Here is a 115343-nt window from a genome sequence, read left to right on the forward strand (position 1 = left end):
GTCAACCCGCGCGTCGACCCGCAGTGGGCCTTCATGACCCTCGACTGGGACGGCAAGATCCGGATGGACTGCAGCTCGCCGTCCGCGATGGCCTCGCTCATCCACGCCAAGGACGCCTACGACATCTCGACGGGCAACGACGCCGACGCCGACCGGCACGGCATCGTCACGCCCGACGCCGGCCTGATGAACCCCAACCACTACCTCGCCGTGGCCATCCAGTACCTCTACGGCGGGGCCCGACCGGGTTGGCCCGCGACGACCGCCATCGGCAAGACCCTCGTGTCCTCCTCGATGATCGACCGCGTCGCCTCCGACCTCGGTCGCACGCTCCTCGAGGTCCCCGTGGGCTTCAAGTGGTTCGTGCCCGGGCTGCTCGACGGCTCGGTCGGGTTCGGCGGGGAGGAGTCCGCCGGAGCGAGCTTCCTGCGCCAGGACGGCACGGTCTGGTCGACCGACAAGGACGGCATCCTGCTCGCCCTCCTGGCGTCCGAGATCCTCGCCGCGACCGGCAGGACGCCCAGCCAGCACTACGCCGAGCTGACAGCGCGACACGGCGACCCGGCATACGCCCGCATCGACGCGGCGGCGTCGCGTGAGGAGAAGGCCAAGCTCGGGGCCCTCTCCCCCAGCGACGTGACGGCGGAGACCCTTGCGGGAGAGCCGATCACAGGCAAGCTGACCGAGGCCCCGGGCAACGGCGCCAAGATCGGCGGTCTCAAGGTGACGACCGAGAGCGCGTGGTTCGCCGCGCGCCCGTCGGGCACCGAGGACGTCTACAAGATCTACGCCGAGTCCTTCCAGGGCGCCGAGCACCTCGCCCGGGTGCAGGCCGAGGCCAAGGACGTCGTGTCGGCGGCCCTCGGCGGATGAGCGAGCTCGACGAGTCTGGTCCGCGGGGCCGTCTGGTGCTCGTGACGGCGGCCCGCGCCGACGCTCGGGCCGCCCTCGCGTCGGCCGTGGCTGCTCGTCTCCAACGGGCCGTCGTCGTCGACGGTGCGGCACTCGAGGCGGCCGTCACGAGCGGCGCCGTCCCCGGGTGGGACGAGCCGCCGACGTCGGAACAGCTGCAGAGGCGGCTGCTGCGCTGGTCAGCGGCCCTGGCCGTGGCCGAGACCTACCAGCTCGAGGGCCTCGACGCGGTCGTCGCCGAGGACGCGCTCGGTGACCGGCTCGAGGACTTCCTCGACCTCGTCGAGCCCGAGCCGATCCACGTGGTCGTCGTCCGTGACGGCGCCGACCCCGCCACGCCGCACTGGGGCCTGTGGGTCGACGGCACGGACCCGGTCGATGCCACGGCCGACGACGTCGTCACACGGCTGGCCGACGCGCTCGTCGCCACGTCAGCCACCTGACACCGCCGGCACGCGACGGCACCCACACAGCACAGCGGGCCACCCTCCGACGTGGAGGATGGCCCGCTTCGTGTCAGGGCCCTCAGAACAGGGCGCTCATGAGGGACTTGCGTGCCTTCGCGACGCGCTCGTCGGTGACGCCGATGACCTCGAAGAGCTCCACGAGATGCTCACGCGCCGTGTTGCGGTCGGCGTCTGCCGTGACGCGCACCGTGTCGATGAGCCGCATGAAGGCGTCCTCGACATGACCTCCGAGCAGGTCGAGGTCGGCGACGAGGATCTGCGCGTCGACGTCGGTCGGCGCGGCGGCCGCAGCGGCCCGGGCGGCCTGGAGATCGGCCCCCTGGGTGCGCTGCATGAGCCCGACCTGGGCGAGTCCGAGCTTGGCGTCGGTGTCGGCAGGGCTCTGCGCGAGGGCCTCGCGGTAGGCCGAGGCGGCCCCGTCGAGGTCGCCCGCCTCGATGGCGTCGAAGGCCTTCTGGTGCAGTGGCGGCAGCGGCTGCTCCTGCTCGGCCTCGTCGGCCGGTGCCTCGGCCTCGTCCCCGACCGTGACGGTGCCGGTGACCCCGTGCTGCGCCGCGAGCTGGAGCACCTGGTCGATGACGGCCGTGACCTGGGCCTCGGGCTGCGCGCCCTCGAACAGCGGCACGGGTTGGCTCTGCACGAAGGCGAAGCTCACCGGCACGGCCTGGACCTGGAAGGCCTGCAGGATCGTGGGGTTCGCGTCGACGTCGACGGTGACGAGCTGGAAGCGGCCCGCGTAGCGGCGGGCCACCGCACCGAGGGTCGTGACGAAGTCGGCCGACTCCTGGAGCCGCGGCGACCACAGCACCATGACGACGGGGTGCCGGTCGGACGCCGCGATGACGTCACGGATCGTGGCGTCAGTGCCCTCGATGACGAGGCCAGCACCGTCCGCGGAGGTGGAGGCCGCGCCGGATGCGGGGCCAGCCGGCTGGGCCGGACGCTTGAGCGATGACAGGTCGACGGCACCGCGAAGTGCTGCTGCGGTGAATGGCTGGTGACTCATAGATCAATCCTGCCTCACCGACCCGAGCCGGCGACGAGCTGGTCCGAAGCGGCGACGATGCGCGCCTGTCCGGACGCAGGGATGACGATGGCGACGATCTCGTTGGAGGTGAGGTTGGCCTCGGTCGTGATCTGCTTGATGCCGGTCAGGAGCGTCAGGTCCTTGGCCGGGGTGAGCTTGACGGGGGTCCGCATGGCGATGGCGTCGTTGCGCACGAGGTGGGCGAAGACGATGGCGCCGTTGCCGTCCTTGAGGCGCAGGCCACCGATGACGCCCTTGGGCTCGTGCTCCTGGGTGAAGGCACCCTGGTTGTTGAGGGCCTGCGACTGCGCGCGGGCCGACTGGCGCAGCTGCTCCGAGAGCGGGTCGTCGGCCAGCACCTTGGTCGCCGTCGGGTCGGGGTACTTCACCGAGGCGGCGAACGCCGAGACGACGTCGTCGGGCTTGGCGCTCAGGCCCTTGCCGTCGGCGACGGCGGCAGAGCCGTCGGTCGTCGGGTCGAGGGCGTCGAGCTTGGCGTCCGGGAGCATCGGGGTGACGGCGGCCGCCTTGAACGGCGCACCGGACTGGCCACCGACGAGCAGCACGAGGACGGCCGCACCGGTCTTCTTCAGCGTCGTCTGCGCGAGGATCTGCGCCGGGGCGTCTCCGGCGCGGGACAGCGCGAGCACCTTGACGCCGGTCGTGGCGAGCTCGGCGTCGGCCTTCTCCGCGGCGGTGCGCCCGGGCAGCGTCTTGGCATACGCGTTCGCCGACTGCAGGGCGGCCCCGACGAAGGCCTTGCTGCGAGCAGCCGCGCCGGCGGCCGAGGCGTCGAGCGAGGACGTCGCTGCGGCACCGACGGCGGAGGCGGCGGTCGTGTCGGCGGCATCGGCCGCGACCACAGGGGTCGCCGAGCCGCCGGTCCCGGCGGTGCCGTCGTCGGAGTTGCCGGTGCAGGCGGAGAGCATGGCAGCGCAGGCGAGCGCGGCGGCAAGAGCACGTCGACGAGTCGCGGTGCGGGGCATGGAAAAGCCTTTCGGTGACGCAGGGGGACAGGCCGAGCGCGTTCGGCCGCGACCCACGATACGCACGGACCGTGCTGCATCCCCAATCCGCGGGAACGGCTCGCCGAGGACATTTGCGACACTCCTGACGCAGTTCGTGCAGCGACACGAGCCGATGTCAGACCGGTCACGCTCGACGGTCGGCGACCTATGCCCGTTATGCGCAGATTGTCCTGCGCGCGTCAGGCGAGGCGGCGGACCATCCGCATCTCCGGGGTGCCGGTCGGCGGGTGCAGCTCGCGCCCACCCTCGTCGACGAACCCGCGCCGCGTGTAGAAGGCCCTGGCCCTCGCGTTGCCCTCGATGACCCACAAGGTCGCGTCGCGGTCGCCGAGGAGCTCGTCGACGAGCCGGTCGGCAACGCCCGTGCCACGGGCGTGCGGGGCGAGGTTGACGGCATACAGCTCCCACTCGGAGGGTGCGTCCTCGTCGCGACTGGGGCCGGCGCTGCCGAAACCCGCGAGCCGGCCGTCAGAATCGACGACCACGAGGGTGCGCTGGGGCGCGTCCGGCGGCAGGGCGACCCGCTCACGCCAGCGGTCCGCGCAGCGCTCGTCACTCAGCCCGGCGAGGTAGTCGGCCGGCATGAGGTCGGCGTACGCGTCGCGCCAGATGGCCATGTGCACCCGGCCCAGCTCGTCGCAGTCCTCGGGTGCGAGCGGGCGCAGGGCCCAGTCGCCCTCAGTCATCCTGCTGACGGCCGAGCGCATCCTCGAGCCGCTCGAGCTTGCCGTCGAGCTCGCCCGTCCAGCCGGGACGGATGTCGGCCTTGAGCACGAGCCCGACACGCGGCGAGGTCTCCGCCAGCACGTCGCAGCACTGCTTGACGACAGCCATGCACTCGTCCCACTCCCCTTCGATCGTCGTGAACATCGCGTCGGTGCGGTGCGGCAGACCGGAGTCGCGCACGACGCGGATGGCTCGGGCGACGGCGTCGGACACGGATCCGGTGTCGTCGGCCGCGACGGTGGGGGCGACGGAGAAGGCGATCAGCATGACCTCACCGTATGCCGCCCCCGCCGTCGTCGCGCGAGCACCCCACCGAGCCGCTCGGCCTAGAAGGCCTTCTTCATCGTCAGTGCTTCCTCGATGATGGCGAAGCCCAGGTCCTTGTTGATCTGGACCATCCAGGGGTTCTGCTCGTCGTTCATCGTCTGGACCGAACGCCGTTCTGGCGCAAGGCGGGCCAGCTCCTCGAGGTTCGCGACCTTGACGGCCATGCCGAGCCGGTGGCCGCGGTGCTCGGGCAGCACGAGGGTGCCCCACTGGAAGACGACGTGCGGGTCCCCGGTCGGGATGGAGAGGTCGGTGTAGGCCGCGACGACGCCGGACTCGCGGTGCACGGCGACCGCCGTGACCATCGTGCGACCGGTGTCGCGCAGGTGCTGGAGCAGCGTCTCGTAGTCATCGACGGTCATCGACTCGGGCTCGAACTCGACGTCGCCCGTGGGGGCGTCGAGGATGAGCCGGTTCGACGCGTCGCAGACGCCCTGACGCAGCTCGTCCGGCACGCCGTCGACGTGGACGGTCAGCTCGTAGAGGTCGCCCATCGCCTCGGCGGCACGACGCTCGTGCTCGGCCATGACGTCGTCCGCGACCGGGAGCGGGAGCGAGCGCACGATCTCGATGCTCGACACCGTGAAGCCACGGCGGAGGGCGAACTCGCGGTCGGCGTGCGACTCGCGGTCGCCCACCGGTACGAAGACCTCGGTCAGGAGCATGTCCCGGCCTGCCGCCCGGGCCTGCTGCTCCATCCAGTCGACGAGGGCGGTCCCCACGCCCTTCCCGCGGTGCTGCGGGTCGACCTCGAGGTGCGACCAGCACTTGTCCAGGTTGTCGCGTTCGGGGAAGAACACGCGGGCCCAGCCGACGGGTGAGCCGTCGACGACCGCGACCACGCTCTCCTCGCGCTCGCCGGGGAACGAGAAGCGCACCATCTTGAGGAACTCGTCCTCGGTGCGCTGGATCGGCTGCACGCGCGAGACGGACTCGCTGCGCGTGGCCACGCCGAAGAGCTCCTTGAGCATGACGTCGTCGTCATGGTCGAGCGGGATGATGTCCATGCCTCGACGGTGACACCGCCGCGTCCTCGGCGCCATCCATTTACGTCCGCCGCGCGCTCGCCGCGGCCGCATGCAGGCCCTCCCCCGCGTCCGCATGCCGCCCGCTCCCTCCGCGCCACCGCGGGCCTTGCGAGCGGTCCCCCGCGACACATCAGCTCCGCGCAGCTCTCCGGCACTGACCGCGGGCCTCACCGCGCCACCTGGCTTCAGGTGTCGCGGTGAGCCAGCCAGCCCGAACCTGCCGGTCAGGAGCCGAGCTGCTCGACGAGACGGTCGGCGGCGGCATACGGGTCGGTGCGCCCGGCGATGACGTCACGGGCCAGCGCGGCGACGCCCTCGTGACCACCGACGTGCCCGAGCCGGGCACGCAGGGTCGTCAGCGCGATGGTCTCGATCTCGTCGCCGACGCGACGCTCGCGGCGCCGTGCCAGCTCGCCGTTCTCCTCGACGAACGCCCGGTGCTTGTCGAGCGCCTCCATCACCTCGTCGATGCCGACCTTCTGTGCCGCAACGGTTTTCACGACCGGAGGCCGCCACAGACCCGGCTCGGTGCGGTCGCCGAGCGAGATCATGTGGCGCAGGTCGCGGACCGTCGCGTCGGCGCCGTCGCGATCGGCCTTGTTGACGACGAAGACGTCTCCGATCTCGAGGATGCCGGCCTTGGCGGCCTGGATGCCGTCGCCCATGCCGGGCGCGAGCAGGACGACCGACGTGTCGGCGAGCCCGGCGATCTCGACCTCGGACTGCCCCACCCCGACGGTCTCGACGAGCACGACGTCGCACCCGGCAGCGTCGAGCACCCGGATGGCCTGCGGCGTCGTGAACGACAGTCCGCCGAGATGGCCGCGCGAGGCCATCGAGCGGATGTAGACGTCGGGGTCGAGGGCGTGGTCCTGCATGCGGACGCGGTCGCCGAGCAGCGCCCCGCCCGAGAACGGCGAGCTCGGGTCGACCGCGAGCACGCCGACGCGCAGGCCCCGCTCGCGGAAGGCGCCGACGAGCGCGGTCGTCGTCGTCGACTTGCCGACGCCCGGCGAGCCGGTGAGACCGATGACCCAGGCGTTGCCGGCATGCGGCGCGAGCGCCGCCATCACCTCGCGGAGGGACTCGTGCCCGTCCTCGACGAGGGAGATGAGGCGGGCGACGGCGCGCGGCGAACCCGCCCTGGCCGACTCGACCAGGGCGGGGACGTCGACGGATCGGCGCGCCACGCGGTGCAGGACCCGGGCGATCAGGCGGTCGCGGGCACGCGGACGATGAGGGCGTCGCCCTGGCCGCCGCCGCCGCAGAGGGCAGCCGCGCCGACACCGCCGCCGCGACGCTTCAGCTCGAGCGCGAGGTGAAGGGCGATGCGGGCACCTGACATGCCGATCGGGTGGCCGAGGGCGATGGCGCCGCCGTTGACGTTGACCTTGTCGACGTCGATGCCGAGCTCCTTGGCCGACGCGAGTCCGACGGCCGCGAAGGCCTCGTTGATCTCGACGAGGTCGAGGTCGGCGGGCGTGATGCCCTCCTTCTCGCAGGCCCGGGCGATGGCGCGAGCGGGCTGCTGCTGGAGCGTCGAGTCGGGCCCGGCAACCATGCCGTGCGCGCCGATCTCGGCGAGCCACGTGAGTCCGAGCTCCTCGGCCTTCGCCTTGCTCATGACGACGACCGCGGCGGCACCGTCGGAGATCTGCGACGCCGAGCCGGCCGTGATCGTGCCGTCCTTGCTGAAGGCCGGGCGCAGGCCGCCGAGCGACGCGGTCGTCGTGTCGGCGCGGATGCCCTCGTCGTTCTTGAAGACGACCGGGTCGCCCTTGCGCTGCGGGATGCTCACCGGGACGACCTCGTCGTCGAAGAGGCCGTCCTTCCACGCCTTGGCCGCGAGCTGGTGGCTGCGCGCCGAGAACTCGTCCTGCTCCTCGCGGGTGAAGGCCTGCTCGCCCGTGTTGGCCTGCTCGGTGAGCAGACCCATGGCCTGGTCGGTGAAGGCGTCCCAGAGGCCGTCGAAGGCCATGTGGTCACGCATCGTGACGTCGCCGTACTTGTAGCCCTCGCGCGACTTCGTCATGAGGTGCGGCGCGTTGGTCATCGACTCCTGGCCACCGGCGACGACGACGTCGCACTCGCCGGCGCGGATGAGCTGGTCGGCCATGGCGATGGCGTTGATGCCGGAGAGGCAGACCTTGTTGATGGTCAGGGCCGGGACGGTCATCGGGATGCCGGCGGCGTGCGCGGCCTGGCGGGCCGGGATCTGGCCGGCGCCGGCCTGCAGCACCTGGCCCATGATGACGTAGTCGACCTGCTCCGGGGCGACGCCCGCCTTCTCGAGGGCCCCCTTGATGGCGACGCCACCGAGGTCGGACCCGGAGAAGTCCTTGAGCGAGCCGAGCAGCCGACCCATGGGGGTGCGGGCGCCCGCGACGATCACGGAGGTGGGACGGTCAGCAGTCATGGGTGAAGCCTCTTCCGACGTCATTGGGGATGTCGCCGTCAACTCTAGTCGCGACCCCGCGAGGGCCCTCGACGAGCATGACCAAGCGCACACGGCATACAGCAGCCGTATGCCGTCACGCCGCCCTACGTTGGGTCCATGAGCGCGACTCCCGACCCCCTCTTCACCCACATCGACCACGTCGGCATCGCGGTCCCCGACCTCGACGCGGCCATCGCGTTCTACGAGGGGACGTACGGGATGCGGATGCTCCACGAGGAGACGAACGCGGAGCAGGGAGTCCGCGAGGCGATGATGGGCGTCGGTGACTCCGGCTCGTGCATCCAGCTGCTCGCCCCGCTCTCTCCCGAGTCGACGATCGCGAAGTTCTTGGGCCGCAGCGGCCCCGGCATCCAGCAGCTCGCCTACCGCGTCACCGACATCGACGCCGTGTGCGCGACGCTCCGCGAGCGCGGCCTCCGGCTGCTCTACGACACCCCGAAGCGCGGCACGAGCGACAGCCGCGTCAACTTCATCCACCCCAAGGACGCGGGCGGTGTCCTCGTCGAGCTCGTCGAGCCGTCAGCCCACGCCGGACACTGACGTCGCGTCCACACCCGATCGCTGCGCCGCCAGCTCGACCTCGGTGAGGACGACGAGGGCGGCGGTCCAGGCGAGCGGCGCCGGTCCTGCGGGGCTCCCGTCCGGCAGGACCTTCTCCGGCAGGCTCCCCCACGACGTGCAGTGCCCGTCGAGCCAGGTGAGCCAGCGCTCGGCGACGAGAGGGTGTCCGGAGGCTGCCGCGGTGTAGGCGACCATGGCGGTCTCCGGCGTCCACGAGACGCCGTCGCCCTTCCACTCGACACCGGGGGCGAGGCCACCCCCGGCACGCAGGGCCAGCACCGGGTAGTGCTCCCAGGCACGCTCCGCGGCCACGTCGCCCACTGCAGCGAAGGGTGGCATCAGCATGGTGACGCCCGCATCGAGCCCTCCGGACCGCCCGTGCCGCTCGTACGCGGGGCCGAACTCCGCACGGATCAGGGACCGCAGCCCGCGAGCCGCCCGCCTGGCCAGGTCCACCCGCCCGGTGTCACCCTCGGCCGCGAAGGTCCCGGCCGCGGCCTCGAGCCCGGCGGCGAGCGGAGCCGCCGTGCCGAGGGTGACCCGCCGCTCCGGCACCTCCCAGTAGTCGGGTGACACCTCGGGCAGGCGGGTGCCCGCCGCTGTCTGCGCCAGGACGAAACGGAAGGACCGGTCGCGCAGTCCGCGCAGCCCAGCGGGCAGGACCCGACCGGGGGCCGCCACCCTGACCTGCTCGAGGGACCAGAGCACCCACCCGGCGCCGTCGCTCTGGCGAGGACGGTCGTCCGGCGGACCGGTTCCGTCCAGCCGGTAGCGCGCCTCGAAGCCGCCGTCGGGCCGTTGGACGCGTGCGAGGAAGCCCAGGACGCGCTCGGCATCGGCCACGTGCCCGGTCTCGGCGTACGCGACGGCGACGAAGGCGGAGTCCCGTGGCCACGCGTACGCCCAGGGGGCGTCAGGGCCGGCCGCGACGGCCCCGTTCGGTCGGGTCAGGGCGTGCAGGTCCTGGAGCGCCTGGGCCGCGACGCGTGTGCGCGCGCCGGCCGCGGGGACCGTGCCGTCGACGAGCCAGAGGGCTTCGGCCAGCGGCTCCACGAGCCGGTCGCCGAGCGCGGCAGGCGCGAGGACGGACGTCGCGCGCCAGCCCGCGCCGTTGCGCAGGACCGGCAGCGGGTCGTCGGCGACGAGCAGCGGGACGAGTCCGGCACCGGCCATCACGACCGCAGCCAGAGCGCCCACCACGGCACGCCGCACGTCCACCTCCCTCGACCCGCGGTCGACCTCCCCGTCGACCGGGCGCCAGTGTGGCACGCGTGGTGCCGACTCGCCCGAGGATCGTGGCGGGCAGCCCGTAGCATCGGCTGACATGGAGGTCACACGCCGTCAGGCCCTGACCGCGGCAGCCGGTGCAGCCGTCGGAGCAGCCGGGGCCGTCGGGGCGGTGCGACTCGTGGAGCGGCTCGACGAGAACACCCCGCTGCCCTTCTACGGCAGCCCGGTCAGCGCCGTCCGTCCCGACCGATCCACCCCCTCGGCGGCAGCCACCTCGGTCGTCTGGGCGGGTGCGGGCGATCAGCGCCGCGTCGCGCTGACCTTCGACGACGGTCCGCACCCCGACTGGACGCCACGGGTGCTGGCCGCGCTCGAGGCGGAGGACGTGCCGGCCACGTTCTTCTGCCTCGGGCGCAACGTGCGCGACCACGGCGCGCTGCACCGCGACAGCGTCGGCCGGCACGAGCTCGCGAACCACACCTTCGAGCACCCCGACCTCGGTCGGCTCGACTGGTCCCGGTGCACGGACGAGATCACGAGGACGACCCGGCTCATGACGGAGACGTACGGCGTGGCGCCGACGCTCTTCCGGCCGCCCTACGGGCACGTCGGAGGGGCGTCGCTCCTCGCGGCCGCCGAGTCGACCCTCACGACGGTCCTGTGGTCGGCCCAGGCACGCGAGGACCTCGTGGTCAGCCACCCGGACGGCATCGTCGAGGACATCGCGTCGCAGGTGCGTCCCGGCTCGATCATCCTCGCCCACGACACGGGCTCGGACGACCGGCTCATCACCATCGACCGGCTCGCCGCGATCATCCGCAGGCTCCGCGACGACGGCTACACCTTCGCGACCGTCTCCGACCTCCTGGCGCCGAGCAGCGCCCAGGCGACGGCGGCCAGCCACGGGTAGGTCGGCCACAGGGCGAGGCGCTCGAGGGCACCGACCCACGTCGGGTCCCCGAGACGCAACCCGAACGCCGCAGCCGAGGTCACCATGAGACCGCCGAGCACGAGACCGGACACGGCGACGCCCTGTGACACGGCGTGTGACCTCCGCAGCGCCTCGGCCGTGACGAGGACGGCGAGCGGCTGGAGGACGAAGACGGGAAGCGCCACGACCCCGTGCCACCCGGGGTGCTGGTCGACGGGCACGAGCCCGACGGCAGCAGCGAAGAGCGCGGACGCGACCCACAGCCAGACGGCGGCGAGCGCCCATCCCCCGGCGCCGAGACGCGGTCGCAGCAGCACGGCGCCCGCTGCCCGCAGGAGGCCGAAGACGACGAACGCCACGTCGAGCGCGACATGGCCCGAGGAGCAGACGTCGACCGTCGACCCCGCGTGACCGGGCGCGCACGTCAGCATCCCGAGCGCGCTGATCGTGTCGTCGCGCAGGCTGTAGGCCGCCGAGGCGCCGGCGGCGACGAGGAGCTCGACGAGCAGGTAGACCGGCTGGACGAGCCAGCAGCCGAGACCCGCCGTCGTCCGTCGCACGCGTTGACGCTATCCCGTGACCCAGGTCACCTGTGGTGGCCGTCTCAGAAGCGGCTACCCGCGGGTCACGTCTCGCTACGTTCGGGGACACACCGCACTGGTTCGACTCTGTCTCGACCCACCAATGACGCTGCGACGTAAGGACCTTCAATGCAGGCCATCCGCGACGCCATCCTCTCCGGCGACCGCACCCAGGAGACCTACGCGAACATCGAGATCCCCGCCACGTACCGCGGGGCGACCGTCCACAAGGACGAGGTCGGCATGTTCGAGGGGCTCGCCACGCGCGACAAGGACCCGCGCAAGTCGCTGCACATCGACGAGGTACCCGTGCCGGAGCTGGCGCCGGGAGAGGCGCTCGTCGCCGTCATGGCCAGTGCGATCAACTACAACACCGTGTGGACCTCGATCTTCGAGCCGGTCTCGACCTTCGGCTTCCTCGAGCGCTACGGCCGCATGTCGGAGTTCTCCAAGCGCCACGACCTGCCCTACCACGTCGTCGGGTCCGACCTCGCCGGCGTCATCCTGCGCACCGGACCGGGCGTGACGAAGTGGAAGCCCGGCACCGAGGTCGTCGCGCACTGCCTCTCGGTCGAGCTCGAGGACGCCGAGGGCCACAACGACACGATGCTCGACCCGCAGCAGCGGATCTGGGGCTTCGAGACGAACTTCGGCGGACTCGCCGAGCTCGCGATCGTCAAGGCCAACCAGCTGATGCCCAAGCCCGGCCACCTGACGTGGGAGGAGGCCGCCTCCCCGGGCCTCGTCAACAGCACCGCCTACCGCCAGCTCATCTCCAAGAACGGCGCCGCGATGAAGCTCGGCGACCGCGTGCTCATCTGGGGCGCGTCCGGCGGCCTCGGCTCCTACGCCACGCAGATGGCCCTCGCCGGCGGCGCGACCCCGATCTGCGTCGTCTCCTCGCCCGAGAAGGCCGAGATCTGCCGCGCCATGGGCGCCGAGCTCATCATCGACCGCAACGCCGAGGACTACCGCTTCTGGAACGACGAGGGCACCGAGCAGAACCCGCGCGAGTGGCAGCGGCTCGGCAAGAAGATCCGCGAGCTGACCGGTGGCTACGACGTCGACATCGTCTTCGAGCACCCAGGCCGCGAGACGTTCGGCGCGAGCGTCTACGTGGCACGCAAGGGCGGGACCATCGTCACCTGCGCGTCGACGTCGGGCTACATGCACGAGTACGACAACCGCTACCTCTGGATGAACCTCAAGCGCATCGTCAGCTCGCACTTCGCCAACTACCGCGAGGCGTGGGAGGCCAACGAGCTCGTCAACCGTGGGCTCATCCACCCGACGCTGAGCAAGACGTACACCCTCGACGAGGTGGGGCAGGCGGCGCTCGACGTCCACCGCAACGCCCACCAGGGGAAGGTCGGCGTGCTGACGCTCTCCCCCGAGCCGGGCCTCGGCGTCACCGACCCCGAGAAGCGCGCGGGCTTCGAGTCGGCGATCAACCGCTTCGCCGACCAGTAGCCGCCCTGCAGCCGTCGCACGAGGGCCGGCCCGCCGTCACGGTGGGCCGGCCCTCGTCGGTTGCGTCAGCGGGACTCGAGCACCCGGGTCAGCTGCTCCTCGGTGTCGTTCGCGAGCTTCTCGAAGACGAGCTTCATCGCGGGCGCGGCGAGGTTGGCGAGCCCGTGCATGTCGAGCTCGGCGTGGTAGGTGATCTCACTGCCCTCACCCGAGGGCAGGACGGTGATCGTGTCGGTCGACGTCGCGCTGTCGTTGCGCCCGACGAGGACGATCCGGGTGTCGGTGAGCTCGGCCAGCTCGTAGTCGAGCTCGGTCGTGACGCCGGCGATCTTCGAGACGTTGTGCCACCTCGCACCGACCGCGACCGGTCCGTCGCCGACGCGCGTGCACGACTCGGTGCCGGGATCCCACTCCTCGGCGTTCGCAAAGTCCTTGAGGTAGGCGATGACGACCGCGGGCGCGGGATGGACGGTGAAGCTGCGGGTCACGCTGGGCATGGGTGCTCCTCGAGCTGGTCGGTGTGCGAGCGACCCCGCCGGTCGGGTGTCGTCGTGTTCTCGTTCACCCGTCCCGTACCCGTACGCCGTCCCGCCCGGGACACGGTCGCGCGCGGGGCGGCGCGCGGGCGGCGCGCGGCGTGGCGCCCGGCAGGGCGTCCCCCGCACTGACACGCCACGGGCGACCCGGCCCCGTGGGGAGTGCCTGACGTAGGCTCGCGGACGTGAGCATCTGGGGACGGTGGACGGCGTACCGCCGCGCCCAGCGCGCCCGGATGGACGAGTTCCGGGCCCGCGACCTCGGCTTCGACGAGCGCGCCTCGCGAGCCGCGTACGGCGAGCCCCCGGCGTCGCCCGAGGCGCCGCCCGAGCCCGACCTCCTCACGACCACCCTCCCGATCGGGGCGGGGTCGTCCGACGCCAGCACGCCCGCCGGCAGCACGCCCGCCGGCAGCACGCCACCCCGCGCCCCGACCGACGCCCCCGGCGACACCGCCCGGCCCCACGGGACCGGCGCCACCGCACCGGCCCCGTCGGGGACCGGCGGGGGCAAGCGGGGCAAGGGGAGCCGGCGCGACTTCGGTCAGAGCGGCACCCCGTTCAACCGCCAGTCGCCCTTCTACATCGGCTTCGTGGGCGCCGTCGGCGTCCTCACGGCGTATGCCGTCGTGCAGGCGGTCGGCCGGCTCGGCACCGTCATCACGCTGCTCGTCATCTCGTTCTTCCTGACTCTCTCGCTCAACCCGCTCGTCGAGGCGCTGACCCGGCGCAACCTGCGCCGGGGGTGGGCCGTCACCATCGTCTTCCTCGGCGTGCTCGCTGTCTTCGCGCTCGTCGGCTGGGTCGTCATCCCGCCCGTGGCCGACCAGGGCGGCGAGCTCGCCACGAACGCCCCACGTCTCTTCGACAACCTCTTGGCGAACCCCTGGGTGCAGGACGTCGACCACCGCTACCAGCTCGTCCAGCGCATCCAGGAGGAGGTCAACAAGCGCGTCGCCGACGGCAACCTGTGGGCCGGCGTCTTCGGCGGCGTCCTCGACGCGGGCAAGGTCATCGCGACCGGCGTCTTCAGCGGGTTGACCGTCCTCGTCCTCACCCTCTACTTCCTCGCCTCCCTCCCTGCGGTCAAGCAGGCGGCCTACGCCCTCGTCCCCGCCAGCCGGCGCCCGCGCACGGTCTCGCTCGCCGAGGAGGTGATGCGCCGGGTCGGGTCGTACGCCATCGGCCAGGTCGCGGTGGCCGCGATCAACGCGTTCTTCGCCTGGATCATGATGAGCCTCATCGGACTCCAGTTCGCTGCCGTGCTGGCGGTGCTCGTCGGCTTCCTCGGGCTCATCCCGATGATCGGCGCGACCCTCGGGGCGACCGTCGTCGCCGTCGTCGCCTTCTTCGACGAGCCCAAGAAGGCGCTCATCGTCATCATCTACTTCATCGTCTACCAGCAGATCGAGAACTACGCCGTCATGCCGCGCATCATGCAGCGCACCGTCGCGGTCCCCGGCGCCGTGACGGTCGTCGCCGCGCTCGCCGGTGGAGCCCTGCTCGGCATCCTCGGCGCACTGCTCGCGATCCCCTTCGCCGCGGGGGCGCTGCTGCTCTACGAGGAAGTCCTCGTCCCCCGCCAGCGCCGGCACTAGCCACCGACGCCATCCGATGGCGTATGCCGTGTGCCGGGGACCCGACGAGGCGCTCCCTACCCCGGGCGGCCGGCGTCCCGCCGCTCCAGCGCGGTCACGACGGCCGCCATGTCGAGCGCCCCCAGCCCGGCAGCCTCGGTCTCGCGGAAGAGCTCACGGGTCGCTTCGAGCAGCGGGCTGTGCGCCCCGACCGCCCGGGCCGCCTCGGCGATGAGCCGGGTGTTGGTGTGGACGTCGCGCACCGCCGCCTGGGCCTCGAAGTCACGGGCCACGAGCTTGGCGAGCTTGACAGCCGACACCGCGCTCGCCATCGGACCGGAGTCGAGGGCGCGCCGGAAGACCTCGAGGTCGAGGTCGAGACGGTCGGCGAGGTGGAAGGCCTCCGCCAGCCCGGCGACCATCGTGCAGAGGTAGAGGTTGACGGCGAGCTTGGTGCCCGTCCCGGCGGGGACCTCGCCGCACCGGACGACCTCGCGGCACATCGCGGCGAGCAGCGGTGCGACGCGGTCGACGACGTCCGGTCGCCCGCCGACGAGGGCCACGAGCTCCGCCCGCTCCGCCGGGATGCGCGACCCCGAGACGGGTGCCTCGGCGTAGTCGCCCCCGGCCCCCTCGACGTCCCGGGCCAGCCCGGCAGAGAAGCCGGGCGACGTCGTGCCGAGGTGCACGAGCGTGCGCCCCGACACCAACCGCGTGAACGCAGCGCTCCCCCGCTGCAGGACCTCGTCGACCGCTGCCTCGTGGGCCAGCATGAGCAGGACGACGTCGCTCGCCTCGAAGACGGCCGCCGGCGAGGGACCCACGACGGCTCCGAGGCCCTCGAGCGCAGCGACCCCACCCGGAGACCGGTTCCACACGGAGAGAGGAACACCCGCGCGCCGCAGGTTGGCGGCCATGGGTCGTCCCATGATGCCGAGACCGATGAACCCGACTCGCGTCTCCATTGCCGCCTCCGACCCTCCCACGCCATATGACAACTGTCATAGTAGCGGCCTGAGCATGACAGGTGTCATAGTCGAGACCCACGTCGAGCACCGGAAGGCGCCATGTCAGCCAGCACGCACGGACCGCGCGAGCGCATCGTCTACGAGACCGCCCAGCGCCTGCGGCGGGCCGGCGTCACCGGCACGGGGCTGCGAGAGGTCGTGGTTGCGGCGGACGCACCGCGCGGCTCCCTCCAGCACTACTTCCCGGGCGGCAAGGACCAGCTCGTCGGCGAGGCCCTCGAGTGGGCCGGCACCTGGGCCGCCGAACGGGTCAACCAGCACCTCGCCAGGATGAGACGGCCGACCCCCGCGCGGCTCTTCGCAGCGATCGTCGACGACTGGGCGACCGACCTCGCGGTCCGTGACTTCGAACGAGGCTGCCCGGTCGCCGCCGCGGTCGTCGACTGCGCGGACACCAACGAGGCCGTGCGGCAGGCTGCCAAATCGGCCCTGGAGACGTGGCAGCGCCCGATCACCGACGCCCTCGCCTCGATGGGCCGGACGCCCCGACGGGCGCAGGCCCTCTCGACCCTCATGCTCTGCGCCCTCGAGGGAGCCATCGTGCTCGCCCGGGCGCAGCGCGACACCGCCCCCCTGCGGCTCGTGGCCCGCGAGCTCGCCCCCGTCCTCGACGCCTGAGGCCCTCACGCCCCGACGGGCTCCGCGGTTCGATGCATCCCGCGGCCACGGGTGACCGGAGGACACATCGACCGGACGAGTCGTCAGCGGTAGGAGTTGCCGCTCGGACGGGCGTCGCGCTTCTGCCAGCAGCCGGTGTGCCAGTGCCGCCGGTCCCCGAGCCCGCCCACGCCCTCGGCCGGCCACACGACGACGTGCGCGAGGCCCGGGGGGATGTCCTGCTGGCAGCCCGGACACAGGTAGTCACGGGTGGCGGACGCGCCGCTCACCGAGCGCACCGTCCAGCGCGTGCCGGCATACGACTCCTCACGCGTGGAGCCGCCCTGGATCCGCGTCACGTCGAGCGGCACGTGCTCGCGCGCGTGCTTGCTGGGACGTCGACGCGAGGGCATGGCTCCAGCGTAGGTGTCAGGCGTAGGTGCGGAAGCCACGCCCCGTCTTGCGGCCGAGGTAGCCGGCCGTGACGAGGTGCTCGAGCAGCGGCGCCGGCGCGTAGCCGCGCTCACGGAACTCGAGGTAGAGCTCGCGCTCGATGGCGAGCGACACGTCGAGGCCGACGACGTCGAGCAGCTCGAACGGACCCATCGGCAACCCGCAGCCGGTCTTCATGGCCGTGTCGATGTCGTCGGCCGTGGAGTAGTTGGCCTCGAGCATCTTCACGGCGTCGTTGAGGTAGGGGAAGAGCAGGGCGTTGACGATGAAGCCGGCGCGGTCGCCGCACGTCACGGCGTGCTTGCCGACCGTCGCGCAGAGCGCCCGCACCGTGGCGACGACGTCGTCGGCGGTCGAGACCGTGTGCACGACCTCGACGAGCTTCATGACCTGGGCCGGGTTGAAGAAGTGCATGCCGATGACGTCCTGGGGACGCTTCGTGGCGGCCGCGCACTCGACGACGGGCAGTGAGCTCGTCGTCGTCGCGAGGATCGCACCGGGGCGGCAGATCTCGTCGAGGTTCTCGAAGAGCGCCCGCTTGACGGTGAGGTCCTCGACGACGGCCTCGACGACGAGGTCGACCTGCGCGAGGTCCTCGAGGCGGGTCGTGCCACGCACGTGGGCCAGCGCCGCGTCGCGGTCCTCCTCGGTGGCCTTGCCGCGCTGGACGGCCTTCTCGAGGCTCTTGGCGAGCGCGGCCCGGACGGCCTCGACCTTGGCGTCGCTGCGGGCCACGAAGGTCACGTCGAGACCGGCCTTGGCGAAGACCTCGACCATCCCCGTGGCCATCGTGCCGGAGCCGACGACGCCGACCGTCCGGATCGGGCGCGTGCCGGACGTCGAGTCCTCAGCGGCGGCCGGCGTCAGGGCGTCGTCGACGACTGCCGAGCTGCCCGGTGCGGCATACGTGTAGAAGCCGCGGCCGCTCTTGCGACCCTTGAGCCCGGCGCTGACCATCTGCTTGATGATCGGGCTCGGCGCGTGCAGGCGGTCACGGCCCTGCTTGTACATCGTGTCGAGGATCTCGTAGGCGGTGTCGAGGCCGATGAGGTCCATGAGGGCGAGCGGGCCCATGGGGTAGCCGCAGCCGAGCTTCATCGCGGCGTCGATGTCCTCGCGGGTGGCGTACTTGCTCTCGTACATCGCGACGGCGTGGTTGAGGTAGCCGAAGAGCAGCGCGTTGGCGATGAAGCCGGCCTTGTCGCCGACGATGACGGGCTTCTTGCCGAGCCGCTCGGCGAGCGCCTTGACGTCCTCGAAGATCTCGTCGCTCGTGATGACGGTCTTGATGACCTCGACGAACTGGAGCACGGGGGCCGGGTTGAAGAAGTGCATGCCGACGACGCGCTTGGGGTTGATCGTCGCGACGGCGATCTCGGTGACGGGCAGCGAGCTCGTGTTCGTCGCGAGGATCGCGTCGTCGGAGACGATGGCGTCGAGCTTGGCGAAGATGTCCTTCTTGAGGTCGAGGTGCTCGGGCACGGCCTCGACGACGAGCTGGCACTCCTTGAGGTCGGCCATGTCGCTCGTGAAGAGGACCCGGGCGTGCAGCGCGGCCTGGTCCTCGGCTGCGAGCTTGCCGCGGGAGACGGCCCGGTCGGTCGAGTGCTGCAGGACGCCCTTGCCCTTCTCGACCGCCTCGTCGGTGACCTCCACCGCGACGACGTCGATGCCGTTGCGTGCGAAGACCTCGACGATGCCGGCACCCATGGTGCCGAGTCCGATGACGCCAACCTTGGTGAACTCACGAGCCATGGGCGAAAGTCTCGCAGAGGGTGTGCGCCGCCCACACCCGCCCAGGGCGTGACGCTGCCCACGCCCCCTCCTCTAGGGTGGACCGGTGCGTCTCGTCATAGCCCGGTGCAGCGTCGACTACGACGGTCGCCTCACGGCCCACCTCCCGCTCGCGCCCCGCCTGCTCGTCGTCAAGGCCGACGGGTCGGTGCTCGTCCACAGCGACGGCGGCTCCTACAAGCCGCTCAACTGGATGTCGCCGCCCTGCACGATGGCCGAGGTCGAGCCGGACGAGGTCCAGGCCGGCGAGGGTGTCGTCGCGGTGTGGCGGGTCCAGCACGCCAAGAGCGAGGACCGCCTCACCGTCCTGCTCCACGAGGTCCTCCACGACTCGAACCACGAGCTCGGCGTCGACCCCGGCCTCGTCAAGGACGGCGTCGAGGCGCACCTGCAGAAGCTGCTCGCCGAGCACATCCACACCCTCGGCCACGGCTGGTCGCTCGTGCGCCGCGAGTACATGACGGCCATCGGTCCGGTCGACATCCTCGCGAAGGACTCGGCCGGCACGAGCGTCGCCGTGGAGATCAAGCGCCGCGGCGAGATCGACGGCGTCGAGCAGCTGACCCGCTACCTCGAGCTGATGAACCGCGACCCGCACCTCGCGCCCGTCACCGGGGTGTTCGCCGCCCAGCAGATCAAGCCACAGGCGCGCACGCTCGCCGAGGACCGCGGCATCCGCTGCGTCGTGCTCGACTACGACGCCCTCAAGGGCATCGACGACGCGGAGTCCCGCCTCTTCTGACCCACCGAGGGCGTATGCCGTGTGGCCGCCCGGGCGCACCGGCGCACCGGCCCTCACACCCAGCGCGAGCGAAGGTCCGGCGGCAGCTTCTCGACGGCGAGCCGGACGGCGGGGCGCGGCATCCCCTCGACGTGCTCCTCGAGGAAGGCCACCAACCGGTCGCGGTCACGCTCACCGGCGTGCTTGGCAAAGATCCCGACGGGCTTGTGCACCAACGGATCCCGGTCGGTCGCGAGCTGGGCGGCGAGCTCCCAGCCGATCTCCACGTCGTCGGTGTCGAGGAAGCCGAGCGGCGCCGTCATGGCGGTGCGCCGGCGCAGCGGCTCGGGCGAGAGCGCGAGGTCGCGCAGGATCTGCTTGTCACGACCGACGAGCCACAGGCCGATGACGCGGGGCGCGGCCCGGTCGACCATGTCCCACGTCGTGATCCGGTCGTGGTGGCCGAGGTAGGTCCGGGCGAGGGTGCCGCGCCCGTGACCGTCGATCCGTTTGCGCCGTGCCTTGAAGTCGAGGATGCAGAGGGCCGCGAGCCGGGGCTCGTAGGCCGGGTGGGCGAGCAGCTGCTGCACCTCGCTGAGCGGGAGCCGCGTGTGTCGCTTGGCGATGGCGAAGAGCGTGCCCATCCGCACGCCGAGCGCCTCCTCGTCGGGGGCGAGGCGCTTGCGCACCGATGCGAGTGCCTCCGGCGAGACCTCGGCCTCGAGCTCGGCGACCACGGTCCCGGCGGTCGCCGCCGACGCCATCAGGACAAGCCCTCTATCGGTTGGGCGGTGACGCCGTCGGCGTCGACGAGCAGCAGGACCGGGTCGGGCGCCTCCCCTCCGCGCACGACGACGACGGTCTCGCCGCGGTGCCGGTCGACGAGCTCCTCGAGGCCCGATGAGCCGTCGTGGAGGTCGCCGTGCCCGAGGTGCGAGGGCACGCCCAGGTCGTCGGCCAGCGACTCGACCGGGCCGGTGTCGGGGACGTCGTCGGCGGCATACACCGCCTGGACCTTCTCGAGGTGGATCGCGGACGCCAGCCACGCGACGTCGGAGAGCGCCGGAGGGTTGACGACGATGACGCGCGCGGCGCACTGCAGGTCGCTCATACCTGCGACGCTACGCCTGCTCAGACGGGCGCGGACTCGAGGGGCGCAAGACCCCGTGCGGCGCGGATCACACCCACCATCTCGCCCATGATGTCGTTGAGGCCGAAGTCCTTCGGCGTGAAGACCATGGCGACGCCGGCGGCCCGCAGGGCGGCGGCGTCGGACTCGGGGATGATGCCTCCGACGATGACCGGTACGTCGCCGGCACCCGCCTCGCGCAGGCCACGCAGGACCTCGGGCACGAGCTCCATGTGCGAGCCGCTGAGGATCGAGAGCCCGACGAGGTGGACGTCCTCGGCGACGGCGGCCGCGACGATCTGCTCGGGAGTCAGCCGGATGCCCTGGTAGACGACCTCGAACCCGGCGTCCCGGGCCCGCACGGCCACCTGCTCGGCGCCGTTGCTGTGGCCGTCGAGGCCGGGCTTGCCGACGAGGATGCGCAGCTTCTCGCCGAGCTCGTCGCCGGTGCGCGCGACGAGCCGACGGACGTGGGACAGGGCGTCCCCGGGCTCGCTCGCGCCGACGCCCACCGAGCCGGAGACCCCGGTGGGTGCGCGGTACTCGCCGAACTGCTCGCGCAGGGCGGCGGCCCACTCCCCCGTCGTCAGCTCGGCACGGGCGCACTCGAGCGAGGCCGCCATGAGGTTGACGTCGGTCGCCGCGTCGGCGCGCAGGCGCTCGAGAGCCGCCGCGGCGCGCGCCCGGCGCTCGGGGTCTGCGTCACGCGTCTCGCGCCACGCGCGTACGGCCTCTGAGGCGTGGTGCTCGACGTCGGCGTCGACGGTCTGGATCGCGGTGTCGAGGTCGGCCGTGAGCGGGTTGGGCTCGGTGGTCTCGAAGCGGTTGAGCCCGACGATGACGGCCTCGCCCGCCTCGATGCGGCGTCGACGCTCGGCGTGGGAGGCGACGAGCGCGGACTTCATGTAGCCGGACTCGACGGCGGCGACGGCGCCGCCCATCTCCTCGACCCGGGCCATCTCTGCCTTCGCCCCGGCCACGAGCTCGGCGACCTTGGCCTCGACGACGACAGACCCGGTGAAGAGGTCGTCGTGCTCGAGCAGGTCGGACTCGTAGGCGAGCACCTGCTGCATGCGCAGGCTCCACTGCTGGTCCCACGGGCGCGGCAGACCGAGCGCCTCGTTCCACGCCGGCAGCTGGATGGCGCGGGCCCTGGCGTCCTTGGAGAGCGTCACGGCGAGCATCTCGAGGACGATGCGCTGGACGTTGTTCTCGGGCTGGGCCTCGGTGAGGCCCAGGCTGTTGACCTGGACGCCGTAGCGGAAGCGGCGGGCCTTCGCGTCGGTCACGCCGTAGCGCTCCCGGGTCAGCTCGTCCCACAGCTGCACGAAGGCGCGCATCTTGCACATCTCCTCGACGAACCGCACGCCGGCGTTGACGAAGAAGGAGATCCGGGCGACGACACTGGCGAACTCCTCGGGCGGCACCTGCCCCGAGTCGCGCACGGCGTCGAGCACGGCGACCGCCGTCGACATGGCGTAGGCGATCTCCTGCACGGGGGTCGCCCCGGCCTCCTGCAGGTGGTAGCTGCAGATGTTGATGGGGTTCCACTTCGGGATCTCGCGCACCGTGTAGGTGACCATGTCGGTGATGAGCCGCAGCGACGGCGCGGGCGGGAAGACGTAGGTCCCGCGAGAGAGGTACTCCTTGATGATGTCGTTCTGGGTCGTTCCGGCGAGCTCGTGCACCCAGGCGGCCGGGTCCTCGCCGGCGGCCTCGGCCTGGCGCTCGGCGGCGACCTGGTAGAGCGCGAGCATCCACATCGCCGTCGCGTTGATCGTCATCGACGTGTTCATCTCGCGGAGCGGGATGGCGTCGAAGAGCGCTGCCATGTCGCCGATGTGGCTGATCGGGACCCCGACCTTGCCCACCTCGCCCCGCGCGAGGACGTGGTCCGGGTCGTAGCCCGTCTGGGTCGGCAGGTCGAAGGCGACGGAGAGGCCGGTCTGCCCCTTGGAGAGGTTGCGGCGGTAGAGCGCGTTGCTCGCAGCGGCACTCGAGTGGCCGGCATACGTGCGCATGACCCACGGTCGGTCGGGGGTCACCCGGGCGGCCGGATGCGGCGTGCTCTCCGTCGAAGACATGGCTCGACGGTAGCGGCGGGGTGCAGCGGTGGGGAGGCGCTCAGGCGGTGAGAGGCGCCACAGTCAGGCTCGCCGGTGCCGGATGCCGCGGGGCGAGGATGCGCTCGAGCCGACACCCGCGCAGCAGGCGCGTCGTGCGGTCGCTCGCATCGACGAGCAGCAGACGGCGCTCGGCGCGGGTGGCGCGCCGGTGGAGGTGGACGATGACACCGAGGCCCGTCGCGTCGCCGATCTCGGCGCCGCCGAGGTGCAGGCGCAGCTCGCCAGGACCCTGGTTGATGACCGCGTGGATCGCGTCACGGATGTCGGGCACCGTGTGGACGTCGAGACGCCCCTCGATGATGACATCGTGGCCGTCGGGTGCGTCGAGCACTCTGACCGGACCCCTGCGGTGGGTGTTCAGCGTCATGTAGACCCCTCTCAACGCTGTGCCGTCACCATGATGACGCCTCAGCCAGCCAAAACGTTGCCCCTAGGAGTCAAGAAGTGGTCAAGAAAATACGAACATCGAGCGAAGAACTCCGCCGGCCTCCGTGCCGGGACTGAGCGCTCCTGACAAAAGGGGCGATCCGCCGCCGCAGCCGCGGACTGGCCCGGCGGTTCTGCGGGTTCGCCTACTCGAACGGGGGCTCGTCGTCGGGCTCGCGCGTCACGTCGGCGCCGAGGGCGCGGAGCGCCTGCTCGAAGCGCGGGTAGCCGCGGTCGATGTGGTGCACACCGCTGACGAGGGTGTCCCCCTCGGCCACGAGGCCGGCGATGACGAGTGCGGCACCGGAGCGGATGTCGCTGCTCTCGACGGGGGCACCGGACAGCATCGGGACGCCGTGGGTCATGACGTGGTGCCCGTCGATCTGCGCGTCGGCGCCGAGACGGGCCAGCTCCTGGACCGTGCGGAAGCGGGCCTCGAAGAGGTTCTCCGTGACCATGGCAGAGCCGTCCGCCACGGCGTTGTAGGACAGGGCGAAGGGCTGCAGGTCGGTCGGGAAGCCCGGGTAGGGCAGCGTCGCGACGTCGAAGGCGCGCGGGCGCCGGTCGACGGCCGACACCCTGAACCCGCGAGGGGTGACCTCGACGTGGCACCCCGCCTCCTCGAGGGCGCCCAGCGGCGCCCTGAGGTGCTCGGCGACCCCACCGACGACCTCGATGTCGCCACGCGTCGTGGCGGCGGCGAAGGCCCACGTGCCGGCCGCGATGCGGTCGGAGACGACGGCGTGCTCGGTCGGGACGAGGGCCTCGACGCCGTGGACGGTGATGCGCGACGTGCCGGCGCCCTCGAGCTTGGCGCCCATCGACACGAGCATCTCGGCGATGTCGATGATCTCCGGCTCCTTGGCGACGTTGTCGATCGTCGTCGTGCCGCTGGCCAGGACAGCCGCCGTGAGGATGTTCTCGGTGGCCCCGACGCTCGGGAAGTCGAGCCGGATGTCGGCGCCGCGCAGGCCGGCCGGCGCCGTGGCCACGAGGTAGCCGTGCGTCACGTGCACCTCGGCGCCGAGGGCCTCGAGGCCGGCCGCGTGCAGGTCGAGGCCGCGCGAGCCGATCGCGTCGCCACCCGGGACGGCCACGTCGGCCTCGCCGACGCGGGCCACGAGCGGGCCGAGCACGGAGATGGAGGCGCGCAGCGCCCGGACGAGCTCGTAGTCGGCCCGGTGACCGATGCGCTCGGGGACGTCGAGGACGACGACGCCCGCCGCCGGGTCGTAGTCGACACCCACCCCGAGCCGGCGCAGCAGCTCGGCCATGATCGTCACGTCGGCGATCGCCGGGACGTTCGTCAGCGTCGTGCGGCCCACGGCCAGCAGGGCCACGGCCATCAGCTTCAGGGCGCTGTTCTTGGCGCCGACGACGGCGACCTCGCCCACGAGGTGGGCACCACCGACGACACGGAATCGCTCTCTCACCCACCGAACCCTATCGGGGCACCGACCGACCGACGGCGCCTCCACGACGGGTGAGAGAGTGGCCCCATGGTCAACCTGACGCGGATCTACACGCGCACCGGCGACGACGGCACGACGAGCCTCGGCGACTTCTCGCGGGTGAGCAAGAACGACGCCCGGCTGCACGCCTACGCCGACTCCAACGAGGCCAACGCCGCCATCGGCATCGCCGTCGCGTGCGGCGACCTGCCCGACGAGGTCAGGGCCACCCTCCAGCGCGTGCAGAACGAGCTCTTCGACGTCGGCGCCGACCTGTCGACGCCGCTACGGCACGCCTACGACTACCCGCCCCTGCGCGTCGAGCAGCCCTGGATCGACGACCTCGAGGCGGACTGCGACCACTACCTCGAGTCGGTCGAGAAGCTCCGGTCGTTCATCCTCCCCGGAGGCACGGCCGGGTCGGCGCACCTGCACCTCGCGACGACCATCGTGCGTCGCGCCGAGCGCTCGGCGTGGGCGGCCGCCGACCAGCACGGCACCGAGCCGGCCCCCGAGGGCACGGGCGCGAGGGGCGTCGGCGGCGTCAACGTCCTCACGGCGAAGTACCTCAACCGCCTCTCGGACCTGCTCTTCATCCTCGCCCGGATCGCCAACAAGCCGATCGGCGGCGACGTGCTGTGGCAGCCCGGTGGCGGCCGCGTCGAGAAGCCCGAGCGCACGAAGAAGCGCTGACCCGCCACACGGCACACGGCATACGGCCTCGGCGCCTTGGTCGCGCGGGAGATCGCGCATCTGCGGTCGCCTGGGCGCGGCAAACGCGCGATCCTGCGCCCGACCACGGTGTCGTCCACAGCCCCGGAAGCCTGTCGCGCACCGTCCACACCCTGACGGCCGAGGCGGGACCGACGCCCCGCCGGAGCGCACGATGCTCGGGTGGACCCCAGACTCCCCGCCCCGCTGCACGAGCTTGCCGTGCACCAGTTCGGCGTCCTGACTCGCCGGCAGCTTCTCGAGGGCGGCCTGACGCCGGCCCAGCTGCGCACGAGGCTCGGGCGAGAATGGCGGCTCGTCCTGCGAGGCGTCGTCCTGCTGTCCAACGGAGTGCCCTCCGAGCAGCAGCGGTTGATGGCCGCCCTGGTCTTCGCCGGTCCGAGAAGCTGGCTCGCAGGCTCGTCGGCCGCAGCGGTTCACGGGATCGCAGGACTTCCGGTGTCCAGCCCGATCCAGGTCCTGGTCCCGGCTCCCCTGCGCTCCCGGGCTCATGGGTGGGTCCTCGTCCGCAACACGACCCTGCTCGACGAGCCCATCTACCGGCGCGGCCCGCTCCGCCTGTCGTGTCCCGCCCGGGCGGCCGTCGACGCCGCGGCGGCCGCACCGTCGGACGAGCAGGCACGAGCCGTGCTCGTCGCCGCGGCCCAGTCGCGCAAGGCACGGCTGAGCGACCTCGCGCACTGGACGCTCGTCCGCGGGCAGGCGGGCTCACGACGACTGCACGAGGGTCTGGCGGTCGCGGCCTCCGGGGCTTGGTCCGTCCCTGAGGCCGACCTGCTGCGCCTCCTCTCCTCGTCCACGGTCCTGCCCGCGGTGTGGGCCAACCCCGAGGTCCGCGCCTCGTCGGGGCGCCGCCTGACGACACCCGACGTCTGGATCGACGACGTCGCCCTCGCGGTCATGGTGCACAGCCGCCAGTGGCACGCCGATGGCCTGGCCTGGGAGTCGACGGTCGAGCAGGACACCGATCTGCAGACCGCACGGGTCGTCGTCGTCGGGGTGACGCCGCACTCGATCCGCTCGCGACCCCGCTGGGTGCGGGAACGGGTCGAGACTGCCTACCTCGAGGCCCGGGCGACGGGTGTGCGCGCGGACGTCGTGGCCACCCCACGCGACCCCTGGCTGGGAGTTCGACCTGTCACGCGACGGTCGTCCTAGGAAGACCGTGCGCCGTGAACTGCGCGAGATCGCGCAGAACAGGTCGCCTGGGCGCAGCGGGTGCGCGATCTCGTGCGCGACGAGCGACCAGCGGGCGAGGCGGGTGGGCCGGAGCGGGGCTGCGTCAGGCGACGTTGACGTTGTAGCCGGGGGGCGCGGCCTCCTGCCACGAGCGCAGCGCGGTGTAGGCGGGTCCCTGGAGGGCCAGCTCGAAGTCGCTGTCGCCGTCGCTGCACGGCACCCGGCTCGCGTCGGGCAGCAGCGGGATCGAGTCGCCGCCGCTCAGCGGCTCGGGAGCGTCGAGCAGCAGGCGCTGGCGCAGCCAGCGGTGCTTGGGGCGCACGGAGACGCCCCCGAGGGCATACCACTCGAGGGCGTTGTCACCGAACCGGATGAGACCCAGGCGCCAGCGGTCGGACTCCGTGCGGCGCATGCCGCAGAGGGTCAGGGGCAGGCCCTTGGCGATGTAGCGCCGGCGCAGGTAGGTCGTCGCGAGGACGGCCACCGCGACCACCAGGAGCGTGCCGATCACGATCTCGGTCGAGACGAGAACGGACGGCACGCGCGACCTCAGCTCGTCTGCAGCGACGAGGCGTCGACGTGCTCGGCGACGATGGTGACGACGTCGGAGTCGACCGAGAGGAACCCGCCGTCGACCGTCACCGTGCGACGCTCGCCCTCGAGGGACTCGATGGAGACCTCGCCCTCGACGAGGACACCGAGCAACGGGGTGTGGCCGGGCAGGATGCCCAGCTCGCCCGAGATGGACCGGGCGCGTACGAACTTGGCCTCGCCCTCCCAGACCTTCCGGTCGGCGGCAACCATCTCAACCTTGAGCGAACTCACGTTTCCTCCGGATCGTGGGGGTGTGCTCTGCAGTTTAGTGCCTCTGCGAGGATGCTCCGTACGCGAGGTGGCGCAGGCCGCTCGCGCCGATTCCCCATCCTCCACAGGAGTCCTATCCATGAGCAAAACCGTGTCCGACGCCCTTCTCGAGCCGACCCGCCGCCCGGTGGCGGTGGAGACCCTGACCGACGTCATCGACGCCGAGGTCGCCGACAAGTCCGGACTGGGCGGAGCCGCCGTCAAGGCCGGCTACGCCGCCGCGAAGAAGCTCGGTGGCAACTTCGTCACGAGCGCCACCGACCGGCTGCTCCCCCAGTTCGCGAGCGCCCTCGACCCGTTCTGGGCCACCAAGGGTGACGCGCCGTTCGGGGCCCACCTCGCGGCCCAGCCCGACGCCGCGGCCGACGCCCTGCTCGCGGTGACCGACGCGAAGGCCGCCAACACCTCGCACGGCTCGGCCGCCAAGGTCTACGGCTCGCTGCGCGGCAAGGCCAAGGGCCATGTCGTCGCCGCCCTCCCCCGGCTCGGCGCAGCCGTGGAGCGTCTCGTCCCCTGACGCGTCCCTGACCGCAGGACGGTGCACGCCACCGACCACGTATGCCGCCGGGCCGGCTCCCCTCGAGGAGCCGGCCCGGTCGTGGGTCCGGGTCGCACCCGGACCGGTCAGGACTCGTCGTGCCCGCGGTCCGTCGCGACGCGCGGCAGCTCGGGACTGAACTCCTCACCGAGGTCGGCGATCGCCTGCCGGGCGAACACCTGCTGCTCGGTGACGACCCGCTCGGACCGGCCACGGCCGATGAAGGTGACGGCCCAGTGCAGCAGCGTGGTGATCCGGTGCTTGAAGCCGATGATGTAGACGAGGTGCACGGCGAGCCAGAGGATCCAGGCGAAGAACCCGCTGAACTGCGCCTTGCCGACCGAGGCGACGGCGGAGAAGCGCGAGATCGTGGCCATCGAGCCCTTGTCGAAGTACTCGAACGGGCCCTTGGGCTCCTTGCCGTCGAGGCGTCGCTCGATCTGCTCCGCGGCGTAGCGGCCGCCCTGGATGGCGACCTGGGCGACACCCGGCAGCCCGTCGAGCGCCATCATGTCGCCGACGACGAAGACCTCGGGGTGGCCCGGGAGCGTCAGGTCGTCGCGGACCTCGACGCGGCCGGCCCGGTCGAGCTGAGCGCCCGACTGGTCGGCGAGCTGGCGACCGAGCGGCGAGGCGCTGACGCCCGCGGCCCACACCTTGCACACCGACTCGATGCGCTCGCGGCTGCCGTCGCCGTGCTCCACCTCGATGCCCGTCGCGTCGACGTCGACGACCTTGGCACCGAGGCGGACCTCGACGCCCATCTCGGTCAGGCGCTTGACGGCTCGGTCGCCGAGCTTCTCGCCGAACGAGCCCAGCACGGCGGGAGCCGCGTCGAGCAGGACGACCCTGGCCTTCGTCGGGTCGATCCGGCGGAAGTCGCGCTTGAGGGTGCGTCGCGCGAGCTCGGAGATCTGGCCCGCCATCTCGACACCGGTCGGGCCTGCGCCGACGACGACGAACGTCATGAGGCGGTCGACCTCGGCCTGCGTCGTGGCGAGCTCGGCGAGCTCGAACGAGCCGAAGATGCGACCGCGCAGCTCGAGGGCGTCGTCGATCGACTTCATGCCGGGGGCGTGCCGGGCGAACTGGTCGTTGCCGAACCACGACTGGCCGGCGCCCGCGGCGACGATGAGCGAGTCGTAGGGCGTGACCGTCTCGCGGCCGACCGCGGTGTGGGTCACGGTGCGCGCCTCGAGGTCGATCGTCTCGACCTCACCGAGCAGCACCTTGGCGTTGTCCTGGCGGTGCAGCACCTCGCGCGTCGACGGGGCGATCTCGCCCTCGGAGAGGATGCCGGTGGCCACCTGGTAGAGCAACGGCTGGAAGAGGTGGTGCGTCGTGCGGGCGATGAGGGTCACGTCGACGTCGGCGCGCTTCAGCTTCTGCGTGCTGAACAGTCCGCCGAAACCCGATCCGATGACCACGACCCGGTGGCGCGGGGCCTGCTGGGTGGGCGTGCTCACGATTCTCCTTGTCCTTGAGCTGTGTCCTGGTGCGAGGTGCTGGGCGCGTCGGCGCTGACGGTTTCATCTCTGTCAACACCGTCGGTCGTACCCGCATGCCCCGCGGGGGACGCGGAGGGCGTCCACGGGCTGCGGTTCTCGTCACACTCGGCGCAGGTGGTCGTGGCGGACGCGGCGGACGGTGGTGCCCAACCCGCAGCACGGCGAGGAGGCACAGCAGCGCCGGGTTCGTGGTGTACGACACGACCTGCTGGTTGCATGCCAGCGGGCAGCGCCTGGACGTTCATCTCGTCCTGGAACGGGACGTCACCCTGGGTGAGGCGGAGCGCCAGCTCCACGGCGTGCGAGCTGGCGCTGAGGTCCAGCCCGTGGCGGGCGCGGACGAACGCGCCGGCCACGACGGCCACCGCCAAGCTCGGCACCCACAGACGACGAACGGGGAGGGCCCAGAGGGCACCTCCCCGTCGTCGGGTGAATCGATCCATCCAGGTCAGAGGTTCTTCTGGATCTCCGCCCACTGACGCTCGACGTCGTCGAGGCCACCACACATGAAGAAGGCCTGCTCGGCGACGTGGTCGTACTCGCCGTCGGCGATCTTCGTGAAGCCCTCGATCGAGTCGGCCAGCGACACCGTCGAACCCTCGATGCCGGTGAACTGCTTGGCGACGTAGGTGTTCTGCGACAGGAAGCGCTGGATGCGACGGGCGCGGTTGACGAGGATCTTGTCCTCTTCGGAGAGCTCGTCGATACCGAGGATCGCGATGATGTCCTGCAGCTCCTTGTTGCGCTGGAGGATCGAGCGGATGCGCACGGCCGTGTTGTAGTGGTCGGCGGTCACGTAGCGCGGGTCGAGGATTCGCGAGGTCGAGGACAGCGGGTCGACGGCGGGGTAGATACCCATCGACGCGATGTCACGCGAGAGCTCGGTCGTCGCGTCGAGGTGCGCGAACGTCGTGGCCGGGGCCGGGTCGGTGTAGTCGTCGGCCGGCACGTAGATCGCCTGCATCGAGGTGATCGAGTGACCACGCGTCGAGGTGATGCGCTCCTGGAGGGTGCCCATCTCGTCGGCCAGGGTGGGCTGGTAACCCACGGCGGACGGCATACGGCCGAGGAGGGTCGAGACCTCCGAGCCGGCCTGCGTGAAGCGGAAGATGTTGTCGATGAAGAGCAGCACGTCCTGCTTCTGGACGTCGCGGAAGTACTCCGCCATCGTCAGCGCCGACAGCGCGACGCGAAGACGCGTGCCCGGCGGCTCGTCCATCTGGCCGAAGACGAGGGCCGTCTGGCCGAGAACGCCGGCCTCCTCCATCTCGACCATGAGGTCGTTGCCCTCACGGGTGCGCTCACCGACACCGGCGAACACCGACACGCCACCGTGGTCACGGGCGACACGCGCGATCATCTCCTGGATGAGCACGGTCTTGCCGACGCCGGCACCACCGAAGAGGCCGATCTTGCCACCCTGGACGTACGGGGTCATCAGGTCGATGACCTTGATGCCCGTCTCGAACATCGTGGTCTTGGACTCGAGCTGGTCGAAGGCGGGGGCCTTGCGGTGGATGCCCCAGCGCTCCTTGACCTCGAGCCGCTCACCCTCGGCGAGGTTCATGCACTCGCCGGTCGTGTTGAACACGTGGCCGAGCGTCACGTCACCGACGGGGACGGTGATGGGGCCGCCGGTGTCCTGCACGGACGAGCCGCGCACGAGACCGTCGGTCGGCTGGAGCGAGATGGCACGGACCATGTTGTCGCCGATGTGCTGGGCGACCTCGAGGTTGAGGTTCTTCGTCTCGCCCGCGAGGGTCACCTCGGTCGTGAGCAGGTTGTACTGCTCGGGCATGGCGTCGACGGGGAACTCCACGTCGACGACCGGGCCGATGATGCGGGAGATGCGTCCGACGCCGCCCGCGGGCGGGGCCGTCCACGTGGTGTCGCTGACAGCTGCAGTCATGGTGGTCTGCTTCCTTACCTGTGGGCGTTACTTCTCGGCGAGGGCGTTGGCGCCGCCCACGATTTCGCTGATCTCTTGGGTGATGCCGGCCTGACGGGCCTGGTTGGCGAGGCGCTGGTAGGTCTTGATCAGCTCCGTCGCGTTGTCGGTGGCCGACTTCATCGCGCGCTGGCGGGCGGCGAGCTCGGAGGCCGCCGAGCTGAGCAGCGCGGTGAAGATGCGGTTGCGGACGTACTTCGGCAGCAGCAGGTCGAGGACCTCGGACGCGCTCGGCTCGAAGGAGTACTCCGGGGGGATCTGCCCCTCTTCGTAGCGGTTGACGCTGAGGTCGAGGCTCTCGTCCTCGCTGGCGTCGTCAGCCTCCACGACCTCGAGGGGCAGCAGGCGCAGCACGAACGGGTCCTGGCGCACCATCGAGCGGAAGCGGGTGAACACGACGTGGATCTCGTCGTGGCCGCCCTCCTCGGTGGGCTTGAGGAAGTCGGCCGTGATGCGGTCGGCGATCTCCTTGGCGTTCTCGAACGTCGGGGCGTCGGAGAAGCCGGTCCACTCGGCGGCGTAGTCGCGCTTGCGGAACTTGTAGTAGCTCACGGCCTTGCGACCGACGAGGTAGGGCACGACCTCCTTGCCCTCGGCGGTCAGCTTGGAGATGAGCTCCGCGCTCTCCTTGATCGCCGCGACGGAGTAGGCACCGGCAAGTCCGCGGTCCGCCGTGATGATGACGACGCCGGCCCGCTTCGCGGTCTCCTTCGCCGTCGTCAACGGGTGGTCCTCGTTCGTGTTGGTCGCCACCGCGGACACGGCACGCGTCAGCGCGGTCGTGTACGGCATCGCCTCGGTGGCCCGCTGGCGGGCCTTGACGACGCGTGCGGCCGCGATCAGCTCCATCGCGTTGGTGATCTTCTTGATGGAGTTGACGGACTTGATGCGCTGGCGGTAGATCCGCATCTGCGCTCCCATGTGCTCCGCCTCTCTTGGTCTCTAAAGTCTGTGGTTGCCTGCAGGGTGGGCTCACGCCCGCTTCCGTATGCCGCCCGGCTGGCCGGGCGGCATACGGAAGGTGGTCACTTCTGCTTGACGATCTTCGCCTGGGTGATCTGGTCGTCGGCGATCTCGTCGAACTCCTCGTTGCCGGCCTCGAGGCCGTCCTTGCCGGTGCCCCGGAAGGTGAACTTGACCTCGTCGACGACCTTGGCCAGCGCCGTCTCGGTGTCCTCGTCGAGCTTGAGGGTCTCGCGGATCGTCTGGAGGATCTTGCCGTCGCGACGCAGCGTCTCGAGCAGCTCGGACTCGAAGGTCCGCACGTCCTCGACGGCGACGTCGTCGAGGCGACCGGTCGTGCCGGCCCAGATCGAGACGACCTGCTCCTCGACGGGGTACGGCGAGCTCTGCGGCTGCTTGAGCAGCTCGACGAGGCGCCCACCACGGGCGAGCTGGGCTCGCGAGGCGGGGTCGAGGTCGGAGGCGAACATGGCGAACGCCTCCATGGCGCGGAACTGCGCGAGGTCGAGCTTGAGTCGACCGGCGACGGACTTCATCGCCTTGATCTGCGCGGCACCACCGACTCGGGAGACCGAGACACCCACGTCGATGGCCGGACGCACGTTGGCGTTGAACAGGTCGGCCTGCAGGTAGATCTGGCCGTCCGTGATCGAGATGACGTTGGTCGGGATGTACGCCGACACGTCGCCAGCCTTGGTCTCGATGATGGGCAGACCCGTCATCGAGCCGTGGCCGAGGTCGTCGGAGAGCTTGGCGCAACGCTCGAGGAGCCGCGAGTGCAGGTAGAAGACGTCACCCGGGTAGGCCTCGCGGCCCGGCGGACGGCGCAGCAGCAGCGACACGGCGCGGTAGGCCTCGGCCTGCTTGCTCAGGTCGTCGAAGACGATGAGGACGTGCTTGCCCTGGTACATCCAGTGCTGGCCGATGGCCGAACCGGTGTAGGGCGCGAGGTACTTGAAGCCCGCCGAGTCGGACGCGGGGGCCGCGACGATGGTGGTGTACTCCAGCGCGCCGGCCTCTTCGAGCGTGCCGCGGACCGACGCGATGGTCGAGCCCTTCTGGCCGATGGCGACGTAGATGCAGCGGACCTGGGCGTCCGGGTCGCCGGACTCCCAGTTGCGCTTCTGGTTGATGATCGTGTCGATCGCGACCGTCGTCTTGCCGGTCTGGCGGTCGCCGATGATGAGCTGGCGCTGGCCACGGCCGATCGGCGTCATCGCGTCGATCGACTTGATGCCGGTCTGGAGCGGCTCGTGGACCGACTTGCGCTGGACGACGTTGGGCGCCTGCAGCTCGAGGGCACGACGCTCCTCGGACTTGATGTCGCCGAGACCGTCGATCGGGTTGCCGAGCGGGTCGACGACGCGGCCGAGGAAGTCGTCACCGACCGGGACCGAGAGGACCTCGCCCGTGCGCTTGACGGTCTGGCCCTCCTCGATGCCTGCGAAGTCACCGAGGACGACGACGCCGATCTCGTGGACGTCGAGGTTCAGCGCGAGGCCGAGCGTGCCGTCCTCGAACTGGAGCAGCTCGTTGGTCATGGCCGAGGGCAGACCCTCGACGTGAGCGATGCCGTCACCGGCGTCGGTGACGCGGCCGACCTCTTCGCGGGAGGCCGCGCCGGGCTCGTAGGACTGGACGAACGAGTCCAGAGCGTCCCGGATCTCCTCCGGACGGATCGAAAGCTCCGTCATGTCAGATCTTCTCCTCGGTTTCGACCCGCAGGACGGGCCGGTGGTTGATCACAGCTGGTGGTGGGTGCCTCAGGCACCCATGGCCCGGCGGGCCGCGTCGAGCTTGCGGATGACGGTTCCGTCGATGAGCTCGTCACCGATCTCGACCTTGACCCCGCCCATGACCCGGGGGTCCACGACGGTGTTGACGTGGACCGTGCCGCCGTAGATGGCAGCCAGGCCCGCGGCGAGGCGGGCACGGTCGTCGTCGGTGAGCGGGACGGCCGAGGTGACGATGGCCGTCTGCTGCTCGCGGCGGCTCGAGGCCGTCTCGAGGTACTTCTCGAGGACCCGGTCGAAGCGCAGGCCGCGCGGGGCGACCACGGCCTGACGGGCCAGCACGAGGGTCTCCGGTGCGACCTTCTCGCGCAGGAGCGAGGACACGAGGTCGGCTCGCTTGTCGGCGGGCGCCTGCGAGTCGGCCAGCGCCGAGCGCAGCGGGGCGTCGGCCGCCACGATGCGCTCGAAGCGGAACAGCTCGTCCTCGACGCGGTCGGCACGGCCCTGGACCTCCGCCTCGGCGATGACGGCCTCGACGGCATACGACTCGACCGTGTCGGTCAGGTCACGCTCGGAGCTCCAGCGCTGGCCGAAGGCACCCTTGAGCACGACCAGCGTCTCGGCGCTGACCTTGCCCGCGAAGAGCCGCTCGGCGAGCTGGGCCTTGTCGACGCCTTCGCGGGACGGGTCGGCCACGGCGCGACGCAGGGTCGCGCTGCTGTCGATGATCCCGACGGCCGCGAAGAGCTCCTCGGCCAACCGCGAACGGTCGGCACCGGCAGCGAGGACGCCGGTGAGAGCCTCGCGGCTCGCCGCCGCCGCTGCGCGTGAGGGTCCCTGCATCAGGCATCCCCGCCCGGGCTGCCGGCGGCGCCGCCGACCTTCTCGCGCACGACGTCGCCCGACTCGAGCTCGGCGAGGAACCGCTCGACGATGCCCTTCTGACGGGTCTCCTCGTGGAGGGACTCCCCGACGATGCGGCTCGCGAGGTCGGTCGAGATGCGGCCGACGTCACCGCGGAGCGAGACGACGGCCTGCTGGCGCTCGGCCTCGATCTGCTTGTGCGCCGTCTCGGTGATCCGAGAGGCCTCGGACGCCGCGTGCTCGCGCATCTCGGCGATGATCTGCGCGCCCTGGGCCTTCGCGTCCTCACGGATGCGGGCGGCCTCGGAGCGGGCCTCGACGAGCTGCGCCTGGTACTGCTCGAGCGCGGCCTGGGCCTGGGCCTGGGCCTCCTCGGCCTTGTTCATCCCGCCCTCGATCGCAGCAGTGCGCTCGGCGTAGATCTGCTCGAGGCGCGGCACGACCTTCTGCTTCACGACGACGTATAGGATCGCGAAGCACGCCAGGCCGAAGAAGAACTCGAGCGGGTGCGGGATGATCGGTGCCGCGGTGGCCCAGAAGCCGCCCTCGCCGCCCTCGGCGGTCACGGTCACTGCTTGCATGAGGTTCTCCTAGAGAGAAAGACGATCGGTGCTTCGGGCTGCCCCGGAAAGGGGCGTCAGCCCTTGAAGACGAAGGCGAGCGCGATACCGAAGATGGCGAGCGCCTCGGTGATGGCCATGCCCAGGAAGGCGATCGGCTGCAGCATGCCGCGAGCCTCGGGCTGACGGGCGACGCCGTTGATGTAGGCGGCGAAGATCAGACCGACACCGATACCGGGGCCGATGGCGGAGAGGCCGTAACCGAGGATGGCGATGTTGCCAGTCATGTTTATTCCATTCCTTCTTGTCTTGTCCGGCTGGCGGTTACCAGACGGGCGGGGGCGAAGCTGGTGTGTGGTGCTCGTGCGGTGGTGCAGTTCGTGGTGCGCCGGAGGCGCAGGGAGGCGTCGGCCTCAGTGCTCGTCGGCGACCGCGCCGCCGATGTAGAGGGCGGCCAGCAGGGTGAAGACGTAGGCCTGGAGGAACTGGACCAGGATCTCGAACAGCGTCATGACGAAGGCGAAGATCCACGTGACGCCGCCGGCGATGACGAGGATGCCGCCGTTGGTGAGCATGTACCAGCCACCGGTGATGAACAGGACGATGAGGATGTGGCCGGCGAACATGTTGCCGAAGAGTCGCAGGGCGAGGGTGACCGGGCGCGTGAAGAGGTCGGTGATCAGCTCGAGGAAGAAGATCGCGGGGATCATCGCCTTGGGCAGGCCGGCGGGCACGAGCGACTTCCAGTAGCCGATGAAGCCGTGCTTGCGCATGCCGACGACGTGGAAGACGACCCAGACGATGAGCGACAGCGCGATCGGGAAGCCGATACGGCTCATCGTCGGGTAGCTCATCGGCGGGATGACGCCGAACAGGTTGTTGACGAGGATCGTCGTGAAGAGCGCGAAGAGCAGCGGGACGAACCGCATGAACTCCTTGCTGCCGATGAGGTCCTTGGCGATGCCGTTGCGCACGAGGCCGTAGACGGCCTCCGTGCCCATCTGGCCGCGGCCGGGCACGAGAGCCTTCTTCTTCGTCGTGGCGAGCAGGAACCACGCGACAAGGCCGGTGGCCAGGACCATGAGCAGGATCGGGCGGGTGATCGCGAACGGCCCGTCGGTCCCGAAGAGGGGCTGCCAGAACTCCTCGACGCCGGGGGCGGTGTAGTCCGTCGGGGCGGCGGCCACGATGCTCACGGGTTACTCCTTTGTAGGTTCTGGGCACTTCGGCTGACGACCTGCGTCAGGGGTGGAGAGTCGGTGCTCGGGAGCGGGCTCCCGGTGGGGCTCCACGTCGGCGGGCCGGCGGGCGACGCGCTGACGTGCGGCACGGAGGCCGTCGGGCTCAATGGGTACCGTATCGGAACCAGATCAGGTAGAGCGACAGGGCCATTCCACCCACGATCCCGACCCCGACGAGCCAGGTCGTGCCCAGCCAGTGGTCGGCCAAGGCACCGAGACCGCCGTAGATGAGCGGACCGGTGAGCATGTAGGCGACGGCACGCCAGGCGGAGTCCTGCTCGCGGGTGTTGAACCGCCGCAGCTCCTCGGCCTTGTCCTCCGCAGAGGGCTCGCTGGGCTCGCTGGGCACCGTGGGCTCGCTCGGGTCGCTGGGCTCCGGCGTCGGTGGTGTGGTCATGTCGACCTCCCGTGTCACGGCTCATCACGCGGCTCCCGGTGGGGCGCCGCCTCGGGCGTCGCGTCGGGCTTCGAGTCGGGCGTCGCGTCGAGCGAGGCCGCGCCGTCGGGGTCGTACGCGAAGATCCGCAGGCGCTTGTAGGCGCGCATCTCGAAGAAGAGCCAGACGACGGCGCACACGGTGATCGACAGGCCGATCGCGAAGCCCGAGGCCCACGTGACGTCGCGCAGCGCGAACATGACGACGCCGAGCACCAGCACCTTGAAGGTGTAGGTGACCATGACGATCATCATCGTCGTCGTGGGCGGCAGGTCGGCCGTGCGCTTCATGACGAGGAGCGTCAGGCTGAAGAAGAAGAGGACGATGGCGGCGCCGAGCGCGGCCGACCATGCGGCCTTGGGGCTCGAGAAGAGCCCGACGACGACGCAGACGAGGCCGGCCACGGCCGTCGGCAGCAGGGAGCCCCGGAGGAGCTGCGCGAAGGCATCTGACTGTGATGCGTCGCGTGCCGGTGTGGCGCTCAAGAAAACCTGCCTGGGTGCGTCGTGAGGCGTAGTGCGGGCGGGGTTCGGGCTGATCCGGATGATGCTCGGATCGCTTGTGTGGAAAGGACTTCCGGGCTCCTGTGGCGGTCTTCCCAGACTCCCCTCAGGTGCTTGTGAATGCTATCACAAGCGTTCGGACGGCCTCCACCGAGGAAGCCAGACGGTGAGCACGACACCCATCGCGGCGGCCGCCCCCACGACCGCGAGCGGACGGAGGCCGTCCCAGATGACGAAGGACACCGAACCCAGCGCCACGATGGCGGCCCACAGGTAGAGGATGAGCACGGCACGGCGGTGGCCGTGACCGATGCGCAGCATGCGGTGGTGCAGGTGCATCGCGTCGGGGTGCCACGGTCGCTGGCCGGCACGGGTGCGCCGGACCACGGCGAGCAGCATGTCGAGCAGCGGCAGCAGCAGGACCGCGAGCGGGACGAGGATCGGCAGGAACGCGGCCGACACGTCGTTGGCGCTGACCTCGCCCGGGTCGACGTTGCCGGTCAGGGTGATCGTCGCCGCCGACAGGAGCAGCCCCAGCGTCAGCGCTCCCGAGTCGCCCATGAAGAGTCGGGCCGGGTGGAAGTTGTGCGGCAGGAAGCCGGCACAGCAGCCCACGAGGGCGGCCGAGATGAAGGTCGCGGTCGAGAACACGTTGGCCGGCACGAACGAGCGCGACACGATGTAGCTGTAGACGAAGAAGGCGAACGCCGCGATGCAGACGACCCCCGCGGCGAGCCCGTCGAGCCCGTCGATGAAGTTGACGGCGTTCGTCGACGCGATGACGACCAGCACCGTGAAGAGCACGAGGACGGGGGTCGGCAGGATGGTCGTGCCGAAGATCGGCAGTGACAGCAGCTGCACCCCGGTGTAGGCCATCAGGCCCGCCGCGAGCATCTGTCCCGCCAGCTTGGTCAGCCAGTCGAGCTCACGGATGTCGTCGAACGCCCCGAGCAGGCACACGATGCCGGCTGCGGCGACGACGCCGAAGATCTGTTTCGTCGAGAAGAGCGTCCCGAGGTAGGGCAGCGCCCTCGCCACGAGCGCCGCCGCCACGAAGCCGATGTAGATGCCGACTCCCCCGAGCCGCGGGATCGGGGTCTTGTGGACGTCGCGCTCGCGGACGGCCGTGAACGCCCCGGTCGCGACGGCGACGCTGCGGACGAAGGGTGTGGCGAGGTACGTGACCGCAGCGGCCACGATGAGGACGAGGACGTACTCGTGCACCTACCGACCTTCGCTCGGGCGCCGACGCTGGCGGGGGGACTGACTCAGCGAGGGTATGCCGGGAAGCGCGTCACGAGGTCGGTGACCTCCGCACGCACGTTCTTGCTCACCGCGTGGTCGGGGTCGGCGTCACCCTCGGTGACGGCGCGGTGGATGAGCGAGGCGATCTGCTTCATCTCCTCCAGGCCCATGCCCTGGGTCGTGACCGACGGCGTGCCGACGCGGATGCCCGAGGCGATGTTGGGCTTCTGCGGGTCGAAGGGGATGGCGTTCTTGTTGAGCACGATGCCGGCCGCGTCGGCCCGCTCCTCGGCCTCCTTGCCGGTGACACCGACGCCCTGGAGGTCGAGCAGCGCCAGGTGGGTGTCGGTGCCGCCCGTCGTCGGGCGGATGCCGAGCAAGAGCAGGCTGGCCGCGAGCTGCCGGCTGTTGGCGATGACGTCCTTGGCGTACTGGGCGTACTCGGGCGTCGCGGCCTCCTTGAAGTTGACCGCCTTGGCCGCGATGGTGTGCATCTGCGGGCCGCCCTGCATCATCGGGAAGATCGCCTTGTCCATGGCGGCGGCGTGCTCGGCCTTGCAGACGAGGGCGCCGGAGCGCGGGCCGCGCAGCACCTTGTGCGTCGTGAAGGTGACGACGTCGGCGTACGGCACGGGCGAGGGGATGGCCTGGCCCGCCACGAGGCCGATGAAGTGGGCGGCGTCGACCCAGAGGATCGCGCCGACCTCGTCGGCGATGGCGCGGAAACGCTCGAAGTCGATGAGGCGCGGGATGGCCGAGCCGCCGGCGCAGATGACCTTGGGACGGTGCTCACGGGCGAGGGCCTCGACCTGGTCGTAGTCGATGTCCTCGCTCTGCTGGTCGACGCCGTAGTGCACGGCGTTGAACCACTTGCCGGAGAAGGAGACCTTGGTGCCGTGCGTCAGGTGGCCGCCCATCGGCAGCGCCATCGCCAGGATCGTGTCGCCCGGAGCCATGAAGGCGCCGTAGACGGCCTGGTTGGCACTCGCGCCGGAGTGCGCCTGGACGTTGGCGTGGTCGGCGCCGAAGAGGGCCTTGGCGCGCTCGATCGCGATCGTCTCGGCCTTGTCGACCTCGGAGCAGCCGCCGTAGTAGCGGCGACCGGGGTAGCCCTCGGCGTACTTGTTCGACAACGTCGACCCGAGGGCCGTCAGGACCGCGGGCGAGCTGATGTTCTCGCTCGCGATGAGCTGCAGTCCCCCGCGGATGCGGTCGAGCTCCGACAGGAGCACCCCCGCGATGTCGGGGTCGAAGGACTGCAGGGCACCGAAGTCGGAGCCGTAGAACGTGTCGTCAGCCATGGGAGTTCTCCGGGGGGTCGGGAGTGGGGCGCGAGCGCGAGCCAACTCTATTGCGTCGTGCTGGCACCGTCGGACGGCCGCTCGGTCGTGGACACGTCGTGCCACTCGCCGAGCGTCTCGGCAGCCTCGGCCGGCGCCTCGCCCCCCGGCTCGACGTCTGCTTCCGCGTCCGGCTCGGTCGCGGGGTCCGCCGCGGGCGTCGCGTCGGCCTCGGCCGCCGGCTCGGCGTCGGGCTCGGGGGCCTCGAGGACGGGCTCGGGCACGAGGGCCTCGTCGAGCTCGTCCTGGCTCACGGCGCCGAGGCGCAGGGTCACGGGGGTCTCGCCGGTGCAGTCGACGATCGTCGAGGGCTGCCCCTCGCCGGCCGGGCCGCCGTCGAGGTAGACCCCGACGGACTCGCCGAGCATCCCGACCGCCTCGTCGACCGTGCGGGCCGCGGGGTCGCCGGTCGTGTTGGCGCTCGTGACCGCCATGGGACCGATGTCGCCGAGCAGCTCGAGGGTCATCTCGTGGGCGGGCACGCGCAGGGCCACGGTCCCGTTGGTCTCGCCCAGGTCCCAGTGCAGCGACGTCTGCGCCTTGAGCACGAGCGTCAGCGGTCCGGGCCAGAACTTCTCCATGAGCCGCTGGGCGTAGTCGGGCACCTGCGTCGCGAGGCCCTGGGCCGTGCGGGCGGTCGGGATGAGGACCGGCGGCGGCATGTCGCGGCCGCGGCCCTTGGCCGCGAGGACGGAGGCGACGGCGGTGGCGTCGAAGGCGTCGCAGCCGATGCCGTAGACCGTGTCGGTCGGCAGGACGACGATCTCGCCGCGTCGGACGGCCGAGGCCGCGGCCGGGATGCCCTCGGCACGCCCCTCGGGGTCGGTGCAGTCGTAGCGCTCGCTCACGGGCAGAGCCTACTGGGGCGCGGTCGAGCGCCCGGGCGCCGGGCCGACCCGTGGGTCAGACGCGGCGGCGCGCCACCGTCACCCGCGGGCGGGCGGACAGGTCGTCGTGGTCGGTGACGTCGGTCCACTGCCCCGTCGCCGCGAGGCGGCGGGGCAGGCTCTCGCCCTGTGAGTCGGCGTGCTCGACGAGGACGAGGCCGCCGGGACGAAGCAGCCGGGCGGCCGTCCGGGCCACCGCGAGCGGGATGGCCAGGCCGTCCTCGCTGCCGCCGTAGAGCGCGACGTCTGGATCGTGGTCGCGCACCTCGGGGTCGACGGGCACGGCGCCCACGGGGATGTAGGGCGGGTTGACGGTCACGACGTCGACGGCGCCCGCCCAGTCCTCGAAGCAGGGCAGCGTCGCGTCGCCCTGCTCGAGCCGGACGTCGAGACCCAGGCGGTCGCGGTTGGCCACCGACCAGGCGTACGCGTCGGGCGACAGCTCGAGGCCGCGCACGTCGGCGTCCGGTCGCTCCGCCCTGACGGACAGGGCGATGGCGCCGGAGCCCGAGCAGAGGTCGACGACCCTGACGGCCTCGGCGCCTGCTGCCGACAGCCGATCGACCTCGACGAGCGCGAGGTCGACGAGGACCTCGGTCTCGGGCCGCGGCACGAAGACCCCCGGGCCGACCGACAGGGTCAGGCGGCGGAAGTGGGCGCGGCCCGTCAGGTGCTGCAGCGGGACCCGGCGGGCCCGCTCGTCGACGAGGACGGCATACGACCCCGGGAGGATGCGGCCGCCGAGCACCATGAGGCGGCGGACCTCCGAGGCGTCGACCTCGAGCACGTGGGCCGCGAGCTCGACGGCGTCGACGTCGGCGGAGGCCACCCCCGCGTCGCGGAGCCGCGCAGCAGCAGCCCGGACACCCTCGCGCAGGTCCGTCACGCGCGCGGCCCGTCGCCCTCGGCGAGCGCCGCCAGCTTGGCGGCCTCGTCGGCGTCGAGCGCCGACTGGACGACGGGGTCGAGGTCTCCGTCGAGCACCGAGTCGAGGTTGTAGGACTTGTAGCCGGTGCGGTGGTCGGAGATGCGGTTCTCGGGGAAGTTGTAGGTGCGGATGCGCTCCGACCGGTCGATGGTGCGCACCTGCGACCGACGGGCGGCGCTCGCCTCCGCGTCGGCCTCGTCCTTGGCCATCTGGTGCAGCCGCGCCCGGAGCACGCGCATCGCGGCCTCCTTGTTCTGCAGCTGCGACTTCTCGTTCTGGCACGACACGACGAGGCCCGAGGGCAGGTGGGTGATGCGCACGGCCGAGTCGGTCGTGTTGACGCTCTGCCCGCCGGGGCCGCTGCTGCGGTAGACGTCGATGCGCAGGTCGTTGGGGTCGATCGTCACCTCGACCTCCTCGGCCTCCGGCATGACGAGGACGCCGGCCGCCGAGGTGTGGATGCGCCCCTGGCTCTCGGTCACGGGCACGCGCTGGACACGGTGGACGCCGCCTTCGTACTTGAGGCGGGCCCAGGGCCCCTCGCCCAGCCCGGGAGCGCTCTTGGCGCGCACCGAGACCCGGACGTCCTTGTAGCCACCCAGGTCGCTCTCGGTCGCGTCCTCGACGGCGGTGCGCCAGCCGCGCTGCTCGGCGTAGCGGAGATACATCCGCAGCAGGTCGCCTGCGAAGAGGGCCGACTCGTCGCCGCCCTCCCCCGCCTTGACCTCGAGGATGACGTCGCGGTCGTCGTCGGGGTCGCGGGGCACGAGCATCCGCCGCAGGTGCTCCTCCGCGGCCGCGAGGCGGGCCTCGAGCGAGGGCACCTCCTCGGCGAACGACGCGTCGTCGGCAGCGAGCTCACGTGCGGCCGCGAGGTCGTCGCCGGCCGCCGTCCACTCGCGGGCGGCGGCGACGGTCGGCGCCAGGGCGGCATACCGCTTGTTGAGGGTGCGCACGAGGTCCTGGTCACCGTGCACGGCCGGGTCGGCGAGCTGCAGCTCGAGCTCGGCGTACTCGTCGAGGATCGACTGGACGGAATCGAGCACGGCAGGCCCTTCGGCTCAGGGGACGGGTCGGGGTAAAGCGAACGCCGGCTCCCGACGACCGAAGTCGTGGGAGCCGGCGTGCGGGAGACCTACTTGGCGGCCTTCTTGCCGTAACGGGCCTCGAACCGGGCCACGCGGCCACCGGTGTCGAGGATCTTCTGCTTGCCCGTGTAGAACGGGTGGCACTGCGAGCAGACGTCGGCAGAGATCTTGCCGGACGTCTCGGTGCTGCGCGTGACGAACGTGCTGCCACAGGTGCAGGTCACCGTGGTCTCGACGTACTCGGGGTGAAGGTCCTTCTTCAACGTTGTCTCCTTGAGGTAGTCGGCCGGGTCGGTGTCATCGCTGCTCACGCTGGGGAGCTGCTCTCCCGTGAACCGGTCCAAAGGAAGAGTGTGCCAGATCGGCGCACCTCCTCCCAAACGCACGAGAGGGCCGCGGCATTCCCCCTCCCGGACGCGGCGACGACGCGTCCCGGACATGCATCGATCGGGGGCGTTCGAGTGTCTTTCCTCCACGACGGGGCCGGCGGAGGACGAGGATGCGCGCATGGGTGTCAGGGGCAGGGTGGGTGGGCGCCGCGCGGCGGTCGCCGTGCTGCTCTCGACCGCGGCGTGCTCGGGCGCCGGCTGCTCGTTCGACGACTGTCCCGAGGTGTCCGCGACGGAGGCCGGGCCGGTCACCGGCGCCGACCCCTCGGGGGCCGTCCGCTGGACGACGAGGGTGCCGGACCTGCTGAGCGAGCCTCCGGTCGTCAGCAACGGCCACGTCGTCATCGTCGGCTGCCACGCCACCCACGTCGTCGACGTCACGTCCGGCTCCGTCTCGACGCCGACTGGCCTGGCCGACGTCATCGGCGTCGTCCAGGGGTATGCCGTGGGGGCCCCTGCCGACGGTGACACCGTCCTCGCCGCCGAGCGGCTCGACGGCGGCCCGGGCGGCTGGTCGTGGCAGGAGTCACCGGTGGACGGCGACGCCGACCGTGCCTACCGCGCGTCGGCCGTCGTGACCTCCACCGCGGTCGTCGGCGTCCGCGGGCAGACGCTCGTCGCCTGGTCGCCGGACTCGGGCTCGTGGGACTCGGTCGAGGTGGCGCTGCCCGTGGGCACCCGGTCCGGCCAGCGCCTCGCGGCGGCCGACGACACCCACGTCGTCGTCCCGGGCTCGGACGGCTCGGTCCTCGGGGTCGACCTCGCTGCCCGCGCGGTGACGTGGCGCGTGCTGCCCACGCGACCCGACGCTCCGACGGACGTCAGCGTTCGCCTCGCGGGCCGGGACGTCGTCGCCGTCGAGGTCTGGTACCCGCGGACGACGGCCGCGGCCGTCACCGGCGAGCCCGTCTGGGTCACCGAGCGCTGGTCGCTCGACGCGCGCACCGGCGAGACCCGCTCTCCCCGGGTGACGAGCTCCGGGACGAGGCCGCGGCCGACGACGCCGACCGGGGACGTGCTCCGCGACCCGGCGACCGGATGGACCGTCACGCAGCAGCTGCGGGGCCGCCCCCGGGGCGGCTGCTTCTGAGGATCCTCGGGACTCCCGGCGCGGCTCCCGGAGTGCCCCGCCCCCTGATGTCAGCGCCGGGCCGGGACCTTCGCCGGCTGGGCGACGGGGAGCACCACCTGCATCGTCGTGCCCTCCCCCTCGACCGACGCGATGACGAGCTCGCCGCCGTGGCCCTCGACGATGGCACGCACGATCGCGAGCCCGAGACCCGTCCCGGGGATGGCTGCGGCCGTGGCGTTGCCGGCACGGAAGAAGCGCTCGGACAGGCGCGCGAGGTCGCCGGCCGGGATGCCGATGCCGGTGTCGTGCACGGAGATGATCGTGGAGTCACCGGAGCGCTCGGCCGACAGCAGCACCTGGCCACCTTCTGGGGTGAACTTCACGGCGTTGGAGCCGAGGTTGATCAGCGCCCGCTCGACCTGTCCACGGTCGACCCGGACGACGAGGTCGTCGGGCACGTCGGTGCAGAGCAGCTGCACTCCCCCGGCGGCGGCCACCGGCTCCATCGTCTCGGTGACCGTGCGCAGGAGGTCACGGACGGCGACCTCCTCGGACACGGCCTGCAGGCCGCTGATCTCGATCTTGTTGAGGACGAGAAGGTCCTCGATGAGCCCGCGCAGCCGCGTCGCGTTGCGTCCGATGATGTCGAGGGCGACGTGCTGGCCGTCGGAGACGTCGCCGAAGTCGCCGTCGACGAGCAGCTCGAGGTAGCCGCTGATCGAGGTCAGCGGGGTGCGCAGCTCGTGGCTGACGGTCGCCATGAAGTCGGTCTTCTGGCGGTCGAGCTCGGTGAGGCGTCGCACCTGCTCGTCCTGCATCTGTGACAGGCGCAGCGCGACGATCGACTGGGCGGCGATGGCCGCACACTGCTGCGCGGCCTGGATCTCGTGGCGGTGCCAGCGGCGCGGCGCGCTCACCATCATCACCGAGAGGATGCCCAGGCCCCGGCCGCCCGTCCCGACCGGGAGCATGAGCAGGGACCGGGCCCCGGTGGCCCGGTGGAAGGCGCGGGCCCTCTCGTCGTCGTACGCCTGGTGGGCGAGGAGGTCACCGAGGTCGAAGAAGCCGACGTCGCGGCGGAGCTCGTCGTTGACGGCACCGACCTGCTGGGCGAGCGAGCGTGGGAGCGGCGGCAGGTCGGGCAGGTCGTCGGTGTGCCACTGGAGGCGGTCCTCGATCGTCTGGCCGTCCTCGCCGAGGGTGTAGAGCAGCACGCGGTCGGCGCCCAGGCCGGCGCCGAGCTTGGTCGTGACCCGCTGCAGAGCCTCGTGGACGTCGACGGCCGACCGGGCGCCCCGGCCGACGTCGAGGACGAGCTCCTGCATCTCGAGCACCGCGGCCTGCTGGTCGACGAGGCGGGCGTTGGCGCGGGTCAGGTCGTTGAAGTCGCGCGCGAGCATGCGGACCTCGAGCGCGCCCTCCTCCTGGTTGGCCATCGCGATGACGTCCTCCTCGGCCTGCCGGCGCACGACCTCACGCAGGCGAGCGAGCGGGAGGCCGACCGCGCGGTCCATCCCGAAGCCGGCCGCGATGAGCACGAGCACGACGACCGCCGCGACGGCGATGATGACGCCGGACGTGATGCCGGTCGCCTCGCGGGACTCGACGCGCGCGGCGTCGCGCTGGGAGCGGATGGCCTCCTCCAGCGAGCCGTTGGCCGACAGGAACGCGGCGTAGGCCGTCTCGACCCGGGTGCGCTGCCGCGCCTCGGGCGTGGTCGGTGCGGTGCCGGTGCTCCCCGGCGCGGGGGTGCCGGGCGTGCTGGGCGGGGGTCCCGTCGGGGCCTCGTCCGGAGGTCCGCTGGGGACGTTCTCGAGCGAGGCCTCGGCGGCGGTGAACCAGCCCTCCACGGCGGCGCGCTGCGCCGCGACGAGCGGTGCGAAGCTGGCCCGGTCGTCGGCTGCGAGCTCCTCGTGCTGCGTGCCCGCCTCGACGACGGCCAGCTCCTTCTCGACCCGGGGGCGCAACGAGAGCGGGTCGAGGGGGGCCGGGGCACCGACGACCTTCTCTCGCCAGGCCCCCTCCGCGCGGGTCATGTCGAGCAGCACGGCGCTGTTGGCCTCGCGGGCCGGCCCGAGCGCGAGCGTCAGGGCCCGCACCGAGGCTCCCTGCGAGTGGATCGTGGCCACCGAGATGATGGCTCCGATCGGCACGAGGATCACGAGGATGCCGATGAGCAGCCGGATCTGGCTGCCGACGGAGCGCCTCGAGACGACCGGCAGCCCGCCCGTCACGCGGGGTCCTCGTCGAAGCCCGTGCGGGTCATGACTCCCCAGACGTGCTTCTTCCCGCGCAGGCTCGACCACCACCCCTCGAGGCGCCACCACACGGTGGCCTGGCGGTAGCCGATGTTCTCGAGGACCGACGCCGCGATGGTCTGCCAGATGGCACGCCACCGGTCGTGCTTGTGGAAGGCCCACTCGTCGACGACCATCGCGGACAGGGTGACGAGCACGGCATACCCGTAGGCCAGCACGAGGAAGAGGATCGCGAAGGGCACGTTGACGATGCCGAGCGCCAGCGCGAGCGGCACGATGATGATCCCGAAGAGCTCGAGCAGCGGTGCGAACAGCTCGAAGAGCCAGTAGTAGGGCAGGGCGAGCCAGCCGATGCGGCCGTACTTCGGGCGGAAGAGCATCGAGCGGTAGGCCCAGAGCGTCTCCCAGAGACCGCGGTGCCACCGGCGGCGCTGGTTGCGCAGCACCTTGGCGGTGACGGGGACCTCGGTCCAGGAGACCGGCTCGGGCACGAACTCGATGGAATAGTCGCGGCCCTCGTCGCGCAGCCGCTTGTGGATGCGCATGACGAGCTCGAAGTCCTCGCCGATGCTGTTCGGGTCGAGACCACCGACCTCGACGACGACGTCGCGCCGGAAGAGACCGAAGGCCCCGCTGATGAGGATGAGCCCGCCGAGGCGCGACCACCCGGTGCGGCCGAGGAGGAAGGCCCGGAGGTACTCGACGAGCTGGATGCGCGGGATCCACGTCTGCGGCATCTCGACGCGGACGATGCGGCCCGACACGACGCGGCTGCCGTTGACCGGGCGGATGGCGCCGCCGGTCGCGACCATGCGCGTCGGGTCGTCGGCGAAGGGACGGGTGACGTGGAGCAGGCCGTCGGGCTCGAGGATGGAGTCCCCGTCGATCATGGCGACGAGCGGCTCGCTCGCGGCGTTGATGGCGACGTTGATCGCCTCCGAGCGGCCGGAGTTCTCCTTGCGGACGACGACGAGGCGGGTGCGGCCGTCGCGCGGGACGAAGATGCCGAGCACCTTGGCCCGGATCGGGATCTCGTGCGGCAGCTCGCGCGGGACCTGGACGAGGTCGAAGGCCTCCTCGAGGCGGGCGAAGGTCTCGTCGCTGCTGCCGTCGTCGACGACGACGACCTCGTGCCGCGGGTAGCGCAGCGTGAGGAACGACTTGACCGCCATGACGATGCCGGCCTCCTCGTTGTAGGCCGGGACGAGCAACGACACCCCGGGGGCCAGGCCCGCTCCCTGCCAGGTGACCGCCGTCGAACGACGACGCTGCTGGGCTCGGAACTCGAGGTAGGCCAGCACGATGAGGACGAGCAGCGAGGTGTTGATGAGGATGAAGTAGATGATGATCGGCACCGCCGTGACGTCCATGCTCCACAGGACGAAGGACCGCAGCCCCTCGACGAAGCCGTCCCAGCTCATGCAGACGCCTTCTGCAGGCTGGCCAGCAGTCGCGCGGAGCGCACGGCGGGGTCGTTCTCGTGGCCCGCGAGGGCGTCGCGACCGTCGGGACCCATCGACAGCAGGGCCGTCGCCGCGAGCTCGGCCAGGCGCGGGTCCGAGTCGTCGAGCAGGACGGCGAGCGCGGGGATCGCCTCCGCCTCACCGAGGTCACCCAGGGCGATCACGCAGGCCCGGCGCAGGGCCAGCGGCTCGGAGGGCACCGTGTGCCGCACGAGGATGCCGACGTCCTCACTCCGGCCGAGGCGGCCGATGGCCGAGGCGCTCGTCTCGCGGACCGTCAGGTCGGGGTCGGCGTCGAGCAGTCCGCGCAGCTCCGGGAGCCCACGGGTGAAGCTGCGTTCGCCACTGAGGTGGGCGGCGACCATGCGGGTGCGGGCGTCGGGGGCGGCCATCCCGTCGCGCAGCACCTCCGAGATGCCGACACCCATCGACTGCAGGGCCTCGGCCGCCGTGGCCGCAGGCAGCCCGCGCTCGGGTGCGCCGATCGCCGCGAGCACCGGGCCGGCGGCCGCGGGGTCGCCGATGAGCCCGAGCGCGTAGGCGGCGCTGTTGCGCACCTCGACGGCCTCGTCGCCGAGGGCCTCGACGAGCAGCGGGACCGTGTGCCCGGCGCGGGCCAGGCCCAGCAGCTGGGCTGCCCGCGCGCGCTTGACGGTGGAGCGGCTCGACATCTGCGCGACCGCCGCGTCGACGGCGCCGTGGACCTCGAGGACGTGGACGAGCTGCTCGGCGGGGACACCGCGGATCTTCGTCAGCATCTCGACGATGTTGCGGTCGAGGACGGTGCGAGAGACGCCGGTCGCCCACGTCAGCTGCTCTGCGGCCGCGCCGTCGTCGTCCTCACCCGAGGCCACCGTGATGAGGGGCGGCCGGAGCGGCGAGAGCAGCATCTCGTCGCGCTGGGTGCGGCTGTGTCGTCGCGCGCGGACCGCGACGACGGCGAGGATGAGCAGCACGCACGCGCCGAGGATGACGACCGTGGCTCCGACGAGCAGCGCCGCCCCGATGATCACGACGCCCTCCCCCTCATCGGGCCCGGGCGAGCATGCCGTTGACGCGATGGAGCAGCTCACGCGGGCTGAACGGCTTGATGACGTAGTCGTCGGCGCCGACCGCGAAACCGGTGTCGACGTCGGAGTCGCGCGACTTGGCGCTGAGCAGCAGCACCGGGACCGTGGAGAACTCGCTCTCGCGGATCTTGCGGAGGACGTCGATGCCGGACAGGCCGGGCATCATGACGTCGAGCACCGCCAGCTGCGGCGGGTTGGCCGCGAACGCCTCCCAGGCGCTGATGCCGTCGGGGACGGCCTCGACGGCATACCCCGCCTGGGTCAGCTTGAACTCGACGAGGTCTCGGATGTCAGCGTCGTCATCGGCCACGAGGACACGGACGGGGCTGGCATCGGGGTCGCCGGCAGGCGCAGACATGGTTCTCCATGGTGGGTTCGGGGTGATGCGTCCATTTTAGGAACATTTGACCCGAATAGCCCATGAAACGCCGAAAGGGGACGGCGCCGATGTGGCACCGTCCCCGATCTGTCGTCGGTCAGGACTCGTCGTCGAGCTTGGAGCCGCTCGTCTGCTGGACCTGGGTGAGGAACTCGTAGTTCGTCCGGGTCTTCTTGAGGCGATCGATGAGCAGCTCGATGGCCTGCTGCGCGTCGAGGCCGCCGAGGACCCGGCGCAGCTTCCACATGATCTTCAGCTCCTCGCTCGCGAGGAGGATCTCCTCGCGGCGTGTGCCCGAGCTGTTGATGTCGACGGCCGGGAAGATCCGGCGGTTGGCCAGGTCGCGGCTCAGGCGCAGCTCCATGTTGCCGGTGCCCTTGAACTCCTCGAAGATCACCTCGTCCATCTTCGAGCCGGTCTCGACGAGGGCCGTCGCCAGGATGGTGAGCGAGCCGCCGTTCTCGATGTTGCGCGCGGCGCCGAAGAACTTCTTCGGCGGGTAGAGCGCAGCCGAGTCGACACCACCGGAGAGGATCCGGCCGCTCGCCGGAGCTGCGAGGTTGTAGGCGCGACCCAGCTTGGTGATCGAGTCGAGGAGCACGACGACGTCGTGCCCGAGCTCGACGAGGCGCTTGGCCCGTTCGATGGCGAGCTCGGCGACCGTCGTGTGGTCCTCGGCCGGCCGGTCGAAGGTCGAGGAGATGACCTCGCCCTTGACGGCGCGCTGCATGTCGGTGACTTCCTCGGGGCGCTCGTCGACGAGGACGACCATGAGGTGGCACTCCGGGTTGTTCGTCGTGATCGCGTTGGCAAGGGTCTGCATGATCATCGTCTTGCCGGCCTTGGCCGGGGCGACGATGAGGCCGCGCTGGCCCTTGCCGATCGGCGCGACGAGATCGATGATCCGCGTCGTCAGCACGTTGGGCTCGGTCTCGAGGCGCAGTCGCTGCTGCGGGTAGAGCGGCGTCAGCTTGCCGAAGTCGACGCGCTTGGCGGCCTCCTCCGGCGTCTGGCCGTTGACCGTGTCGAGGCGGACGAGCGCATTGAACTTCTGGCGTCCGACGTTGCCCGAGGGCTGCTCGCCGTCGCGCAGCGCCTTGACGGCACCGGTGACCGCGTCGCCCTTGCGCAAGCCGTTCTTCTTGACCATGCCGAGCGGTACGTAGACGTCGTTCGGACCGGCGAGGTAGCCGGACGTGCGGACGAAGGCGTAGTTGTCGAGGACGTCGAGGATGCCGCCGACAGGGACGAGCACGTCGTCGTCGCCGACCTGCAGGTCGGCGTCGTTCCAGTCCTGCCCACCCTCACGGCCGCGACCGCGCTTGCGGTCCCGGCTGCGCTGACGGTTGCGGCTGCGACGGCTGCCACCCTCGTCGTCGTACGGCGACTGCTGACCACGGCTCTGGTCGTTCACGTCGCCCTGCTGACGGTCCTGACGGTCCTGCTGACGGTCGGGCTGCTGACGGTCGGGCTGCTGGCGGTCCTGCTGACGGTCCTGGCGGTCCTGCTGACGCGTCTGCTGGCGGTCGGACTGCTGGCCGCGGTCGTGCTGACGGTCGCCCTGCTGGCGGTCGCCCGGCTGGCGGTCGCCCGGCTGGCGGTCGCCCGGCTGGCGGTCGCCCKGCTGGCGGTCGCCCTGCTGACGCGACTGCTGGCGGTCGGACTGCTGGCGGTCGGACTGCTGGCCGCCCTGCTGACGGTCCGCGCGGTCGCCACGGCCGGCCTGCTGACGGTCGCCCTGCTGACCGCGGTCGGACTGCGGTCCGCGACCCCGGTCGCGCTGACGACCCTCGTGGTCGTCACCCTCGGACGCCTGGTGGTCGCCGGCGTCGGACCGCTCGGACGAGGTGGAGTCCTGGGCGTCGGCACGCGCCGCACGGTTCTCACGGGAGCCGCGGGCACCCCGCTCGGCACGCGGGGCACGGTCCCCGGTCGGGGCCTCGTCACGGCCTTGGGCGCGATCCTCGGCGGGCGCCTGGCCGGCCGACTCGGTGGAGGTCGTGATGGAGGTCGTGGTGGAGGACTCGGTGGAGGACTCGGCCGTCGTGGCCGAGCCCGCCGGGCGGCTGACCCGGCGCGACGCGCGGGCCGGGGCGGCCTCGGTGGCGGCCTCGGTGGGGGCCTCGGCGTCGGAGCCCGTCGATGCCGTCGACGCCGTTGAGGGCGTCGATGCAGCCGGAGCGGACGAGCCGCCCGACTGGCGCGCCTTGATCGCCTCGACGAGGTCGCTCTTGCGCATCTTCGTCGTGCCGGTGATGCCCATCGACGACGCGACGCCCTTGAGCTCGTCCAGCTTCATGGCCGACAGGCCAGAGAGCGGACGGGTGGTTGTTTCTGACACGAAGGATCCTTCCCCCTCGTTTGCGGCCCGGGACATTCCAGCGGGCCGGACTTGGACCAGGTGACCTGGCCGTCTGAGATCCACTTCGGCGCAGAACGCGCCCAGAGGCAAAGGATTTCGCCTCAGTGTGGGGGTGATGCACCGGCCTGCGGTGTCGCGGCGAGTGGTGCGGGCTCAGGATACCACCCAGGGACCCTCGCACGGGTGAGGGAGGTCACGAATGTCGCGCCTCAGCGAGCGTGCACCGTGGCGCCGTGGGCCGGCACCCTGGGCGTGAGCCGCTCCCACCGCTCGGCGAGGTGCCCGGACTGCACGTCGCCCGCGGCCTCGGTCGTCGTGAGGACGAGGACGCTCGGACCTGCCCCGGACACGACGGCCGCGTGCCCGTGCGAGCGGAGGAGGTCGACGAGCTCCATCGTGGCCGGATAGGAGGGGCGCCGGGCCTCCTGATGGAGCCAGTCGCGGGTCGCGGCGTGCAGGTGCGAAGGATCGGCTGTCAGCGCGTGCACGAGCAGGGCGGCGCGTCCGGCACCGGCGGCAGCCGCCGCGAGCGGGACCGTGGCCGGCAGCACGGCGCGGGCCGTCCGCGTCGCGAGCTGCGTCTCCGGGACGAAGACGACGACCTCGACGTCGGGGTGCGGGACGAGACGGGCCGTGACGGTCCGTTCGCCACGGTCGAGGCCACTGCCGTCCGGCATCCAGCTCACCGTGAGGCCGCCGTGCACGCTCGCCGATGCGTTGTCGGGGTGCCCCTCGAGCTCGCTCGACAGGTGCGTCGCCAGGCCGAGGTCGACGGGCACGGTGGCACCGGGAGCCGGCCACGCGGCATACTCGGTCTCGTCGGCACCCCACGAAAGTGCCTGTGCAGCAACAACGCCCGCGACGATCGCCGTCGCCGACGAACCCAGCCCGCGGCTGTGCGGGACACCGTTGGTGGCCGCGATGTGCAACCCCGAGGGCGGCTCGGCGCCGAGGGCGCGCCACGTGTGCTGCATCGTGGCGTGCACGAGGTGCCGCCCGTCGGTGGGCACGTCGGCAGCCCCCTCGCCGGTGACCTCGATGACGAGACCGGCGCGGTCGGACGTCGTGACGACGTAGTCGTCCCAGAGGCCCAGGGCCAGGCCGATGGAGTCGAAGCCGGGACCGAGGTTGGCGCTGCTCGCCGGCACCCGCACGCTGACGGAGCGGCCCGCGGGCACCCGGTTCACGCGGTCAGCCCTCGAGACCGAGGGCCTGGGCTGCCGAGAAGGCGTCGACCGAGACGCGGGTCGGCACGACCTCGCTCCCGTCGGCGGTGCGCAGCGCCCACTGGGGGTCCTTGAGCCCGTGGCCGGTCACGGTGCACACGATGCGCGCCCCGGAGGGCACGAGCCCTGCGGCGTGGCTCGCCAGCAGGCCCGCGACCGACGCGGCCGAGCCGGGCTCGACGAAGACACCCTCCTGCGACGAGAGGTAGCGATGGGCGTCGAGGATCTGCTCGTCGGTGACGGCCTCGATGCGGCCACCGGACTCGTCGCGGGCGGCGACGGCCTGCTCCCACGACGCCGGGTTGCCGATGCGGATCGCGGTCGCGATGGTCTCGGGGTGGTCGACCGGGTGGCCGAGGACGATCGGCGCGGCGCCGGCAGCCTGGAAGCCCCACATCCTGGGCAGGTGGGTGGCCGGTCCCGCGGGCGCATCGGTGACGGGCTGGGCGAGGTACTCGCGGTAGCCACGCCAGTACGCCGTGATGTTGCCGGCGTTGCCGACCGGGAGGCAGTGGATGTCGGGGGCGTCGCCGAGCGCGTCGACGACCTCGAAGCTCGCGGTCTTCTGGCCCTCGATGCGCGCGGGGTTGACGGAGTTGACGAGCTCGACGGGGTAGGCCTCGGCGAGCTTGCGCGCGAGGGTCAGGCAGTCGTCGAAGTTGCCGTCGACCTGCAGCAGGGTGGCCCCGTGGGCGATCGCCTGGCTCAGCTTGCCCATCGCGATCTTGCCGTCGGGCACGAGGACGCCGCACGTCATGCCGGCCTTCGTCGCGTAGGCGGCGGCCGACGCGCTCGTGTTGCCCGTGCTCGCGCAGATGACGGCCTTGGCCCCCTTGCGGGCAGCGACGCTGATCGCCGTCGTCATGCCGCGGTCCTTGAACGAGCCGGTGGGGTTGAGGCCTTCGTACTTGAGGTGGACCTCGGCGCCGACGCGCTCGGAGAGCTTCTCGGCGTGGATGAGCGGGGTGCCGCCCTCGTGCAGCGTGACGACGGGCGCGCCCTCGAGCATGGGAAGGCGGTCGGCGTACTCGCGGATCACTCCGCGCCACTGGTGGGCCATCACGAACCTTCCACGCGCATGACGGAGTTGACGCCACGGACGACGTCGAGCGTGCGCAGGCGCTCGACCGTGGACGAGAGCGCGGCGTCGCTCGCGGTGTGCGTGACGATGATGAGGTTGGCCCTGGCCGCCTCGCCGTCGCCGGCGGGCACGAGCTGCTGGCGCACCGTCTCGATCGACACGTCGTGGTCGGCGAAGGCGGCCGCGACCTGGGCGAGGACACCCGACCGGTCCTCGACGTCGAGGCTGATGTGGTACCTCGTCTGCGCGTCGCCCATCGTCAGGACGGGCAGGTCGGCGTAGCTCGACTCCCCCGGCCCGAGGCCACCCCCGACGCGGTGGCGCGCGACGGCGACGAGGTCACCGAGGACCGCCGAGGCCGTCGGGTCGCCGCCGGCGCCCTTCCCGTAGAACATCAGCTCACCGGCGGCGTCGGCCTCGACGAAGACGGCGTTGAACGCCTCGCGGACCCCCGCCAGCGGGTGCGAGCGCGGGATCATCGCCGGGTGCACGCGGACGCTGACGCCCTTGTCGGTGTGCTCGCAGATCGCGAGGAGCTTGACGACGGAGTCCATCTCGCGCGCCGCCGCGACGTCGGCCGCCGAGACCTCGGTGATGCCCTCGCGGTAGACGTCGGTGCCCGAGACCCGGGTGTGGAAGGCGAGGGAGGCGAGGATGGCGGCCTTGGCCGCGGCGTCGAAACCCTCGACGTCGGCGGTCGGGTCGGCTTCGGCGTAGCCGAGGGCCTGGGCCTGCTCGACCGCGTCGGCGAAACCGGCCCCGGTCGTGTCCATCTTGTCGAGGACGTAGTTCGTCGTGCCGTTGACGATGCCGAGCACCTTGCGCACCTCGTCACCGGCGAGCGACTCGCGCAGGGGGCGCAGCAGCGGGATCGCCCCGGCGACGGCGGCCTCGTAGTAGAGGTCGACGCCGTGGCGGGCCGCGGCGTCATAGAGGGCCGGGCCGTCCTCGGCGAGGAGCGCCTTGTTGGCCGTGACGACCGAGGCGCCGTGCTCCATCGCGCGCAGGATGAGCGAACGAGCCGGCTCGATGCCGCCGATGACCTCGACGACGACGTCGGCCCGGGTCACGAGGTCCTCGGCGTCGGTCGTGAAGAGGCCGGCGTCGACCCCGAGGGCGGCGCGGTCCCGGCCGGCGCGACGCACGGCGATGCCGACGATCTCGAGCGGCGCGCCGACACGCGCGGCCATGTCGTCCGCGTGCTCGGTGAGCAGGCGCGCGACGGCTCCGCCCACGACGCCTGCCCCGAGTAGGGCGACGCGCAACGGCTGGGTGTCACTCACGGCGCTGTCCACGGTGCGAATCCTGCCGCCTGTCCGGGTGCTGGACGGTCATTGTTTCGCGATCCGGACATCCGTGGCGCAGGATCTGCAGATCCATCAGACGTCGAGGGCGAGCAGGTCGTCGATGGTCTCGCGCCGCACGATGACCCGGGCGACCCCTTCACGGACCGCGACGACGGGTGGGCGCGGCGTGTGGTTGTACTGGCTCGACAGGGAGCGGCAGTAGGCGCCCGTGCCGGGGACGGCGATGAGGTCACCCGCGCCGACGTCGGCCGGGAGGAACTCGTCCTTGACGACGATGTCGCCGCTCTCGCAGTGCCTGCCGACGACGCGGGCGAGCACGGGAGGTGCGGTCGAGGCCCGGCTCGCGAGCGTGCACGAGTAGTTGGCGTCGTAGAGCGCCGTGCGGACGTTGTCGCTCATGCCGCCGTCGACGGAGACGTAGACGCGCTCCGCTCCCCCGTCGAGGTCGACCGGCTTGACCGTGCCGACCTCGTAGAGCGTGAAGGTCGTGGGGCCCGCGATGGCGCGTCCCGGCTCGATCGAGATGCGCGGCACGGCGACCTCCTCGGCACGGCACTCGCGCTCGATGATCTCGGCCATGCCGGCCGCGAGGTTCTTCGGCGGCAGGGGGTCGTGCTCGGTCGTGTAGGCGATGCCGAAGCCGCCGCCGAGGTCGAGCTCGGGCAGCTCGACGCCGAGCTCGCGCGCGATGCGGGTGTGCAGCCCGACGATGCGGCGGGCCGACACCTCGAAGCCGGCGGTGTCGAAGATCTGCGAGCCGATGTGGCTGTGCAGACCGAGGAGGCGCAGCGACTCGGGCTGGTCGAGGATGCGACGGGCGGCCTCGAAGGCGTGTCCGCCGGACAGAGACAGCCCGAACTTCTGGTCCTCGTGGGCCGTCGCGATGAACTCGTGCGTGTGCGCCTCGACCCCGACCGTGACGCGGATGAGGACCGGTGCGACGACGCCGAGCTCGGCGGCGACCGCTGCGACGCGCTCGATCTCGTCGAAGGAGTCGATGACGATGCGGCTCACGCCGTAGTCCAGGGCGTCGCGGATCTCGGCGACGCTCTTGTTGTTGCCGTGCAGGCCGATCCGGTCGCCGGGGACGCCGGCCCGCTTGGCCACCGCCAGCTCGCCGCCCGTGCAGACGTCGAGGTGCAGGCCCTCGTCGTGGACCCACCGCGCCACCTCGGTGCAGAGGAAGGCCTTGCCGGCGTAGAACACGTCGGCCCCACCCGACAGCCCGTCGAACACCTCGGCGTACGTCCGCTTGAAATCCCTTGCGCGCGAACGGAAGTCGTCTTCGTCGATGATGTATGCCGGGGTGCCGAACTCGCGTGCTAGCTCGGTCACGCTCATCCCACCGACCGTGAGGACGCCGTCGGCGCCCCGACCGACGGAGGTCGCCCAGAGGGACGGGACGAGGGCGTTGACGTCGACGGGGGTCTGGAGCCACGCGGGGCCGCGATAGCCCTCCGCGTGCAGCGCTCCTGCTTCGTGTGCGCGCATGACTACATCCTCTCGGGGGCCGCCGCGCCCAGGCGGGCGAGTCCATTGCGCAAGACGATGCGGACGGCGTCGGCGAGGAGCAGCCGAGCCCCGTGGACGGGCTGCGGGTGCACCCCGACGACCGTCGGTCGCACCGGGTGGTCCCAGGCGTCGGCGAGCGCCGCGAGGTCGGTCACGGCTCGACGCTGCTGGACCTCGTCGCCGACGTGGGTCGCGAGGCGCTGCGGCAGGTCCGCGAGGGCCACGAGCAGGTGGCGTTCGGCCACGTGGGTCAGCTCGCCGAGCCGGGTCGACGGACGCCGGTCGACCCCCGCGGCCTCGGCGTTGCGGATGATGCGGCAGAGCCGGGCGTGCGCGAGCTGGGCAGAGCGGACAGGATCGTTGACGAGCCGCGAGCCGGGCGCCTCGACGAGGTCGTGCCGATGCTCGCCCGCGGCGAGGGCGTAGTGGTCCTGGTCATCGATGACGAGCGGGACGATCGCCGACCTCGCGGAGTCCTCGAGGGTGAGGGCGATGAGGCCGCTGGGTGCCACCTCGACGGCCGCGACCGACTTCTGGCGGGTCAGCCCCTGGGCGAGCACGCGCGCCAGGTCCCGCGGCTCGAGGTCGATCTGCGGCGCCCACCGCTGGGCGACCGGCGTGACCCAGTCGGCGACGACGCCGGCGACGCGGGTGTCGGTGGGACGGAAGAGCGGCCCGGCGGGTGGACCGGCCTGCGCCTCGTCGGGCAGCTCCCCGGTGCGGGCCGCCTGCGCGGCGACCTCCTCGAGAAGGGCGCGCAGCTGCTCCGGCGTCATGCGGCCGAGTCTACGAGCCCGTCCTGCGGCTCCCTCGATGCCCCGGATGCCCCGGATGCCCCTGGTTGCCCGAGGGCGGCCCGCGTCAGGACTCCGACGTCCTCCTCGTTCCTCGGAGGCCGCCTCCCCGAAGCTGCCGTGGGCACGGACGACACGAGGCCTTGAGACGGCGCTTCGCGCGTTCTCAAGGCCTCGTGTCGGTTGGTGCCCCCGGCAGGATTCGAACCTGCGCTCCCGCCTCCGGAGGGCGGTGCTCTATCCCCTGAGCTACGGGGGCGGCACGCACTTTCGTGCGCCCGGTGAGATTAGCAGCAGACCGCCATGGACGCGGAATGCACCCCCGCGTCGGCCACCCGGACGCCCTGCCGCTGCGACGATGGCCGGGTGACGAGCCACGAGGACATCGACTGGTCCGCTCCCGAGGTGGCCGCCCACTACGACGAGCTGCCGCTCTGGTCGGCGCCGTTCGGGCTGATGCTGCTCGCCCGGGTGCCGCTGCACCGGGGGCAGAGCGTCGTCGACGTCGGCGCGGGCACCGGGTTCGTGACCGTCGAGCTCGCGCAGCGCTGCGGGCCCGAGTCCCGGGTCACGGCCGTGGACCCGTGGGCGGCGGCCATGGAGCGCCTCGCCGACAAGGTGGCCTTCCTCGGACTGACCAACGTCGACGTCGTCGTGGCCTCCGCCGAGGACCTCCCGCTGCCGGATGCGTCCGTCGACCTCGTCGTCTCCAACCTCGGCATCAACAACCTCGACGACCCACCGGCCGTGCTCCATGAGTGTGCGCGCGTGCTGCGCGCCGGGGGACGACTCGTGACGACGACGAACCTCGTCGGCCACATGGAGCAGGTGTACGCCGCCTACCGCAGCGCGCTGTCCGACCTCGGTCTCGACGACCACCGCCACGCCCTCGACGCCCAGGAGCAGCACCGCGCGACCGTCGCATCGGTCTCCGACCAGCTGACGGTGGCGGGCCTCGACGTCGTCGACGTCGCGACCGACGTCTTCCGGATGCGCTTCGCCGACGGGCAGGCACTGTTCGCCCACTGGTTCGTCCGGCTCGGCTTCGTGCCGGGCTGGCGCTCGGTCGTGCCCGATACGGAGGCCGACCGCGTGCTCGCCGACGTCGCGGCCAGGCTCGACGCCGTCGCAGCCGAGCAGGGGGCTCTCGAGCTCACCGTGCCGATGGCGTGTGTGACGGCCGTCCGTCGATAGCGCCCCGTCCGGCGTGCTCGTGCTGCCGGACGTGGCGGAGTTGCACGTGCACCCCGGAATCGCGTTCATCCGCAAGGCCGCCCGCCCCCGACCATCGCCCGCAGCACGGCGCACGAGGACGTATGCGTGGGGCTGCGCGGGCGCGCCACTGCCGGCCGGCACGTGCCACGATGAGGTCGTGCTCATCTCCAAGCCCGTCGCCGAAGCCATCCGTGCCGGCACGGTGACGCAGGCCTTCCGCCGGTGGGACGCCCCGCGGGTCAAGGTCGGCGGCCTGCAGCTCACCCCGGCCGGCCTCGTCCGCTTCGACGCCGTCAGCCGGGTGCGGGACCCGGACAAGCTCACCGAGCGCGACGCGCGCACGGCCGGCGTCAAGGACCTCGCGTCCCTCCAGCGGTTCCTCGCCCCGAGGGAGCGCTTGCCCTCACCTCGAGGCGGCAAGGGCGGTGACACCGTCTACCGCATCCGGCTCAGCTGGGCCGGTGAGGACCCGCGGATCGCCTTGCGCGAGAGCCTGCCCGACGACGAGTCGCTAGGCGACATCGCGGCTCGTCTCCGACGGCTCGATGCGCGGCCGACCGGTCCGTGGACCCGCGAGATCCTCGAGTGGATCCGCGACAACCCGCACGTCGTCTTGAAGGAGCTGGCGGCCCTGCGCGGCGTCGAGCTGCTCCCGATGAAGGTCGACATCCGCAAGCTCAAGGCCCTCGGGCTGACGATCAGCCACGACGTCGGCTACGAGCTCTCACCGCGCGGGACGGCATACCTCGAGTGGCTGGAGCGGCAGCCCGGCTGAGCACGATGGGCTCGACCCCGGCGGCCGGTCAGCGCTGGGTCGTGTCGGTGACCTCGCCGACGAGCTCCTCGAGGACATCCTCGAGGAAGACGACACCCGTCACCGCGGCGTCGTCGTCGATGACGCGTGCGAGGTGCGCGCCCGTCAGCTGCATCGTGGCGAGCACGTCCTCGATGTCGTCGTCCGCGCGCACGGTGGCGAGCCGGCGGACCCGCTTGGGCGGGATCGGCTGCTCATGACGCTCGTCGTCCGCGTAGAGGATGTCCTTGAGGTGGAGGTAGCCGGCGATCTCGCCCGCGGCGTCCCGGACCGGGTAGCGGGAGAAGCCCTGCTTGGCGACGAGGCGCTCGATGTCGGCGGGCGTCGCGCCCAGCTCGACGGTCGTCAGCGACCGCACGTCGACCGCCACCTCGCGGGCGCGCTTGTCAGAGAACTCGAGCGTCTTGGCGACGAGGCCGTGACGTTCCTCCTCGATGAGGCCCTCGCGACGGGACTCCCCGACGATGTGCGCCACCTCCTCGGCGGTGAACGCCGACGTGATCTCGTCCTTGGGCTCGACCCGGAAGAGGCGCACGAGCGCCTTCGCGATCGCCTCCATGGCGTGGATGATCGGGCGCAGCGCGCTCGCGATGACGAAGAGCGCCGGCACGAGGACGAGCGCCGCCCGGTCGGGACCCGCGATCGCGAGGTTCTTCGGGATCATCTCGCCGACGACGACGTGGAGGTAGGACACGATGAGCAGTGCGAGCGCCAGGGCCACGCCGCTCGCCCAGGCGTCGGAGAGCCCCCAGCCGTGGAAGATCGGCTCGAGCAGGTGGTGCAGCGCCGCCTCGGCCAGCGCACCGAGCCCGACCGAGCACACGGTGATGCCGAGCTGGGCGGTCGCGAGCATCGACCCGAGCCGCTCTAGCGCGAGCAGGCACGACTGGGCGCGCTTGCTGCCCGCATCGGCCAGCGGCTCGAGCGTCGAGCGTCGCACCGCCATGGCGGCGAACTCGGCGCCGACGAAGAAGGCGTTGCCGAGCAGGAGGAACACCGACACGACGTAGACCCAGGCGCCGCTCACGACCGCTCCCCCGTCTCCCGGGCAGACGGCACACGACCGGCCCGGTCCGGCAGGCCGGACGCGGCGGATGCGTCACGTGCGTCCTCGCCGTCGCCGGGCGGCAGGGACTCCGGGTCGGGCACGAAGCGCAGCCGGTCGACGCGGCGCCCCTCCATGCCGACGACGTTGATGCGCCAGCCAGGCAGCCGGACGACGTCACCGACGACGGGCACCCGGCCCAGGCTCGTCATGACGAAGCCGCCCATCGTCTCGTAGGTCGACCCGTCAGGGACGTCGGCGTCGAAGGCGTCGCGCACCTCGTCGGGGCGCCACAGTCCGGGGACGGTCCACGACCCGTCGATGAGCTCGCGGCCACCCTGCCGGCTGCGGTCGTGCTCGTCGGAGACCTCACCGACGATCTCCTCGACGACGTCCTCGAGCGTGACGATTCCCGACGTGCCGCCGTACTCGTCGACGACGACGGCCATCTGGAAGCCGCCCTCGCGCAGCTCGCGCAGGAGCGGGTCGAGGCGGATCGTCTCGGGGACGACGAGGCGGTCGGACATCAGCGCCGAGACGGGCACGTCCTTGCGCCGCTCGTGCGGCACGGCCATCGCCTTCTTGACGTGGACGACCCCGTCGATGTCGTCCCAGTCCTCGCCGAGGACCGGGAAGCGCGAGTGCCCGGTGCGCCGCGAGAGCCGCAGCACGTCGTCGGCGGACTCCTCACGGTGGATGCCGGTGCACCGCACGCGCGGCGTCATGACGTCGTCGGCCGTGCGCTCGCCGAAACCGAGCGAGCGGGTCAGCATGCGTGCGGTCGTGACGTCGAGGGTGCCGGCCTCGGCGGAGCGCTGGACGAGGCTCGCGAGCTCCTGCGGCGTGCGTGCGCCCGACAGCTCCTCCTGCGGCTCGATCCCGAGCGCGCGGAGGAAGGCGTTGGCCGAGCCGTTGAGCACGATGATGAGCGGCTTGGCGACGACGGCGAAGACGCGCACGGGCAGGGCCACGACCTTGGCCGTCCCGAGCGGCGCGGAGATGCCGAGGAACTGCGGCAGCAGCTCGCCGAAAACCATCGAGAAGATCGTGGCCAGCAGGAGGGCGAGGGCGCTCGAGACGGCCTCCACCGCACCGGCGCCGAGACCGACGGCCTCGAGGGGCCCGGCGACGAGGACCCCGATCGAGGGCTGCGCGAGGTAGCCGACGACGAGGGTCGTGATGGTGATGCCGACCTGGGCCGCCGACAGCTGCGTCGAGAGCTGCTTGAGCGACTGGAGCACGACACGGGCCCGCGAGTCACCCTCGTCGATGGCGCGCTGGACCGTGGGCCGGTCGAGGGCCACGAGGGAGAACTCGGCCGCGACGAAGAGCGCGGTGCCGGCCGTGAGCAGCACGGCGCCGAGGACGAGGAGCCACTCGGTCACGGCCGGGCCACCCGTCCGGGGGCGCCCGCGGTGACGGGAGGGGTGACCTGGCTGGTGGCGGGGGTGGCCGGACCCTGGTCGCGGAGGGAGGTCATGGTGCGCCCAACTATAGGGACGCGCACCGGCCCGCGGCGGCGCGGACCGCTCGCTGCGACCTCCGTGTGGACCGGGTACGCGGTGTGGTTGAGTTGGGCGCATCACGGCGGGGGTCGTGGCGCCCACGTGGGCCGACGGAGGGAGCACGGTGGTGCACGGACGACCGGAGTTCACCGGGCACATCGAGGTGCGCGGTCTGACGAAGCGGTTCGGCTCCTTCACCGCCGTCGACCACCTCGACTTCGACGTCGAGCCGGGACGCGTGACTGGCTTCCTCGGGCCCAACGGCAGCGGCAAGACGACGACCCTGCGCATGCTGCTCGGCCTCGTCCGGGCCACCGACGGCACGGCGACGATCGACGGCCACCGATACGCCGAGATCCCCAACCCGCTCACCGTCGTCGGCTCCGCCCTCGAGGCGACGAACTTCCACCCCGGCCGCACGGGGCGCAACCACCTGCGCGTGCAGGCTGCGGTCGCCGGTGTCCCCGACTCGCGCGTCGACGAGCTCCTCGAGCTCGTGGGCATCCCCGCCGCCGCCCGCAAGCGGGCCGGCGGCTACTCCATGGGCATGCGCCAGCGGCTCGGGCTCGCCGGCGCCCTGCTCGGCGACCCGCGCGTCATCATCCTCGACGAGCCGGCCAACGGCCTCGACCCCGAGGGCATCCGCTGGCTGCGCGGCTTCCTGCGCCACCTGGCCGACGAGGGTCGCACGCTGCTCATCTCGAGCCACATGCTCTCCGAGGTCGAGCAGACGGTCGACGACGTCGTCATCATCGCCAACGGCCAGCGCGTCGCCCAGGGCACCGTCGCCGAGCTGCGTGGCGAGCCCACGGCCTACGTCCGCACGTCGGACCCCGACCGCCTGTCCGAGGCGCTCCGCGGTCGCGGCCTCACGGTCACGCCGAGCGGGCGGGGCCTGCGCGTCACCACCGAGGACCTCGCCGTGGTCGGTGACGTGGCGCACGCCAGCGACGTCGCGATCCACGAGCTGCGCAGCGAGCAGACGCACCTCGAGGAGCTCTTCTTCAACCTCACCGAGAACGACGCGCACCGCAACCGCAACCTGGGGCTCGACACGAACGCAGCGGGCAGCGTGCCCGCCGACCTCCCGCCGCCGAGCGGACCCCCGATCGACCCCGCCCTGCTCACCGAGCCCACGCCGGTGGCGGGTCAGGCCGACCGCGAAGGAGACCTGCGATGACCGCGGCGGTGCGGGCCGAGCTCCGCAAGCTCTTCACGACGCGCCTCTGGTGGGGCATGGCCATCGCCGTGTTCGTCAGCGGCGCCGCCTTCGCCGTCCTCTTCGCGTTCGTGTTCACGAGCGACGCCCTGCGCGGCCCTCAGGCCGCGGCGGCTCCCACCACGGACGTCGCCATCGCCAAGGCCGTCTTCACGGGCGGCCTGCAGGTCGGCTACCTCCTGACGCTGTCGATCGGCGTGCTCACGATCGGCTCGGAGTACCGCCACCAGACCATCACCGCGACCTTCCTGGCGATCCCCCGGCGCGGTCGCGTCATGGCGGCCAAGGTCATCTCGCTGCTCGCGATCGGCGTGCTCTACGGCCTGCTCTCGCTCGCGGGCGCCGTCGGCGCGGGCACCCTCGTGCTGACGTCCAAGGGTGTCGCCCCGTTCGCCGACCCGGCGATCTGGCGCACCCTCGCGCTCTCCCTGCTCGTCCTCGGCCTGTGGGCCCTCATCGGCCTCGGCGCCGGCATCCTCATCCCCAACCAGGTCGCCGCGCTGCTCATCTCCGTCGCCGTGGCGTGGATCGTCGAGCCGGTGCTCGGGCTCGTGCTCGCCCTGACCGACTGGGGCAAGAGCATCTCCCCCTACCTACCGAGCCGCGCCACGAGCGCGATGCTCGAGTCGACGAGCGGCGGCTTCGACGGTCAGCCGGTCGCCCAGCTCTCCTGGTGGGCGGGCGCGCTCGTGCTCATGGCGTATGCCGCCGTGATGGCCGGTCTCGGCACGTGGCGGACGCTGCGCGCCGACATCAGCTGACGCGGGCTTCCATCGGGCACGGGCGATACTCGAGAGCGTCCCCGAGGGCCAGCCCTGTGGACGTGAGGAACGCCTCGTCGATGGTCGGGCTCGACATCCGAGCCCCCGTCCGGTATCAGAGCATTCGGGTCTAGGCTTGACCCCTGTATAGGCAACGACGCACCCGAGCCAAACGAAAGAGGCGCATTCGCCGTGTCCGATCAGTCCACGTCCGGTGACCCGATTGCAGCATTCGGGCCGAACGAATGGCTCGTCGACGAGCTCTACCAGCAGTTCCTGACCGACAAGACGTCGGTCGACAAGGCCTGGTGGGGGTTCTTCGAGGACTACCGGCCGGGTGAGGCCGACGCGAGCGCGGCCCCGGGCCGCACGGCGACCGCGACCAAGCCGCAGACGAGCACGCCGGCCAACGGCTCGGCCACCGGGTCCACCAACGGGTCGTCCAACGGTGCCCCCGCGAAGACCTCGACGGCCCCGGCGCAGAGCCCCGCCCCGGCGCCGGCCGCGACGACCCGGCCGAAGGTGGCGCCCGCGCCACCGGCCAGGACCGCCGCACCGGCGGCCAAGGCGGAGCCGAAGACCGAGTCGAAGACCGAGTCGAAGACCGAGCCCAAGACCGAGCCCAAGGCGGCACCCAAGGACGAGTCCCCCGCCGAGGCCCCCAAGCCGCGCGACATCCCCGCGGTCAAGGGCACCGGCCCGGTGAACGACGATCGGGTGACCCCGCTGCGCGGCGCGTCCTCCCGCGTCGTGGCCAACATGGAGGTCTCGCTCACCGTCCCGACCGCGACGAGCGTGCGCGCCGTCCCGGCCAAGCTGCTCATCGACAACCGGGTCGTCATCAACAACCACCTGGCCCGCTCGCGCGGCGGCAAGGTGAGCTTCACGCACCTCATCGGCTACGCCATGGTCAAGGCCCTGGCGCTCATGCCCGAGATGAACAACGGCTTCACCGAGAAGGACGGCAAGCCCGCCCTCGTCGTGCCGGCCCACGTCAACTTCGGCCTGGCCATCGACCTCCAGAAGGACGACGGCAGCCGCACGCTCGTCGTGCCCTCGATCAAGTCGGCCGAGGAGATGGACTTCGTCCACTTCTGGACCGCCTACGAGGACGTCGTCCGCAAGGCCCGCGCCAACAAGCTGACCGTCGAGGACTTCCAGGGCACGACGATCTCGCTCACCAACCCGGGCGGCATCGGCACCGTGCACTCGGTCCCGCGCCTCATGAAGGGCCAGGGCGCCATCATCGGCGTCGGCGCCCTCGACTACCCCGCCGAGTGGCAGGGCGCGAGCACCGAGACGCTCAACCGCAACGCCGTGAGCAAGATCCTCACGCTGACCTCGACGTACGACCACCGGATCATCCAGGGCGCCCAGTCCGGCGACTACCTGCGGATCATGCACCAGCTGCTCCTCGGCGACAACCGCTTCTACGACGAGATCTTCGAGTCGCTGCGCATCCCCTACGAGCCGATCCGCTGGATCCAGGACGTCGACTCCTCGCACGACGACGACATCAACAAGGTCGCCCGCGTCCAGGAGCTCATCCACGCCTACCGCGTGCGCGGCCACCTCATGGCCGACACCGACCCGCTCGAGTACAAACAGCGCCGCCACCACGACCTCGACGTCACAACGCACGGCCTGAGCCTGTGGGACCTCGACCGCACCTTCGCGACGGGCGGCTTCGGCGGCTACCCGTTCCTCAAGCTGCGCAAGATCCTCGGCATCCTGCGTGACTCGTACTGCCGCACCGTCGGCATCGAGTACATGCACATCCAGGACCCCGAGCAGCGCAAGTGGATCCAGAACAAGGTCGAGCGACCCTACGAGAAGGCCAACCGCGACGAGCAGATGCGGATCATGCGCCGGCTCAACGCCGCCGAGGCCTTCGAGACCTTCCTCCAGACGAAGTTCGTCGGGCAGAAGCGCTTCTCGCTCGAGGGCGGCGAGTCCGTCATCGCGCTCCTCGACCGCATCCTGTGCCGCGCCGCGAGCGAGAACCTCGACGAGGTCTGCATCGGCATGCCGCACCGTGGCCGCCTCAACGTGCTGGCCAACATCGCCGGCAAGTCCTACGGCCAGATCTTCCGCGAGTTCGAGGGCACCCAGGACCCCAAGTCGGTCCAGGGCTCGGGCGACGTGAAGTACCACCTCGGCACCGAGGGCGAGTTCGTCTCCGAGGACGGCAGCAAGACCAAGGTCTACCTCGCCGCCAACCCGAGCCACCTCGAGGCCGTCAACCCGGTGCTCGAGGGCATCGTCCGGGCCAAGCAGGACCGGCTCAACCTCGCGGGCGAGTCCTTCACCGTCCTGCCCGTGCTCATGCACGGCGACGCGGCGTTCGCCGGGCAGGGCGTCGTGGCCGAGACGCTCAACCTCTCGCAGCTGCGCGGCTACCGCACGGGCGGCACGATCCACGTCGTCATCAACAACCAGGTCGGGTTCACGACCTCGCCGAGCAGCTCGCGCTCGTCGGTCTACTCGACCGACGTCGCCCGCATGATCCAGGCGCCGATCTTCCACGTGAACGGCGACGACCCCGAGGCCTGCGTGCGCGTGGCGGAGCTGGCCTACGAGTTCCGCCAGGAGTTCAACAAGGACGTCGTCATCGACATGGTGTGCTACCGCCGACGCGGTCACAACGAGGGCGACGACCCGTCGATGACCCAGCCGCTCATGTACAACCTCATCGAGGCCAAGCGCTCGGTCCGCAAGCTCTACACCGAGTCGCTCATCGGTCGCGGCGACATCAGCGTCGAGGACGCCGAGGCCGCGCTGCGCGACTACCAGCAGCAGCTCGAGCGCGTCTTCGTCGAGACCCGTGAGGCGAAGAAGGCCCAGGCCGCCACGCCGCCCCAGCCGAACGACCGCGACTCCGACGCCCCCGACAACGCCGGCCTCGAGCGCCCCACGGCGCAGGTCCAGGACGACGAGGCCCCGGTGCGCTCCGCGACCGAGACCGGGGTCGAGGCGAGCGAGCTCGTCCACATCGGAGAGACCTTCGCGAGCCCGCCCGAGGGCTTCACGATCCACCCGAAGCTCAAGCAGCTCATGGACAAGCGTGCCCAGATGGTCCACGAGGGCGGCATCGACTGGCCGATGGCCGAGCTGCTCGCCTTCGGCACGCTCCTCAAGGAGGGCACCCCGATCCGGCTCGCCGGTCAGGACAGCCGCCGCGGCACGTTCGTGCAGCGCCACGCGGTGCTCATCGACAAGAACAACGCGGAGGAGTGGACGCCGCTGCTCTACCTCGGCGAGGGGCAGGCCCGCTTCTGGGTCTACGACTCGCTGCTGTCCGAGTACGCCGCGATGGGCTTCGAGTACGGCTACTCCGTCGAGCGTCCCGACGCTCTCGTGCTGTGGGAGGCGCAGTTCGGCGACTTCGGCAACGGCGCGCAGACGATCGTCGACGAGTTCATCTCCAGCTCCGAGCAGAAGTGGGGCCAGCGCAGCTCGGTCGTGCTGCTCCTGCCGCACGGCTACGAGGGGCAGGGTCCCGACCACAGCTCGGCGCGCATCGAGCGCTACCTGCAGCTCTGCGCCGAGAACAACATGACGGTCGCCTACCCGTCGACGGCGGCGAGCTACTTCCACCTGCTGCGCCGGCAGGCCTACGCCCGTCCGCGCACGCCGCTCGTCGTCTTCACCCCGAAGTCGATGCTGCGCAGCAAGGCGGCGGCCAGCTCTGTCGAGGCCTTCACGCAAGGCGGTTTCCAGCCGGTCCTGGCCGACCACGAGGGCGTCACCCAGGACGTCACGCGGGTGCTCTTCGCCAGCGGCAAGATCGTCCACGAGCTCGATGCCGAGCGCGAGAAGCGCGGCGACACCTCGACGGCCGTCATCCGCGTCGAGCAGCTCTACCCCATCCCCGAGAAGGAGATGATCGACGCCGCCTCGAAGTACCCCGGCGCCGAGCTCGTGTGGGTGCAGGACGAGCCGCGCAACCAGGGTGCCTGGCCGCTCATGGCCCAGTGGCTGCACGAGGACCTCTGCGACCTCGGCGAGACCCGTCCGTGGCGCGTCGTGGCCCGCAAGGCCGCGGCCTCCCCGGCCACCGGCTCGTCGAAGAAGCACGCGGCCGAGCAGGCCGAGCTCATGGAGCGCGCATTCGGGCGCTGAGCCCGCACCCGCCCGCACGGGCACACCGAGCACCCGAGGGGCCCCGCCACGACGGCGGGGTCCCTCGCTGCGTCCCCGGCGTGACGGCATACGCAGGCGGTCGTCTCCCGTCGGCACGCAGGCGATGTGCCCGGTCCTCGGCCCGCCTCCGCCTGCCCCACCCCGGCACGCGATAACCTCCCCACGTGTACTTCACCGACAGGGGCATCGAGGAGCTGGCGGCGCGCCGCGGCGAGGACGAGGTCACCATCGAGTGGCTCGCCGAGCAGCTGCGCACGTTCGTCGACCTCAACCCCGAGTTCGAGGTGCCGGTCGAGCGACTCGCGACATGGCTCGCCCGGCTGGACGACGACGAGGACTGAGCAGTGAGCGACCGCAGCGACAGGGCCCAGACGCACGGCGAGGCACCGAGGGAGCCCTACGGCGTGGGCCCCGCCTACCCCTCGTCCCACACCCAGTTCACGACCGACGCCCCGGGGCGGTATGCCGCCGCGTCGGCTCCCGCGGCGACCCCCGAGCCCGCCGTCCCCACCGCGCCTGCCGCACCTGCGGTGTCCCCGCAGGCCCCGGCGGACGTGGCCCCGACGGAGGACCCCTACTACGCCCCGAGCGCCGAGTTCACCGTCGCCGAGGGCATCCGCGACGTCGGCATGGTCTTCGTCGGCGCCTCGATGACGGCCGGCTACGGCGACCCCAAGGGCCTGGGCTGGGTCGGACGCGTCGTGGCCCGCACGCAGCACCCGGACCTCGACCTGACGGCCTACAACCTCGGGGTCCGCGGCAACACCTCGGGCGACGTCGTCACCCGCTGGGGCGCCGAGTGCCACCCGCGCTGGAAGGGACGCGCCGAGCGACGTCTCGTGCTCAACGTGGGCGCCAACGACGTCCTGTCGGGCATGACGATGGCCCGCTCGCGGCTCAACCTCGCCAACGTCCTCGACGAGGCGACCAACGCCGGGATCGGTGTCTTCGTCGTCGGCTTGACGCCGACGCTCGACGACGAGATGAACCGCAAGATCGAGGCGCTCGCCGAGGCCCAGGCCGACGTGTGCTCACGCCGCGGCATCACCTACGTCGACTGCTACCGCCCCCTCGCGACGCACGACCAGTGGATGGCCGACCTCGCGGCCAGCCCCGACCGCGCCCACCCCGGACAGGCCGGGTACGGCCTCATCGCCTGGCTCGTGCTCCACAACGGCTGGAACGACTGGCTCTCGCTCAGCTGACGACGTCCGTGTCGCGCTCGCCGTCCGGGCTGCCGTCGGCCCGGCGCCCCGGAGCCGACACGGCCGCCACGATGCTCGCCGCCGCGACGAGCCCGACGGCCAGGGCCACGGGGGTGCGGTCCGACTCGTGCAGCGACCACGCGACCGGCAGCAGGAGGGCGTTCCAGAGCACGGTGGGGGTGCGTGGCCAGTCGGCGGCGCGGTTCCAGCCCCGGGCCAGCGCGAGCAGCCCCAGCCCGAAGACGAGGATGAGGGCCCCGGAGGTCGCCGCCCGCGTGACGTCGTCTGTGGCGCCCGTCACCATCTCGTAGACGTAGAAGCCGGCGAAGCCGAGGACGGCGAGGGCCTCCAGGAGCGTGAGCAGCCCTGCGGCGCGGTGGGATCCACGCACCTCGCGGCTCGGAGAGGTCGATTCGGTCACCTCGCCAGCCTAGCGATCCGGCTGGTCCGGACCGTCCGGGCGGCTCCCGATCCCCACGGACGGGCCGGAGGTCTGGAACTGGGAGCCGTCTGCCGATAGACTCAATCCTTGGTGTGATCCGCGCCCAAGGCGTTGAACACGGACATGGTTGCTGGTCACACTGGATCATGGCCCTCAACGCGTACGGAACAACTTCGTGCGCGTTTCCGTTGGTCAGGGGGTCATCCCCCCGCACGACGACACCATGACTTGGCTCCGACAACGACGCTGGCGCCCCGAGCACATGCACCGCGACCGACACCCGGCGTCGGTGCGAACCGAGATACATGAAGGAGCACGATCCACATGGATTGGCGCGACCGCGCTGCCTGCCTGGAGGCCGATCCGGAGCTGTTCTTCCCCATCGGGAACACCGGCCCGGCCATCCTGCAGATCGAGGAGGCGAAGGCTGTGTGCCGGACCTGTCCGGTCATGGACACCTGCCTCAAGTGGGCCCTCGAGACCGGCCAGGATGCCGGCGTCTGGGGCGGCCTCTCCGAGGACGAGCGCCGCGCCCTGAAGCGCCGCAACGCGCGGGCTCGCCGCGCCGGCTGAGCCCCGCACGACCATCGTCGTCGAGCCCGGTGACCCTCCCCGGTCGCCGGGCTTTTGGCTGCCCGCGTATGCGGTCCGGTGCCGACCGGGGCGCCCGTGCCCCTCAGGTGATGGGGCGCAGGGTCGCGGTGAACCGGGCCCGGGTGCCGTGCGGCACTACGGCCTCCCATGAGATGCGGCCCTGGAGGTCGCTGACGAGCGACTGGACGATCTGGGTCCCGAGACCCGAGCCGGGCCGGCGGGCCGGGTCGATGCCCTTGCCGTCGTCCTCGACCGAGACGACGACCATCTGCTGGCCACGCTCGTCGGCCTGACGGTCGATGAAGATGCGCACCTCTCCCCCGGCGTCGCCGAGGCCGTGCTCGATGGCGTTCTGGACGAGCTCGCTCATGATCATCGCGAGCGACGTCGCGTCCTCGGCGCGCAGGCGCCCGAAGGAGCCCTCCGTGACGGTGTGGACCGGCGCACCGTTCGCCGAGACCTCGACGACGGCGTTGAGCCCACGCTGGGCGATGGTGTCGAACTCGACCGTCTCGTCGAAGCCCTGGCTCAGCTGGTCGTGCACCATGGCGATGGTGCCGACCCGGCGCTCGGCCTCGGCGAGCGCGATCTTGGCCTCGCCGTCGGGGAGCCGGCGCGACTGGAGGCGGAGCAGCGCGGCCACGGACTGGAGGTTGTTCTTGACGCGGTGGTGGATCTCGCGGATCGTCGCGTCCTTGGTCATGAGCTCGCGCTCGCGGCGGCGCAGCTCGCCGACGTCGCGCATGAGCACGATGGCTCCGAACCGCTGCCCGGCCTCGGTGAGCGGGATCGCCCGCATCGAGACGGTCGTGCCGCCTGCGACGACCTCGGTGCGCCAGGGCTGACGCCCCGTGACGACGAGCGGCAGCCCCTCGTCGACGGGGTAGGACTCGCGGACGTTGTCGGTGACGATCTGGGCGAGGCTCGCCCCGACCACCTCGCCGAGGTGCCCGAGCCGGTGCAGGGCGGAGACGGCATTCGGGCTCGCGTAGGTGACGATGCCGTCGACGTCGAGTCGGATGACGCCGTCACCGACCCGGGGTGCGCCGCGTCGCAGGCCCGTCGGGGCGCCGCTGTGCGGGAACTCTCCCCCGGTGACCATCCGGCACAGGGCGTCGGCCGTGGCGAGGTAGGTCAGCTCGAGGCGGCTCGGGGTGCGCGTCGTCCAGAGGTTCGTGTGGCGGGTCAGGACGGCGACGACGTGGCCACCACGGACGACGGGGATGTACTCCTCGCGCACCGACTGGTCGGCTCCGTGCTCATGCGGGACGACGACCTGGCGCACGCGCAGGATGCGCTGCTCGGCCGCGGCCTCGTCGAGCAGGTCACGGGTGCGGCCGGGGTCGGCGATGCGGCCCACCTGGTCGTCGACGAAGACGAGCTGGCCCGTGGTGGGACGCACGTGGGCCACGGCCTCCCACCGCTCGCTCGTCGACCGGACCCAGAGCACGAGATCGGCGAACGAGAGGTCGGCGACGAGCTGCCAGTCACCGACGAGCAGCTGCAGCCACTCGACGTCGTGGTCGGGCAGGTTCGTCCGGCCGCGCAGGAGCTTGCTCAGGGTTGCCACGTCCCGAGCCTAGTGAGCCACGGGGCCCACGCGTTCGGTGGCCTCACCCACCCCACTTGAGTGAGCGCCCCGTCCCACTCGAGTGAGCGCGCCGTCCCTCCTGCCTCGTGGCAGGTGGGACGGCGCGCTCACTCGTGTGTGGTCAGGCGCTCACTCGACGAGGTGGTCGGTCAGCTACTGGAATCGGCGGCCACTCGGGCCGCAGCGGCACGGGCCGCCTGCTTGGTCGCGGTCTTCGTGGCCGGGGCCTTCTTCACGGCCGCCGTCTTGGTGGCGGGCTGCTTGGCCTCGGTCTTCGGGGCCGCGCTGGCCGCCTTCTTCGCGGCGGCCGCCTTCTTCGGAGCCGCCTTCTTCGCGGCGGCCGCCTTCTTCGCGGGCGCCTTCCTGACAGACGCCTTCTTCGTCGGGACGGGACCCGACGGCGCCTCGGCCTGGATGGGCGCGGGCTGGCCGGACGACGCCGGCTTGGTCACGGTGCGCAGGGTGCGCAGGGCGACCGAGAGCGCGGCGATGCCGGCGTGGCTCATCCGCTCGATCCCGCCGAGGGCCGCCCGGGCCCGACCGAGCGCGTCGGCGTTGAGCTCGGACCACTCGGCGAGGCGGCCCGCGGCGTCGTGACGCGGGTTGCTCACCTCGAGCACCGACCGGGTCAGGCTCTCGAGGACCGCGTAGAGGTCGTCGCGCAGCGCGCCGCGGGCCATGGCGTCCCAGCGGTCGTCGCGCGGCAGCATCGTGACCCGCGTCAGCATCGCGTCGATCGAGAACGTCTCGGAGGTCAGGAAGTAGACCCCGACGACGTCGTCGAGCTTCTCGCCGGTGTCCTCGGCGATCTCGATGCAGTCGAGCAGCGAGTAGAGGTCGAGCAGGGACGCCGCGGCGAGCGCGAGATCCTCCGGCACGCCCTTGCCCTCGAGCTCGCGGGCCCGTCGCTGCAGGCGGGTGCGCTCGCTGCCCTGGAGCAGCTCGGCGATGCGGCCGGAGAAGGCCTCGATGCCGGGGCGGAAGCGCGCCACCTCGGCCGCGATGTCGAGCGTCGCCGGGCGTGAGGTGAGGAACCAACGCACCGAGCGGTCGATGAGGCGACGGAACTCGAGGTAGAGCGCCGTCTGCGCCCCCGTGCTCACGACGTTGTCGGTGGCCTCGACGCCCCGGACGAACCCGGCGAGGTCGAACACCTCGCGGCATACGACGTAGGCACGCGCTACCTGCTCGGGCGTGGCGCCCGTCTCCTCCCCTGCCCGGTAGGCGAAGGTGATGCCGCCGCGGTTGACCATCGAGTTCGCCACCGCGTTGGTGATGATCTCGCGGCGCAGCGGGTGGGCGGCGATCTCGTCGGCGTACTTGCCGCGCAACGGCTTCGGGAAGTACTCGGCGAGCGTCGACTCGAACCACGGGTCGTCGGGCAGGGCCGTCGTGATGAGCTGGTTCTTGAGGTAGAGCTTCGCATAGGCGACGAGCACCGAGAACTCCGGCGACGCGAGGCCCAGTCCGTCCTTCTGGCGGCGCGCGATCTCGGCGTCGCTCGGGAGGAACTCGAGCGAGCGGTCGAGGTCGCCGTTCGCCTCGAGGAACTGGATGAGGCGCTCGTGCACGCCGAGCATCGCGTGCTGCTGCGCGCGGGCGTTGCCGAGCAGGACGTTCTGCTCGTAGTTGTCGCGCAGCACCTGCTCGGCGACCTCGTCGGTCATCGAGGCGAGGAGCGTGTTGCGACGCTTCGTCGTCAGCTCGCCGGAGCGGGTCAGCTCGGTGAGCAGGATCTTGATGTTGACCTCGTGGTCGGAGGTGTCGACTCCGGCACTGTTGTCGATGGCGTCGGTGTTGATCCGGACACCCGCCAGCGCGGCCTCGATGCGGCCGAGCTGGCTCGCCCCGAGGTTGCCGCCCTCGCCGACGACCTTGCAGCGCAGGTCGCTGCCGTTGACGCGGATGGCGTCGTTGGCCCGGTCGCCGATCTCGGAGTTCGTCTCGGCCACCGCCTTGACGTAGGTGCCGATGCCGCCGTTCCACAACAGGTCGACCGGCGCGAGGAGGATCGCCTTCATGAGGTCGGCGGGCGTCATCGACTTCGTGCCCGAGCGCAGCCCCAGGGCCGCGACCATCTGCTGGCTCACCGGCACCGACTTGGCCGATCGCGGGAAGATGCCGCCGCCCTTGCTGATGAGCTTCTCGTCGTAGTCGGCCCACGACGACCCGGGCAGGTCGAACATCCGCCGGCGCTCGGCATACGAGGTCGCGGCGTCCGGGTCGGGGTCGACGAAGATGTGCCGGTGGTCGAAGGCCGCGAGCAGGCGGATGTGCTCAGAGAGGAGCATCCCGTTGCCGAAGACGTCGCCGCTCATGTCGCCGACGCCGACGACGGTGAACTCCTGGGTCTGGGTGTCGACGCCGAGCTCGCGGAAGTGGCGCTTGACCGACTCCCATGCGCCGCGCGCCGTGATGCCCATGCCCTTGTGGTCATAGCCGGCGGAGCCGCCGGACGCGAAGGCGTCGTCGAGCCAGAAGCCGTAGTCGGCGGAGATGCCGTTCGCGATGTCGGAGAACTTCGCGGTGCCCTTGTCGGCGGCGACGACGAGGTAGGTGTCGTCCTCGTCGTGGCGCACGACACGGCGCGGCGGCACGGCGGCACCCGAGACGAGGTTGTCGGTGAGGTCGAGCAGCCCGGAGATGAAGAGCTTGTAGGACGCGATGCCCTCGTCCATCCACGCGGCGCGGTCGACGGCGGGGTCGGGCAGCTGCTTGGCGTAGAAGCCACCCTTGCTGCCGGTCGGCACGATGACGGCGTTCTTGACCATCTGGGCCTTGACGAGCCCGAGGACCTCGGTGCGGAAGTCCTCGCGGCGGTCGGACCAGCGCAGACCGCCGCGGGCGACCTTGCCGAAGCGCAGGTGCACGCCCTCGACCCGGGGGCTGTAGACCCAGATCTCGAACATCGGCCGCGGGGCCGGGAGGTCGGGGACCTTCTTCGGGTTGAGCTTGAGCGAGACGTACGACTTGTCGCGTCCGTTCTCGTCGGGCTGGTAGAAGTTCGTGCGCAGGCTCGCCTGGATGACTCCGAGCAGGGCACGCACGATGCGGTCGTGGTCGAGGCTCGCGACGTCGTCGAGTGCCTCCTTGATGCGCGTGACGACCTGCTTCTGCCGCGACGCCCGCTTGTCGTGGCCGGCCTCGGTCTCGGGGAAGGCGTCGGGGTCGAAGCGCGCCTCGAAGAGCTCGACGAGGCTGCGGGCGATGCCGGTGTTGGCGGCGAGCGCCGACTCGACGTAGTCCTGCGAGAAGGTCGAGCCCGTTTGGCGGAGGTACTTCGCCACGGTGCGCAGGATGACGACCTGCCGCCAGGTGAGACCCGCGGCGAGCACGAGGGCGTTGAAGCCGTCGGACTCGGCACGGCCGTCCCAGACGGCCCGGAAGGCCTCCTCGAAGCGCTCGCGGACGTCCGCCGAGAGGGCTGCGTCGCCGGACCCCCACGTGCGGGCGTCGGCGCACAGGCCGAAGTCGAAGATGTGCAGCGTGCGGCCGTCGGGTCCGGGCACCTCGTAGGGGCGCTCGTCGGTCACCTCGACGCCGAGGTGCGTGAAGAGCGGCAGCACCTGCGTCAGCGACAGGTCGGCGCGGCGGTAGAGCTTGAAGCGCCGCTCGCGGGGGTCGTCCGACGCGGGGTCGTCGTAGAGGTGCAGGCCGGTCGTGCGGTCACCGTCTCCGAGCGCGTCGATGCGGTCGAGGTCCTCGACCGCCGTCTCGACGTCGAAGTCCTCCTTGTACGCCTCGGGCAGGGCCTTGGCGTACGCCGCCATCGTGCGGGCCGCGCCCTCGAGACCGCGGGCCTGGCCGAGCGCCTCGGAGAGGTCCTCGTCCCAGGTGCGGGTCGCGTCGATGACGCGCTTCTCGAGCTCCGCCTCGTCGATGTCGGGGATGTCGGTGCCCGCCGGCATGCGCACGACGAAGTGGAGGCGCGCGAGCGTCGACTCGCTGACCCGCGTCGTGTTGTCGATGTTCTCGCCGCCGAAGGCCTCGAGCAGGATGGCCTCGATGCGCAGGCGGACCGTGGTGTTGTAGCGGTCGCGCGGGAGGTAGACGAGGCACGAGACGAAACGGCCGAACTCGTCGCGACGCAGGAAGAGCTTGGTCTTGCGGCGCTCCTGCAGGTGCAGGACGCTCGTCGCGATCTCGGCCAGCTGTGCGGGGCTCGTCTGGAAGAGCTCGTCGCGCGGGTAGGTCTCGAGGATCTGGAGGATGTCCTTGCCGGAGTGGCTGTCGGCGCTGAGCCCGGTGAGGCGCAGCACCTCCTGCGCCCGTACGTCGAGGAGCGGGATGTCGTGGATCGTGTCGTTGTAGGCGGCCGAGGCGTAGAGGCCGAGGAAGCGCTGCTCGCCGACGCACTCGCCGCGGGCGTCGAAGCGCTTGACCGAGATGTAGTCGAGGTAGACGTCGCGGTGGACCGTCGCGCGCGAGTTGGCCTTGGTGATGATGAGGATGGTGGAGTCGCGAGCGGCTCGGCTGGCAGCCGGCGTGAGCACGAGTCCCTTTCCGGCAGAGGGCCGGTCGTAGCGGAGCAGCCCGAGACCGGTGCCGGGCACCTGGCGCGAGACGTCCTTGCCGTTCTCGTGCGAGAGGGAGTACTCGCGGTAGCCGAGGAAGGTGAAGTTGTTGTGTGCGAGCCACTCGAGGAAACGGCTCGTCTCGCGCGCCTGGTGCGGGTCGGTGCCGGGTGGCGTCGCCGAGCGGAGCTCGCTCGCGATGGTCAGCGCGTGCGCGCGCATCTTGGGCCAGTCCTCGACGGAGTCGCGGACGTTCTCGAGGACGTGCCGCAGCCGGGCCTCGACGTCGGGCAGGGCGTCGGCCGGCAGGCGGTCGATCTCGAGGTGCATCCACGACTCGCGCACGAGACCGAGGGAGGTGGACTGCACGGTCGTCGAGCCGTCGGTGATGACCGACTTGAGCTCACCGGTGATGGTGCGCGAGACGGTCATCTGCGGGTGCACGATGAGGTGGACGCCGCGGTCGAAGCCGCCGAGCGCGGCCACGACGGAGTCGACGAGGAACGGCATGTCGTCGACGACGATCTGCACCACCGAGTGGCCCGTGGACCAGCCCTCGTCGTCGGCGGTCGGGTTGAAGGCGCGCACGTTGAACGTGCCGACCGGGCGATCCTGGGCGAAGGCGCGGTGCTCGGTGGCGATGGTCGCGAGCTCGCGCGCCGGGCGCGCGAGCAGGTCCTCGGTCGCGACGAGGCGGTAGTAGGCGAGGAGGAACTCCTCGAGCTCGCGGGACGCGGTGCCGCCGGATCGGCCGCGACCCCGTCGAGGGGGAGGCGCCACTGCCGCGGCAGCGGCCTTCATGACGTCGATTCGAGTCTGTTCGAGTGACGCTGACATGCGGTCGTCGGATTCCTCACCGTGTGGCCCGTACGGCGGCACGTCGTTGTGCCGCCCATCTCACCATGTGAGCCTATCCCCGTCGGCGTCCACGCCCGAACCACCCCCGCCGGACACTCCGCGACTGTGACACGAGTGATGGACGGGACAGGCGGTGGAGAACTCCGGGGCGCCCGGACGCCCAGTCCCTAGAGTGGTGCCATGACCGAGGGGAGCCGGGTGGCGGGCGCTGCGGACCCTGCGACGCTGCGAGCCCTCGCCGCCGGCCGGTCGACGACGCGGACGCTCTCCGACGACCTGCTGACGCACCTTCCCGACCTCGGCGACCTGCCGACGCAGCGCGCGCTCGACACCTGGGTCGAGCAGGCGGCCGACACCCTCCGGGCCCTCTCGGAGGCACTCGAGGAGCGGCTGCTCGACCTCGGCGCCGCCCCCGGGCGGGCACCCGCCGGCGTCGACGAGCAGGTGCCGCGAGACAGCCGTCCGGCCACGCAGGCGGGTGACGCCCGATGAGCCTCTCTCCCGGCGACCCCGGCTCGACGTCGGCGCTCGGCGGCGCCCTGCGCACGCAGGCCCACCAGCTCGCCGACCTCGTCGTCGACCTCGACGCGGCCGCGCGGCGGGTCGGGCGCACCGGGGGGCCCGACCCCACGGGCCACGAGCGCGACCTCGTGACCCGCGCCGCCACCGAGCTCGACCGGGTCGGCGGCCTCCTCCAGTCCTGGACCACGACCGCCGTCGAGTCGGCAGCCCGCGTCCGCGGGCTCGAGCCGGCCCTGACGCGCTGCGACCTGACCATCGACGGCCGGCTCGTCGTCGAGCGCTCCGGCCCGAGCCGGGTCGAGCCGGGCGAGCGCCTGGCCGAGCGCGATCGGCTCCAGGAGCTGCTCAACCGCGTGACGGCGGTCCGTTCGCGCGAGCTGGCCCGGCTCCGCCGCGAGCTCGAGACGTCCGGCACGACACTCGCGGCCCTGTCCGACCGCGCCCGGTCGGGCGCCTGAGCGTCACCTCGGCGCCGGGCGCGTGACCCGGCCGCGCGGCATACGTCCTCGGGGTGCGGTGGACGGTGCAATAGCGTGTCGGCCATGAAGATCTCCGAGACGATCACGTATGCCGCCCCGCCCGAGACCGTCTACGCCATGGTCACCGACGTGGCCTTCCAGGAGCGCAAGTGCGTCGAGGCCCACGCCCAACGGCACGAGGCCGCGGTCAGCCCGGCGGGTGACGGCGCCCGCGTTGTGACGAAGCGCGACCTGCCCGCCGACGACCTCCCCGACTTCGCGAAGTCGATCGTCGGACCGACCCTCTCGGTGACGGAGACCTACGAGTGGGGTGGGGCCGCCGGTGACGGCACCCGCACCGGCACCCTCACGGTCGAGGTGGCCGGGGCTCCCGTCGCGATGCGGTCGAGCGTCCGGCTCGCCCCGGCCGGTGGCGGCACGCAGATCAGCATCGACGGCGACCTCAAGGCCTCGATCCCGCTCTTCGGGGGCAAGGTCGAGAAGGCCGCCGCCCCTGCCGTCATCGACGCGATCCGCAGCGAGCAGCGAACCGGCAACGCCTGGCTGTCCGAGCGCGCCTGACACCCCTGCACGACGCTGGGCCCGCCTCCTGACGGAGACGGGCCCAGCGGCATACGTGCTCGGGGGCGGGTCAGCCCATGTGCGGGTAGGTGTGGTTCGTCGGCGGGACGAACGTCTCCTTGATCGAACGCACGCTCGTCCAGCGCAGCAGGTTCTGCGCGGCGCCCGCCTTGTCGTTGGTGCCCGACGCGCGGCCCCCGCCGAACGGCTGCTGGCCGACGACGGCGCCGGTCGGCTTGTCGTTGACGTAGAAGTTGCCGGCGGCGAAGCGCAGGCGCTTCGTGGCGTCGGCGATGACGCGACGGTCCTGGGCGATGATCGAGCCGGTGAGCCCGAACGGCGCGAAGCGCTCCATCTGGTCGAGCACGGTGTCGTACTGCGCGTCGGGGTAGACGTGCACCGACAGGATCGGGCCGAAGTACTCGGTGCGGAAGGACTCGTCGGCGGCGTCCTTGATCTCGAGCACCGTCGGGCGCACGAAGTAGCCGACGGAGTCGTCGTAGGTGCCGCCGGCCACGACGTCGATGCCCGTGGTCGCGTGAGCCCGGTCGATCGCGTCCTGGTGCTTGGCGAACGCGCGGTCGTCGATGACGGCACCCATGAAGTTGGACAGGTCGGTGACGTCGCCCTGGGTCAGGCCGTTGGTGATGTCGACGAGGTCGCCCTTGATCTGCTTCCACACCGAGGCGGGGACGTAGGCGCGCGAGGCGGCCGAGCACTTCTGGCCCTGGAACTCGAAGGCGCCCCGGATCATGGCGGTGCGCAGGACGGCCGGGTCGGCACTCGGGTGGGCGAGGATGAAGTCCTTGCCGCCGGTCTCGCCGACGAGGCGCGGGTAGGTGCGGTAGCGGTCGAGGTTGGTCCCGACCTCGTGCCACAGGTGCTTGAACGTCGGGGTCGAGCCGGTGAAGTGGATGCCGGCGAGGTCCTCGTCGCGCAGGGCTGCCTTGCTGACGTTGATGCCGTCGCCCGTCACCATGTTGATGACGCCCGGAGGCATGCCGGCCTCCTCGAGCAGCTCCATCGTCAGCTGCGCCGCGAGCTGCTGGGTCGGGCTCGGCTTCCACACGACGGTGTTGCCCATGAGGGCCGGGGCGGTCGGCAGGTTGCCCGCGATCGCGGTGAAGTTGAACGGCGTGACCGCGTAGACGAAGCCCTCGAGCGAGCGGTAGTCGGAGCGGTTCCAGATGCCCTTGGCGTTGAGCGGCGGCTGCTGCTCGAGGATCTGGCGGGCGAAGTGGACGTTGATGCGCCAGAAGTCGATGAGCTCGCACGCGGCGTCGATCTCGGCCTGGTAGGCCGTCTTGCTCTGTCCGAGCATCGTCGCCGCGTTGAGGCGGGCGCGCCAGGGGCCGGAGAGCAGCTCGGCGGCCTTGAGCAGGATGGCGGCGCGGTCGTCGAAGGACAGCTCGCGCCACATCGGGGCGGCGGCCTTGGCGGCGTCGACGGCGGCCTGGCCCTCCTTGACGGTGGCGTTGCGCAGCGTGCCGAGGACCTTGCGGTGGGCGTGCGGCTGGCGGACGGCGATCTTGCGACCGGTGCCGGTGACCCGCTCGCCGTTGATCGTGTGGGGCAGCTCGGTCTGGGTCGACCCCAGCTCGGCGAGGGCGACCTCGAGCGCGGCTCGCTCGGGCGAGCCCGGCGCGTAGTCGAGCACCGGCTCGTTGGCCGGTGCGGGCACGTGGGTCACGGCGTCCATCAAGTTCTCCTGCGGTTGGCACGGGGTCTCGCCCGGTGCAGGCGAGTGGGGTGGCCCGCCTCGTGGGCGGAGCCACCCCATCGTTCCATGCCGGCCACGGTGCCCGTCAGCCCTGCCGGGGCGCTCAGTGCAGGACGGGGATGCTCCACGGGTAGCGGAAGCTCTCTCCGCGGCTCGCGGCCATCGCCGCCCTGATGTGGAACCACAGCGCGGCCACGACGGCGACGATCCACACGATGATGGCGACCGGGATGAGGATCACGGTGAAGAGCATGACCCAGCCGGCGATGATCGCCGCCCAGACGGCGAGGTTGAAGTTGAAGGAGTCGGCAGCGGCCTTGCGGACGAAGGCGCTGCGGTCCTTGTAGACGGCCCAGATGAGCAGCGGGCCGACGAAGCTGAGCCAGCCGACGGAGATGACGGCGGCGACGATGGCGGCGAGGTGGCCGAGGACGGCCCACGTGCGCTCGTCGCTCGTCGGGGTCAGGGACTGGCCGGACGGGTTCGGGATCGGTTGTGTCATGACCCCATCGTCGCGCCACTCGGGGCCGTGGCGCTGCCGGGGAGCGCCCTGACCCGACCCTGAGCCGCCCCTGACCGACGCCGCCCACCCTCGGGGTGGAGGCGCGGTGCGGTCGGGGTCGGAGTCGGGTCGGAGGCGGGGTGGGCAGGCGCCCTCAGGCGGTGGCGCCCACGGCGTCGTCGACGACGAGCGAGCAGACCTCGCTCGTGGGGTCGGCGACGTCGATGGCCGACAGGAGGGTGAGGGTGAGCTGGTGGTGCCCTCGCGCGCCGGGGTGGAACGTGTCGTCGAGCCAGCCGTCGGGCGCCACCTCCCGGCCCGCGTCGGCCGCGGCCGCCTCCCACGCGGCGGCATGGTCGACGACGAGCACCCCGAGGTCGCGTGCGACCTCGCGCACCGCCTCGGCGTAGAGCGCGATGAGGCGGGGCCCGCGGCCGCCGTCCTCGAGCACCGGCGGGGGCGTCTGGAGCACGACCGTGGCTCCGACGTCGCGGGAGCGCTGGACGATCTGGTCGAGGCGGTAGCGGAAGCCGCGCACGCCGTCCTCCCCCGCCAGGATGTCGTTGGTCCCGAACATCACGAAGACGACGTCGGGCGCGAATCGTCCTGCCCGCCAGTGGAACTCGGGAAGGAGGTCTTCGGTCGTGGCCCCCGACACGCCGGAGTTGATGACGGCGTCCCCACGACGACCGAGCTCACCGCGGACGCGCTCGGCGAAGTGCTCGACGTAGCCGCGGCGGCCGTGCGTGTGCACGACCCCCTGCGTGATGCTGTCGCCGAGGAAGACCCACGTCACGGGTGGTCCGGCGAGGATCTCGCGGAGGCGGTCGGCATCGCGGCGGGCGTACTCGTCAGCGGTGAAGTCCATCCGCGCAAGGTAACAAGGGATGACGCAAGCGCGTCTCCCCCGGACCAGCACGTGGGACGGTCAGGCCGCTCCGGCGCGGGCCTGCCCGCCGGTTGCCGATCGGCCGTCGGCGACCGCGTCCGGCCACGGCTGGGGACGGTCGTCGCCGTGCAGGCTGGCCTCCACCGGGAGGCGGTCGACGAAGCGGGCGACGGCTCCCCCGACCGCGGCGTCCGCGAGCACCCGACGATGCCCGAGCCCGGCGGACGAGAGCAGCTCGGCCCCCGGCCAGGACTGCACGAGGCGCGCCGAGGGCGCGTGCGACACCTCTCGGTCGAGCAGGTCGTGGACGACGAGCAGGTCGGGCCGCTCGGGCCGCTCGAGCGAGGTCGCGATCGTCACGAGGTCGAGCTCGTCGGGAGCGTAGCCGGTGCGGAGGCGGACCCGCTCGACGAGCCGGCGCGTCGTCCGCGCGCCCAGCCCCAGCTCGCTCCGAAGGCGGACGAGCAGGTCGGGTATGCCGCTCGGCGGGGCGATGAGGACGAGCCGCTCCACTGCCACCCAGCCGTCGCGGATCGCCAGCAGTGCGGACAGGGCGCCCATCGAGTGTGCGACGACGGCCCGCGCAGGCCCGAAGCGCGCGGCGACGGCGTCGAGGGAGCGACCGAGCTCGACCGCATCGGAGGAGCCGGAGCCGTGGACCCCCGGGTCCGAGCGGCCGTGACCGAGCCCGTCGAAGGCGACGACCTGCAGGCCCCGGTCGAGCAGGGGCGCGACGAGCGGGGTCAGCTGCTCGAGGGACCCGCCCCAGCCGTGCACGAGGTAGATGACCGGTCCCTCACCCCAGACCCAGCCCCGCACGGAGCGGCCGCGGAGCTCGACCTCGAAGGCCGAGCCGAGCAGCTCCCGGATCGGCGTCGCACCCAAGGGCGTGGCGATCGAGGGGCGGGCCGGGGGCAGTCGGAACCAGAGCCGTTCGGCGACCCGCGCTCCCACGCGAGGTGCGAGCGCTTCGAAGATCCGGAACGCCATGTGAGTGGTGGCGGACTTAATAGACCGATCGTTCGTGCTTTTCTGTGGCGACTGGAGGGCCATGACTGCTCCTTCTGGATGGTGATCGGGACGGGTGGTCCGTGCAGGACCGGATGCGTGGTGGTCAGGCCGAGCGGGCGACGGGCCGGCAGTCGTCGACGAGGCGGTCGAAGGCCCGGCGCGCACGCTCCTCGGCACGACCGTCGCGCATCAACCGACGCGCATGGTGGTGCGCGAGAACGATGCCCTCGAGCTCGTAGGCGAACTGCTCGGCGTCGACGTCGTCGCGGAAGTGCCCCTCGCTCATCGCGGTGCCGACGATGAGGGTGAGGGACTCGAGCTTGTCGCGCTCGGCGCGCACCAGCTCGTCGCGGACCGGGCCCTCCTGGTCGTCGAACTCGCTTGCTGCGTCGACGAAGATGCAGCCGCCGTCGAAGGCGGTGGACTGCCAGGTGATCCAGCGGTCGAAGAACTCGCGCACGCGCGGCTCGCCACGGGGTGTGGCCACGGTCGGACGCATGACGACGTCGGTGAACCGCTCGCGGGCGTGCTGGAGCACCTCGACCTGCAACGCCTCCTTGGAGGCGAAGTGGGCGTAGAGCCCGCTCTTGCTCAGCTTCGTCGCCGCGGCCAGCGTGCCGATGGTCAGCCCACCGAGCCCGACGAGCGACGCGAGCTCGGTGGCCTCGTCGAGGATCGCGGTCCTCGTGCTCTCACCTTTGCCCATGACGTCTATAAAAGCACGATCGTTCGGTCGTGACAAGAGATGAAGTCATGGCACCACGCCCGTCAGGCGCCGCGCCACCGGAGCAGACGGGAGACCACGACCTCGAGGTCGTGTGCGAGCGCACCGGACGGGTCAACGTCCACCGTCTCGGGGTACGCGACGTCGCGGTGGGCGTCGAACCACGGCGCGAGCGCCCACCAGGCCCGGGCCCTGGCCCTCGTGTCGTCGTCCACGCCGGACGCCACAGCGTCGGCGAAGGCGACCGATGTCGCGTTGAGCGCCCAGGCGAGGTCGACAGCGGGGTCGGTGACCCGGGCGTCGCCCCAGTCGATGACCCCGGACAGCCGCCCCTCTCGCGCGAGGACGTGCTCGCTCACGAGGTCCCGGTGGCAGAGGGCCTGCTCACCGACGGTCGCCACCCGTTCGAGCAGCGCCTCCGCGGTCGAGCGGTGCTCGGGCGGCAGGAGGGGCAGCACGACGTGCCCGAGCCGCTCCACCCGGACGGTTCGTTCGACGTGGTCGTCCGCTGCCGACGGGCACCCCGCATCGGCCGCGAGGGGAAGCGGGGTGGCGTGCAGCACCTCGAGGAAGGCCGCGAAGACCTCGCCGTCCGCCGAGGTCAGGCGTGCCGGATCGACGGCCTCGCCCACCACGAGGGCGTGCCGCAGCCGCAGCGGCGCACGGTCGAGCACGACCGGGCGTGGCACCTCCACCGGAAGCCCGTCCGCGATCGCCGGGAGCAGGACCGCCTCGGCGAGCAGCGCCGTCTCGACCTCGGGCCGGCGTGCGGTGCGGTCGACCCAGCGCTGTTCCACGAGCGTCGCCACGCTGTCCCAGCCCTTGCGGAGCGGGACCCGGTCGGCATGCCATCCGCGCACGAGGGACGACCACACGGCCACGCTGTCCGGCACGATGCTGTCGGCCTCGTCGTCGAGCCGGCGCACGAGCTCCTCGACCGTCACCCACTCGCCCCATGACACCTCCTCGGGCTGCCACCGGATCGGGCCGTCCCACGTCACGACGAAGCGGAAGGCCCGGTAGCGCGTGTGCTCGTCGGCGTAGTCCGCCACGCCGAGGGGCTCGAGCGGGACCCCGGCGACACCGAGCTCCTCGTCGACCTCGCGTACCGCGCCCACAGCCGGATCCTCCCCCGCCAGGACGACCCCACCGGCCGCGACGTCGAGCAGACCCGGGTAGACGTCCTTCGTCGTCGTGCGACGGTGGAGGTAGATGCGACCGAGCGGGTCGCGCACGACGATCGACGAGGCCGCGTGACGCAGGTTGCGCGCGCGCATGACCGACCGTGGCGACGATCCCGACACGTGGCCGGCCTCGTCGTAGAGGGCGACCACCTCGTCGTCGGCCATGTCGGGGCTCAGCCGAAGAAGGAACGCACGTCGTCGAGCTCGGTGACGTCGTACCACAGCAGCTCGTCGGCCTCCTCGTCGACGTCGCCGGTCACCTCGTCGTCGACGTGGAACGACGCGACCCGCGAAAGGGGCAGCGGCGCCGTGAGCACGACCTTCGACACGGGCGCACCGTCGCGCGGTGAGACCCACGTGGCGTCCGCGTCGGCGGATGCGACGACGCGACGGTCCGAGCGCACCGACCGCAGCCCGGCCGCAGCCTCGACGGCATCGCTGAAGGCGGCGTACTCGAGGTCCTCGACGTCGAGACCCGGCGCGGCCTGCTCGAGACCCGACGTGACGGCATACGCCGTCCGGGGCGTGCCCGGACCGGCAGCGAGCGCGCCTGCGGTGGCGAGCTCCTCGAGGCCCGCCCGCCCCAGCGGCACGTAGACGCGCACGACCGGCATCAGGACTCCCTCCCGCTCGTCAGCTCGGCGAGCGACTCGACGATGGACTGGCCGAGCACGTCGACGTCGGGCATGGCGTCGCGGTCGGCGTTGAGGCCGAAGTAGACCCCGCCGTTGTACGACGTGATGCCGATCGAGAGGGCCTGCCCCTTGGCGAGCGGCGTCACCGGGTAGGTCGAGAGCATCTCGGCGTCTCCGGCGTAGAGCGGCGTCTGCGGGCCCGGCACGTTGGTGATCATGACGTTGTACAGGCGGCGCGACATCGCGGAGCCGAGACGCGCACCGAGGGCGTGCAGGGTCGGCGGAGCGAACCCCGCGAGGTTGGCGAGCGACGTCGCCCCGACCGCCTGGCCACCCTCCATCTGCTGGCGCATCGCGAACGCGATCTGGTGCAGGCGCATCGAGGCCCCGGGCTCGCCGACCGGGAGGTTGACGACGCAGGCCATGACCTGGTTGGCATACATCCCCGCCGGGTCGTCGCCGTAGATGCTGACCGGCACCATGGCGCGCACCGACGTGTGGGGGCTGACGGCCTCGCCGCGCCCGAGCAGCCACGCCCGGAAGCCGCCCGCGATCGTCGCGAGCACGACGTCGTTGATCGTCACGTCCTCGGCGTACGCGCCACGGGCCAGCCGCTTGCGCACGAGGCGGTAGTCCTCGAGGTCGGTCGCGATCATGACCCACCGGCGGGCCGAGCCGATCTCGGCGTTGAGGGGCGAGTCGGGCGCGGGACGAGCGGCGGTGCGCGCGACCGTCGAGAGCACCTGGCCGGCAGACTCGACCGCACGCAGGCCGACGTTGAGGGCGTCGTTGAGACCGCCGCGGACGAGGTCGACGACCTGCGTCGGGCGGCGCACCGCGTCGATGACGGCACCCGTGACGAGCTCGACCGACGACGGCGACCGGCTCGGCTCCCACGGCGGCACGACGTCGTCCTGGTCCTCACCCTTGACGGCGTCGACGATGACGTGCGCGATGTCGAGGGCGTTGACGCCGTCGATGAGCGCGTGGTGGGTCTTCGTGACGATGGCGAACCGACCGTCGTGCAGGCCCTCGACGAGGTAGACCTCCCACAGCGGGCGGGTGCGGTCGAGCTTGCGCGGCTGGACCCGGGCGACGAAGTCCTGCAGCTGCCGGTCGCTGCCCGGACGCGGCAGGCCGGCGCGACGCACGTGGTAGCCCATGTCGAAGGCCTCGTCGTCGACCCAGACGGGGTTGCCGATCCGGCCCGGGACGTCGCGCACCTTCTGCCGGAAGCGCGGGATCGCCCCGATCCGGCTCTCGATGATGCGGACGAGCTGGTCGTAGTCGAAGCCGTCGCGAGGAGGCTGGAAGACCATGACCGACCCGACGTGCATCGACGTGGTGGACTCCTCGAGGTAGAGGAACGACGCGTCGAGCGAGGTCAGGCGGTCAGACATGCTCACACTCTGCCAGACGCCCTTGCTTAGGATCGTGGCCATGCGTACGTTTCGCGCCCTGCCGTATGCCGTCTGCGTCCTCGCGCTCGTCGGTGCCGCCGCCTGCTCGTCCGGCACCCCCGATCCCGGACCGGGCGGCAGCACCGGCGTCGTCTCGACGGGCAGCGTCAAGCGCCTCGAGGTGACCGTCACCGGGACGACCGTGACGCCCGCCCCGGCGCAGGTCGACCTGCCGATCGGCTCGACGCTCGAGCTCGTCGTGACGAGCGACCACGACGACGAGCTGCACGCCCACGGCTTCGACGTCGAGGCGACGCTCAAGGCCGGCACCCCGACGACCCTGCGCCTCACCGGCACCGAGGCCGGCCTCTACGAGGTCGAGACCCACGAGCCGGCCCTGACCCTGCTCACGGTCGCTGTCCGCTGACCGTGGCGTCCCTCCCGGCCGCCCTCGCTTCCGCCCTCCCATCAGCCCTCACTCCGGGCTCCGTCCCGGCTGTCGTCCCCGCCCACGGCGTCGGCAGCCGCGGCGACCTTCCCCTGCCGTTCACCGCCCTCGTCATCGCGGCGGTCGCGGCGCTCGTCATCTCGTTCGTCGCCATCAGCACGCTGTGGCGCGAGCCGCGGCTGCGCGACACCGACGGGGTGCTGTTGCCCGGGCCCGTCGCCGCCGTGCTGGACTCGCGCTGGCTGCGCGTCGTGGCCCGCGTCCTGGCCGGCATCGTCACGGTGTGGACGCTGGCGGCGCTCGTGTTCGGCCCCGACTCGGCCCGCAACCCGGTGCCCCACGTCGTCTACGTGTGGCTGTGGGTGGGCCTCGCCTTCTCCTCGATGCTCCTCGGCCCGGTCTGGCGGGTCATCAACCCGCTCCGCGCGCTCCACGCCGGCCTGCTCCGACTTGCCCGTGTCTCGCCCGACCTCGCGGCCCTGCCATACCGCTGGGGCCTGTGGCCCGCGGCCCTCGGGCTCGGGACCTTCACGTGGGTCGAGCTCGTCGCCGAGGACAACACGTCGCTGGGCTTCCTCCGCGTCCTCGTCGCCGGCTTCTTCGCCGTGTCGCTGCTGGGTGCGGCCGTCTTCGGCCGCACGTGGTTCGACCACGCCGACCCCTTCGAGGCGTGGTCACGGCTGCTCGGCCTGCTCTCACCGCTCGGCCGGCGCCATGACGGGCGCTGGGTGCTGCGGACCCCGCTGCACGGCGTCAACGGCCTGCGTGGCCAGCGGGGCCTCGTGCCCACGGTCGCCGTCATGCTCGGCGGGACGGCATACGACGGCTTCTCGGCCAACCTCTCGTGGGCGACGTTCGTGCAGTCCTCTCCCCTGCCGTCGGCACTGCTCCGGACGGCCACCCTCCTCGCCTTCTTCGGCTTCGTGGCCGTGACGCTCTGGCTGGCCTCGGTCGTGTCGGTGAGGCTCGCCGGTGAGCCCGTCTCCCGCTCGTTCTCCTTCGTCAGTGACATCGCGCCGTCGCTGATCCCCATCGCCGGCGGGTACGTCATCGCGCACTACTGGTCGCTCTGGGTCTACCAGGGGCAGTACGCGTGGCGGCTGCTCACCGACCCGCTCGGAACGGGTGCCGACCTGCTCGGGACTGCCGACCTCACCCCGAACGACCTGCTCATCCAGCCGACGCTCGTCGCGACGATCCAGGCCGTGAGCATCGTCGTCGGGCACCTGCTCGGCGTCCTCGCCGCCCACGAGCGGGCGATCACCGTCCTCGACCGTCGCGCCGCGGTCATCGGTCAGGTCCCGCTCATGGTGGTCATGGTCTTCTACACGCTCGGTGGCCTGACGATCCTCTTCGCGCCCTGACCGGACGCCGTGCGCTCAGGCGCCGACGGCACTCGACGACCGGCGCCCATGACCACGGCGGTGGCCACGCCGTCTCCGCTCGCGAGGCTCGGGCGGCGCCACCGTCCACGGCAGCAGACCGGTCGCGAGGTCGGCCACCGCACGACGGACGGGCGAGTCCGGCGCGTGCTCGACGACCGAGCGCCCAGCGAGCAGGGCCGCGTCGACGGCGATGGCGTCGTCGGGCACGAACCGCACCGACGCGAGCCCGGCGAACCGCAGGAGCGAGTCGGCGATGCGGGACTGGGGACGGGGCCCGACCGCGCCGCTGCGCACCCGGTTGACGACGGGCACCGGCTCGCCGGACGGCACCGTGCCGAGCTCCTGGAGACCCCGGACGAAACGCTGGAGCGCGACCGGGTCGGCGCCACCCACCGCGACGACGAGGTCGGAGGCGGCCAAGGAGGTCAGCGTGGCCTCGTTGCGTCGCGGGGCCACGGTGTCGTAGCTGAGCTCCTCGTCGTCCTCGAGGCAGAAGCCGCAGTCGACGACGACGACCTGCACGAGCGACCGGCTCAGCTCGAGGACCCTCTCGAGCGCCGCGGCGCGCACCTCGGGCCACCGCTCGGCCTTGGGCAGGCCCGTCAGCACGCGGAGTCCCGGGACGACCACCGGCGCGAGGCGCGCGAGCGCGGACAGGTCGAGCAGGCCCTGATCGGCCGCACGGCACGCCGCCGCCACGCCCGGCGCCTCGTCGAGCAGCCCGAGGGTCTGCGCCACGCAGCCCCCGTAGGTGTCGGCGTCGACGAGCAGCACCTCGACGCCACGGCCGGCGACCTCCGCAGCCAGGGTCGTCGCGACGGTCGTGCGACCGGGCGCGCCGGTGGGTCCCCAGACCGCGATGACCGACGCACGCTCGGGGCCGCGCCGCGAACCGGTCACTCGCCCCGCGGCCACGTCGTCGCCGGACGGGTCGTCGGCATCGCTCGAGCCGACGTGCTCACGGCCTGCGGCGATGCCACCGGAGCCAGCAGGACGCCACCCCGCGTCACCGTCGGTCGATTCCTCAGGGTGGTCGGGCGCGGACTGCTGGCCGGCGCCGACGCCGGCATCGCCGCTCAGGGCCGCCTCGAGGTCGTCGGATGCGCCCCATCCCTCCTGCAGCGACACCTCCCACCGGTCGGTCCCCGCGTCGACGGGAAGCGTCACCGTGATCGTCAGCTGTCGCAGGCGGCGCTCGGCGGGCTCGTCGTCGGCGGGGTGCACCCCGATCACGCGGATCCGGTTGGCGCGCAGGCGATTCACGACCGCGAGGTCGAGGCCGCGCAGGTCGGAGGAGACAACGGCAGTGTCGCCCAGACCCGCGTCGGCCACCGACAGCAGCTCGGACACGTCGGCACACCGCCGCGTCACGGTCACGTCACGCAGACCCTCGAGGGTCGTCGCGACCGACGACTCCCACTGGTGGCTGAGAGCGGTCAGGACCTCGGTCATGCGCCGCCGCCGGTGACCGTCCCGACGGAGGGGACGAGGGTCAGCTTCGCCTCGCCGTCCACGGCCTCGACGAGCGGCTGGACCTTGTCGGCCGGCACGTAGATCTGCACCGACGTCATCGAGCCCGCGCCGAAGCCACCGCTGCTCGTCATCACCGCGGCCACCGCGGCGGACTCGAGGACCTTCTTCGTCGGGGTGGTGGCCGCGTCGCTCGTCGTCGGGGCCTTGGGCGTGACGAAGACGTCGACGCGGCTCCCCCGTGCCAGGCCGGTCGTCGACATCGCGTCGGCGCGGACCGTGACCCGCTGCACGGCGACGGCAGCGGCGTCGCCGACGGCGGACACGGGCACCAGCTCACCCGCGCGCACGTCACGGACCATGAACGAGCCGGTCGGAGCCGGGGCGTCGGCGGCGAGGTAGGCGTTCATACCATCGGCGAGTCGCACGTCGGCGCGCACGAAGGAGGCCTCCTCGACCTCGTCACCGGCCACGAGGTTGCTCGCCGCGACCCACACCGGTACACGGTCGTCGGCGCTGGCGACGGCCTTGGCCCCCAGCGTCGCGGCGACGACGACGAGCAGCACACCGACGACGAGGCGACTGTCACGCCAGGACGGTCGTTGCAGGCGCTTGGCGCTGGGACTGGCCAGCTCGGTCATGTGGGCCCCCTGTGGTCCGCTCGGCGATGGCTGGACGCCCGTCGCACGACACCGGACGGACGCGGCAACATCTTGCATCAACCCGGCGCACACCGCCCGTCAAGGTGCACAGCTGGGGACGACGGACGATGACGACGGCACGGATCCCTAGGATGGAGCCGTTCCCTGCCCTCGACCCACGAGCCCGTGCCGGAGTCGGGTGGCACCGGCCGTGTCCGGACGCGCCGCGGGGGGTACGGGTGTGGTCGAGGCCGTCGCCAGACGGTGCCCAGAGGAGGAGTCAACGTGGCCCAGCGGTTCCTGCAGCTCGCCGAGGTGTCGGAGATCCTCAACATCTCCTCCGCCCAGGCGTACGCCCTCGTGCGCTCCGGGGAGCTGCCGGCCATCAAGATCGGTGGCCGGGGCCAGTGGCGCGTCGAGGCCACGGAGCTCGAGGGCTACATCCAGCGGATGTACGCCGAGACGAAGTCGTTCGTGCAGGCGCACCCGTTCGGCGGCTCCGCCGAGGAGTGAGGCCACCCCGGTCCCGGCTCTCAGAGCCGGCGGACCGAGCCCAGTGACCAGAAGGGCACGAGCGTCCGCCCGGTGACGTTGGCCGCTCGTCGGGCCTCGTCGGCCGCGTGCTCGGCGATCTCGAGGTGGTCGGACGCCACGACGTCGATGGTCCCCGTCGATGCGTGCCCGTCCACATCCACGACCTCCACGGCGGCGCGGTCGCGGCTCACCGCCCGTAGGGCCGCCCCCAGGCCGAACCTCCGGGCCACGACGGAGGGCGTCCGAGCCCCCGGCGCCAGTCCCGACACCGCGCGGACCGCAGGCAGAGCCACGAGGACCGGCCGTCCCGGCGCGGTCTCGACGAGTGCCCAGTCCGGCCCCACGTCGACGAGCCGACCCGTGAGCACGCGGTCGCGCACCCGCAGCCCCACGTGCGTCGCACCGACGTTCGCGAGCAGCCGCGTGTGCAGGTCGAGCAGCGCGCGCTCGCGCCGGGTGCGGTCGGCGACCTCGGCCTCGAGCTCCCGCACGTCGTCCAGCGCGAGCTGAGCCTCGAGGTCGTCGAAGAGCCGGTCCCAGCGCATGCGCACACCCTCCCCTGCCCCGACGTCGCGGGCCACCCGGCGATTCTTGACCAACACCATACTTGACCAAACACAAGCAAACTGCATTGAATGAAGCCATGGACAGGGGACTGCAGCCAACACCAGGACACGCAGCGGGAGCACACACGGCTGCCCGACGAGACGACGAGAGCGGCCGCGCAGCCAGGCCTCACACCGCCCAGCGACAGCGGACGGGCCTGGACGGCCCGCGCCTGCGCGAGGTCGGGGCCGGCGCCGTCGGGTTGGCCGTCGCCGTCATCACCCTGCTGACTCTCGTGACGGTCGCGCGGCGGGGCAGCCACACTGCTGACACCGCCCGGCCGGACGACGTCCTCCTCCTCGTTCTCGCCTGGATGGGCGTCCTGCTCGCCGCGTGGCTCGCGCTCGGGTGCCTGTTCGCCGTCGCCTCCCTCCTTCCGGGTGCAGCAGGACGGGTGGCCAGCGAGGTCGCCGACCATGTCACACCGACCGCGGTGCGCAAGGTGCTGACCCTCGTCCTCGGCGCGTCGGTCGGCTCGGTGGCCCTGCCCCCGGCCCCCGTCTCGAGTGCCGGCTCCGCTCCGACGGCACGCGGCGCCGGTGTTCAGGCGTCGTCCGCCGAAGGGGCCTCCGCACCGGACCTGACGCCCGGCTACACACCCACCGAGCTGACGCCGGGCTACACACCGTCCGCCGGGTCCGCCGGGTCCGCCGGGTCCGCCGGGTCCGCCGGGTCGGCTGGGTCTGCCAGCCCGACCCCGTCGTCCCACTCGCAGCCCGCCGACCTTCCCGGGCTCCCCGTCGATCCGGGCTACTCCCCCACCCCAGGCACGCAGCAGGGCATCGCCGCACCTGCGTCCCCGAGACCGCCGGACGGGCCCGGCTACCTCCCGACGCAGCCCGTGCCGGTGCTCGACGCGGACCGGTCGCAGCTCATGGCCCCGCCCCCGCGTCCCGCCGCATCGGCCCACGACCTCGTCACGGTGCGCCGTGGCGACTCGCTCTGGACGATCGCCGCCCGACACCTCGGTCCGGGCGCCTCCGACGCACAGATCTCCCGCGAGTGGCCGAGGTGGTATGCCGCCAACCGCGACGTCGTGGGTGAGGACCCCGACGTGATCATGCCGGGGGTGCAGCTGCGTCCGCCCTCGAGCGCCCCGTCAGGGCCGGACAACCCTGAGTCCCACGCAGCCGTGCCACGGCCGTCCAGCGTCGGCGCCGGCGCCGGCGACAGCGTCCCCGCCGAGCAGGGAGCCCGGTGATGACGCGAGCGACCACCACACCCGGCCAGACCGGCACCTCCACCCGCGACGGCTTCACCGTCCGGCGCATCCCCCAGACGGCGCCTCGGATCATCAGCGCCGACGAGGCCTGGCACGGGGAGCCGCCCTACGCCCAGGACGCCCTCGCCCTCGACTTCTTCGGCGCGCGCGACGACGAGGACTTCGGCCGGCAGCCGACCCGCACGAGCCTGCTCCCCGAGCCGGCCCCGCTCGTGGGCCGCCTGGCGCAGGCTATCGTCGAGGTCGTCTCCGGCCAGCGCCCCGCTCCCCAGCTCATCCGGCACACGGCGCCGACGATCTACTCGGTCATCGCCAGGCAGGCCATGGTCGCCGGCCGGCGTCGCACCCCCGGCCCACGCCGCTCGGCGGTCGTGCGTCGCGTGCGCGTGTGCGAGCCGGCCGACGGCATCGTCGAGGCCTGCGCCGTCGTCGTGTCGCACGGGCGAGTCCGGGCCCTGGCCCTGCGGCTCGAGGGCCTCGACGGGCGGTGGCTCGTCACGGCGCTCACCATCGGCTGACCGCGCGCGTCATCCGCGGCCGCGCACCCGGCATACGACCTCGGGTGGGGGTGCAGACGGCCCGGGCCCCTCAGGGGCCCGGGCCGTCGTGCGTCGCTGCGTCAGCGGCGCTTGCGCTTGACCTTCTTGCCGCGACGGTCGGCCTTGCGCTCGACCGTCTGCTGGCCGCCGGTCTCGACGGCGCGGCCGTCCTCGCCGGGGGCGGTGTAGTGCAGGGCGGCCGGGCGCTGCGACTCGGGGTCGAGGTCGACGCCGGAGACGCGCACGCCGGAGCCGAACGGGCGGCGTCCAGCGGCCGCGGCCTCAGCCTCCTCGTCCGTCTCGCCGTTGCGGGCGGCGGCACCGGTCGCGTCGTCAGCGACGTGACCGGCGGCGGCGAGCCCGCCGACGAGGTCCCCGACCGACATCGGCGCGGCGCCGACGGGAGCGGCGGCGGCCTCGGGCAACTGCACCTCGACGGAGAAGAGGTGGCTCACCGACTCCTCCTTGATGGCCTCCATCATCGCCTCGAAGAGCTGGAAGCCCTCGCGCTGGTACTCGATGAGCGGGTCGCGCTGGGCCATGGCCCGCAGGCCGATGCCCTCCTGGAGGTAGTCCATCTCGTAGAGGTGCTCGCGCCACTTGCGGTCCAGGACCGACAGGACGACCCGGCGCTCGACCTCGCGCATCGTCTCCGCCCCAAGCGTCTCCTCACGCTGGTCGTACGCGTGGTGCGCGTCGGACATCAGCTGCTCGCGGAGCAGGTCCGCGGTGATCGCCTGGCGACCGCCCGCCATGTCCTCGACCTCCTCGATGGTGACCGAGACGGGGTAGACCTGGCGCATCGCGTCCCAGAGCTTCTCGAGGTCCCAGTCGGCCGCGAAGCCCTCGGCCGTGGCCGCGTCGACGTAGGAGCCGACGACGTCGTTGACGAACAGCCGCAGCTGCTCGTGGAGGTCCTCCCCCTCGAGCACCGCGCGGCGCTCGTCGTAGATGACCTGGCGCTGGCGGTTCATGACGTCGTCGTACTTGAGGACGTTCTTGCGGATCTCGTAGTTCTGCGCCTCGACCGAGCCCTGGGCCTTCTGGATCGAGTTCGTGACCATCTTGGACTCGATCGGCACGTTGTCCTCCATGCCGGCGGTCTGCATGAAGCGGTCGACGAGCCCGGCGTTGAACAGGCGCATGAGGTCGTCGTTGAGCGAGAGGTAGAAGCGCGACTCACCAGGGTCACCCTGACGGCCGGAACGACCGCGGAGCTGGTTGTCGATGCGGCGCGACTCGTGGCGCTCGGTGCCGAGGACGTAGAGGCCGCCGAGCTCGGTGACCTCCTCGTGCTCGGCCGCGACGTCGCGCTCGGCCGTGGCGAGCGCCTCGTCCCACGCGGCTTCGTACTCCTCCGGCGTCTCGTGCGGGTCGAGCCCGCGACGCTTCAGCTCGGCGACGGCCCGGAACTCGGAGTTGCCGCCGAGCATGATGTCGGTGCCTCGACCGGCCATGTTCGTCGCGACGGTGACGGCACCCTTGCGGCCCGCGTCGGCGACGATCGCGGCCTCGCGCTCGTGCTGCTTGGCGTTGAGGACCTCGTGCTTGATGCCGCGCTTCTTCAGCTGCTGCGAGAGGTACTCGCTCTTCTCGACCGACACGGTGCCGACGAGGACGGGCTGACCGACGGCGTACTTGTCGGCGATGTCGTCGACGACGGCGTCGTACTTGGCGACCTCGGTCCGGTAGACGAGGTCGGCCTGGTCCTTGCGGACCATCGGGCGGTTCGTCGGGATCGGGATGACGCCGAGCTTGTAGATCGAGTTGAGCTCGGCGGCCTCGGTCTGGGCCGTGCCCGTCATGCCCGAGAGCTTGCCGTACATGCGGAAGTAGTTCTGCAGGGTGATCGTGGCGAGCGTCTGGTTCTCGTTCTTGATCTCGACGCCCTCCTTCGCCTCGATGGCCTGGTGCATGCCCTCGTTGTAGCGGCGGCCCGGGAGCATGCGGCCGGTGTGCTCGTCGACGATGAGGATCTCGCCGTTCATGACGACGTAGTCCTTGTCCTTCTTGAACAGCTCCTTGGCCTTGATGGAGTTGTTCAAGTAGCCGATGAGCGGCGTGTTGACCGTGTCGTAGAGGTTGTCGATGCCGAGGAGGTCCTCGACGCGCGCGATGCCGGACTCGAGGACGCCGACGGTGCGCTTCTTCTCGTCGACCTCGTAGTCGCCGCGTCCGTCCTCGCCGCGGTTGAGTCGGGCCGCGATGCGGGCGAACTCGACGTACCACTTCGTCGCGAGGTCGGCCGGGCCGGAGATGATGAGCGGCGTGCGCGCCTCGTCGATGAGGATCGAGTCGACCTCGTCGACGATGCAGAAGTTGTGGCCGCGCTGGACGAGCTCGGCGGGGTCCCACGCCATGTTGTCGCGGAGGTAGTCGAACCCGAACTCGTTGTTCGTGCCGTACGTGATGTCCTTGGCGTACTCGGCGCGCCGCTGCTCGGGCGTCATCTGGCTCAGGATGCAGCCGGTCTCCATGCCGAGGGCGCGGTGGACGCGGCCCATGAGCTCGGACTGGTACTCGGCGAGGAAGTCGTTGACCGTGATGACGTGAACGCCCTTGCCCGACAGGGCGTTCAGGTAGCTCGGGAGCGTCGCGACGAGGGTCTTGCCCTCACCGGTCTTCATCTCGGCGACGTTGCCCATGTGCAGCGCCGCGCCGCCCATGACCTGGACGTCGAAGTGCCGCTTGCCGAGGGTGCGCTTGCTCGCCTCGCGGACGGCGGCGAACGCCTCCGGCAGCAGCATGTCGAGGGTCTCGCCCTTGTCGAGGCGCTCGCGGAAACCCTTGGTCTCGTCGCGCAGCTCCTCGTCGGTGAGCTTCTCGAAGTCGGCCTCGAGGGCGTTGACCTGCTTGGCGATGCCCTGGAGCTTCTTCAGGGTCCGGCCTTCGCCGGCGCGAAGCAGCTTCTCGATGACGGCCATCTGGTGATCTCACTCCCGACTGAACGTGTGGACTCGCCCGGTGGGCGGGCTCCATCGCCCGTGATGGGTCACGGGACCCGCCTAGGCTAGCCGCCTTCCGGACACAACGACCAACGCATCGGCGCGCGGCCCGGTTCCGACACCGTGGGCAGCCCGGTCCGCGCCGGTGCCCGAGGGCGTATGCCGGGTGCCCCGGGACGCGCTCAGCCGCCCGCGGCGGCGCCCGTCGGGTCGACGGCCTGGTCGACCCCCTGGTCGAGGGCCTGGTCGACGGGCAGGTCGACGCGACCGAGCCCGAGCCAGGCGGCCATCGACTCGAGGTTGGCGAGCAGGGCCGGGCGCGCCTCGGCGGGCGCCCCGGGTTCCCACGTGACGCGGTGGCAGCGCAGCACGCCGGCGACGCGGTCGGCCTTGAGGTCGCACCGGGCCACGAGGGCGTCTCCGTGGAGGAAGGGCAGGACGTAGTAGCCGTGGACGCGCTTCTCGGCGGGTGTGTAGATCTCGATGCGGTAGTGGAAGTCCCAGAGGGCGTGGATGCGCTCGCGCTGCCAGACGAGCGAGTCGAAGGGGCTGAGCAGGGCCTCGGCGTGGACGCGTCGCGGCAGCCGGGCCTCGGCGTGCAGCCAGGCCGGCTTCCAGCCCGGCACGGTGACCGGGATGAGCTCGCCGTCGGCGACGAGTCGGGCGATGGCCGGGCGGGCGTCCTCGCGCCTGATCCGGAAGTAGTCGGCGAGGCACAGCTCGGTGCCGACGCCGTGGGCGCGGGCGGCGATGCGGACGAGCTCGAGGTAGCGGTCGGGGTCGGCCTCCGGTCCGGGACGGTCGATCCAGGCCTCGCGCAGCGGCGGCGGCGCGGTGGCCGCGAGTGCGGCATACCGGCGCTCGAACTGGGACGTGCGCCCTGCCGAGCTGATCCGTCCGGCCCAGAAGAGGTACTCGAGGGCCTGCTTGACGTCGGACCAGTTCCAGCCCCAGTGGTCGGTGCGCCGGGGCTGGTCGTGCGCGAGCGCGACCTCGACCTCGCGCGCGGTCATCGGGCCGCGGGCCTCGACCTCGGCCCGGACGAGGTCGACGTAGTCGGGGCGCTCCTCGAGGATGCGCCGCATGCCGCCCCACGCCTTCTCGGCGGCCGCGCGCATGCGGAAGTCGAGCAGCGGCCACGTCGACGGCGGGACGAGGCTCGCCTCGTGGGCCCAGTACTCGACGAGGCGTCTCGGGGCGCGGTCGCGGGCCCGGTCGAGCAGCGCCGGGTCGTAGGGCCCCAGCCGGGAGAAGAACGGGAGGTACTGGCTGCGGGCGAGCACGTTGACGCTGTCGATCTGGACGACCCCGACGCGGTCGACGACGCGCTGGACGTGGCGCATCGTCGCGGTGAAGGGCTCGGGGCGGGGGTCGAGGAAGCCTTGGGCGGCGATGGCGGTGCGGCGCGCCTGCGCTCGCGTCATCCGGCGCGTGGCAACGGTCATGGACGGTGCTCCTGGGCGTCTCGGCCCGGTCGGTCGTGGTGGGTCGTGGTGCTCGCGGTCGGTCGGCGGCAGTCGGGGTCAGTCGGGGTCGATGAGCCGCTGGCGGACGGCATACATCGCCGCCTCCATGCGCGAGTGCATCTGCAGCTTGTCGAGGATGTTGCGGATGTGGTTGCGCACGGTGTTCTCGGAGATGAACAGCTCGGCGCCGATCTCACGGTTGAGCTTGCCCTTGGCGACGCTGCGGAGGATCTCGAGCTCGCGGTGGGTCAGCCGCGGCAGCTCCAGCCCCGGCGTGGGCGCGGGCGGCACGTCCTTCTGGCTGATCGCCTTGAACTCCTCGAGCAGCTTGGACGCCATGAGGGGCGAGAGGAGCGACTGGCCCTGGAAGACGCTGCGGATGCCGGCCGCCACCTCCTCGGGAGGCACGTCCTTGAGGAGGTAGCCGTTGGCCCCGGCCCGGACGGCCTCGAAGAGGTTGGCCTCGTCGTCGGAGCTCGTCAGCATGAGGATGCGCGCCGAGGGCACCCGCTGCTTGATGACCCGGCACGCGTCGATGCCTCCGCGCTTGGGCATGCCGACGTCCATGACGATGACGTCGGGGAGGATCTCCTCGGCCTGGTCGACCGCCTCGATCCCGTCGGCCGCCTCACCGACGACCTCGATGCCGTCCTCCGTCGACAGGACGGTCTGCAGACCCCGACGGTAGAGGGCGTGGTCGTCGACGATGAGGACACGGATGACGTCGGGGGGCGGGTTCACGCCTCCATCTTGGCCCAGACCACGGACACGCCGCCCGATGGACGGCCCGCATCGGCGCGGCGCGGTCCGGACGCCCGTCGGGGCGCCCCCTGGACGGGGACGCCCCGACGCCATCGACGTCCGGGGAGCAGGGGATCAGCCCGTGGCGGCGACGGCGGCGTCCGCGTCGGTCTCGAGGTGCAGCACCCCGTAGCTCCAGCCGCGGCGCCGGTAGACCACGCTCGGGCGATCGGTATCTGCGTCGTGGAAGAGGAAGAAGTCGTGTCCGACGAGCTCCATCTGGTTGACCGCGTCCTCGAGCGACATGGGCGCGGCCGTGTGGATCTTCTCGCGGACCTCGATGGGTGAGTTGCCGAGCGCACCGAAGCGCTCGAGGTCGTCGACCCGACCGTCACCGGCGTCGCCGGCTGCGGAGTCGTCGGCAGCCGCGCCGTTCGCCGAGGCGTCGATGCGGGCGGTCGCCTGCGCGACCGACTCGGGGATGCGTCGTCCGCGACTGACCTTGCGCTTGTCGTGCACCCGCCTCAGGCGGTCCATGAGCTTGTCCACGGCCGCGTCGAGAGCGGCGTACTTGTCGTCGAGACAAGCCTCCGCCCGGATCACGGGACCCTTGGCGTGGCACGTGATCTCGACCTTCTCGGACCCACGGGCGACCCGCTCGTGGGTGACGACGACGTCGATGCGGTGCACCTTGGGGGCGAGCGCGGGCACCTTGGCCAGTCGCTCGTCGAGCTGCTCACGGAATCGGTCGGGGATCTGGACGTGGCGTCCAGTGACGACGATCTCCACGGTTCCTCCTTGATCGCGCACGTCTTCTTCGTGCGGGCAGTGAGAGTGTTTCCGGGCCTCTGGTCACCTAGGACGGGCCCGCGGTCGACGCGGCACCACCCCTTCCTGTCGATCTCGTCCCCGAGGGCGGCCGGCAGGCCGTTCCCCGTGGGACGGGGGTCCATGACTCGACACTACTGGGGCCGCGCGCCCACTGGAAGGCGTGCCGGACATCCCCCGGCAACATCACACGCACGGTGCCCGCCAGGGCCTCCCCGGAGGCCCACGGGTCACCCGCGGGTCCGCTGGGTGGCGGCCAGCGAGGCGCCCACGACGGACCCGGCACCGGCAGCCCGCAGCGCCCGGGCGGCCTCGGCGAAGGTGGCCCCCGTGGTCACGACGTCGTCGACGAGCAGGCATCGTCGGCCCCGGATCACGTTGTGCCACAAGGGGATCACTGACAGGGCCCCGGCGAGGTTACCGCGGCGCTCGACCGTCCCCAGTCCCGACTGGTCCTCCACGCGCCGCACGTGACGCAAGGCAGGGGCGACCCGGAGCGCCGGCCCGGGTCGCCCGACGAGCTGTGCGACCGCTGCCTCGCACAGGCCTGTCATCGGCGTGTCGCCGCGCTCGCGGACGGCGCGTCGCGACGAGGGGGCCGGGACGACGAGCACGACCCCGGCGTCCCAGCCGACGCCGGCCAGCGCCGCGTCGAGCGACACGGCGAGGAGGGGCACGAGGACGGCCTCGAGGTCGCGCCGGCCGGCGTCCTTCCACGCGGACACGGCCGCGCGGAGCGGGTCGGCGTAGACGCCCCAGGCGTGCACGGGCGGCATGCCCTCCGGGACGGGATGCGGCACGACCCAGGGTCCGCCGCCGTGCACGCGGGCGTGGCCCTGCACCGCGGGCGTATGCGTCGAGTGACCGCCGGGGTCACGCGGGGCGGGTGCCCCGAAGGCCAGGCCCTCGAGGGCACGTGTGCACCGAGCACACCAGACGGCTCCCGGACGGAGGCATCCGCCGCACTCCCGCGGGAGGACGAGGTCGACGAGGTCGCTGTCGCGCACCCGGGCCGCGCCGACCGAGAGGGCGGCGCCGATCGCTCGCCCGAGGTCGCCGACCCCGCGCCCCACGCGCCTCTCGCGCCGCGGCGGGCCTGCCAGCCCTGACCCGCGACGCCCTCGCACGCCTCCAGCCCACCTCACGGCGGCGTGCGGGTCGAGACCTGAGGCCGTCACTGGGGACGACGGCCGTCGGGCGTGCGGGGGTGTGGACGGCCGGACCGGCGGCGTTCAGCCGCCGGGGACGAGGACGTCGCTGCCGCGCTCGATGAGGGGCCAGTTCGAGCCTGCCCTGGCGAGCACCCGGTTGTCGCTCGTGACGATGATGATGCCGCGCGGGCCGCCGACGGTCGTGATGGTCACGGCTCCGGGGACCGCGCCGAGCCGCGCTGCGCCGGTCCGTGTGCCGTCGACGCCCGCACCGATCGTCGCCAGCCACGCCCGCATCGGGTCACCTTGGCGCTCCTGGCCCAGGACGGCGTACCCGACCGGGTCGAGCCAGGTGACGTCCTGGATGCGGGTCAGCGACTGGGCCTGGCGCAGCGGTTGCGCGAGCGCCTGCGGCTCGCCGTTCGTCGCGCGGACGATGCCGCTGAGACCGAGCTGCTCGTCGCCTCCCGACCGGTCGGTCGTGACGATGAGCACGCGGGTGGCGTCCGCGGCCACGGCGATGGCCTTGACCCGGCGGTCCCCCAGCCACGGCGTGCTGATCGGCTTCGGGGCGGAGTCGGGGTCGCTCGAGACGGAGTCGAGCACGTAGACGCGGTCGTCGCCGTGCTCGTCGCTGCCGGCGATCCACAGGTAGCCGTCGGCGTCGTAGACCGGGCGGATGAGCGACGTCGCGAAGGAGGCGACCGTCCTCGGCTGCTCGGTCGCACGCCAGATGGACAGGTCACGCCCGTTGGCCGACACCGCCGCCACCTGCTTGCTGTCGACGGCGAGCGCGAGGCTGCGCCACGTGTCGGGGATGCGAGCGATGTCGCCGTCCTTGGGCTTGAGGTCGGGCCGCTTCGCGTCCTGGGTGTCGGGGACGTAGCGCGGGTCGAAGCGCCTCATGGCATCGCCCGTGCGCAGCTGCGCCGTGTCGAGGAAGGTCTTGGGGACGACGTCGTAGCCCAGCTCGGCCGCGGACGACACCGTGGTCACGCCGCCGGGCAGCTCGAGCTGGGTGCTGTCGACGGCGAGGGACACCGAGCTCACCGACGAGATCTGGCTCAACGTCTTGGTCAGCTGGGCCCACATCGCGGCGCGACCGGCCGGGTCGGCCGACAGCGCCTCGCTGCTGAGGTTGACCTGGGCCCTGCCGTTCGTCACCGGGACGGCGTTGACGGCCAGCCGGGTGCCCGTGGGCACGCCCGTGGCGACGGCGCCGGCGAGGTGGCCGGGCACGGCGCTCAGCTGGGCCCGCGCCAGGGTCGTGGCCAGACGGGACCCGATCGGGAACCACCGCGAGTCCGGCACGAGGTCGCGCCCGGTGCGCGTCACGTAGTGGACGACCCGGTTGACGTAGACGCGGTTGAACTGGTCGTTGTCGAGCCACAGCCCGAAGCCGGTCTTGGGCAGCTCCACGCGCCACTCGCCGCCCACCTTCGTCAGGCCGAGGGTGACCTTCTCCCGGGTGCCCGGCGGCTGCTCGACGTAGCGGCCGTCCGGGGTCAGCCTGGCCAGGGCGTCGGCGCTCACCTCGACGGTGTCGTCGGTGAGCCGGCGCAGCGTGAGGTCACCGTCGTAGACGACGACGTCCTCGCTCGACCATCGCCAGAGGTCGACCGACTGCGGCGTGAGGAACAACTGCCCGGTGGCATGGGTCTCGTCGGTGTCCTCGCCCGCCCGGAGGAACCCCCGGACGACAGCCTCCTGGCTCGCCCCGTCGAACGGGCCGACGGCCACGACGCGGACCGGCTCGTTGAGCACCTCCCCCAGCGCGCGCCCTTCGACGACCGGGCCGGTGCCGGGCAGGCCACCGCACGCCGCGAGGGCGGTGGAGGCGGCGAGCAGCAGCGCCGCGAGACCGCGGGCTCTCACGGGGCGCGCTCCACGACGATGCGTCGCAGGCGCAGCGTGTCGTCGTCGGCCGGGCGGCCGGCGTCCGAGGACCCGTCGCCGCCCGCAGGGCCGGTCGAGTCGTCCCCTCCGGCCGCGCGGGCGCGGGCGGCCTCCGCCGCGAGCGGGCTGAGCGGCAGGGGCGAGCTCGTGATCGTCGCATCGGCCTGGCGCGGCAGGGTGAGGCGGAAGCACGACCCCTCTCCCCGTGCTCCCCAGGCCTCGAGGCGGCCGGCGTGCAGCCGGGCGTCCTCGAGCGCGATGGCGAGGCCGAGGCCGGTGCCACCCGTCGTGCGGGCCCGGGCCGGGTCGGCACGCCAGAAACGGGTGAAGACGAGCGCCGCCTCGCCCGGCCGGAGCCCGACGCCGTGGTCGCGCACCGTCACGGCGACGGCCGAGTCGTTGGACCCGATCGTCACCTCGACGGGCTTGCCCTCGCCGTGCTCGACGGCGTTGGACACGAGGTTGCGCAGGATGCGCTCGATCCGGCGCGAGTCCATGTCGGCGACGACGGCGCTCGAGGGTGCGTTGACGACGAGCTGGGTGCCCTTGCGGGCGGCGAGGGTGCGGTGCGCGTCGACGGCCCGCTCGACGCAGGCACGCAGGTCGCTCGCCTCGACCTCGAGCACGGCCGCACCGGCGTCGAACCGCGAGATCTCGAGCAGGTCGCTGAGCAGCGACTCGAAGCGGTCGAGCTCGCCGCGGAGCAGCTCGGCCGAGCGGGCGACCGTCGGCTCGAAGTCGTGCCGGGAGTCGTGGATGAGGTCACCGGCCATGCGGATCGTCGTGAGCGGCGTGCGCAGCTCGTGCGAGACGTCCGAGACGAACCGCTGCTGCACGCGCGAGAGGTTCTCGAGCTGGGCGATCTGCTGCTGGATCGAGGCGGCCATCCCGTTGAAGGACGTGCCGAGGCGTGCGAGGTCGTCCTCGCCCTTCGCCTGCATGCGCTCGTTGAGGTTGCCCTCGGCGAAGCGCTCGGCGACGGAGGCGGCGCGACGCACCGGGTCGGCGACGAGCCGGGTCACGACGAAGGCGATGGCACCGATGAGCAGGATGAGGGCGGCACCGCCGAAGAGGAAGGTCTGCCCGATGAAGCTGATGATCTCGCGCTCACGGTCCATCGGGTAGATGAAGTAGAGGCCGTAGTTGCCCGCCACGGGGAGCACGACCTTCTGGCCGACGATGACGGCGGAGATGCTGCCGTTGCCCTCCTCGATCGTCGCGACCTGGAGGTGCTGGCGGTCGGGCTGGGCCGCGACCTGCTGGCGCAGCTCGTCGGGGATGAACCGGACGCCGACGCTGCCGCTCTCGACCGTCCTGACGATGAACGGCGACGTGTTGTCGTCGAACCGCGTCAGCACGACGTAGCGCGTCTCGTTGCCCGCGTCGCGCCGGTAGGTGTTGATGAGCGTCGTCGCGAACTGGGTCAGCTTCTCCTGCGTGTCCGTCTGGTCGGTCGAGTCGAACTGTCCCTGGGCGTCGGTCGCGTCGCGCAGGCTGTCCTCCGACGCGATGCGCTGGCGGCTGTCGACGAGCCCCTGGGCGATCGAGCCGTAGAGGTAGGTGCCCACCGCGGTGAGCACGAGGATGCCGAGGAGCATCGTCACGACGACGACGCGGAAGCCGAGGGAGGCCCGCCACAGGTGGAGCAGCCGGCGCCAGGCCCGGCGCAACGCCGCACCGGCCCGCGAGGCCAGCCCCGCGGGTCCGCTCCGGGCCGCGCGCTCCGTCATGTCAGGACGGGCCGGCCTTGTAACCGACGCCACGGACGGTCACGACGATCTCGGGCCGCTCGGGGTCGTGCTCGATCTTGGAGCGCAGTCGCTGGACGTGGACGTTGACGAGGCGGGTGTCACCCGCGTGGCGGTAGCCCCACACCTGCTCGAGGAGCACCTCGCGGGTGAAGACCTGCCAGGGCTTGCGCGCCAGCGCGACGAGCAGGTCGAACTCGAGCGGCGTCAGGGACAGTGACTCGCCGTCGCGCTTGACGGAGTGGCCCGCCACGTCGATCTCGAGGTCGCCGATCGACAGCTTCTCGGGCGCGGGCTCGTCGCCGCGGCGCAGCCGGGCTCGGACGCGGGCGATGAGCTCCTGCGGCTTGAAGGGCTTGACGACGTAGTCGTCGGCGCCGGACTCGAGCCCCACGACGACGTCGACGGTGTCGGTGCGCGCGGTGAGCATGACGATGGGCACCCCGCTCTCGGCACGGATGCGACGGCAGACCTCCATGCCGTCGAGCCCCGGGAGCATGACGTCGAGCAGCACGAGGTCGGGCCGCGACTCACGGAAGGCACCGACCGCCTCGGAGCCGTCGGCCACGTGCGTGACCTCGAGCCCCTCGTTGCGCAGCACGATCCCGAGCATCTCGGCGAGTGCGAGGTCGTCGTCGACGACCAGTACCCGACCCTTCACGACACACTCCTTCCCGGGACCGCGGACCACGCGCCCCGTACGTCCTGACCAAATCATCACACACGCCTGACGACCTGCTGACCCAAGCGAGTCGTGACCGGGGGCCGTATGCCGTCCGCGCACCCTCCGCGAGCACGTGACGGGAGCGGGCCACGCGGCATACGGCTCGCGACGCGGCGAAGGGCCCCGACGGTGTCGGGACCCCTCGTGGAGCGGTGCGGCGTCAGGCCGTCAGCTCTGCGTGACGTACCACTTGCCGCCGATCTTGACGGCCTTGAAGCTCGAGACGACGTCGGCGGCGAGCGCCGGCTCGGTCGTGACGCTCTCGAAGGTGGCGTTGTTGCCGTTGACGGTGGCGCCGCTGATCTTCAGGCCCTGGAAGGCCGCCCCGAGCTCCTTGATCTGGTCGAGCATCGGCGTGATGGTCTTGCCGCAGGCCGCGGCGGCCCCGGGGATGCTCGAGATGGCCTTGCCTCCCGTGGCCATGAGCGTGCACACCGTGTTGCCGTCACCGGCGACCATGGCGTCGAGCCACGAGGTCATCGCAGCCTCGGGCGTCGCCTGGTCGACGGGACCGGCCGTCGCGCTCGTCGTGCCCGTGTCGGTGGCGCCGGTGTCGTCGGTCGTGCCCGACGACATCGTGTCGGACGGCGTGGTCGCGCTCGAGGTCGAGCCGGCCGGAGTGGTCGGTGTCGCTGCCGGGTCGACGGACTTCGAGCAGGCGGCGAGCGAGATGGAGAGGGCCAGTGCGAGTGCACCGGTCAGGAGCTTCTTCATGGAGGGTCCCTGCCAGACGGGTGGTCGGTGAGTCCCCCGATCCTCCCACGGGAGGGCCGCCCGGGAGCGTCGAGGAGCACGGCAGGAGCGGTTCGCGCGACCAGCCGCGCCGCGTGCCAATCCGCCCAAAAGCCCCCGTCCCGTCCGGTGAGCGGGGATGATCGCCCGGTGACGAGCGACACGCGGGGAACCACCCCGGCCGCCGAGCTGGCCCCGGACACCGGACTGGAGAACGACCCGGACACCGGCCCCGTCGACAGCCCGGTCGACGGAGGGCCGGAGCCGACCCCGCGCGGCCGACGCGGCCCGCTGCCGCTCGGCGTGCGCCAGGCGCTGCCCGGCCTCGTCATCCTCGTCGCCGTCGTCCAGATCGCCCGTCCGGTCGGTGACCCGGACACCTTCTGGCACCTCGCGGCCGGCGACCGGCTCCGCGAGACGTGGACCTTCAACGGGCCCGACCCGTGGAGCACGATGTCGACGCAGCCGTGGCGGCTGCACGAGTGGCTGCCCGAGCTGCTCATGAGCGTCGTCCAGCAGTTCCTCGGGCTGCCGGGTGTGGCCTGGCTGCTTCCCCTCGGCGGGGCCGCCATCGGCCTCACCCTGTGGCGCGCGACCCGGCCGCGGGCCTCGCTCCTCGCCTCGGCAGCCGTCACGTCCGTCGCCCTCGTGGCGATGAGCCAGAGCCTGTCGCTGCGGCCGCACCTGCTCTCGTTCGCCTTCGCCGTGGCCTTCACGGCGGCCTGGCTGCGCTCGGCCGCGGACGCTCGCCCGCGGTGGTGGCTCGTGCCCGTCACGTGGGTCTGGGCCTGCACGCACGGCATGTGGTTCTTCGGTGTCGTCATCGGGGTCGTCGCGCTGCTCGGGATCGCGCTCGACCGTGCGGTGACCCGCCGGCAGTGGCTGCGCCTCGCGCTCGTGCCGCTGGCCTCCCTCGCGGCCGCGGCCGTGACGCCGACCGGACCCGAGCTGCTCCTGTCGCCCTTCGCCGTCAACGAGACGACCCAGTACATCGAGGAGTGGATGCCGCCGTCGCTCCGGCAGCCCGGCTTCCTCGCCTTCCTCGCCCTCGCAGCCGCCGTCGTCCTCGTCTGGGCTCGCGCGAGGCACCGCGCCCGCTGGACCGACATCCTCCTCGTCGGGCTCGCCATCGGGCTGGCCCTGCTCTACAGCCGGACCGTCGCCGTCGGAGCCGCCATCATCGCCCCGGTCGCCGCGGCGACGATCCAGGGCCTCCTCCCGCCGGACCGCGAACCCGTGACTCGGCGCGAGGTCGGCCTGACCATCGGCCTCGCGGCGCTCGGGCTGCTCGTCGCAGCCCTGATCCTGCCGACCCGAGCGGCCGTCCCGACGTGGGGGGCCAACGACCTCGACACGCCGTTGTCGGCCCTGCCGCAGGGCACCGTCGTGTGCAACGACTACGGCGTCGGGGGCTGGCTCATCTGGCGCCACCCGAACGTACGGCCCACCATCGACGGGCGCGTCGAGGTCTACGCGACCGGACACGTCAAGGAGCACCTCGACTTCGAGCGCGCGGCCCCGGGCTGGCAGGCCTACGTGCGCCGGACGGGCTGCACGTACGCCCTGCTCACCAAGGGGCAGCCGGTCATCGAGGCGCTGACGGAGCAGACGCAGTGGACGGTCGTGCAGCGCGGCTCGGAGTACGTCCTGCTCCGCGCACCGCGCTGACGGCAGCACTCCCCACCCCGAACACACGGATGCCGCCCACCTCGTGAGGTGGGCGGCATCCGTACGCCGTGGGGTGCCGCTCCGGTGCGGGGCGGTACCGGGGTGGGCTCAGTAGCGGTAGTGCTCCGGCTTGTACGGCCCGGCGACGTCGACGCCGAGGTACTCGGCCTGGCCCTTGGTCAGCTCGGTGAGCCGGACGCCGAGGGCGTCGAGGTGCAGGCGCGCGACCTTCTCGTCGAGGTGCTTCGGCAGGGTGTAGACCTGCTTGGCGTAGTCGCCGGTCTTCGTGAAGAGCTCGATCTGGGCGATCGTCTGGTTGGAGAACGAGTTGCTCATGACGAAGCTCGGGTGGCCGGTGGCGTTGCCGAGGTTCATCAGGCGACCCTCGGAGAGCACGATGATCGAGCTGCCCGAGGTGAACGTCCACTCGTGGACCTGCGGCTTGATCTCGGTCTTCTGGATGCCGGGGACGCGGGCGAGGCCGGCCATGTCGATCTCGTTGTCGAAGTGGCCGATGTTGGCCACGATCGCCTTGTTCTTCATCTTCGTCATGTGCTCGGCCGTGATGACGTCGTAGCAGCCGGTCGTCGTGATGAAGATGTCGGCGGACTCGACGACGTCCTCGAGGCGGGCGACCTGGAAGCCCTCCATGGCGGCCTGCAGGGCGCAGATCGGGTCGATCTCGGTGACGATGACGCGAGCGCCCTGGCCACGGAGGGACTCGGCGCAGCCCTTGCCCACGTCGCCGAAGCCGGCGACGACGGCGACCTTGCCACCGATGAGGACGTCGGTGGCGCGGTTGAGGCCGTCGATGAGCGAGTGGCGGCAGCCGTAGGTGTTGTCGAACTTGCTCTTCGTCACCGCGTCGTTGACGTTGATGGCCGGGAAGAGCAGCTCGCCGGCCTCGGCCAGCTGGTAGAGGCGGTGGACACCGGTCGTGGTCTCCTCGGTGACACCCTTGATGCCGGCGGCGACCGTCGTCCACTTCTGCGGGTCGGTGGTCAGCGTCTGGCGCACGAGCTCCTTGAAGACGCCGAACTCCTCGGAGTCCTCCTCGGTGGTCGGCGGCACCTGGCCGGCCTGCTCCCACTCGCGGCCCTTGTGCACGAGCATCGTCGCGTCGCCGCCGTCGTCGAGGATCATGTTCGGGCCCTCACCGCCGGGCCAGGTGAGGATCTGGTCGGTGCACCACCAGTACTCGGGGAGCGTCTCGCCCTTCCAGGCGAAGACGGGGACGCCCTGGAGGTCGTCGGCGCTGCCCTGGGGGCCGACGACGACGGCCGCGGCGGCCTCGTCCTGCGTCGAGTAGATGTTGCAGGAGGCCCAGCGCACCTCGGCACCGAGCGCGGTGAGCGTCTCGATGAGCACGGCCGTCTGGACCGTCATGTGAAGGGAGCCGGCGATGCGGGCGCCCTTGAGCGGCTGGGATTCGGCGTACTCCTCGCGGATCGCCATGAGGCCGGGCATCTCGTGCTCGGCGAGTCGGAGCTGGTGTCGGCCGGCCTCGGCGAGGCTCAGGTCGGCAACCTTGTAGTCGAAGGACATGAGTGATCGTTTCCTTTGATCGTCGGTCTGCAGACCCGGCGCGCCCCTCTGGGCTCATCTGGCGGGTCATCACCCACGCCGGCAGTCGCCCAGTCTAGCCGCGAGCCTCGTCGGCCTCGAATCCCCTGTCGAGGCCTGCGCTGCCACGCCCCACAGCTTCCCGCGGTCTGAGCGCATATGTTGTCTCGGCGGCACCTACCCCCCCGCCCCGGCGGAGTTGGTGCAGTCGCCAGACCCGAAACCGCCACACCTCCTCCGCCCGGGCGGATCTATGACGGGCGTGGCGATGGGTCCCACCCCGCGGCCTCCCCAGCGACTAGGGAGAGGCCAGCACACGGCATACGCCGAGCGGCCGGCTCCAGCGGTGCGGGTCAGTGCGTGCTTGCTGCCTCGTCGTGCTTCGTGCGGCGCGGGATGACGTGCAGGACGGCGACGACGACGGCGCCGACGACGAGACCGATGAGGGCCGACGCGAGCGTGTTGACGACCCAGGCGAGGAAGCCACCGATGCCGGCCACCCCGGCCACGCCCTCCTCGAGGTGGTGGACGAGGTCGTAGGGCGCGTGCCAGCCGAGCTCGTCGACGCCGACGAGCAGGATGTGCCCACCGACCCAGAGCATCGCCGCGATGCCGACGGTCGACAGCACCGAGAGCAGCTTCGGCATCCCCTTGACGAGGCCCCGGCCGATGCGCTGCGAGGCCCCTGACTCGCGCCCGGCGAGGTGCAGGCCGACGTCGTCCATCTTGACGATGAGGCCGACGACGCCGTAGACGAGCGCCGTGATGAGCAGCGCCACGATGACGAGGATGATGAGGCGCGAGACGAAGGGCTCGGTGTCGACCTCGTTGAGGGCGATGACCATGATCTCGGCCGACAGGATGAAGTCGGTGCGGATCGCGCCGGAGACGACGGCCTTCTCGTCGACCTCGCCGACCTCGGCCTCCTCCTCCTCGTGGCCCGAGACGATCTCCCAGACCTTCTCAGCGCCCTCGTAGGCGAGGTAGGCGCCGCCGACCATGAGGATCGGCGTCAGCAGCCACGGCACGAACTGGCTGAGCACCATGATGACCGGGAGGATGATGAGCAGCTTGTTGCGCAGCGAGCCGAGCGCGATCCGCTTGATGATCGGCAGCTCGCGCTCGGGTGCCAGACCCTGCACGTAGCGCGGGGTCACGGCCGTGTCGTCGACGACGACGCCGGTGGCCTTGACGCTGGCCTTCGCGGCCGCAGCGCCCACGTCGTCGACGGATGCCGCCGCGAGCTTCACGAGTGCCGCGATGTCGTCGAGGAGCGCTACGAGTCCGCCTGCCATGGCGTCATCCTAGGGTGGTCTGGGAGCCCGCTGGGAACGCGCTCAGGCCGGGTCGTCGAGCTTCAGCCCGAGCAGCGCGTTCTCGACGACCTCCGCGAGAGCCGGGTGGATCCAGTACTGCCCGCGGGCGAGGTCGTGGACGGTCGTGCCGAACGCCATCCCCTGCACCAGCGGCTGGATGAGGGAGGTCGCCTGCGGACCCATGAGGTGGGCTCCGAGCAGGAGACCCGTCGTGGGGTCCGCCACGAGCTTGCAGATGCCCGTCGTGTCCTCCATGGCCCAGCCGTATGCCGTGTCGCCGTAGGCCTGGACGTACGCCGTGTGCGCGCGGCCCTGCTCGACGCACTCCTGCTCGGTCAGGCCGACCGTGGCGATCTGCGGGTGGCTGAAGACGCCGGACGGCACGTTCTCGTGCGGCAGGACGCGCAGGTCGTCGGGGTGCACGAGGTTGTGCGCGATGGTCCGGGCCTCGGCGTTCGCCAGGTGCTTGAGCTGGTGCGGCGCGCTGATGTCGCCGAGGGCCCAGACACCCGCGGCGCTCGTGCGGCCGTAGGCGTCGACCTCGATGCGCGCGTCGTCGAGCAGCCGCAGGCCCCCGGCTTCGACGCCGAGGTCGGCGCTGTTGGGCCGGCGACCGGTGGCGACGAGCAGCAGGTCGGCGTCGACGGCCGTGTCGTCGTCGAGGCGCAGGCGTACGCCCGCCCCCCCGACGCCGGTCTCGACGGCCGTGACCGCCGTCTCGGTGCGCACGTCCCACTGCTCGCGGGCCAGGTCGGTGAAACGCCGTGCGATGTCGGTGTCGAGGTGGCGCAGCAGCAGCGACGACCGGACGACGACCGTCACCTTCACGCCGAACGAGGCGAAGACGTGGGCCATCTCGGCCGCGATGAAACCGCCGCCGATGATCGCGAGCCGCTCGGGCAGCGCGTCGAGGCGCATGATCGTGTCGGAGGTGTGGAACGGCACGCCCGACTCGGTGACGACGTCGGGCACGACCGGGTGGGCGCCGGCGGCCACGACGACCTGGTCGGCCGTCACCGTCTCCTCGCGGCCGTCGCCGAGGTCGACCGTGAGCGTCCGGTCACCGGTGAAGCGCGCGTGCCCGAGGTAGGCCGTCGTGTTGGGTCCCTCGACGCGATAGCGCCGGCCACCGTCCGAGATGGGGTCGATGCGCCCGAAGACGCGGTCGCGGACGTCGGCCCAGCGCACACCTTCCAGCGTGGCGTCGACGCCGTAGCGGCCGGCCCCGCGCACGTCGCGCGCGAGGTCCGCGGCGTAGACGAACATCTTCGTCGGGATGCAGCCGACGTTGAGGCAGGTGCCGCCGAACGTCCCACCCTCGATGATCGCGACGCGCTTGTCGTCGAAGTCGGGGGTCACGAGCGAGTTGCCCGAGCCGCTGCCGATGATGGCCAGGTCGTAGTGCTCCGTCACCGTGGCAGCCTACGTGGGAGACCCGACCGACCCCGGACGGCATCCGTTCCGCACGCGGTCGGCACACGGCATACGCCCTCGGCGTGCCGGGCGGGTCAGGTGTCGCGGGCGCCCCGCAGCAGGCGCACGTGGGGCGAGGTGGCGGGGTCGAAGCCGAAGCCGAGGGCGAGGTAGGTCGCGGCGAAGTCGGTCAGGGCGACGTGGTGCGCGAGGCGCAGCAGGGGGTCGGCCGCCGGGGCGTCGACGAGCGAGACGCGCACGCCCGCGTCCTCGGCCACGGACACGACGGTCTCGGCAAGGCTGTGCGGCTCACCCGGCGAGGTGTCCCGCAGCATGATGAGCCGCAGCGGTGGCCGCGTCGGGCCGTCGAGGAACGGGTCGGCGAAGATGTCGTCGCTCCCGCCGCCACCGGACTGGCCCGGCGCGAGGGGTCCGTCGAAGCACGCGACGATCTGGCTCGCGGCGTCGGGCAGGGCGCCGTGCGCGACGGGCACGCGGCCCGTGCGACCGAACATCGCGGCCGCCCGGCGGGCCGTGACGTCCCCGAAGCGGCCCTCGCCGAGGACGATGGGCGTCGACTCGGCAAGCTCGGTCGCCAGCACCTTGGCGGGGTTGACGAAGGACTCGGACGACGGGCGCGCGTCGGTGGCCGTGCGGTCGAGCACGTCGGCGAGCTCGGCGAGCGTCTCGTGGCTGACGGACGCGATGCCCATGGCGTCGGCGGCGAGCAGCGCAGGAGTGGCCTGGGCCCACACCGACGTGCGGGAGGATGCCCCGCTGACCGCGATCGGGACGTGCACGCCGTGGGCCCGGGCACAGACCTCGGCCAGCGGCGAGTCGGCCGCCCCGACCGTGACGAGGAAGGCGCCACGCCGCGCCGCCTCGGCGGCGAGGGCGAGCGTGCCGGCCGCCCGACCGGACTGGGACACGGCGATGACGACGTCGAGGGCCCCCACCCAGCCGGGCAGCGATCCCGAACAGCAGCTCTGGACCGGCAGGGCCGACGCGCCGCGGGACACGGCCTCGAAGAGGTCGGCCACGGCGACGGACCCGCCGGCGGCCGCGACGACGACCCCACGGGGTTCGACGTCACGGAGCCGGTCGAGGCCGGCCTCGGTCGAGGCCGCGACCGTGCGCCGCACCTGGGCACCCGCGCCCGCCAGGGCGCGCAACGTGTCGCTGGAGTCGAGAGCGGCCAGGGCGCCCTCGTCGTCGAGGCGGGCTTCGTCGAACACGGCGCCCACGGGTCTCAGCCGTCGGTGCGGCGGGCGAGGTCGACGAGCAGGACGGGGACGCCGCCCTCGACGGGGTAGGCGAGGTGGCACGTGTCGCAGCGCAGCTCGGCGGTCTCGGCGGTCTCGCCGGTCGCGGCTGTCTCACTCGTGCCGGCGTGCTCACCCGCGGTGTGCACGGCGTCGACGAGCTCGCCCTTGCACTGCGGGCACCGGAGGATGCCGCGCAGCCACGGCTCGATCGTCTGCTGGCTCTGGCTCACGAAGCGTCTCCTGCGTCCTGGGCGGGGGTGGACCCGGTCTCGTCGCTCACGGTGGCACCCGACCGGATGAGGGCGAGCAGCTCGTCGCGCACGTCCTGCATCGTCTCACGGTCGGCGGCCTCGACGTTGAGCCGCAGGAGGGGCTCGGTGTTGGAGGCGCGCACGTTGAACCACCACATCGGGGCGTCGCCCTCGGGGCTCGCGACGGTGAGCCCGTCGAGCTCGTCGGTGCCGGCGCCGCGCACCTGGGCCCAGGCCCGCACCTGCTCGACGACGGCGGCCTGGTCGGTCACCGTCGAGTTGATCTCGCCGGATGCGACGTAGCGCTCGTACTCGTCACAGAGGTCGGACAGCGGGCCGTCCTGCTCGCCGAGGGCGGCGAGCACGTGCATGGCGGCGAGCATGCCGGTGTCGGCGTACCAGAAGTCGCGGAAGTAGTAGTGAGCCGAGTGCTCGCCGCCGAAGACGGCTCCGGCGCGGGCCATCTCGGCCTTGATGAACGAGTGGCCGACGCGGGTGCGCACAGGCGTCGCCTCGTGCTCGAGCACGATCTCGCGCACCGCGGCGCTCGAGATGACGTTGTGCACGATGGACACCTCGGTGTCGCCGCCCTCGCGGGCGCGGAGGATCTCGCGGACCGCGACGAGCCCGGTGACGGCGCTGGGCGAGACGGGCTCGCCGTCGGCGTCGACGACGAAGCAGCGGTCGGCGTCACCGTCGAAGGCGAGGCCGATGTCGGCACCGTGCTGACGCACGGCGGCCTGGAGGTCGACGAGGTTGGCCGGGTCGAGGGGGTTGGCCTCGTGGTTCGGGAAGGTGCCGTCGAGCTCGAAGTAGAGCGGGACGATCTCGAGCGGCAGCTCGGGCAGGCCGGCGCCCGTGCCGAGCACGGCCGGCACCGTGTGGCCGCCCATGCCGTTGCCGGCGTCGACGACGACCTTGAGCGGGCGCGAACCGGACAGGTCGACGAGGCCGCGCAGGAAGGCGGCGTAGTCACCGAGCAGATCGCGCGTCGTCACCGAGCCGGGACCCCCGGCCGGGTGAGCGAGGCCGGTCCCACCGTCGAGCAGCCACTGGGCGAGGTCGCGGATCTCGGCGAGTCCCGAGTCCTGGCCCACGGGGCGGGCCGCCGACCGGCACAGCTTGATGCCGTTGTACTGGGCCGGGTTGTGGCTCGCCGTGAACATGGCGCCGGGGAGGTCGAGGGCGCCGCTGGCGTAGTAGA

General features: G+C 71.8%; 106 protein-coding genes and 1 tRNA gene (2 of these 107 running past the window's edge). 29 read left to right on the forward strand and 78 right to left on the reverse strand.

The features are described 5' to 3' along the window. A protein-coding gene (gene pgm / locus ASH01_RS01270; protein ID WP_056770383.1) for a phosphoglucomutase (alpha-D-glucose-1,6-bisphosphate-dependent) crosses the window boundary here: on the forward strand, positions 1 to 873 show its 3' portion. The gene continues 774 nt to the left of window position 1, outside the view; only the last 873 of its 1647 coding nucleotides appear in the window; its start codon lies off the left edge, out of view; the stop codon is at positions 871 to 873. Next, complete coding sequence (locus ASH01_RS01275) at positions 870 to 1355, forward strand: hypothetical protein (protein WP_056770386.1); 486 nt, start codon at positions 870 to 872, stop codon at positions 1353 to 1355. The genes pgm and ASH01_RS01275 overlap by 4 nt, the downstream gene beginning before the upstream one ends. Positions 1356 to 1437: 82 nt before the next feature. Here the strand turns inward: ASH01_RS01275 and ASH01_RS01280 are convergent, their stop codons facing one another. From ASH01_RS01280 to ASH01_RS01310, 7 genes are all read right to left on the reverse strand, one after another. Then, positions 1438 to 2385, reverse strand: a complete 948-nt coding sequence (locus ASH01_RS01280) for a tetratricopeptide repeat protein (RefSeq protein WP_056770388.1) — start codon at positions 2383 to 2385, stop codon at positions 1438 to 1440. Positions 2386 to 2399: 14 nt separating this feature from the next. Beyond that, a complete protein-coding gene (locus tag ASH01_RS01285) occupies positions 2400 to 3392 on the reverse strand; it encodes a hypothetical protein (protein WP_235508591.1) in 993 nt (330 codons plus the stop codon). A 221-nt stretch (positions 3393 to 3613) separates the two neighbouring features. Continuing rightward, positions 3614 to 4120: a GNAT family N-acetyltransferase gene (locus ASH01_RS01290; protein ID WP_056770393.1), complete on the reverse strand. Its 507-nt coding sequence runs from the start codon at positions 4118 to 4120 to the stop codon at positions 3614 to 3616. Beyond that, positions 4113 to 4427 (reverse strand): thiamine-binding protein, encoded by a 315-nt coding sequence (locus ASH01_RS01295; protein ID WP_030195005.1) that lies wholly within the window; start codon positions 4425 to 4427, stop codon positions 4113 to 4115. Before ASH01_RS01295 ends, ASH01_RS01290 begins: the two co-directional genes overlap by 8 nt. Positions 4428 to 4486: 59 nt before the next feature. Continuing rightward, complete coding sequence (locus ASH01_RS01300; protein WP_056770396.1) at positions 4487 to 5494, reverse strand: GNAT family N-acetyltransferase; 1008 nt, start codon at positions 5492 to 5494, stop codon at positions 4487 to 4489. A gap of 245 nt (positions 5495 to 5739) precedes the next feature. Beyond that, entirely contained in the window at positions 5740 to 6705 is a 966-nt protein-coding gene (gene meaB / locus ASH01_RS01305; RefSeq protein WP_056770405.1) for a methylmalonyl Co-A mutase-associated GTPase MeaB, read from the reverse strand. 20 nt (positions 6706 to 6725) lie between these two features. After that, positions 6726 to 7931, reverse strand: a complete 1206-nt coding sequence (locus ASH01_RS01310) for an acetyl-CoA C-acetyltransferase (protein WP_056770408.1) — start codon at positions 7929 to 7931, stop codon at positions 6726 to 6728. A gap of 138 nt (positions 7932 to 8069) precedes the next feature. On the opposite strand from ASH01_RS01310, the gene mce reads away from it, so the two are divergent. Beyond that, entirely contained in the window at positions 8070 to 8513 is a 444-nt protein-coding gene (gene mce, locus ASH01_RS01315) for a methylmalonyl-CoA epimerase (protein ID WP_056770411.1), read from the forward strand. On the opposite strand, the gene ASH01_RS01320 is transcribed toward mce, so the two are convergent. Further along, complete coding sequence (locus ASH01_RS01320) at positions 8493 to 9746, reverse strand: glycoside hydrolase family 15 (protein WP_235509493.1); 1254 nt, start codon at positions 9744 to 9746, stop codon at positions 8493 to 8495. The genes mce and ASH01_RS01320 overlap by 21 nt on opposite strands. Positions 9747 to 9858: 112 nt before the next feature. Here ASH01_RS01320 and ASH01_RS01325 point away from each other — a divergent pair, with 112 nt between their 5' ends. Further along, positions 9859 to 10674 carry a polysaccharide deacetylase family protein gene (locus ASH01_RS01325; protein ID WP_056770415.1) on the forward strand — a complete coding sequence of 272 codons (816 nt, stop codon included), beginning with the start codon at positions 9859 to 9861 and terminating at the stop codon, positions 10672 to 10674. On the opposite strand, the gene ASH01_RS01330 is transcribed toward ASH01_RS01325, so the two are convergent. After that, entirely contained in the window at positions 10602 to 11255 is a 654-nt protein-coding gene (locus tag ASH01_RS01330) for a DUF998 domain-containing protein (protein WP_056770418.1), read from the reverse strand. The genes ASH01_RS01325 and ASH01_RS01330 overlap by 73 nt on opposite strands. A gap of 150 nt (positions 11256 to 11405) precedes the next feature. On the opposite strand from ASH01_RS01330, the gene ccrA reads away from it, so the two are divergent. Beyond that, positions 11406 to 12746 carry a crotonyl-CoA carboxylase/reductase gene (gene ccrA / locus ASH01_RS01335; protein ID WP_056770421.1) on the forward strand — a complete coding sequence of 447 codons (1341 nt, stop codon included), beginning with the start codon at positions 11406 to 11408 and terminating at the stop codon, positions 12744 to 12746. Between the two features lie 65 nt (positions 12747 to 12811). Here ccrA and ASH01_RS01340 read toward each other — a convergent pair whose 3' ends face one another. Next, the gene (locus tag ASH01_RS01340) at positions 12812 to 13243 is read right to left on the reverse strand and encodes an SRPBCC family protein (protein ID WP_056770424.1); all 432 of its coding nucleotides are present in this window, start codon (positions 13241 to 13243) and stop codon (positions 12812 to 12814) included. Positions 13244 to 13467: 224 nt separating this feature from the next. Between ASH01_RS01340 and ASH01_RS01345 the strand changes: the two genes are divergently transcribed. Continuing rightward, a complete protein-coding gene (locus ASH01_RS01345; protein WP_235509494.1) occupies positions 13468 to 14880 on the forward strand; it encodes an AI-2E family transporter in 1413 nt (470 codons plus the stop codon). A gap of 56 nt (positions 14881 to 14936) precedes the next feature. Here the strand turns inward: ASH01_RS01345 and ASH01_RS01350 are convergent, their stop codons facing one another. Continuing rightward, positions 14937 to 15824, reverse strand: a complete 888-nt coding sequence (locus tag ASH01_RS01350; protein WP_056770431.1) for an NAD(P)-dependent oxidoreductase — start codon at positions 15822 to 15824, stop codon at positions 14937 to 14939. A 102-nt stretch (positions 15825 to 15926) separates the two neighbouring features. Here ASH01_RS01350 and ASH01_RS01355 point away from each other — a divergent pair, with 102 nt between their 5' ends. Continuing rightward, the gene (locus ASH01_RS01355) at positions 15927 to 16505 is read left to right on the forward strand and encodes a TetR/AcrR family transcriptional regulator (RefSeq protein WP_056770434.1); all 579 of its coding nucleotides are present in this window, start codon (positions 15927 to 15929) and stop codon (positions 16503 to 16505) included. An 83-nt stretch (positions 16506 to 16588) separates the two neighbouring features. Here ASH01_RS01355 and ASH01_RS01360 read toward each other — a convergent pair whose 3' ends face one another. Together ASH01_RS01360 and ASH01_RS01365 are read right to left on the reverse strand one after the other, a co-directional pair. Beyond that, the gene (locus ASH01_RS01360; RefSeq protein WP_056770437.1) at positions 16589 to 16897 is read right to left on the reverse strand and encodes a hypothetical protein; all 309 of its coding nucleotides are present in this window, start codon (positions 16895 to 16897) and stop codon (positions 16589 to 16591) included. A 16-nt stretch (positions 16898 to 16913) separates the two neighbouring features. Continuing rightward, the gene (locus ASH01_RS01365; RefSeq protein WP_056770440.1) at positions 16914 to 18692 is read right to left on the reverse strand and encodes a 3-hydroxyacyl-CoA dehydrogenase family protein; all 1779 of its coding nucleotides are present in this window, start codon (positions 18690 to 18692) and stop codon (positions 16914 to 16916) included. An 85-nt stretch (positions 18693 to 18777) separates the two neighbouring features. Here ASH01_RS01365 and nucS point away from each other — a divergent pair, with 85 nt between their 5' ends. Further along, positions 18778 to 19473, forward strand: a complete 696-nt coding sequence (gene nucS, locus ASH01_RS01370; RefSeq protein WP_056770443.1) for an endonuclease NucS — start codon at positions 18778 to 18780, stop codon at positions 19471 to 19473. Between the two features lie 53 nt (positions 19474 to 19526). On the opposite strand, the gene ASH01_RS01375 is transcribed toward nucS, so the two are convergent. The 5 genes from ASH01_RS01375 to murA all read right to left on the reverse strand — a co-directional run bounded on the left by ASH01_RS01375 (position 19527) and on the right by murA (position 24566). Further along, the gene (locus ASH01_RS01375) at positions 19527 to 20216 is read right to left on the reverse strand and encodes a DNA alkylation repair protein (RefSeq protein ID WP_056770446.1); all 690 of its coding nucleotides are present in this window, start codon (positions 20214 to 20216) and stop codon (positions 19527 to 19529) included. Then, the gene (locus ASH01_RS01380) at positions 20216 to 20563 is read right to left on the reverse strand and encodes a hypothetical protein (RefSeq protein WP_056770451.1); all 348 of its coding nucleotides are present in this window, start codon (positions 20561 to 20563) and stop codon (positions 20216 to 20218) included. The genes ASH01_RS01375 and ASH01_RS01380 overlap by 1 nt, the downstream gene beginning before the upstream one ends. A 20-nt stretch (positions 20564 to 20583) precedes the next feature. Then, positions 20584 to 22602 (reverse strand): protein meaA, encoded by a 2019-nt coding sequence (locus ASH01_RS01385; RefSeq protein WP_056772511.1) that lies wholly within the window; start codon positions 22600 to 22602, stop codon positions 20584 to 20586. A gap of 103 nt (positions 22603 to 22705) precedes the next feature. Further along, positions 22706 to 23074, reverse strand: coding sequence for an STAS domain-containing protein (locus ASH01_RS01390; RefSeq protein WP_056770456.1), 369 nt, complete (start codon positions 23072 to 23074; stop codon positions 22706 to 22708). Positions 23075 to 23279: 205 nt separating this feature from the next. Next, positions 23280 to 24566 (reverse strand): UDP-N-acetylglucosamine 1-carboxyvinyltransferase, encoded by a 1287-nt coding sequence (gene murA / locus ASH01_RS01395; protein WP_056770458.1) that lies wholly within the window; start codon positions 24564 to 24566, stop codon positions 23280 to 23282. A gap of 66 nt (positions 24567 to 24632) precedes the next feature. On the opposite strand from murA, the gene ASH01_RS01400 reads away from it, so the two are divergent. Next, complete coding sequence (locus tag ASH01_RS01400; RefSeq protein ID WP_056770461.1) at positions 24633 to 25277, forward strand: cob(I)yrinic acid a,c-diamide adenosyltransferase; 645 nt, start codon at positions 24633 to 24635, stop codon at positions 25275 to 25277. A 201-nt stretch (positions 25278 to 25478) separates the two neighbouring features. Continuing rightward, complete coding sequence (locus ASH01_RS01405) at positions 25479 to 26474, forward strand: hypothetical protein (RefSeq protein WP_056770464.1); 996 nt, start codon at positions 25479 to 25481, stop codon at positions 26472 to 26474. Positions 26475 to 26598: 124 nt separating this feature from the next. Here ASH01_RS01405 and ASH01_RS01410 read toward each other — a convergent pair whose 3' ends face one another. After that, positions 26599 to 27036, reverse strand: coding sequence for a DUF2550 domain-containing protein (locus ASH01_RS01410; RefSeq protein ID WP_056770467.1), 438 nt, complete (start codon positions 27034 to 27036; stop codon positions 26599 to 26601). Between the two features lie 8 nt (positions 27037 to 27044). Further along, on the reverse strand, positions 27045 to 27320 hold the full coding sequence (locus ASH01_RS01415; RefSeq protein ID WP_028785412.1) for a F0F1 ATP synthase subunit epsilon: 276 nt from the start codon (positions 27318 to 27320) through the stop codon (positions 27045 to 27047). A gap of 118 nt (positions 27321 to 27438) precedes the next feature. On the opposite strand from ASH01_RS01415, the gene ASH01_RS01420 reads away from it, so the two are divergent. After that, a complete protein-coding gene (locus ASH01_RS01420; protein WP_200961741.1) occupies positions 27439 to 27876 on the forward strand; it encodes a DUF6918 family protein in 438 nt (145 codons plus the stop codon). 107 nt (positions 27877 to 27983) lie between these two features. On the opposite strand, the gene ASH01_RS01425 is transcribed toward ASH01_RS01420, so the two are convergent. From ASH01_RS01425 to rpmE, 16 genes are all read right to left on the reverse strand, one after another. Next, a complete protein-coding gene (locus ASH01_RS01425; RefSeq protein ID WP_056770473.1) occupies positions 27984 to 29363 on the reverse strand; it encodes an NAD(P)/FAD-dependent oxidoreductase in 1380 nt (459 codons plus the stop codon). 490 nt (positions 29364 to 29853) lie between these two features. Beyond that, positions 29854 to 31314: a F0F1 ATP synthase subunit beta gene (gene atpD, locus ASH01_RS01435; protein WP_056770479.1), complete on the reverse strand. Its 1461-nt coding sequence runs from the start codon at positions 31312 to 31314 to the stop codon at positions 29854 to 29856. 27 nt (positions 31315 to 31341) lie between these two features. Next, positions 31342 to 32274: a F0F1 ATP synthase subunit gamma gene (locus ASH01_RS01440; protein WP_056770482.1), complete on the reverse strand. Its 933-nt coding sequence runs from the start codon at positions 32272 to 32274 to the stop codon at positions 31342 to 31344. Positions 32275 to 32378: 104 nt separating this feature from the next. Next, positions 32379 to 34010 carry a F0F1 ATP synthase subunit alpha gene (gene atpA, locus ASH01_RS01445; protein WP_056770485.1) on the reverse strand — a complete coding sequence of 544 codons (1632 nt, stop codon included), beginning with the start codon at positions 34008 to 34010 and terminating at the stop codon, positions 32379 to 32381. Between the two features lie 69 nt (positions 34011 to 34079). After that, on the reverse strand, positions 34080 to 34892 hold the full coding sequence (locus ASH01_RS01450; RefSeq protein WP_056770488.1) for a F0F1 ATP synthase subunit delta: 813 nt from the start codon (positions 34890 to 34892) through the stop codon (positions 34080 to 34082). After that, entirely contained in the window at positions 34892 to 35494 is a 603-nt protein-coding gene (locus tag ASH01_RS01455; protein WP_056770492.1) for a F0F1 ATP synthase subunit B, read from the reverse strand. The genes ASH01_RS01450 and ASH01_RS01455 overlap by 1 nt, the downstream gene beginning before the upstream one ends. Before the next feature lie 56 nt (positions 35495 to 35550). Further along, on the reverse strand, positions 35551 to 35760 hold the full coding sequence (gene atpE / locus ASH01_RS01460; protein ID WP_020142944.1) for an ATP synthase F0 subunit C: 210 nt from the start codon (positions 35758 to 35760) through the stop codon (positions 35551 to 35553). A gap of 126 nt (positions 35761 to 35886) precedes the next feature. After that, positions 35887 to 36669 (reverse strand): F0F1 ATP synthase subunit A, encoded by a 783-nt coding sequence (atpB, locus tag ASH01_RS01465; protein ID WP_056770495.1) that lies wholly within the window; start codon positions 36667 to 36669, stop codon positions 35887 to 35889. 148 nt (positions 36670 to 36817) lie between these two features. Next, positions 36818 to 37111, reverse strand: a complete 294-nt coding sequence (locus ASH01_RS01470) for an AtpZ/AtpI family protein (protein WP_200959015.1) — start codon at positions 37109 to 37111, stop codon at positions 36818 to 36820. A gap of 14 nt (positions 37112 to 37125) precedes the next feature. After that, a complete protein-coding gene (locus ASH01_RS01475; protein WP_056770497.1) occupies positions 37126 to 37635 on the reverse strand; it encodes a hypothetical protein in 510 nt (169 codons plus the stop codon). Positions 37636 to 37779: 144 nt separating this feature from the next. After that, positions 37780 to 38877, reverse strand: coding sequence for a glycosyltransferase family 4 protein (locus tag ASH01_RS01480; RefSeq protein ID WP_056770500.1), 1098 nt, complete (start codon positions 38875 to 38877; stop codon positions 37780 to 37782). Between the two features lie 44 nt (positions 38878 to 38921). Beyond that, positions 38922 to 40199, reverse strand: a complete 1278-nt coding sequence (gene glyA / locus ASH01_RS01485; protein WP_056770502.1) for a serine hydroxymethyltransferase — start codon at positions 40197 to 40199, stop codon at positions 38922 to 38924. Positions 40200 to 40246: 47 nt separating this feature from the next. After that, entirely contained in the window at positions 40247 to 41086 is an 840-nt protein-coding gene (locus ASH01_RS01490; RefSeq protein WP_056770506.1) for an L-threonylcarbamoyladenylate synthase, read from the reverse strand. Positions 41087 to 41141: 55 nt separating this feature from the next. Continuing rightward, a complete protein-coding gene (gene prmC, locus ASH01_RS01495) occupies positions 41142 to 42011 on the reverse strand; it encodes a peptide chain release factor N(5)-glutamine methyltransferase (protein ID WP_056770509.1) in 870 nt (289 codons plus the stop codon). Next, positions 42008 to 43099, reverse strand: coding sequence for a peptide chain release factor 1 (gene prfA / locus ASH01_RS01500; protein ID WP_056770513.1), 1092 nt, complete (start codon positions 43097 to 43099; stop codon positions 42008 to 42010). Before prfA ends, prmC begins: the two co-directional genes overlap by 4 nt. Positions 43100 to 43188: 89 nt before the next feature. Continuing rightward, complete coding sequence (rpmE, locus tag ASH01_RS01505) at positions 43189 to 43404, reverse strand: 50S ribosomal protein L31 (protein WP_026863931.1); 216 nt, start codon at positions 43402 to 43404, stop codon at positions 43189 to 43191. 244 nt (positions 43405 to 43648) lie between these two features. Here rpmE and ASH01_RS01510 point away from each other — a divergent pair, with 244 nt between their 5' ends. After that, positions 43649 to 44620 carry a hypothetical protein gene (locus ASH01_RS01510; protein ID WP_156415367.1) on the forward strand — a complete coding sequence of 324 codons (972 nt, stop codon included), beginning with the start codon at positions 43649 to 43651 and terminating at the stop codon, positions 44618 to 44620. 50 nt (positions 44621 to 44670) lie between these two features. Here the strand turns inward: ASH01_RS01510 and ASH01_RS01515 are convergent, their stop codons facing one another. The 11 genes from ASH01_RS01515 to ASH01_RS01565 all read right to left on the reverse strand — a co-directional run bounded on the left by ASH01_RS01515 (position 44671) and on the right by ASH01_RS01565 (position 58313). Then, positions 44671 to 46836, reverse strand: coding sequence for a sensor histidine kinase (locus tag ASH01_RS01515; RefSeq protein WP_056770517.1), 2166 nt, complete (start codon positions 46834 to 46836; stop codon positions 44671 to 44673). Beyond that, positions 46833 to 48281: a glycosyltransferase family 2 protein gene (locus ASH01_RS01520; RefSeq protein ID WP_056770519.1), complete on the reverse strand. Its 1449-nt coding sequence runs from the start codon at positions 48279 to 48281 to the stop codon at positions 46833 to 46835. Before ASH01_RS01520 ends, ASH01_RS01515 begins: the two co-directional genes overlap by 4 nt. Then, positions 48278 to 49336, reverse strand: a complete 1059-nt coding sequence (locus tag ASH01_RS01525; protein WP_056770522.1) for a HEAT repeat domain-containing protein — start codon at positions 49334 to 49336, stop codon at positions 48278 to 48280. Before ASH01_RS01525 ends, ASH01_RS01520 begins: the two co-directional genes overlap by 4 nt. A gap of 13 nt (positions 49337 to 49349) precedes the next feature. Then, complete coding sequence (locus ASH01_RS01530) at positions 49350 to 49751, reverse strand: response regulator transcription factor (RefSeq protein WP_020142958.1); 402 nt, start codon at positions 49749 to 49751, stop codon at positions 49350 to 49352. A 118-nt stretch (positions 49752 to 49869) separates the two neighbouring features. Further along, positions 49870 to 52071, reverse strand: coding sequence for a transcription termination factor Rho (rho, locus tag ASH01_RS01535; protein ID WP_056770525.1), 2202 nt, complete (start codon positions 52069 to 52071; stop codon positions 49870 to 49872). Between the two features lie 272 nt (positions 52072 to 52343). Further along, positions 52344 to 53321, reverse strand: coding sequence for a homoserine kinase (locus tag ASH01_RS01540; RefSeq protein WP_056770527.1), 978 nt, complete (start codon positions 53319 to 53321; stop codon positions 52344 to 52346). Positions 53322 to 53325: 4 nt separating this feature from the next. Then, entirely contained in the window at positions 53326 to 54420 is a 1095-nt protein-coding gene (thrC, locus tag ASH01_RS01545; protein WP_056770530.1) for a threonine synthase, read from the reverse strand. Next, a complete protein-coding gene (locus tag ASH01_RS01550; RefSeq protein WP_200959014.1) occupies positions 54420 to 55736 on the reverse strand; it encodes a homoserine dehydrogenase in 1317 nt (438 codons plus the stop codon). The genes thrC and ASH01_RS01550 overlap by 1 nt, the downstream gene beginning before the upstream one ends. An 84-nt stretch (positions 55737 to 55820) precedes the next feature. Then, on the reverse strand, positions 55821 to 57239 hold the full coding sequence (gene lysA / locus ASH01_RS01555) for a diaminopimelate decarboxylase (protein ID WP_056770532.1): 1419 nt from the start codon (positions 57237 to 57239) through the stop codon (positions 55821 to 55823). Between the two features lie 2 nt (positions 57240 to 57241). Continuing rightward, positions 57242 to 58036, reverse strand: a complete 795-nt coding sequence (locus ASH01_RS01560) for a DALR anticodon-binding domain-containing protein (protein WP_056770535.1) — start codon at positions 58034 to 58036, stop codon at positions 57242 to 57244. A 202-nt stretch (positions 58037 to 58238) separates the two neighbouring features. Continuing rightward, positions 58239 to 58313, reverse strand: a tRNA-Arg gene (locus tag ASH01_RS01565). 107 nt (positions 58314 to 58420) lie between these two features. Here ASH01_RS01565 and ASH01_RS01570 point away from each other — a divergent pair. Beyond that, positions 58421 to 59248: a class I SAM-dependent methyltransferase gene (locus tag ASH01_RS01570; RefSeq protein WP_056770538.1), complete on the forward strand. Its 828-nt coding sequence runs from the start codon at positions 58421 to 58423 to the stop codon at positions 59246 to 59248. 46 nt (positions 59249 to 59294) lie between these two features. Continuing rightward, positions 59295 to 60044: an ASCH domain-containing protein gene (locus ASH01_RS01575; RefSeq protein WP_235509495.1), complete on the forward strand. Its 750-nt coding sequence runs from the start codon at positions 59295 to 59297 to the stop codon at positions 60042 to 60044. A 28-nt stretch (positions 60045 to 60072) separates the two neighbouring features. Here ASH01_RS01575 and ASH01_RS01580 read toward each other — a convergent pair whose 3' ends face one another. After that, entirely contained in the window at positions 60073 to 61110 is a 1038-nt protein-coding gene (locus ASH01_RS01580) for a hemolysin family protein (RefSeq protein WP_056770541.1), read from the reverse strand. Then, positions 61107 to 62513: a hemolysin family protein gene (locus tag ASH01_RS01585; protein WP_056770544.1), complete on the reverse strand. Its 1407-nt coding sequence runs from the start codon at positions 62511 to 62513 to the stop codon at positions 61107 to 61109. The genes ASH01_RS01580 and ASH01_RS01585 overlap by 4 nt, the downstream gene beginning before the upstream one ends. Before the next feature lie 247 nt (positions 62514 to 62760). Here ASH01_RS01585 and ASH01_RS01590 point away from each other — a divergent pair, with 247 nt between their 5' ends. The 5 genes from ASH01_RS01590 to ASH01_RS01605 all read left to right on the forward strand — a co-directional run bounded on the left by ASH01_RS01590 (position 62761) and on the right by ASH01_RS01605 (position 69961). Further along, complete coding sequence (locus tag ASH01_RS01590; protein ID WP_235509496.1) at positions 62761 to 63813, forward strand: ABC transporter ATP-binding protein; 1053 nt, start codon at positions 62761 to 62763, stop codon at positions 63811 to 63813. After that, positions 63810 to 64613, forward strand: coding sequence for an ABC transporter permease subunit (locus ASH01_RS01595; protein WP_056770552.1), 804 nt, complete (start codon positions 63810 to 63812; stop codon positions 64611 to 64613). The genes ASH01_RS01590 and ASH01_RS01595 overlap by 4 nt, the downstream gene beginning before the upstream one ends. A gap of 192 nt (positions 64614 to 64805) precedes the next feature. Continuing rightward, complete coding sequence (locus ASH01_RS01600) at positions 64806 to 68735, forward strand: multifunctional oxoglutarate decarboxylase/oxoglutarate dehydrogenase thiamine pyrophosphate-binding subunit/dihydrolipoyllysine-residue succinyltransferase subunit (protein WP_056770554.1); 3930 nt, start codon at positions 64806 to 64808, stop codon at positions 68733 to 68735. 185 nt (positions 68736 to 68920) lie between these two features. Continuing rightward, the gene (locus ASH01_RS23295; RefSeq protein ID WP_020142973.1) at positions 68921 to 69097 is read left to right on the forward strand and encodes a DUF6104 family protein; all 177 of its coding nucleotides are present in this window, start codon (positions 68921 to 68923) and stop codon (positions 69095 to 69097) included. 3 nt (positions 69098 to 69100) lie between these two features. Then, positions 69101 to 69961 carry a GDSL-type esterase/lipase family protein gene (locus ASH01_RS01605; protein WP_082619338.1) on the forward strand — a complete coding sequence of 287 codons (861 nt, stop codon included), beginning with the start codon at positions 69101 to 69103 and terminating at the stop codon, positions 69959 to 69961. Here the strand turns inward: ASH01_RS01605 and ASH01_RS01610 are convergent. Beyond that, entirely contained in the window at positions 69954 to 70382 is a 429-nt protein-coding gene (locus ASH01_RS01610; RefSeq protein ID WP_235508585.1) for a hypothetical protein, read from the reverse strand. The two genes, ASH01_RS01605 and ASH01_RS01610, sit on opposite strands and share 8 nt — an antisense overlap. 345 nt (positions 70383 to 70727) lie before the next feature. Between ASH01_RS01610 and ASH01_RS01615 the strand changes: the two genes are divergently transcribed. After that, on the forward strand, positions 70728 to 70976 hold the full coding sequence (locus ASH01_RS01615) for a WhiB family transcriptional regulator (protein ID WP_020142976.1): 249 nt from the start codon (positions 70728 to 70730) through the stop codon (positions 70974 to 70976). Positions 70977 to 71079: 103 nt separating this feature from the next. Here ASH01_RS01615 and ASH01_RS01620 read toward each other — a convergent pair whose 3' ends face one another. Together ASH01_RS01620 and ASH01_RS01625 are read right to left on the reverse strand one after the other, a co-directional pair. Further along, positions 71080 to 72567, reverse strand: coding sequence for a sensor histidine kinase (locus ASH01_RS01620; RefSeq protein ID WP_056770559.1), 1488 nt, complete (start codon positions 72565 to 72567; stop codon positions 71080 to 71082). Positions 72568 to 72737: 170 nt separating this feature from the next. Continuing rightward, positions 72738 to 77903 (reverse strand): NAD-glutamate dehydrogenase, encoded by a 5166-nt coding sequence (locus tag ASH01_RS01625; RefSeq protein WP_056770561.1) that lies wholly within the window; start codon positions 77901 to 77903, stop codon positions 72738 to 72740. Between the two features lie 237 nt (positions 77904 to 78140). On the opposite strand from ASH01_RS01625, the gene ASH01_RS01630 reads away from it, so the two are divergent. The 3 genes from ASH01_RS01630 to ASH01_RS01640 all read left to right on the forward strand — a co-directional run bounded on the left by ASH01_RS01630 (position 78141) and on the right by ASH01_RS01640 (position 79522). Next, complete coding sequence (locus tag ASH01_RS01630) at positions 78141 to 78452, forward strand: hypothetical protein (RefSeq protein WP_056770564.1); 312 nt, start codon at positions 78141 to 78143, stop codon at positions 78450 to 78452. Continuing rightward, positions 78449 to 78940, forward strand: a complete 492-nt coding sequence (locus ASH01_RS01635) for a hypothetical protein (protein ID WP_056770565.1) — start codon at positions 78449 to 78451, stop codon at positions 78938 to 78940. The genes ASH01_RS01630 and ASH01_RS01635 overlap by 4 nt, the downstream gene beginning before the upstream one ends. An 84-nt stretch (positions 78941 to 79024) precedes the next feature. Continuing rightward, positions 79025 to 79522 (forward strand): DUF2505 domain-containing protein, encoded by a 498-nt coding sequence (locus tag ASH01_RS01640; RefSeq protein WP_056770568.1) that lies wholly within the window; start codon positions 79025 to 79027, stop codon positions 79520 to 79522. 70 nt (positions 79523 to 79592) lie between these two features. Here ASH01_RS01640 and pruA read toward each other — a convergent pair whose 3' ends face one another. From pruA to ASH01_RS01685, 8 genes are all read right to left on the reverse strand, one after another. Then, positions 79593 to 81221, reverse strand: coding sequence for an L-glutamate gamma-semialdehyde dehydrogenase (gene pruA / locus ASH01_RS01645; RefSeq protein WP_056770572.1), 1629 nt, complete (start codon positions 81219 to 81221; stop codon positions 79593 to 79595). A 124-nt stretch (positions 81222 to 81345) separates the two neighbouring features. Beyond that, positions 81346 to 81744, reverse strand: coding sequence for a DUF4870 domain-containing protein (locus ASH01_RS01650; protein WP_056770575.1), 399 nt, complete (start codon positions 81742 to 81744; stop codon positions 81346 to 81348). Positions 81745 to 81898: 154 nt separating this feature from the next. Next, positions 81899 to 82612 carry an SGNH/GDSL hydrolase family protein gene (locus ASH01_RS01655; protein WP_056770576.1) on the reverse strand — a complete coding sequence of 238 codons (714 nt, stop codon included), beginning with the start codon at positions 82610 to 82612 and terminating at the stop codon, positions 81899 to 81901. A gap of 60 nt (positions 82613 to 82672) precedes the next feature. Continuing rightward, the gene (locus ASH01_RS01660; protein ID WP_056770579.1) at positions 82673 to 83623 is read right to left on the reverse strand and encodes an alpha/beta hydrolase; all 951 of its coding nucleotides are present in this window, start codon (positions 83621 to 83623) and stop codon (positions 82673 to 82675) included. Positions 83624 to 83747: 124 nt separating this feature from the next. Next, on the reverse strand, positions 83748 to 84350 hold the full coding sequence (locus ASH01_RS01665; RefSeq protein WP_056770581.1) for a TetR/AcrR family transcriptional regulator: 603 nt from the start codon (positions 84348 to 84350) through the stop codon (positions 83748 to 83750). A 62-nt stretch (positions 84351 to 84412) separates the two neighbouring features. Continuing rightward, entirely contained in the window at positions 84413 to 85717 is a 1305-nt protein-coding gene (locus ASH01_RS01670) for a phosphotransferase (RefSeq protein WP_156415371.1), read from the reverse strand. A gap of 8 nt (positions 85718 to 85725) precedes the next feature. Beyond that, the gene (locus ASH01_RS01680; RefSeq protein WP_056770585.1) at positions 85726 to 86166 is read right to left on the reverse strand and encodes a DUF6912 family protein; all 441 of its coding nucleotides are present in this window, start codon (positions 86164 to 86166) and stop codon (positions 85726 to 85728) included. After that, positions 86166 to 87587 carry a WS/DGAT/MGAT family O-acyltransferase gene (locus ASH01_RS01685; protein ID WP_056772522.1) on the reverse strand — a complete coding sequence of 474 codons (1422 nt, stop codon included), beginning with the start codon at positions 87585 to 87587 and terminating at the stop codon, positions 86166 to 86168. Before ASH01_RS01685 ends, ASH01_RS01680 begins: the two co-directional genes overlap by 1 nt. A 40-nt stretch (positions 87588 to 87627) precedes the next feature. Here ASH01_RS01685 and ASH01_RS01690 point away from each other — a divergent pair, with 40 nt between their 5' ends. Next, positions 87628 to 88014 (forward strand): hypothetical protein, encoded by a 387-nt coding sequence (locus tag ASH01_RS01690; RefSeq protein ID WP_056772524.1) that lies wholly within the window; start codon positions 87628 to 87630, stop codon positions 88012 to 88014. A 2-nt stretch (positions 88015 to 88016) separates the two neighbouring features. Continuing rightward, positions 88017 to 89399 (forward strand): hypothetical protein, encoded by a 1383-nt coding sequence (locus ASH01_RS01695; protein ID WP_235509497.1) that lies wholly within the window; start codon positions 88017 to 88019, stop codon positions 89397 to 89399. Between the two features lie 15 nt (positions 89400 to 89414). Here the strand turns inward: ASH01_RS01695 and ASH01_RS01700 are convergent, their stop codons facing one another. Together ASH01_RS01700 and ASH01_RS01705 are read right to left on the reverse strand one after the other, a co-directional pair. Continuing rightward, positions 89415 to 90872: an AAA family ATPase gene (locus tag ASH01_RS01700; RefSeq protein ID WP_056770588.1), complete on the reverse strand. Its 1458-nt coding sequence runs from the start codon at positions 90870 to 90872 to the stop codon at positions 89415 to 89417. Then, positions 90869 to 91531 (reverse strand): hypothetical protein, encoded by a 663-nt coding sequence (locus ASH01_RS01705; RefSeq protein ID WP_056770591.1) that lies wholly within the window; start codon positions 91529 to 91531, stop codon positions 90869 to 90871. The genes ASH01_RS01700 and ASH01_RS01705 overlap by 4 nt, the downstream gene beginning before the upstream one ends. 285 nt (positions 91532 to 91816) lie before the next feature. On the opposite strand from ASH01_RS01705, the gene ASH01_RS01710 reads away from it, so the two are divergent. After that, positions 91817 to 92044 carry a helix-turn-helix domain-containing protein gene (locus ASH01_RS01710; RefSeq protein WP_020142994.1) on the forward strand — a complete coding sequence of 76 codons (228 nt, stop codon included), beginning with the start codon at positions 91817 to 91819 and terminating at the stop codon, positions 92042 to 92044. A 20-nt stretch (positions 92045 to 92064) separates the two neighbouring features. On the opposite strand, the gene ASH01_RS01715 is transcribed toward ASH01_RS01710, so the two are convergent. After that, positions 92065 to 92646 (reverse strand): hypothetical protein, encoded by a 582-nt coding sequence (locus tag ASH01_RS01715; RefSeq protein WP_082619339.1) that lies wholly within the window; start codon positions 92644 to 92646, stop codon positions 92065 to 92067. Between the two features lie 62 nt (positions 92647 to 92708). Between ASH01_RS01715 and ASH01_RS01720 the strand changes: the two genes are divergently transcribed. Further along, positions 92709 to 93872: a LysM peptidoglycan-binding domain-containing protein gene (locus tag ASH01_RS01720; protein WP_156415373.1), complete on the forward strand. Its 1164-nt coding sequence runs from the start codon at positions 92709 to 92711 to the stop codon at positions 93870 to 93872. Next, the gene (locus ASH01_RS01725; RefSeq protein ID WP_056770598.1) at positions 93872 to 94411 is read left to right on the forward strand and encodes an Rv3235 family protein; all 540 of its coding nucleotides are present in this window, start codon (positions 93872 to 93874) and stop codon (positions 94409 to 94411) included. Before ASH01_RS01720 ends, ASH01_RS01725 begins: the two co-directional genes overlap by 1 nt. A gap of 101 nt (positions 94412 to 94512) precedes the next feature. Here ASH01_RS01725 and secA read toward each other — a convergent pair whose 3' ends face one another. From secA to ASH01_RS01770, 9 genes are all read right to left on the reverse strand, one after another. After that, complete coding sequence (secA, locus tag ASH01_RS01730) at positions 94513 to 97356, reverse strand: preprotein translocase subunit SecA (protein ID WP_056770601.1); 2844 nt, start codon at positions 97354 to 97356, stop codon at positions 94513 to 94515. A gap of 203 nt (positions 97357 to 97559) precedes the next feature. Next, entirely contained in the window at positions 97560 to 98822 is a 1263-nt protein-coding gene (locus ASH01_RS01735) for a winged helix-turn-helix domain-containing protein (RefSeq protein ID WP_235509498.1), read from the reverse strand. A gap of 78 nt (positions 98823 to 98900) precedes the next feature. Then, positions 98901 to 99584 (reverse strand): response regulator, encoded by a 684-nt coding sequence (locus ASH01_RS01740; RefSeq protein WP_020142999.1) that lies wholly within the window; start codon positions 99582 to 99584, stop codon positions 98901 to 98903. A 135-nt stretch (positions 99585 to 99719) separates the two neighbouring features. Next, entirely contained in the window at positions 99720 to 100373 is a 654-nt protein-coding gene (hpf, locus tag ASH01_RS01745; RefSeq protein WP_056770605.1) for a ribosome hibernation-promoting factor, HPF/YfiA family, read from the reverse strand. 269 nt (positions 100374 to 100642) lie between these two features. Next, positions 100643 to 101485: a ComF family protein gene (locus ASH01_RS01750; RefSeq protein ID WP_082619341.1), complete on the reverse strand. Its 843-nt coding sequence runs from the start codon at positions 101483 to 101485 to the stop codon at positions 100643 to 100645. Between the two features lie 159 nt (positions 101486 to 101644). Further along, complete coding sequence (locus ASH01_RS01755) at positions 101645 to 103438, reverse strand: GerMN domain-containing protein (protein WP_056770607.1); 1794 nt, start codon at positions 103436 to 103438, stop codon at positions 101645 to 101647. Continuing rightward, positions 103435 to 105189, reverse strand: a complete 1755-nt coding sequence (gene mtrB, locus ASH01_RS23535; protein WP_304437913.1) for an MtrAB system histidine kinase MtrB — start codon at positions 105187 to 105189, stop codon at positions 103435 to 103437. The genes ASH01_RS01755 and mtrB overlap by 4 nt, the downstream gene beginning before the upstream one ends. Position 105190: 1 nt before the next feature. Then, positions 105191 to 105868: an MtrAB system response regulator MtrA gene (gene mtrA / locus ASH01_RS01765; protein ID WP_020143004.1), complete on the reverse strand. Its 678-nt coding sequence runs from the start codon at positions 105866 to 105868 to the stop codon at positions 105191 to 105193. 231 nt (positions 105869 to 106099) lie between these two features. After that, a complete protein-coding gene (locus tag ASH01_RS01770; RefSeq protein ID WP_235509499.1) occupies positions 106100 to 106645 on the reverse strand; it encodes a hypothetical protein in 546 nt (181 codons plus the stop codon). Positions 106646 to 106813: 168 nt separating this feature from the next. Here ASH01_RS01770 and ASH01_RS01775 point away from each other — a divergent pair, with 168 nt between their 5' ends. After that, entirely contained in the window at positions 106814 to 108331 is a 1518-nt protein-coding gene (locus ASH01_RS01775; protein ID WP_056770609.1) for a hypothetical protein, read from the forward strand. A 108-nt stretch (positions 108332 to 108439) separates the two neighbouring features. Here the strand turns inward: ASH01_RS01775 and ahcY are convergent, their stop codons facing one another. The 6 genes from ahcY to ASH01_RS01805 form a co-directional block, all read right to left on the reverse strand. Next, positions 108440 to 109876, reverse strand: a complete 1437-nt coding sequence (gene ahcY, locus ASH01_RS01780) for an adenosylhomocysteinase (protein ID WP_056770612.1) — start codon at positions 109874 to 109876, stop codon at positions 108440 to 108442. Between the two features lie 371 nt (positions 109877 to 110247). After that, complete coding sequence (locus tag ASH01_RS01785; protein ID WP_056770614.1) at positions 110248 to 111189, reverse strand: DUF808 domain-containing protein; 942 nt, start codon at positions 111187 to 111189, stop codon at positions 110248 to 110250. A 42-nt stretch (positions 111190 to 111231) separates the two neighbouring features. Continuing rightward, the gene (locus ASH01_RS01790) at positions 111232 to 112623 is read right to left on the reverse strand and encodes a mycothione reductase (RefSeq protein ID WP_056770618.1); all 1392 of its coding nucleotides are present in this window, start codon (positions 112621 to 112623) and stop codon (positions 111232 to 111234) included. Positions 112624 to 112718: 95 nt separating this feature from the next. Then, positions 112719 to 113867 carry an SIS domain-containing protein gene (locus tag ASH01_RS01795; RefSeq protein WP_082619342.1) on the reverse strand — a complete coding sequence of 383 codons (1149 nt, stop codon included), beginning with the start codon at positions 113865 to 113867 and terminating at the stop codon, positions 112719 to 112721. A 5-nt stretch (positions 113868 to 113872) separates the two neighbouring features. Continuing rightward, entirely contained in the window at positions 113873 to 114118 is a 246-nt protein-coding gene (locus ASH01_RS01800) for a Trm112 family protein (RefSeq protein ID WP_056770621.1), read from the reverse strand. Continuing rightward, positions 114115 to 115343: the 3' portion of a phosphomannomutase/phosphoglucomutase gene (locus ASH01_RS01805; protein WP_056770624.1), read on the reverse strand. It continues 262 nt past the right edge of the window; 1229 of the gene's 1491 nt are visible here — the last part of the coding sequence; the start codon falls outside the window, past its right edge; its stop codon occupies positions 114115 to 114117. The genes ASH01_RS01800 and ASH01_RS01805 overlap by 4 nt, the downstream gene beginning before the upstream one ends.

It is taken from the genome of Terrabacter sp. Soil811, assembly GCF_001429655.1.
Taxonomy (GTDB): domain Bacteria; phylum Actinomycetota; class Actinomycetes; order Actinomycetales; family Dermatophilaceae; genus Terrabacter.

Coding starts and splice junctions, on each gene's coding strand:
- ASH01_RS01635 (WP_056770565.1), top strand. CDS start 78,449: ATGAGCCTCTCTCCCGGCGACCCCGGCTCGACGTCGGCGCTCGGCGGC.
- atpD (WP_056770479.1), bottom strand. CDS start 31,314: ATGACTGCAGCTGTCAGCGACACCACGTGGACGGCCCCGCCCGCGGGC.
- ASH01_RS01300 (WP_056770396.1), bottom strand. CDS start 5,494: ATGGACATCATCCCGCTCGACCATGACGACGACGTCATGCTCAAGGAG.
- thrC (WP_056770530.1), bottom strand. CDS start 54,420: ATGGCCCACCAGTGGCGCGGAGTGATCCGCGAGTACGCCGACCGCCTT.
- ASH01_RS01400 (WP_056770461.1), top strand. CDS start 24,633: ATGGTCAACCTGACGCGGATCTACACGCGCACCGGCGACGACGGCACG.
- ASH01_RS01455 (WP_056770492.1), bottom strand. CDS start 35,494: ATGCAAGCAGTGACCGTGACCGCCGAGGGCGGCGAGGGCGGCTTCTGG.
- atpA (WP_056770485.1), bottom strand. CDS start 34,010: ATGACGGAGCTTTCGATCCGTCCGGAGGAGATCCGGGACGCTCTGGAC.
- ASH01_RS01295 (WP_030195005.1), bottom strand. CDS start 4,427: ATGCTGATCGCCTTCTCCGTCGCCCCCACCGTCGCGGCCGACGACACC.
- ASH01_RS01325 (WP_056770415.1), top strand. CDS start 9,859: ATGGAGGTCACACGCCGTCAGGCCCTGACCGCGGCAGCCGGTGCAGCC.
- pruA (WP_056770572.1), bottom strand. CDS start 81,221: ATGGACGCCGTGACCCACGTGCCCGCACCGGCCAACGAGCCGGTGCTC.
- ASH01_RS01350 (WP_056770431.1), bottom strand. CDS start 15,824: ATGGAGACGCGAGTCGGGTTCATCGGTCTCGGCATCATGGGACGACCC.
- ASH01_RS01280 (WP_056770388.1), bottom strand. CDS start 2,385: ATGAGTCACCAGCCATTCACCGCAGCAGCACTTCGCGGTGCCGTCGAC.
- ASH01_RS01615 (WP_020142976.1), top strand. CDS start 70,728: ATGGATTGGCGCGACCGCGCTGCCTGCCTGGAGGCCGATCCGGAGCTG.
- ASH01_RS01310 (WP_056770408.1), bottom strand. CDS start 7,931: ATGACTGCTGACCGTCCCACCTCCGTGATCGTCGCGGGCGCCCGCACC.
- ASH01_RS01275 (WP_056770386.1), top strand. CDS start 870: ATGAGCGAGCTCGACGAGTCTGGTCCGCGGGGCCGTCTGGTGCTCGTG.
- ASH01_RS01420 (WP_200961741.1), top strand. CDS start 27,439: ATGAGCAAAACCGTGTCCGACGCCCTTCTCGAGCCGACCCGCCGCCCG.
- ASH01_RS01680 (WP_056770585.1), bottom strand. CDS start 86,166: ATGCCGGTCGTGCGCGTCTACGTGCCGCTGGGGCGGGCGGGCCTCGAG.
- ASH01_RS01520 (WP_056770519.1), bottom strand. CDS start 48,281: ATGAGCTGGGACGGCTTCGTCGAGGGGCTGCGGTCCTTCGTCCTGTGG.
- ASH01_RS01655 (WP_056770576.1), bottom strand. CDS start 82,612: ATGGACTTCACCGCTGACGAGTACGCCCGCCGCGATGCCGACCGCCTC.
- ASH01_RS01375 (WP_056770446.1), bottom strand. CDS start 20,216: ATGGCGTCGGCGGCGACCGCCGGGACCGTGGTCGCCGAGCTCGAGGCC.
- mtrB (WP_304437913.1), bottom strand. CDS start 105,189: ATGACGGAGCGCGCGGCCCGGAGCGGACCCGCGGGGCTGGCCTCGCGG.
- ASH01_RS01380 (WP_056770451.1), bottom strand. CDS start 20,563: ATGAGCGACCTGCAGTGCGCCGCGCGCGTCATCGTCGTCAACCCTCCG.
- ASH01_RS01355 (WP_056770434.1), top strand. CDS start 15,927: ATGTCAGCCAGCACGCACGGACCGCGCGAGCGCATCGTCTACGAGACC.
- secA (WP_056770601.1), bottom strand. CDS start 97,356: ATGGCCGTCATCGAGAAGCTGCTTCGCGCCGGCGAAGGCCGGACCCTG.
- ASH01_RS01650 (WP_056770575.1), bottom strand. CDS start 81,744: ATGACACAACCGATCCCGAACCCGTCCGGCCAGTCCCTGACCCCGACG.
- ASH01_RS01340 (WP_056770424.1), bottom strand. CDS start 13,243: ATGCCCAGCGTGACCCGCAGCTTCACCGTCCATCCCGCGCCCGCGGTC.
- ASH01_RS01365 (WP_056770440.1), bottom strand. CDS start 18,692: ATGGCTCGTGAGTTCACCAAGGTTGGCGTCATCGGACTCGGCACCATG.
- ASH01_RS01785 (WP_056770614.1), bottom strand. CDS start 111,189: ATGGCAGGCGGACTCGTAGCGCTCCTCGACGACATCGCGGCACTCGTG.
- ASH01_RS01440 (WP_056770482.1), bottom strand. CDS start 32,274: ATGGGAGCGCAGATGCGGATCTACCGCCAGCGCATCAAGTCCGTCAAC.
- ASH01_RS01660 (WP_056770579.1), bottom strand. CDS start 83,623: ATGGCGTTCCGGATCTTCGAAGCGCTCGCACCTCGCGTGGGAGCGCGG.
- ASH01_RS01630 (WP_056770564.1), top strand. CDS start 78,141: ATGACCGAGGGGAGCCGGGTGGCGGGCGCTGCGGACCCTGCGACGCTG.
- ASH01_RS01360 (WP_056770437.1), bottom strand. CDS start 16,897: ATGCCCTCGCGTCGACGTCCCAGCAAGCACGCGCGCGAGCACGTGCCG.
- ASH01_RS01670 (WP_156415371.1), bottom strand. CDS start 85,717: ATGGCCGACGACGAGGTGGTCGCCCTCTACGACGAGGCCGGCCACGTG.
- ASH01_RS01770 (WP_235509499.1), bottom strand. CDS start 106,645: ATGAAGAAGCTCCTGACCGGTGCACTCGCACTGGCCCTCTCCATCTCG.
- ASH01_RS01685 (WP_056772522.1), bottom strand. CDS start 87,587: ATGTCTGACCGCCTGACCTCGCTCGACGCGTCGTTCCTCTACCTCGAG.
- ahcY (WP_056770612.1), bottom strand. CDS start 109,876: ATGTCCTTCGACTACAAGGTTGCCGACCTGAGCCTCGCCGAGGCCGGC.
- ASH01_RS01285 (WP_235508591.1), bottom strand. CDS start 3,392: ATGCCCCGCACCGCGACTCGTCGACGTGCTCTTGCCGCCGCGCTCGCC.
- ASH01_RS01640 (WP_056770568.1), top strand. CDS start 79,025: ATGAAGATCTCCGAGACGATCACGTATGCCGCCCCGCCCGAGACCGTC.
- ASH01_RS01385 (WP_056772511.1), bottom strand. CDS start 22,602: ATGCGCACGTATGCCGGCCACTCGAGTGCCGCTGCGAGCAACGCGCTC.
- ASH01_RS01725 (WP_056770598.1), top strand. CDS start 93,872: ATGACGCGAGCGACCACCACACCCGGCCAGACCGGCACCTCCACCCGC.
- ASH01_RS01470 (WP_200959015.1), bottom strand. CDS start 37,111: ATGACCACACCACCGACGCCGGAGCCCAGCGACCCGAGCGAGCCCACG.
- ASH01_RS01735 (WP_235509498.1), bottom strand. CDS start 98,822: ATGACCGTTGCCACGCGCCGGATGACGCGAGCGCAGGCGCGCCGCACC.
- mce (WP_056770411.1), top strand. CDS start 8,070: ATGAGCGCGACTCCCGACCCCCTCTTCACCCACATCGACCACGTCGGC.
- glyA (WP_056770502.1), bottom strand. CDS start 40,199: ATGGCTGACGACACGTTCTACGGCTCCGACTTCGGTGCCCTGCAGTCC.
- ASH01_RS01705 (WP_056770591.1), bottom strand. CDS start 91,531: ATGACCGAGCTGGCCAGTCCCAGCGCCAAGCGCCTGCAACGACCGTCC.
- ASH01_RS01450 (WP_056770488.1), bottom strand. CDS start 34,892: ATGCAGGGACCCTCACGCGCAGCGGCGGCGGCGAGCCGCGAGGCTCTC.
- lysA (WP_056770532.1), bottom strand. CDS start 57,239: ATGCGCGCACACGAAGCAGGAGCGCTGCACGCGGAGGGCTATCGCGGC.
- ASH01_RS01720 (WP_156415373.1), top strand. CDS start 92,709: ATGGACAGGGGACTGCAGCCAACACCAGGACACGCAGCGGGAGCACAC.
- ASH01_RS01510 (WP_156415367.1), top strand. CDS start 43,649: ATGGGTGTCAGGGGCAGGGTGGGTGGGCGCCGCGCGGCGGTCGCCGTG.
- ASH01_RS01625 (WP_056770561.1), bottom strand. CDS start 77,903: ATGAAGGCCGCTGCCGCGGCAGTGGCGCCTCCCCCTCGACGGGGTCGC.
- ccrA (WP_056770421.1), top strand. CDS start 11,406: ATGCAGGCCATCCGCGACGCCATCCTCTCCGGCGACCGCACCCAGGAG.
- ASH01_RS01690 (WP_056772524.1), top strand. CDS start 87,628: ATGCGTACGTTTCGCGCCCTGCCGTATGCCGTCTGCGTCCTCGCGCTC.
- ASH01_RS01390 (WP_056770456.1), bottom strand. CDS start 23,074: ATGACGCTGAACACCCACCGCAGGGGTCCGGTCAGAGTGCTCGACGCA.
- ASH01_RS01595 (WP_056770552.1), top strand. CDS start 63,810: ATGACCGCGGCGGTGCGGGCCGAGCTCCGCAAGCTCTTCACGACGCGC.
- ASH01_RS01700 (WP_056770588.1), bottom strand. CDS start 90,872: ATGACCGAGGTCCTGACCGCTCTCAGCCACCAGTGGGAGTCGTCGGTC.
- ASH01_RS01560 (WP_056770535.1), bottom strand. CDS start 58,036: ATGACGCCGGAGCAGCTGCGCGCCCTTCTCGAGGAGGTCGCCGCGCAG.
- ASH01_RS01665 (WP_056770581.1), bottom strand. CDS start 84,350: ATGGGCAAAGGTGAGAGCACGAGGACCGCGATCCTCGACGAGGCCACC.
- ASH01_RS01290 (WP_056770393.1), bottom strand. CDS start 4,120: ATGACTGAGGGCGACTGGGCCCTGCGCCCGCTCGCACCCGAGGACTGC.
- ASH01_RS01530 (WP_020142958.1), bottom strand. CDS start 49,751: ATGTCTGCGCCTGCCGGCGACCCCGATGCCAGCCCCGTCCGTGTCCTC.
- atpE (WP_020142944.1), bottom strand. CDS start 35,760: ATGACTGGCAACATCGCCATCCTCGGTTACGGCCTCTCCGCCATCGGC.